This is a genomic window from Acidovorax temperans, from assembly GCF_006716905.1.
Lineage (GTDB): Bacteria > Pseudomonadota > Gammaproteobacteria > Burkholderiales > Burkholderiaceae_C > Acidovorax > Acidovorax temperans.
Window position 1 is genome coordinate 1,211,960 of record NZ_VFPV01000001.1, and the last position, 112,845, is coordinate 1,324,804.

Sequence of the window (112,845 nt, forward strand, 5' to 3'; positions counted from 1 at the left end):
AGCACCTCGCGGGTGCGCTTGCTCACCTCGGCTTCCAAGAAATCGCTCTTGTCTCGCAAAAAGTCTGCATGGGCCTTGAGTGCCAGATGGATCTTGACCCGCGCCAGCACCACCGGCGGGCTGATGGGCTTGGTGATGTAATCCACCGCCCCCAGTTCCAGCCCCCGTTTTTCATCTTCCACATCGGCCTTGGCGGTCAGAAACACCACCGGAATGTCGCGCGTGGCAGCGTCTGCCTTCAGCCTTCGGCAGACCTCGTAGCCATCCATGACCGGCATCATGATGTCCAGCAGGATCAGATCGGGCTGCGGCTGCATGGCCGCCAGTTTCAATGCCCGCTCGCCCCCATTGGCCAGCTGAACCTGGTAGTCCTTGCGGAGCAACTCCCGCATCAGCGACAGGTTGTCAGGTGTGTCGTCCACGACCAGGATCGTCGGCTTCACAACCCCTTCGATGGGATATGACATGCGGGGGGCGTCCTAGGTAGTGCTTGGGTTAAAACATTTTGCAACAAAGCGACTTTCCGCCAAAAGCTCTTTTTCACCATCGCCGCCCCGCCACACTCGGTTGTTGGCATGCGCCAGCCCTCCGGCTTCAAGCGCCAAGGCGCCGTGAAAGCCCCCTCATCCCCGTGGCCGCAGCAATGCCAGAGCCGCTTCGAAGTCGAAGTTGTTGACGTGATCAAAAATCTGGCCCCATTGCTCCGGATAAGCCGCGCGCCAAAGATCGGCATGCTGCTCACACAGATCCAGCGCCGCAGAGTCACCCCGGTCCAGCAACTCGGCCAGCTGCTCACGCAGGGCCGCCAGTTTCTCGGCATCCACCGCCACGGCAGGCGATGAGGCCACAGCCTCGTCACCCAGCGGGCCGTGCAACGCAGCCACCACCGGCTGCAGGGCGTCGAGCGCCTGGTGCAGCAAGGATTCAATCTGCTCAGGTGCAGCCCGCTGCTGGCAGGCGCGTTCCAGGGCTTCCGCAGCCTCCTTCACCTCTGTGGCGCCAATAGTGCCCGCCGTTCCTCGCAGCGTGTGGGCGCAACGCTCAGCTTCTGACGGGTCGGCCGAGGCCAGGGCCTTGGCAAAGAGCGTGGCAAAGTCCTTTTGACCGTCGTAGAACTTGCGCAGCAAGCGGCGGTACAGGGCCTCGTTGCCCATGGCAGTTGCCAAGCCAGCACGCACATCCACCCCCGGCACAGATATATCATCAAATTGGCCTCTAGCGCCCGCCCCTAAAGCGCCACCAGCTACTGAATTCATAGCAACCATTTCAGCCTGCAACGCCCGCTTCGGATGAATCCACCTGGCCATGGTGCCAAACATGGTCTCCAGGTTCAGGGGCTTGGCAATGTGGTCGTTCATGCCCGCATTCAGCACCTTTTCCTTGTCGCCCGCCATGGCGTTGGCCGTCAGGGCAATGATGGGCAGGCTGTGGAAGGCGGGGTTCTTGCGAATCTCCCGCGTGGCGGTGTAGCCGTCCATCACGGGCATCTGGCAGTCCATCAGCACCCCGTCAAAGTTCGGGTCTTGGGCCAGGATGCTCAAGGCTTCCTGGCCGTGGTTGGCCAGCACTACGGTCATGCCCGCCTCGCTGAGTAACTCCATGGCCAGCTCCTGGTTCATGTCGTTGTCTTCCACCAGCAAGATGCGGGCACCGCGCAGCGCTTGGGTCGCTTCGGCGTAACTGTCCGCGCGCACCCCCTTGCGAGTGCCCACCGCATGGCCTTTGCCCAGCGACTCACCAATCGCCTCCAGCAAGGTCGATGGCGTCACGGGCTTGGTCAGCACGGCCTGCAGCACCACCCCCCGCTCGCTGGCGCTCACCATCGCATCGTCACGCCCGTAAGCCGTTGCCATGATGACGGTGGGCACGGTGTTGAGCTGCTCGTTGCGCAGTTGGCGCACGGTTTCCACCCCGTCCATGCTGGGCATTTTCCAGTCCATCAGCACCAGCTCGTAAGGGCGGGGGGTTTTGTCTGCCGCCGCGATCAGCCGCAGGGCTTCGGCGCCGTTCCATGCCACGTCCACGTCCAGCCCGAAGCTCTTGGCCATGCTGGCCAGAATCTCGCGCGCCGAGGCGTTGTCGTCCACCAGCAACATGCGCACGCCCTGCAATTCGTCGGCCCTGAACATGCGCCGCACCTGGGGTTGGGCCTGAGTACCAAAGCGGGCCTGGAAATGGAAGGTAGAGCCCATGCCCGGCACGCTCTCGACCCAGATGCGCCCGCCCATGGCCTCCACCAGGCTCTTGGAGATGGCCAGGCCCAGACCCGTGCCGCCGTACTTTCGCGTGGTGGACGAGTCGGCCTGGGTGAAGCTCTGGAACAGCTTGCCGCACTGCTCCGGGGTCATGCCAATGCCTGTGTCGCGCACCCAGAAGTGCAGGTCTACTCCGCCCTCGTGCTCACCCATCTTGGCCACGCCAACGATGATCTCGCCGCGGTCCGTGAACTTGGCGGCATTGCTGCCCAAGTTGATCAACACCTGGCCCAGCCGCAGTGGGTCGCCGACCAGGGCGGTGGGCACATCAGGGGCCGAGTCAAACAGCAGCTCGAGGCCTTTGTCCTCAGCCTTCAGGCTGAGCACGCTGGCCAGGTTCTCCAGCACATCGTCCAGATGGAAATCGACTGTCTCCAGACTCATCTTGCCGGCTTCAATTTTGGAGAAGTCCAGAATGTCGTTGATGATGCCCAGCAGGATTTCACCCGAGCGACACACTTTTTCAATGTAGTTGCGCTGGCGCTTGTCCAGGTCGGTCTTCAGCACCAGGTGGCTCATGCCGATGATGGCGTTCATGGGCGTGCGGATCTCATGGCTCATGTTGGCCAGGAAATCGCTCTTGCTGCGGTTGGCAGACTCCGCCAGCGCATGCGCCTTCTTGATTTCTTCGATGGCCGCCCGCTCCAGAGAAATGTCTTCCACGATACAGACCAGATCTTGCGAAATCTCGCCCGTCTCCACAGCTCGCGCGGACAGGCGTGCCCAGAAATGGGTGCCATCCTTGCGCACCAGTTCGCGCTCCGCTACGTGAACCTGGCCCAGGTCAGCCCGGCCGTATACCTCTTCGCCAGCTTTCATGTAGGCCGCTTCTGTGGGGTACCACATGCGTACATTGCAGCCGATTTGCGCCCCCGCCGGATAGCCCATCATTTCGTCCAGCATCCGGTTGCACCGCAGAATGGTCCGGTCGCGCATCAAGACAATGCCCACGCTGGCGGCTTCAAACAAGGCGCTTTGCTCGCGCAGCGCCGCCCCCAGCTCCTGCGTGCGCAGGGCCACCAACTCTTCCAGGTGCTGGCGGTAGCGCTCCAGCTCATCGCTCATGCGCTTCTTCTCGGTGATGTCTTCCTTGATGGCGAGATAGTGGGTAACGCGGCCGCCCGGCTGGTGAATGGGCGCAATGGTGGCGAACTCCACGTACTCGCTGCCGTCCTTGCGTCGGTTGATCAACTCGCCACGCCAGATCTCGCCCCGGGTCAGCGCAGCCCACATGGCGTCGTGGGTCGCCTTGGGCGTATGGCCTGACTTGAGCACGCGGGGGTTCAGGCCGATGGCTTCGCTGCGGCTGTAGCCGGTGTTGCGCTCAAACGCTTCGTTGACGTATTCAATGCGGGCGTCAGTGTTGGTGATGACGATGCTTTCAGGGCTTTGCTCCACCGCCAGTACCAGCTTGCGCAACTGCTCTTCCTGCTGGCGCTTGGCGGTAATGTCTTCCTTGATCGCCACATAGTGCGAGACGCGCCCATCAGCCTGAATCAGGGGCACGATGATGGCCATTTCGATGTGCTCTACACCATCGCGCGCATGGTTGACGAATTCACCCACCCAGGTCTTGCCGCCCAACAAGGTCTGCCACATGTCCTCGTAGGTCTCCACGGGCGTCTTGCCGGACTTGAGCAGCCGCGGGTTTTGGCCGAGCACTTCCTCACGGGAAAAACCGGTGTTGCGCACAAAGGCGTCATTGACGTACTCGATGTTCGCATCCAGGTCGGTCACGATGATGGAGTTCGGACTCTGCTCCACCACCAGAGACAACTTTTGCAACTGAGCAAGGTTGGCCGTGAAGGCTTCACGCGTGCGCAGGGTGCGGATGCCAAAGGACAAATCGCTCGCCATCTCGCTCAGCAGATCCACCTCCGCGTCGCTGAAGGCATCGCTTTCTTGGGCATGCAAGCACAGCGCACCAATGCATTGCCCACCGTCCACCACCAGTGGCAGCGCAATGGCGGCTCCATACCCACGCTGCAATGCGGCTTCTCGCCACGGAGCCAATGCGGGGTTGGTGAGCACATCACGCGTGACCACCGTGCGGCGCTCACGAATGGCCGTCCCGGTGGTACCTCGGCCCTGCGGCACATCCGCCCAGGAGATGCGCGCGGTGGCCAGGTAGTCGTCGTCAAAACCGTGGCTGGCCACGGGTCGCACGGTGCGTTCCTCGTCGTTCTCCGCAGCCCCCACCCATGCCATCCGATAGCCGCCCACCTCCACCGCCAGGCGACAAATGCCCTGCATGAGTTGGTTTTCATGCTCCGCATGGATCAACAACTGCCCACACTGCCGCGCCGTGCGCAAGGCGCGATCGGTCTGCTCCAGCTCTCTCTCCGTGTGGCGGCGTTCAATGAAATTGGTAATGCGTTTGGCGATGGCCTCAAGCAAAGAGCGCTCTTCGGCAAGGAACGACTCACCCGCGTCCGGGGGTACACCGGCCAGATAGGTCACACCTACCCGCCCAGAGCGATCCCCTGCCCCGCTGAAGTCCACCCCAAAGTTCTCTCCTGGCGCACTGCGGCCGTAGCGGCGGCCCTGGTAATCAATCCAGCCCACAGCCAGTTCCGGGTATCGCATGGCTTGAGGCAGGCGCTGCGCTACCGCCTCCAGCATCTCATTCAGATCATGCTTGGGGTCTTCCGTGAGGTTCATCACGTCGTACAGGCACGTCATTTCCTTCATGCGCTCGCGCAGTTCGCTCTGCGACTTGCGGTAGGCCAGGCTGGTGTCTCGAAAGGCCAGCACCGCGTGTGCCAAGCTGCTCCACAGCTTGAACTTGTAGCTGGCCATGGCCTGGACGCTGGGCAACGAGGAAGGGTTGACCACGCCTTGGGCCAACGACTCCAATGTGGCGGTGAGCATGGACATGCGGGCGCTCAACCGCACCACCAGAAGCACCCAGGCGACCATCATGGACAGCAGCAACGCAGCCCCCACCAAGGCGTTGCGAACCGCATGCGTCTGGAACTTTTCTTCCCTGGCCTCGCTGCGCTGGTCTGCGCGCTCGCCCACCAAGATGGCGATGGCGCGCGATTTCTGTGAAAAATTCAGATGACTCAGCGTAGCCCGGTAGGCGTGGCGCATCGCGTTGGGCGGGTCAATGGTGGCCAGGTCCGTCGCCTGGACCAGCGCATTGCGGTACTCGGTGAAATCCCGCTGCAGGGCCCGCAGGTTCTCTTCCCCTACCGCCGGCTTGAGGCTGGGGAGCTGCTGCTCCAACGCCGCCAGCCGGTTGATGAGCTGGGAGTGAAATCGGTAAACCCCCGCCTCGTCCACCTGGCCCGAGGCAGCCTTCTCCAGCAGATCGACGACCTGGTCCTGGACGGTGGCGATCTCTATATTGAAATTGCGAGTGAGCTTGATTTCGTTGGAGTCCTGGATCTGCTGCGCGCGGGCGACCTGGTGGTCTTCCTGCAACTCCAAAAAAGACACCAGATTCAGTCCGCCCGTGAGCAGCGCCGCGATCACCACGGGCAGTATCAAGGTCAGGCTGTACGGGGACAACAGGTGGCGAAAACGCTTCATTTTTGGCCTTGACGCAACAGCTCGCCCCACTGGGCCGCAGGAATGCTGGCGATGTACTCAAACCCCGCTGCCTCGCCCAGAGGGCGGAACACCACCAGCGTGCCTTCTTTGGGGAAGTAGCCCATCAAGTCCATGAGGTTGGGCGCATGCGCCAGCACCAGCCGGTTGCTGCCGGAAGGCACGGGCATGGAGAGCAACTGGCGCGTGCGCGCAACGATGGGCGCCTTTTCCGCATCGGTGAAATTGCCCAGGTAGATGAGGCGGGGGTCCGTCAGCGCAGTGATGGCGGGGAAAGCAGCCTCCGCGCTTTCGCGGGCGCGGCACATGGGGCTGACATGCAGTTCACTGATGGGGATGTTTGCTTTGCGAATCGCATCGCCAACCCGTGCCATCAACTGACGCCCTTCAACCGTCAATGGGCGCTGCGTGCCGCAATCCTGCAGATCAACGCGGGGCGTACGGTCTGGAATCGCGTTGTTCGTCGGCCCGTGTCGCAAGTACAAGGCGTAACCCCCCGATGCCAACTGACGCAAGGTGTCCGGCGCTGCAACAGTCTCGACAAATGGAGCCGCTGTGAATGGCGAGCCCGGCTGCGGCAGCGCAGCCTTGGGTGGATCTGCAGCACTCACAGGGGCCGAAGCGATCCCTGACACAGCCAGCAGACAGAGCAGGATTCGCTGACTCCAAGCGACTCTTGCCAACGCACGCCACATGGGCGTAAGGCGCACCACCCTTGCTGATTGCGCCGGGGCGTTTGCCCCCTCGGCCCCTTGTCTCCCCCCGCACGCTTGTCCGGCAAAAACGCTTGTGGTTTTCATGTTCAGATCCGCTTCCTTGGTCGCGAAGCCCCACTCTACCCGCAGGCTGTTGCCTTTGAAAAGCACAGTCTGCGCGAGAGTGCGGCTTGCCCAATTTTGGTGCGGGCTGCGACCTTAAAAACGGTCACCACAACGGATGCAGCCCAGGTAGGCGGTAATGAGACACAAGCTTGATGCACAGCAAGCCGGTCGGCTTTCTGCGCGCTAATGCGCAGTACTCAAAGGCAACAGAGGCCATCCAACACAATGCGCCGAAGGCCTCTGGAAAACATCGCGCTTCTTAACGTGCAATGTGCAGCATGCCAGGCTGTGCAGCGCGCACCAGCCTGCCTTGCGCTGCGGAGTTGATCTGGAACACCGCAATCAACTCTGCGAGGCGTTGCGCCTGGTTGCGAAGGTTATCTGCGGCAGCAGTGCTTTCCCCGACGAGTGCGCCGTTTTGCTGGGTCATGTGGTCCAGCTGACTCACAGCCACATTCACCTGAGAGATACCGTCGCTCTGCTCAGCCGCCGCACTGCTGATTTCACCGATGATGTCGTTGACACGCTGAACACCCCGCACGATTTCGTTCATCGTCTCGCCAGCATTGCTCACCAGTTCTGCGCCAGAACCGACCTTCTCCACGCTGGTCTGGATGAGCGACTTGATCTCCTTGGCCGCTTCTGCGCTGCGCTGCGCGAGGCTGCGCACCTCGGTCGCCACCACTGCAAAGCCCCGCCCTTGTTCGCCAGCACGTGCGGCCTCCACCGCTGCATTCAACGCGAGGATGTTGGTCTGGAACGCGATGCCATCGATCACGCCGATGATGTCTGCGATCTTCTGGCTGCTTTGGTGAATGTCCTGCATGGTGCTCACCACCTGCTGCATGACCTCGCCGCCTTTGGTGGCTGTGCCCGCCGCCGTGGTGGCCAGCTGGTTGGCCTGGCGTGCGGAATCGGCACTCTGGCGCACCGTGGCCGTCAGCTCTTCCATGCTGGCAGCCGTTTGCTCCAGGCTGCTGGCAGCCTGCTCGGTGCGCTGGCCCAGGTTCTGGTTGCCGGTGCTGATGTCGTGGCTGGTGGTACGGAGCTGGTCCACGTTGTCACGCACGGCAGACACCAGCTCATGAAAGCGCTGCTGCATATCGCGCACCGCCACCATCACGCTGGTGGTGTCACCCGCCTTCACCTGCACCGGAACCGTCAGGTCACCCTGCTGGATGGCCTGCACCACTGCTCGTACCTCACTCGGTTCAGCACCCAGCTCACGGCTGATGCTGCGAGAAACCAGCACGATGACAGCAATGCTGATAAGCACCGCCAACAGAGTGATCGACAGCATCACGCCTGTGAATTGGCTGGCGTCCTTGTTGGCCAGTTGGCTGTTCGCGATGATTCGTGCTTCTTCGTAATCAATCAGCTTGTTGGCAGCGGCGAGCCACTGCTCATACTGCGGCTTGGCTTCTGCCCACAGCAAAGTCTCGGCGCCAGCCCGGTCACCCGCCTGCATCAACGCCACCACTTTGGCGGTGGTAGCCACAGTGCGCGCTTCAATGTCCTTGAGCGACTGCACCATGGGCCCCACTTCGGGTGGAACTTGCGAAGCCGACTTCAACACATCATCGAGCTGCGCTGCCGACTTGGCGTAGAAGTCAGCCAGGCGGGCAATAGCTTCCACCTCTTTCTTGCGTGCTTCCTCTGTGGGGGCCAGCACGACATCGCGCACTGCAATGGAGCGATCGTGCGCCGAGCCCCGAAAGTTGATGGCCGCTCGCTGGATGACCGCATTCTGGGTGGCATTGGCCGTTAAAGCAATGCTGAACAAGTAACGTCATATCCATCGCACAGCCATTTGAATGCCAAATGGCCCGCAAAGATACTGTGCTTTGCCCCACAGGGCCTGTTTCGGGAGCCTTTGAGCCCCTTTCGGACCCTTACGGGCGCACCTGTCCCTGCAGGCGCCCTCGGGCAAGGTAGATGTTGGCCAGCGCCAAGGCCGTGAACGCACGCGTGGCGTTCTTTTGCAGCCCGCGATAGCGCACCTTGGTGAATCCCCACAGGCGCTTTACCACCGCAAAGACATGCTCGACCCGAGCGCGCACCCGTGACTTGTTGCGGTTCTTGGCCCGCTGAACTTCGTCCACCTCGCCCGCACGGCGGGTGCGCTGGTTGGTGAAGTCCTTGGCCCTGGGGGCTTTGCTCGCTATCAGTGTTTTCTGGCTGGCATAGGCCGAGTCGCCGTACACGCGCCGCTCATTGCCATGCAGCAGATTGGGCAGAGGGTGTTTGTCATGCACGTTGGCCGCCGTCACCACGGCGCTGTGCGCCAGCCCGCTTTGGCTGTCCACGCCAATGTGCAGCTTCATGCCGAAATACCATTGCTGGCCTTTGCGTGTCTGGTGCATATCGGGGTCGCGCGCCTTGTCGGCGTTCTTGGTGGAGCTGGGCGCTGCGATGATCGTGGCATCCACGATGGTGCCGGTATTGACCTTGAAGCCGCGCTCCTGCAATTGCTGGCCTACCTTGGCAAACAGGGCTTCGCCCAGTTTGTGCTCATGGAGCAGTTTGCGAAACTTCAGCAGCGTGGTGGCGTCGGGCACGCGTTCACGACCCAGGTCAATCCCCACAAAGCGGCGCAGACTGGCACTGTCATACAGAGCCTCCTCGCACGCCAGATCGGCCAGGTTGAACCAGTGCTGAAGAAAATGGATGCGCAGCATGCGCTCTAGGCCAATGGGCGGACGGCCGTTGCCGGCCTTGGGGTAGTGCGGCTCTATCACCTGACACAGAGCGGCCCATGGCACTATTGTCTGCATGGTCCGCAAGAACTCTTCGCGTCGGGTGGGTTTGCGCGAATGCTCGAATCCGTTGTCTTGATCTGCGGCCATTGCCAGGGTCTGCTGCTTCATCTGCGGATAACGTTTGACCCCCCTCAACGGTGGACCTTAATCAGCGTTGCCTTAAAGCCCCGTCGATACCTCGCGCAGTCAGCACGCTAAACACCGACATTCCCAGCAATGCCAGCACTACCAGGCCGAAACCTGCCATCAGACGGTGGCTAATTTTCCATGTTTGCATCGATTGAGCCCCATTCAAGAATTTGAGAGATCGAAAGAAAAATGAGAGGATTTTTCAATCCAATTTTTTCAATTCGTTACTCATTGTACTTTGATGGGGCCTTGTTGCACAAATGCCGGTCGCAGCTGATGTAGGCTCGGGAGATGAGAGAGACGAGCTGGGGTCGGGTTAAGTACCGCACAACGAACTGGAAGGCTTACAACGCAGCGTTGAAGGCGCGAGGTGAGCTGACCATTTGGCTCGATAGGGATATGCAGTGGCTAGCTCAGCCCACGGGCAAGCGTGGTCGTTGCCAAAAATTCTCAGATGCGGCCATTCAGTTTTGCCTGACCATCAAGTGCTTGTTTGGCCAGCCCTTGCGCCAGACACTGGGCCTGGTTGAGTCGCTATTGGGTATGGCAGGCCTGGATTGGCCAGTGCCCGACTACAGCACGGTCTGTCGCAGGCAAAAGAGCTTGGATGTGCAGGTGCGCTACCGTGCAAGTGACAAAGGCTTGCACATGCTGGCCGACTCCACGGGCATCAAGTTCTTGGGCGAAGGTGAGTGGAAAACCAAAAAGCACGGCGCACAGCGGCGCCGCCAGTGGCGCAAGGTGCATCTGGGTATTGATGCCCAGACACTGCAGATTCGGGCCATCGCAGTAACAACCAATGAAGTGGGCGACTCGCCCATGGCAGCAGACCTGGTAACCATCCCCCGGCAAAGCCGGGGGCATTCGGGATGTGAGCCGCTCAAAGCGGCTGTAAGGGGTCGCTAACGCGGCCCCTCATTCTTGGGGCCACCTATCGGTGGCTACTCACCTCCATAGACCGAGTTGGTCCAACCTCTCGTCTTCCTTCTCCTGGTTTCGGATGTACTCCCGTATCACCGCTTCGTCGCGTCCCACCGTCGAGACGAAGTACCCTCGCGCCCAGAAGTGCTGACCCACGAAGTTGCGCTTTCGCTCTCCGTACACCCGCGCAAGGTGGATTGCGCTCTTGCCTTTGATAAAGCCCACCACCTGCGACACCGAGTACTTCGGTGGGATCGACAGCATCATGTGCACGTGATCGGGCATCAGATGCCCCTCTTCAACCCTGCATTCCTTTTGCGCGGCCAACTTTCTGAATACCTCACCCAGGTGTTCGCGTAGCTGCTTGTACAGCGTTCGCCTTCGACACTTGGGGATGAAGACCACGTGATATTTGCAATCCCAGGCCGTGTGACTCAAACTTTCATACTTGTCCATCGTGTTTCTTCCTTTCGTTTGCTTGGCGGCTCACGATTGAAAGTCTCTACGGTGGACAACCTCCTGAAAAGTCAAACTTCTACTGCCTCCCCGGCAGAGCCGGGGGGCCTCCTTTTGGTAGCTAGTGTGGTGTCTCAAAAATAGATAGAACTATTTTGACCGGTGTTGGTCGAATCAGCTTCCTTATAGGAGACTACGCTGATGGCCCACCCTGGACGCCCCGCCACGAAGCTGCAGATCACCGATGCCGAGCGCGCAGAGCTGCATGCGCGACTGCGCGTACGCAAAGCGCCCGAGGACGAGAAGCTGCGCATGCGAATCGTGCTGGGCTGCGCAGATGGGGAGTCAGGCACCATGATTGCCCAACGCTTGGGCACGACGGTGCAAACTGTCTCCAAGTGGCGGCGGCGCTACCGGGCGTATCGTCTGGCGGGTTTGACCGATGCCCCGCGCGCTGGCCGCCCGCGCAGTGTGGGCGACGAGCAGGTTCAGCTCATTGTGGACAAGGTTCGCCAGAGCAAGCCTGACAACGCCACGCACTGGAGCGTGCGCCAGATGAGTCGGCACGCTGGCGTATCGCCCGCGACGGTGCAGCGCATCTGGCATGCCTTTGGGCTGAAGCCGCACCTGCAAGAAACCTTCAAGCTATCGACGGATCCCCATTTCGTGGACAAGGTACGGGATGTGGTGGGGCTGTATATGGCACCACCCGATCGCGCCTTGGTGCTGTGCGTGGACGAGAAGAGCCAGATCCAGGCTCTGGATCGCACCCAACCAGGGTTACCACTGACGTTTGGCAAACCCAGCACGCGCACGCACGATTACAAGCGCCATGGCACAACGTCGCTGTTTGCAGCGCTGGATGTGGCCACTGGCAAAGTCATAGGACAGCTCAAGCGCCGTCACCGCAGTGTGGAATTCCTGCAGTTCCTCAAAGCCATCGATGCAGCGGTGCCTGGCGAACAAGACATCCACCTGATCATGGACAACTACGGCACGCACAAGACGCAGGCAGTGCGGGCCTGGCTAGCAGCCCATCCTCGCTACCACGTTCACTTCACGCCCACCTCAGCGTCCTGGCTCAATCTGGTCGAGCGTTTCTTTAGCCAGATCAGCGAGCAGTGGATCAAGCGCAGCGCCCACACCAGCGTTGCTCAGCTGGAGCAATCCATACGGGAATACATTGATCGTCACAACGAGGATCCCAAGCCGTTCGTGTGGCATAAAAGTGCGGACACCATCTTGGCATCTGTGGCGCGGGCAGCGAGTACCATTATTTGATGCTTACTTTTGAGACACCACACTAGCATTCGCTAGAAGAGCCCAATTTCACTTAAAGAAGTACAAATCACGCCCGTCACCACATCGCCCACAAAAAAGCCCCGCCATGGCGGGGCTGGATCGACGCCAAGGGGCAGAAACTCTGCCGCGCAGTGGCTTAGCAGGCCGTTGAAAAATCCCCCGCCGACGCTGGCGTCGGCCAGTACGATCTGAAGCCATCGGCGAACAACCCAGACGAGGACGATGAGAGGCAACCAAGACTTCCAGGGGGCGATGTTCAGCTACATCAGCCTTGAAGAGCGCGTGCCGCAGACACACCCGCTGCGCAAACTGCGCGCCGCAGTCGATGCGCTGCTGGCGACGATGAACCGCGAGTTCGACGCGGTGTACGCCCGCCGGGGCCGCCCCTCGGTGCCGCCGGAGATGCTGCTCAAGGCCTTGCTGCTGCAGATCCTGTTCTCCATCCGCAGCGAGCGCCAACTGGTCGAGGCGGTCAGCTACAACCTGCTGTACCGCTGGTTCGTGGGCCTGAACATCGAAGACAAGGTCTGGGACCACTCCACCTTCAGCGCCAACCGCGAACGCTTGTTCAACGAAGACCTCGCCCGTGCCTTCTTCGAGCGCGTCAAGCTCAGCGCCCAGTGGGGGCGGCTTGCCAGCGACGAGCACTTCAGCGTGGACGGCACGCTCATCGAAGCCTGGGCCTCGCACAAGAGCTTCAAGCGCAAAGACGATGACAGCGACACGCCGCCCGGACGCAATCCCGAGGTGGACTTCAAAGGACAGGAGCGCTGCAACGACACCCACCAAAGCACCACGGACGCTGATGCACGGTTGTTCAAGAAGAGCGCGGGCGACAAGTCCCGCCTGTGCCACATGGGGCACATCCTCATGGAAAACCGCAACGGGCTGATCGTGGATGTTGAGATCACCCACGCCAGTGGCACCGCCGAGCGCGAAGCGGCGCTGGCCATGCTGGGGCGCCGGGGCAACAGGAACAAGCGGGCCACGGTCGGGGCCGACAAGGGCTACGACAGCAAGGCCTTCATCAAGGGCTGCCGCCGGCTTTTGGTCACGCCACACGTGGCGGCCAAGGACAAGCACTCGGCGGTCGACGCCAGAGTCACGCGGCACGAGAGCTACAAGACCAGCCTGAAGGTGCGCAAGCGCATCGAGGAGGCCTTTGGCTGGATCAAGACCGTGGGTGGTCTGGCCAAGACCAAGCTGATCGGTCAGGCCAAGCTCGCGGGCCAGGCGCTGCTGTGCTTTGCCACCTACAACCTGGTGCGCATGGGCAGTCTGGGTGGCTGGTGGGACGCGCATCATGCGTGAGCCATGGGATACGTGCGCCCGAAACGGGCAAAACGGCCTGCAAACAGGCCGAAATGGCCCTCGAATTTGATTCGTGGGCGCGTCTGGGCGACTTGCTTCTTCGAAATCCACGACCTTGATGCGTTCGAAGAGCACTTTTTCAACGGCCTGTTAGACGTTGAACAGGAAGTTCAGTACGTCGCCATCCTTGACCACGTATTCCTTGCCTTCGGCGCGCATCTTGCCCGCGTCCTTCGCGCCTTGTTCACCCTTGTATTGGATGAAGTCTTCAAACGCGATGGTCTGGGCGCGGATGAAGCCGCGCTCGAAGTCGCCGTGGATCACGCCTGCGGCTTGGGGAGCGGTGTCGCCCACATGGATGGTCCAGGCGCGCACTTCCTTCACGCCCGCGGTGAAGTAGGTTTGCAGGCCCAGCAGCTTGAAGCCGGCGCGGATCAGGCGGTTCAGGCCGGGCTCGTCCTGGCCCATTTCGGCCAGGAACATGTCGCGGTCTTCATCGCTCATTTCGGACATTTCGGATTCGATCTTTGCGCAGATGGCCACCACGGGCGCGTTCTGCGCAGCGGCGTATTCCTTCAGGCGATCGAGCAGCGGGTTGTTTTCAAAGCCGTCTTCGCTCACGTTGCCCACAAACATGGCGGGCTTGGAGGTGATGAGGCAGAACTGCTTGAGCAACGGAGCATCTTCCTTGCTCACTTCCACCGTGCGGGCGGGCTTGCCTTCGTTCAGCGCGGCCTGGATGGGCGTGAGCAGCGAAACGATCTTGGCGGCTTCCTTGTCGTTGCCCGACTTGGCGGCCTTGCTGTAGCGGTTCAGCGCTTTTTCCACGGTGCCCAGGTCGGCCAGGCACAGCTCGGTCTGGATGACTTCGATGTCGGCAATCGGGTCCACGCGGCCTGCCACGTGGATCACGTTGGGGTCTTCAAAGCAGCGCACCACATTGACGATGGCGTCGGTTTCGCGGATGTGGGCCAGGAACTGGTTGCCCAGGCCTTCGCCCTTGCTGGCGCCAGCCACCAGGCCAGCGATGTCCACAAACTCGACGATGGCGGGGACGATGCGCTCGGGCTGGATGATCTCGGCCAGCTGCTGCAGGCGCGGATCGGGCACTTCCACCACGCCGGTGTTGGGCTCGATGGTGCAGAACGGGTAGTTCTCGGCGGCAATGCCAGCCTTGGTCAGCGCGTTGAAGAGGGTGGACTTGCCCACGTTGGGCAGGCCCACGATGCCGCATTTGAGGCTCATGGAAATTCCTTGTGAATCGCCCCTGCAGCGCGCCCTGGGCCTGAAGGCCAGGTGGCGCATGCGAGCCATCGCCGTGTGGGGCGACAGCCCTGGAGGGGCTGGATGAAGACACTGCGCTGCAAAAGCCGGTCAAATCCGGCGGTTTGCGCTTGCGGTGCCTTGGGTGCGGCGCGGATTTTAACCTTGGGCGGCCCAACGCACCGGCCCAGCACCGCAGCACGGCAATGGATCAGAACAACACACGGCTGCGCAGGGTGCCTGTGACCCCGGCCAGTTTGTCCAGCGCTAGCGGGGAAGAGGCTGCGTCGATATCGATCACCACGTAACCGATCTTCTCGTTGGTTTGCAGGTACTGGGCTGCCACGTTGATCTGGTTGTCGGAAAAAATGCGGTTGATTTCCGACAGCACCCCCGGCACGTTACGATGGATGTGCAGCAGGCGGTGCTTGCCAGCGTGCGCGGGCAGCGCCACTTCAGGGAAGTTGACGGACGAGGTGCTGGTGCCGTTGTCGCTGTACTTCACCAGCTTCTCGGCCACCTCGGTGCCGATGTTGGCCTGCGCTTCCATGGTGGAGCCGCCGATGTGGGGAGTGAGGATGACATTGTCCAGCCCGCGCAGGGGCGACAGGAACTCGTCCTTGTTGGTGCGCGGCTCGACCGGGAACACGTCAATCGCCGCGCCGAGCAGCTTCTTGGCTTTGAGTGCGTCGGCCAGGGCATCGATATCCACCACGGTGCCGCGTGCGGCGTTGATGAGGATGCCGCCGGGCTTCATCGCCGCAATTTCGGCCGCACCAATCATGCCCTCGGTCGATGGCAACTCGGGCACATGCAGGCTGACGATGTCACTTTGCGCCAGCAGGTCGTGCAGCTTGGCCACCTGGCGCGCATTGCCCAGGGGCAGCTTGCTCACCACGTCGTAAAACGCCACCTGCATTCCCAGCGCTTCCGCCAGCACTGACAGCTGCGTGCCGATGGAGCCATAGCCGACGATGCCCAGCGTCTTGCCCCGGATTTCGTAGGCGTTGTCGGCCGACTTGAGCCAGCCGCCACGGTGGGCCACGGCGTTCTTTTCGGGCACGCCGCGCAGCAGCAAGATAGCCTCTGCCAGCACCAGTTCGGCCACCGAGCGGGTGTTGGAATACGGGGCGTTGAAGACGGCAATGCCCCGCTCGCGCGCAGCGTTCAGGTCCACCTGATTGGTTCCGATGCAAAAGCATCCCACAGCGACCAGCTTGTGCGCGTGGGCAAACACCTCTTCGGTCAATTGGGTGCGCGAGCGAATGCCCACAAAGTGCACGTCCGCAATCTTGCGCTTGAGTTCCTCGTCGGGCAGCGCGCCGGAGATGGCTTCGATCTGCGTGTACCCAGCGGAACGCAGCACGTCCACCGCAGAGGGGTGAATGCCCTCCAGCAATAAAAATTTGATCTTGCTTTTGTCCAGCGATTGCGCGGTCATGAAGGTCCCTGTTCAGTGGATAGAGGTGGGCTGGGGCAGATTTACCTTGGCTAGCACAAGCATGGTGCAATGCACAAAACCTTGCAACTCCGGGCAAATCCACCCTGAAACTGTCATGGAAACGTCACAATTGGACACACCGCAGAGCCCTCAACGGGTTTTTACCGTTGTAATCGGCCGGACAACCGTGGGACAACGACACATGTTTGACACATTTCGTGCCTAGCATCGGCCGCTTTGTGCCCAGCGTCATCTTTGGAGAGATATTTATGCAACTGATGAAATTGGCATTGACTGCCGCCATCGCCTTCGGCGCCTGTGTTCCCGCACACGCCCAGACGGAAATTCAATGGTGGCATTCCATGAGCGCCGCTTTGGGCGACTGGGTGAATGACCTGGCCAAACAATACAACGCAAGCCAAACCAAGTACAAGATCGTGCCCACCTACAAGGGCACGTATGACGAATCGATGACAGCCGGTATTGCCGCCTTCCGCGCTGGCAATGCACCCCACATCATTCAGGTGTTTGAAGTGGGCACCGCCACCATGATGGCCAGCAAGGGCGCCATCGTGCCCGCAGGCAAGGTGATGAGCGATGCGGGCTTCAAGTTCGACCCCACCTCGTACGTGTCTGCCGTGGCCGGTTACTACACCGCACCCAACGGCCAGATGCTGAGCTACCCGCTCAACAGCTCCACCACCATCTTCTATTACAACAAGGACGCCTTCAAGAAGGCCGGTCTGGACGCCAACAAGCCTCCCAAGACCTGGCCTGAAGTGTTTGAAGCCGCCTCCAAGCTCAAGGCCAGCGGCCACAGCTGCCCGTTCACCACCAGCTGGATCAGCTGGACGCAGCTCGAAAGCTTCTCGCTGTGGCACAACACGCTGTTCGCCAGCAAGAACAATGGTTTTGACGGCACGGACGCCCAGCTGCAGATCAACACCCCGCTGCACGTGCGCCATTTTGAAAACCTGGCCAAGGCTTCGAAGGACGGCAGCTTTGTGTACAAGGGCCGCGGCAACGCAGCCGACGCATCCTTCCCATCGGGTGAGTGCGCGATGATCACCGGATCCTCGGGCCTCTACGCCCGTGTGGCCAAGGAAGCCAAGTTTGCCTACGGCATCTCGACCCTGCCTTACTACGCTGACGTGAAGGGCGCGCCCCAGAACACCGCCATTGGTGGTGCCAGCCTGTGGGTGATGGCCGGCAAGAAGGCCGAAGAGTACAAGGGCGTTGCCGACTTCCTGAACTTCCTGAACGACACCAAGGTGCAAGCCGCCAGCCACCAGCGCACCGGCTATCTGCCTGTGACCATGGGCGCTTACAAGCTCACCGAAGCCTCCGGTTTCTATGAAAAGAACCCAGGCACCGATGTGGCCGTGACGCAGATGATCCGCAAGGCCACCGACAAGTCGCGCGGCATTCGTCTGGGCAACTTCGTTCAGGTTCGCGCCATCATCGACGAGGAAACCGAACAAATCTGGTCGGGCAAGAAGACTCCCAAGGAAGCCCTGGACACAGCCGTGACCCGCGGCAACGAGCAACTGGCCCGTTTCGCACGCGCTAACCGCTAATTTTTATCGCCCCCGTTGATGGGGCCCGACTCTCCAGGCATTCCCCTGGGTTTCTGGGCTTCATCGTTGGCCCGCACCCCTCGCAAACACCGGTTTGCATGGGCTGCGGGCTGTTTTGTTCAGACTGATCCGATATGGAAAAACGCGTTTTATTCCGCTCTGCATGGCTGCCGTGGGTGCTTTTGCTACCCCAGCTGGTCGTGATCAGCGTCTTCTTCTTCTGGCCGGCGGGCCAGGCGCTGGTGCAATCTTTCCAAATGCAAGATGCCTTTGGCATGTCCACCGAATGGGTGGGGCTGGAAAACTTCCGCAACCTGTTTGAAGACCCGAGCTATCTCGCCTCGTTCAAGACGACGGCATTTTTCTCGATCGCCGTCGCGGTCTCGGGCATCGCCATCTCGCTGGTGCTGGCCATCTTTGCAGACCGCATCGTGCGCGGCGCCCTGGTGTACAAAACCGCACTGCTGCTGCCTTATGCGGTGGCCCCTGCCGTGGCGGGCGTGCTGTGGATGTTCATGTTCTCCCCCTCGCTGGGCGTGGTGGCGTATCTGCTGCGCCAGTCGGGGTTTGACTGGAACCACTTGCTCAACTCCGACCACGCCATGACGCTGATCGTGATTGCGGCCGTGTGGAAGCAGATCTCCTACAACTTCCTGTTCTTCCTGGCAGGGCTGCAGTCCATCCCCAAGTCGCTGATTGAAGCGGCCGCGATTGATGGCGCTGGCCCATGGCGCCGGTTCTGGAGTATCCAGTTCCCGCTGCTGTCGCCCACCACGTTCTTCCTGCTGGTGATCAACGTGGTCTATGCCTTCTTCGACACCTTCGCCATCGTGGACTCCACCACGCAGGGCGGCCCTGGGCAAGACACCTCGATCCTGGTCTACAAGGTCTATCACGATGGCTTCAAGGCCATGGACATGGGCGGATCGGCCGCGCAATCGGTGGTGCTGATGGCCATCGTGGTGGTGCTCACCGTGGTCCAGTTCCGCTACGTCGAGAAGAAAGTGCAATATTGATGCGCCCCCTGAGTCGCTTCGCGCCTTCCCCCGCCAGGGGGACGCCGCCCTCACTGCGGGGCGGCCCTTGCTTGGCGGCCCTCGCCTATGGCGCGCCCTTGATCGGCACCTGGGGCCAGGCATCACATCTGAAAGATTCCAATGGTTGAACGCAGTCCTTTTCTCAAGGCGTTCTCGCACCTGATCATGGTGCTGGGCGTCATCATCGTGGGCTTCCCGCTGTACCTGGCGTTTGTGGCGTCCACCCACACGGCGCAAGACATCGTGCAGGTGCCCATGCCCATGCTGCCCGGCAGCAACTTCTGGGAAACCTACAAAACCGCGCTGTTCGGCGGCGGCTCGGGCCCTGGCTCCAGCGCCCCGGTGGCGCACATGATGTGGGTGAGCTTCGTGACGGCCATGGTCATCACTGTGGGCAAGATCGCCATCTCGCTGCTGTCGGCGTTTGCCATCGTGTACTTCCGCTTCCCCTTCAAGGGCATCTGCTTCTGGCTGATCTTCATCACCCTGATGCTGCCCGTGGAAGTGCGCATTGGCCCCACGTACCAGGTGGTGTCCAACCTGGGCATGCTCAACACCTATGCGGGCCTGACGGTGCCGCTCATCGCGTCGGCCACGGCCACCTTCCTGTTCCGCCAGTTCTTCCTGACGGTGCCGGACGAGCTGGTCGAAGCCGCACGCATTGATGGTGCCGGCCCCATGCGCTTCTTCAAGGACATCCTGGTGCCGCTGTCGCGCACGTCCATCGCCGCGCTGTTCGTGATCCAGTTCATTTACGGCTGGAACCAGTACCTGTGGCCGCTCTTGGTGACCACCTCGGAAGACATGTACCCCGTGGTGATCGGCATCAAACGCATGATCGCTGGCGGCGACACCGGCAACGAATGGAACGTGGTGATGGCCACCGCCCTCTTGGCCATGCTGCCCCCCGCCCTGGTGGTGGTGTTCATGCAGCGCTGGTTCGTCAAGGGCCTGGTCGATACAGAAAAATAAACGAAATCTGCCGCTAGCGCTTATCTATCAAGCGCCAGCAGCTACAAATTTAAGAGCAAAATGGCATCCATCTCTCTTCGCAACATCATCAAGCGCTATGGCCACGGCCCCAAGGCCAACCAGGTCATCCATGGCGTGAACGCTGAAATCAAGGACGGCGAATTCGTCGTCATCGTCGGCCCCTCGGGCTGCGGCAAATCCACGCTGCTGCGCATGGTGGCTGGGCTGGAAGAAATCTCCGGCGGCGAGCTGCACATTGGCAACCGCATCGTGAACGACCTGGAACCCGCCCAGCGCGACATCGCCATGGTGTTCCAGAACTACGCGCTGTACCCGCACATGACGAACTTCGAAAACATGGCCTATGGCCTGAAGATCGCCAAGGTGCCCAAGGAGGAAATCAAGGCGCGTGTGGACAAGGCCGCCAAGATTCTGGAACTGGGCCACCTGCTGGAGCGCAAGCCCCGCGAACTCTCCGGCGGCCAGCGCCAGCGCGTGGCCATGGGCCGCGCCATCGTGCGCCAGCCGCAGGTGTTCCTGTTCGATGAGCCCCTGTCCAACCTCGACGCCAAGCTGCGCGCGCAAACGCGCCTGGAAATCCAGAAGCTGCACCGCGAGCTGGGCATCACCAGCCTGTTCGTCACGCACGATCAGGTCGAAGCCATGACCCTGGCCCAGCGCATGATCGTGATGAACGCGGGCAACATGGAACAGTTCGGCACGCCCGAAGAGGTCTATCACACACCTGCGTCCACGTTCGTCGCCAGCTTCATTGGCTCGCCGCCCATGAACCTGCTCAAGCACGCGCCCAACAGCAAGCCCGGCACCATTCTGGGCATCCGCCCCGAGCACATGGACATTGGCGACACCGGCTGGGAAGTGCGCGTGGACACCATCGAGCTGCTGGGCGCCGAGCGCCTGGTGTACGCCACCATGGGCCAGGACACGCTGATCGTGCGCATCGACGAAGGCCGCCCCTCGCCCAAGCCTGGCGACGCCATTCGCGTGGCGCCCCGCGAAGACCGCCTGCACTGGTTCAACGCGGAAACCGGCAAGCGCATCTGAGCGCGCGCACAACGCACTAGAGCCACCATGGCAGGCATTCACGCCACCGTGCCTGTGCTGGCATCGCTGGACCTGGCGGAGTCCCGGCAGTTCTACACCGAACTGCTGGGCTTTGATTGCCTGCACGCATCGGCCGACTACCTGATGCTGCGGCGCGACGGCTGCGAGTTGCACCTGTGGCACTGCACCGAGCGCCACATCGCCGAAAACACCTCGTGCTACGTGCGGGGCGACACCGCCGCACTGCATGCCGACTTTGCGCAACGCGGCTTGCTGGTAGAGCCCCCGCAGTTGCGCGACTGGGGCATGCGCGAGTTCTATGTCATCGACCCCCACGGCAACCTGCTCAAGTTTGGCGAGCCCGCTTGAACCGAACTGAGCCCGCCAACCACTGCCCTCCCCTTCGCACCATGAACGCGATCACCGCCTCCCACTGGCCCTACCCCCGCTGGATTGCCCACCGTGGCGCTGGCAAGCTGGCCCCTGAAAACACCTTGGCCGCCTTCCGCTTGGGCGCACAGCACGGCTACCGCATGTTCGAATGCGACGCCAAGCTGAGCGCCGACGGCGTGCCCTTTTTGCTGCACGACGCCACGCTGGAACGCACCACCAACGGCCGTGGCACCGGCGGCGATCTGCCGCTGGACGCGCTTGCGCAACTCGATGCGGGCAGTTGGCATTCACGCGCCTACGCTGGCGAGGCCGTGCCCACGCTGGAGGCGCTGGCCCGCTTTTGCATCGCCAACGGTTACTTTCTGAACATCGAGATCAAACCCACGCCAGGGCAGGAAGAAACCACCGGGCGCGTGGTGGGCGAAACCGCAGCGCGGCTCTGGCAGGGCCAGGCCGTGCCCCCGCTGTTCTCGTCTTTCAAGCCCGACGCGCTGGCAGGCGCACAGGCCACCGCAGCCCACATTCCGCGCGCCTTGCTGCTCGATACGCTGTGGGATGGATGTCTGGACACCGCTCGCCGCCTGGGCTGTGTGGCCCTCGTGTGCAACCACGCGCTGTGGGACGCCGCACTGGTCGCCCAGGTGAAAGGCATGGGCATGCGCACATTGAGCTACACCGTCAACGACGACTGGGCCGCCGAGCGCTTGATTGCTTTGGGCACGGACGGCATCATCACCGACCGCGTGGATCTGTTTTCGCCCGCCACGCCATAGGGGGCATCTTCCAACCAACGCGGCCCTGAGCGAGCGCCACCGTGGAACCGGCTTTGCCGGGCTACCGGTGGCCCCCCCCCCAGGGGAGAGGCGCGCAGCGCCTCAGGGAATCAATCCAGCTTCGCGCCCGATTTCTTCACCGCGTCGGCCCAACGTGGCATTTCAGCGGCCAGGAACTTGGCAAAGTCATCCGCGCCCAGGAAGGCAGGATCCGCGCCCTGGCTCACCATGCGGCTTTTCACTTCAGGCGACTGCATCACCTGGCCAAACGCATCGCTGAGCTTGGCCACCACATCCTTGGGCGTGCCCGCAGGCGCCAGGAATCCATAAAAGCCCACCACCTCAAAGCCTTTGAGGCCGCTCTCGATCACTGTGGGCACATCAGGCAAGGCGGGGTTGCGGGCGCGGCTGGTCACCGCCAGGGCGCGCACCTTCCCTTGCTTGTGGTACGCCGCGGCCTGCGGAATGCTCTCTGCCATGAACTGCACCTGCCCGCCCATCAGGTCGGTGAACGCGGGGGCACTGCCGCGGTAGGGGATATGCACCATGAACAGGCCCGTGGCCGTCTTGAACATTTCAGGCACCAGGTGGCTGATGCCGCCATTGCCTGCCGAGCCATAGTTGATCTGCCCTGGCTTGGACTTGGCATAGGCCATGAATTCCTGCAGATTCTTGGCTGGCACATTCGGGTTCACCAGCAGGGCCAAAGGCTGCATCGCGGTGCGTGCAATCGGCGTGAAATCCTTGAGCGTGGCGTACGGCAGGCGGCTGTACAACGCCGGATTGATCACCATCACACCCGTGTTGGCCAGCATCAGGGTGTGGCCGTCGGGCGGCGCCTTCATCACGTCTTGCGCGCCCACCGTGCCGCCGGCGCCGGCCTTGTAGTCCACCACCACGGGCTGGCCCAGCACGGCCTGCAGTTTGTCGGTCAGCAAGCGGGCATGCTGGTCCAGCGGCCCCCCTGCTGGAAAGCCGACCACGATGCGCACGGGCTTGGTAGGAAATCCGTGCACAGCAGCCGTCCAGGCCAAGGCTGCGCCCACCAACAGGGTGCGAAAGGTACTCATGGGGTGTCTCCGTTGTTGTAAATCTGTCAAGTTGCGATGGTAAAAGCAGAATGGCAGGCTTAGAGCGGCTAACAAAACTGTTCTGGCGTCGTTGCCGCGTCTTGTCGTGCTACGCGTACTGCCTGCGACGCGGCGCCCAGCCAGAACCGCTTCGCTGAGTTTTGTTAGCCGCTCTTAACAGCCGCCGCGCTGAGCAATGCAAACGCTTATTTGCGCCACAGGCGCTGGCCTACTGCGTGCGATGTGGCGCAGGCCAGCACCAAGGCGCCGTAAGTCAGCATCTTGCCGTCGCGGCCGGTGATCCACAGCCCCGCCAGCAGCACGGCCGAGCACACCGCAAAGTCCAGCAGCCACTGCGCGCTGCGCCCCAGCCCGCGCGAGCTGCGCAGCACCAGGGGGCCCAGCATGGCCATGAAGAGAGCCATCCAGAATGCCGGCGCCAAAAAGTTCAGAAGGTGGTTGAGGCTGTCGAGCGGACCCATGTGCGCAATTGACCCAGATCAAGGCATACCCATGCTGGGAGCCGCGAAGAAGGTAACGATTTTATAATCCGCCACTATGGCAGTCTGGGCCCTCGGCATCAACCACACCACCGCGCCGCTCGATCTGCGTGGCAGGTTTGCGTTCGCGCTCGACCAGATCGCGCCTACCTTGCAGGGTTTGCGCCAGTCGCTGGGGCAGTCGCTCAGCCACCCGGGGGTGGAAACCGCCATCATTTCCACCTGCAACCGCACCGAAATTTACTGCGCTGGCCAGCAGCCCGCGCTCGACCATACCTTGGGCTGGCTCGCCCACAGCGGCGGCGTGAGCCCCGCGCTGCTGCGTTCGCACTCCTACACTTTGGAAGACAGCCTCGTTGCCCGCCATGCGTTCCGCGTGGCCAGTGGGCTCGATTCCATGGTGCTGGGCGAGGCGCAGATCCTGGGCCAGATGAAGGACGCCGTGCGCGCTGCTGAAACGGCTGGCGCTTTGGGCACGACGCTCAACCAGCTCTTTCAGCGCAGCTTTGCCGTGGCCAAGGAGGTGCGCAGCAGCACCGAGATTGGCGCCCACAGCATCAGCATGGCGGCAGCTGCGGTGCGCCTGGCCAGCCAGCTGTTTGAAGACCTCACCGAAATCAAGGTACTGTTCGTGGGCGCCGGCGAGATGATCGAGCTGTGCGCCACGCACTTTGCCGCCAAGAACCCCAAGGCCATTGCCATTGCCAACCGCACGCTGGAGCGCGGTGAAAAGCTCGCCACCCGCTTTGGCGGCGAGGTGATGCGCCTGGCCGACCTGCCCGAGCGCCTGCACGAGTTTGACGCTGTCATCAGCTGCACGGCCAGCAGCCTGCCCATCATCGGTCTGGGTGCTGTGGAACGCGCCCTGAAGAAGCGCCGCCACCGCCCCATCTTCATGGTGGACCTGGCCGTGCCGCGCGACATCGAACCCGAAGTCAAGGCTCTGGGCGACGTGTACCTGTACACCGTGGACGACCTGGCCACCGTGGTGCAAACCGCGCAGGCCAACCGCCAGGCTGCTGTGGCCCAGGCGGAGGCCATCATCGACGCGGGCGTGCAGAGCTTCATGCACTGGATGGAGCTGCGCAGCCCCGCCACCGCTGCGGGTGGCGTGGTGCCGCTGATCCAGCAGCTCAACGCGCAAGCCGACGAATGGCGCGCCGCCGAGATCGCGCGCGCCAAGAAGCTGCTGGCCAAGGGCGAAGACGTGGATGCGGTGCTGGAAGCCCTGTCGCGTGGCCTCACGCAAAAAATGCTGCACGGCACCTTGGCCGAGCTGCGCGCGGGCGACGCGGAAATGCGCGCCCAGACGGCACAGACCGTCTCACGCCTGTTCCTGCGCTCGCAAAGCAAAAACAGCCAGTAGCGGCGCCTGCCCGCTCACTCGCAGCCCCGATTTCAAGCCAAATCGGCCTCCAGCGCTTGATACATAAGCGCTAGCAGCTACCAAATTCGTAGCACCTTCTTTTTCAGACCCCATGAAACCCTTTCTCCGAAACCAACTGGAGCGCTATGCACAGCGCCTGGGCGAGCTGGACTTCCTGCTCTCGCGCGAAGACATCATGAGCGACATGGCGCAGTACCGGCGCATCTCCGTCGAGCATGCCGAGGTCACGCAGATCGCAGGCCGCTACGCCCGCTACCAGCAGCGCGAGGCCGATCTGGCCGGTGCGCGAGAAATGCTTTCCGACCCCGACATGGCCGAAATGGCGCAGGAGGAAATCGCTAGCGCCGAAGCTGAACTGGTGCAGCTGGAGGACGAACTGCAGCGCCTGCTTTTACCGAAGGACCCCGACGACGCGCGCAACGCCTTCGTCGAAATCCGCGCAGGCACGGGCGGTGACGAGTCAGCCTTGTTCGCAGGCGATTTGACCCGCATGTACACCCGCTATGCCGCCACCCAGGGCTGGAAGGTGGAGGTGATGAGCGCCAACGAAAGCGAGCTGGGCGGCTACAAGGAGATCGTGCTGCGCATTGAAGGCCAGCCCGGTACGGGCCCCTCCGGTAGCGGTGTCTACGGCGCGCTCAAGTTCGAATCCGGTGGTCACCGCGTGCAGCGTGTGCCCGCCACCGAAACCCAAGGCCGCATCCACACCAGCGCCTGCACCGTGGCGGTGATGCCCGAGCCCGACGAGCACCAGGCCATCACACTGAACCCGGCGGACCTGCGCATCGACACCTTCCGCGCCAGCGGCGCGGGCGGGCAGCACATCAACAAGACGGACTCTGCCGTGCGCGTGGTGCACTTGCCCACCGGCATCGTGGCCGAATGCCAGGACGGCCGCAGCCAGCACAGCAACAAGGCCAAGGCGCTGCAGGTGCTGCAAGCGCGCATTCAGGAAAAGGAACGCAGCGAGCGCGCCGCCAAGGAGGCCGCGCTGCGCAAGGGCCTGATCGGCAGCGGCGACCGCAGCGACCGCATCCGCACCTACAACTTCCCGCAGGGGCGGCTGACGGACCACCGCATCAACCTCACGCTGTACAAGCTGCTGGCCGTGATGGAAGGCGACCTGGGCGATGTGCTGCAAGCCCTGCAACACGCCCGTGAAGCCGAGCAACTGGAAGAGCTGGAAAAGGGTGCGGGTGTGTAACGCCTGCAGCAGCATTCCGGTGCAGCGCACAAACCCTTCAAGCCTTTTAGGCCTCCAGCGCCTGTCCATCAAGCGCAGTCAGCTATCAATATCAGAGCAAACGTGAATACCCCCAACCTCGCCCAGGCTTTGGCCCAGGCCCACGCGCTGGGTCTGCCCCGCATTGACGCGCAACTGCTGCTGCTGCACGCACTGGGGCGCCCCGACGCGGGCCGTGCCTGGCTGCTGGCACACGACACGGACGCGATGGACGGGGCCACGCACACGCAGTTCATCGCCCTGTGCCAGCGCCGCGTGGCGGGTGAGCCCGTGGCCTACCTCACCGGGCGCAAGGAGTTTTACGGCCTGCCGCTACAGGTGGATGCCCGCGTGCTGGACCCTCGCCCCGACACCGAAACGCTGGTGGACTGGGCGCTGGAAGCCATCGCCCCCCTGCCCGCCCCGCGTGTGGCCGATCTGGGCACGGGCAGTGGCGCCATTGCGCTGGCACTGCAAAGCCAGCGGCCCACGGCACAGGTGCTGGCGGTGGATGCCAGCGCCGACGCCTTGGTGGTGGCCCAGGCCAACGCACAGCGGCTGGGCCTGCCCGTGCGCTTTGCGCACGGCAACTGGCTGCGCGGGGTAGAGAGCGTGTTCGACGCCATCGTGTCCAACCCGCCCTACATCGCCAGCGCAGACCCGCACCTGGCCGCGCTGCAGCACGAGCCGCTGCAGGCACTGGCCAGCGGCAGCGACGGGCTGGCCGACATTCGCACCATCGTGGCCCAGGCACCCACGCGGCTGGCACCGGGCGGCTGGCTGCTGCTGGAACATGGCTACGACCAAGCCGAACCCGTGCACGCGCTGCTAGTCGCCCAAGGGTTTGTGCAGGTGCAAAGCCGCAATGACCTTGCCGGCATCGCGCGCTGTACGGGCGGGCAGTGGCCGACAGTGAAATAATCCCCCCCAACGCGGGCTCACAGCATTTTTTGTCCGCCTCTTTTTCAAGGAGTACCCCATGAGCGACACCCAACAACGTATCGACGCCCTCGTCAAATCCAGCGACATCCTGCTGTTCATGAAGGGCAGCGCCAGCTTCCCCATGTGCGGCTTCTCCGGCCGTGCCATCCAGATCCTGAAGGCCTGCGGCGTGGACCCCAAGAGCGTAGTCACCGTGAACGTGCTGGAAGACGACGCCATTCGCCAAGGCATCAAGGAATACAGCAACTGGCCCACCATCCCCCAGCTGTACGTCAAGGGCGAGTTCATCGGCGGCTCCGACATCATGATGGAGATGTACGAGTCTGGCGAACTCAAGCAGGTGCTGGGTACCTGAGGCTGAGCCAAACCCCGCCACCAAGCCGCCTTCGGGCGGCTTTTTCTTTGGTACGTGGCAAGCCAGGCCGCTTGGCCACCACAGGGATTGGGATGGCTGCAACACCGGCACCATTTCAGGGCTTTTCCCACATTGAGGCTGGGCATGTTGTGTGCTTGAATGACAGCGTGACCCCAACACACAGGAGCATGCAATGACCAGCCATAGCCTTGTTCCCCAAAGCGCCGCACTGCGTATTCCGGTGGCGCAGATGCGCAATGTGTTTCACCCTGGGGATGTGGAACGCAAGCTGGCCCGCCTGCAGGACGCCGGCAGCCAGCGCGAATACGAAAACCTGCGTGCCGTGTACGAACGCATGCTGGAACGAGGGCCTGAACGCTTCCAGGTCAAACCCTCAGGGGTGCCCGACATGAGCAGCCTGTACGAGCTGCTGCCCAACTTCACCGACGTGCTGGACGATGTGAAACGCCACGTGGCCCTGGCGCAAGACAGCAGCGATGGGCTGGAAGTGACCCCCATGCTGCTGCTGGGCCCACCCGGTATCGGCAAGACCCACTTTGCCCGCCACCTGGCCGAGTTGCTCGGCACGGGCATGAACCTGCTGCCGATGAGCTCCATGACCGCTGGCTGGTTGCTGTCGGGGTCGTCTGCGCAATGGAAGGGTGCACGCCCTGGCAAGGTGTTTGAGGCCCTGGTGGAGGGCGAATACGCCAACCCCGTCATCGTGGTGGACGAGATCGACAAGGCCAGCGGCGACGCGCAGTACGACCCTCTGGGAGCCCTGTACAGCCTGCTGGAGCACGACACCGCACAGAGCTTTACCGACGAGTTTGCCGAGGTGGCGATTGATGCCAGCCAGGTCATCTGGATCACCACGGCCAACGATGCACGCGGCATCCCTGACCCCATCCTCAACCGCATGAATGTGTTTGAGGTGGAGGCGCCCACGCTGGAGCAGGCACGCACCATTGCGCTAAACCTGTACCAGGGCATTCGCAACAGCCACGACTGGGGCCGCCTACTGGACCCGGAGCCCCAAGACGATGTGCTGGACCACCTGGCCCACATGCCACCGCGCGAAATGCGCCGCGCGCTGATGACGGGCTTTGGCAATGCGCGGCTGGATCGCCGCTCGACGGTAGAGATTGCGGACCTGCCCAAAGCAGCCAACGCGCGCGGGCGCATTGGCTTTGTGCAGTGAGCCGTTACGGGCAGACCCTGCGGCACTGAACGGTACAGCCCTGCCTTGAGGCGGGGCTGTACGGACAGATACACTTCATGGACCGTTGTGCCATAGCGCCACGCTCTGTCACCCTCCATGACCCAAAGCCTTTTAGTGATTGCGCTGCTGATTGCAGCGAGTGCCTTTTTCTCCATAGCAGAAATCTCGCTGGCCGCAGCCAGGCGCTTGCGCCTGCGCCAGATGGCCGACGAAGGAGACCCACGCGCTGACCTGGTGTTGCGCATTCAGGAGCAGCCCGGTGACTACTTCACCGTGGTGCAAGTCGGGCAAAACGCCGTCGCCATCCTGGGCGGTATCGTGGGCGAAGGTGCACTGAGCCCCCACTTCAGCAGTTTCTTCAGCGTCTGGATGAGCGACGCGTCTGCAAACACCGCCGGGTTCATTGCGTCGTTCCTGATCATCACATCGCTGTTCATTCTTTTTGCTGACCTGTTCCCCAAACGCCTGGGCATGGCCGAACCTGAACGGCTGGCCGTGCGCCTGGCGCGGCCCATGGCCTGGTTCATGGCGCTGCTGCGCCCTCTGGTGTGGTTCTACAGCCGGGGGGCCGATGCTTTGTTTCGGCTGCTAGGCCTGTCGTCGCTGCGCGACGATCGCATTACGTCAGACGACATCCTCGCCATGATGGAAGCCGGCGCCCGCGCGGGCGTGCTGGCCGCGCGCGAGCAGCAGGTGATCACCAATGTGTTTGAGCTGGACACCCGCACTGTCTCCAGCGCCATGTCACCCCGCGACCGGGTAGCGTTCTTTCTGCGGGACGAACCCGACTCCGTCATCCGGCTGCGTATTGCCGCCGAGCCTTTTTCGACCTACCCCGTGTGCGAGGGCGACATCGACCACGTAGTGGGCTACGTGGACGCAAAAGACCTGTTCCAGCGCGTGCTGAACAACCAGCCCATCTCGCTGGCCGACGACAGCCTGGTGCGCAAGGTGCTCATCGTGCCGGACAAACTCACGCTGTCGGAAGTGCTGGAGCAGTTCCGGCAGGTGCATGAGGACTTCGCCGTCATCGTCAATGAGTACAGCCTGGTGGTGGGCGTGGTCACGCTGAACGACGTGATGAGCACGGTGATGGGGGACCTGGTGGGCGGCCCTTCGGATGAAGAGCAGATCGTACAGCGCGACGAGAACTCGTGGCTGATCGACGGCGTCACCCCCGTCAGCGACGTGGTGCGTGTGCTGGACCTGGACGAGCTGCCGCACGCGGGCGAATACGAGACGCTGGCGGGCTTCCTGATGGTGATGCTGCGCCGCGTGCCCCGCCGGACGGACAGCGTGAGTTGGAGCGGATTCAAGTTCGAGGTGCTGGACGTGGACAGCTACCGCATCGACCAGGTCATGGTGTCACGGCTGCCTTCCGCAGACAGCCCGGCCGCGTCATAAGGCGTGGGCTAGCAAGATGGATGGGCATTACTGAGGGAGCAGCGGGGTTTATGCCCCATGCCCCCCTCAGCCTCGGTGCACCTCAGCCCAGATTCGTTTTGGCTTCAAACGCCCAGTTGCGCTGGGCGGCAAACACCGCGTTGGGGTACGGCGGCTTGCCCCGGCTGCCGTTGTAGCGACCCAGGGCCATGAACAGGTCACCCTGTTCGCGGTCGATGTAGTGGCGCAGGATCACGCAGCCAAAGCGCAAATTGGTCTGCATGTGGAAGAGCTTTCCCGGGTCCCCATCGCCAATCACACGAGTCCAGAAGGGCATGACCTGCATGTAGCCCCGCGCACCCACGCTGGACACCGCAAACTTGCGGAACGCACTTTCGACCTGGATCAGCCCCATCACGAGGGACACATCCAGCCCTGCGCGCTTGGACTCGTACCAGACCGTCTGCAAAAAGTCGCGGCGCACTTCCCAATCGGGCTTGCGGTTGCGCAGCCGGTCGCTCATCGTGCCCAGCCAGCGCAGGTAGCTCAGGCGAGACTCGGTAGAGAAAAACACGGGCTCGGGTGGTGCCTGGTTGGCGATCGCAGAACTCAGGGCAGTACGCACCGAGTCCATCAGCGGTTCTTCCAGTTGGCCGCCCGCATGGGCTTGTCCAGGCGCCGCCAGCCAACCGGCAGGCGCTGCGGCCGCAATCAAGCACGCACGGCGCGAAATACCCCACACGCCGCGCTCCAAACCGCTATCCCCTCGCACGCTGTCCACCTCCTGCGTCATACCGCCATGCGGCCTTTCACATGGGCCGCAACATCGCTCACCGCCACCTTGGTCGCAGCAGCATCGCGGCGGTGCTGGTACTCGACCACACCTTCCTTGAGGCTCTTGTCGCCAATCGTGACACGGTGGGGTACACCGATCAACTCCCAGTCGGCAAACATGGCACCGGGGCGCTCGCCGCGGTCGTCCAGCAAAACATCCACGCCCTGCGCCAGCATTTCTGCGTAGAGCTTCTCGGCCGCCTGTTTCACTTCTTCGCTGCGGTCCATGCCGATGGGGCAGATCACCACAGTAAACGGAGCGATGGCGTCGGGCCAGATGATGCCGCGCTCGTCGTGATTTTGCTCAATGGCAGCGGCGGGCAGGCGGGTGATACCGATGCCATAGCAGCCCATCTCGAACGGTTGCGGTTTGCCGTTCTCGTCCAGGAAGGTCGCGTTCATCGCGCGGCTGTACTTGGTGCCCAGATAGAACACATGGCCCACTTCGATGCCGCGCTCAATCGCCAGAACGCCCTTGCCATCGGGCGATGGATCACCTGCCACCACATTGCGCAGGTCTGCCACTGCGTCCGGCTCAGGCAAATCACGGCCCCAGTTCACGCCGGTGATGTGGAAGTCCGCTTCGTTGGCACCGCACACCCAGTCGGCCATCACCGCGACCTCGCGGTCGACCACGATCTTCACGGGCTTCTGCAACCCGATCGGCCCCAGGTACCCTGGCTTGCAACCAAAGTGGTCTTCAATCTCCGCCACGGTCGCGAAACGGAAGTTTTCCAGCCCGGCGACTTTGTTGACCTTGATCTCATTCATGTCATGGTCGCCACGCAGCAACAGCAACCAGACCTGCGTCTTCACAATTTCGCCGTGCTCATTGGTGGTGTCGGTGGCCAGCACCAGGGATTTGACGGTGCGGCTCAGGGGCAGACCCAGCAGCTCCGCCACATCGGCGCAGGTGCTCTTGCCGGGGGTGGCTGTCTTGGCCATCGCCTGGCTGGGGGAGGGACGTGGGCCCTGGGGCGCCAGGGCTTCGGCTTTTTCCATGTTGGCGGCGTAGTCGCTGCCAGGGCAGTAGACGATGGCGTCTTCCCCCGTGGCGGCAATCACCTGAAACTCTTCGCTCAAGTCACCACCGATGGCACCGCTGTCTGCGGCCACTGCGCGATAGGTCAGGCCGAACCGGTCAAAAATCCGGCGGTAGGCCTGTGCCATGACCTGGTAGCTGGCTTTGGCTGCTGTCTGGTCGCGGTCAAACGAGTAAGCATCCTTCATGATGAACTCGCGACCACGCATCAAGCCAAAGCGTGGGCGGCGCTCGTCGCGGAACTTGGTCTGGATCTGGTAGAAGTTCTTGGGCAGCTGTTTGTAGCTGCGCAGTTCTTGCCGTGCAATGTCTGTCACCACTTCTTCGCTGGTGGGTTGCACCACGAAGTCGCGGCCGTGGCGGTCGCTGATGCGCAGCAACTCAGGCCCCATCTTTTCAAAGCGCCCGGTTTCCTGCCACAGCTCGGCAGGCTGAACCACCGGCATGGTGCACTCCACAGCCCCGGCCCGGTTCATTTCCTCGCGCACGATAGCTTCCACCTTGCGGATGACCCGCAACCCCATGGGCATGTAGTTATAGATGCCCGCGCCCAGCTTCTTGATCAGCCCCGCACGCATCATGAGTTTGTGACTGACCACTTCGGCGTCTGCCGGAGCTTCCTTGAGGGTGGAGATAAAGAATTGAGAGGCTTTCATCGGGGCGAATTCAGTCTATTCAGACTGGTCCTCTTGCCGGGCGCATGGCACCGTGCATAATGGACGCAGTTTAAAAATTTGGGGTTCGATTATGCTTGACCGGGACGGCTTTCGGCCGAACGTCGGCATCATCCTGCTCAACCAAAAGAACCAAGTGTTCTGGGGCAAGCGGATCCGCACCCACAGTTGGCAATTTCCGCAGGGCGGCATTGACCGGGGCGAGACCCCCGAACAGGCCATGTTCCGGGAATTGCACGAAGAGGTAGGATTATTGCCCAACCACGTCCGCTTGGTCGCCCGCACAAGGGATTGGTTGCGCTATGAGGTGCCTGACCGGTATATCCGCCGCGATGCACGCGGTCACTACAAAGGCCAGAAACAAATCTGGTATCTGCTGCAACTGGTCGGTCACGACTGGGACTTGAACCTGCGCGCCACCAACCACCCGGAGTTCGACGCCTGGCGTTGGAACGACTACTGGGTGCCTCTCGACGTGGTTGTTGAGTTCAAGCGTGGCGTCTATGAAATGGCGTTGACGGAGCTGGCCAGGTACTTGCCGCGGCAAGACCAGCGCAACCGGTATTTGCGCAGCGGAATGCGTGCTCGCGATGGGGAACACGCACATGGCAACGCACATGCAGCGCCCGCGCTGCGCACCGGATCCATGCTGCTCCACCCCGCGATGGAACTCCCCCCTGGGGCGAGCTTCGATCCAGACCCACAAAACAGCCTGGCGGTGGAGGCAGCTCACTCAGCCACCAAGCCAGAAGCAGGAAGCACTTAGCGAAGCGGCAACCCACCGGAACGCAATCATCAAAAAGCCGATGCCAGAGCAAACTCCGGCATCGGCTTTTTTCATGCGAATGATTTGGATCGGTTAATAACTCAGCGAGGCCGAACTCGACAGGCGCTCGGGAGCAACCAGAGCAGAAACCATCAGGCGAGACAACGGTTCCCCGGAGCTTCGTTGGCTGCTTTTAAGGAACCGACAACACCAAGTTGTCCCTGTGAACCATCTCGGTTTCAGCCGTGTAGCCGAGCAGCTTTTCAAACTCAGACGAAGGCTTGCGACATAACAAGCGCGCCTCTGCGGCAGCATAGTTGGCCAACCCACGGGCAATCTCCGCTCCGGCTTCGTCACGCACTGCAATGACGTCACCCCGCGAGAAATCTCCTTCGACCGCAGTCATTCCGATCGGCAGCAGGCTTTTGCCCTCTTCCCTCAGTTTGGCGGCAGCACCGGCATCAACAGTCACAGCACCACGCAACTGCAGGTGATCGGCCATCCATTGCTTGCGCGCCTGCTTTTTCTGCGTTTGCGCGATCAGCAAGGTGCCCAGTGCCTGGCCATCCACCAATCGCACCAGCACATCCGGCTCTCGCCCCCACGCAATCACAGTGGATGCACCGGAACCGGCTGCACGCTTGGCAGCCAGGATCTTGGTAATCATGCCGCCCTTGCCGATACTGGACCCAGCCCCACCTGCCATGGCTTCCAGCGCAGGATCGCCCGCATTGGCCTCGTGCACGAACTGCGCAGCCGGATCACGACGCGGGTCTGCGGTGTACAAGCCCTTCTGGTCGGTCAGGATCACTAGAGCATCCGCCTCGACCAGATTGGCAACCAAGGCACCCAGGGTGTCGTTGTCGCCAAACTTGATTTCGTCGGTCACGACCGTGTCGTTCTCATTGATCACAGGCACCACCCCCAAACGCAGCAGCGTCAACAGGGTGGAACGCGCATTCAAATAGCGCTCACGATCAGCCAAGTCGGCATGGGTGAGGAGCACCTGGGCGCTGCCCATACCTTGCTCCCGCAACTTGGTTTCATACATCTGGGCCAACCCCATTTGGCCCACCGCAGCAGCCGCTTGCAGTTCGTGAATCTCTTGCGGGCGGGTCGCCCACCCCAACCGCTTCATACCCTCAGCAATAGCCCCACTGGAGACCATGACCACTTCGCGCGGCACGCCTCCATCCCCTCGCACCAACGCCGCCAACTGGCGGCTCCATTCACCAATGGCGGCCTCGTCCAGGCCACGCCCTTCGTTTGTCACCAGACTGGAACCCACCTTGACCACGATGCGGCGGGCATCTCGCAATACGCTAGAAACCATGTTAAGGGTCTTTTTATGAGTAGACGCTTATGCAGCAAGCGCCAGCAGCTACTATTTTTATAGCAATTAAAGAGGCGTGTCACCGACAAAGCGTGGATCCACTTCCACAGGGGCGTTTTCCACCCTCTGCTCGCTTTGTACATGACGGTAGATGGCATGGATCAGTGCCTCGCAGCCCTCACGGGTCAGCGCTGAAATTTCAAACACCGGCCCCTTCCATTTGAAGCGCTTCACGAAATCCTTGACCCGCGCTTCGCGCTCCTCTACGGGCACCATGTCGAGCTTGTTCAACACCAGCCAGCGGGGCTTTTCATACAGTTGGGTGTCGTATTTTTTGAGCTCGCCCACAATGGCCTTGGCCTGCGCCACAGGATCAATGGCGTCGTCAAACGGGGCCATATCCACGATGTGCAGTAACAGGCGCGTTCTCTGCAAATGGCGCAGAAACTGGTGACCCAGACCCGCGCCTTCGGAGGCGCCTTCAATCAAGCCAGGGATATCCGCCACCACAAAGCTCTGCTCCGGCCCCACCCGCACGACGCCCAAATTGGGGTGCAGTGTGGTGAAGGGGTAGTCAGCAATCTTGGGGCGAGCATTGGACACCGCCGTGATGAACGTCGACTTGCCCGCATTGGGCATGCCCAGCAGGCCGACGTCAGCCAGCACCTTGAGTTCCAGCTTGAGGTTCTTGCGTTCACCCGGCCAGCCTGGCGTTTTTTGACGCGGGGCACGGTTGATAGCGCTCTTGAAGCGCAAGTTTCCGAAGCCACCATCGCCTCCTTTGGCGATGGTGATGACCTCTCCGGGGGTGAGCAGTTCATACAGCACCTCGCCCGTCTCGGCATCAGAAATGATGGTCCCCACCGGCATTTTCAGCGTGATGTCTTCACCAGCGGCACCAAACATGTCGGAGCCCATTCCATGCTCACCGCGCTTGGCTTCGTGACGACGGGAGTATCGAAAATCCACCAAAGTGTTCAGATTCGGGTCTGCCACGGCAAACACATGCCCCCCACGCCCGCCATCCCCACCATTGGGCCCACCGAATTCCTTGTATTTTTCGTGGCGAAAAGACACGCAGCCATTGCCGCCATCACCTGCGGCAATGTCAATATAGGCTTCGTCGACGAACTTCATGGGGTATCCAATTTACAAAAGAGGCGCGAAAGGCAGACGGTGATTTCTCATCGGCATCTGGAGTGACTAGAACTTCACTCCACCAACGAACCCCACCTGCGCTCACCCGGAGTCAGAAATGCTCAGCACTTCAGACCACTAACGGCCTGCTCTGGCCGAAAAATCCACATATTGCCAGAACCAGCAACCGCAGAACATAAACGACAAAGCCCCGGCAATGCGGGGCTTTGGATTCAACCAGAGGCAAACCTCAGGCTGGAGTCACATTGACAGTGTGCTTGGACAGTGCGCCCTTGGTGCCGAACGACACGTGGCCGTCAACCAAAGCAAACAGGGTGTGGTCCTTGCCCACGCCGACGTTGTTGCCGGGGTGGAAGCGTGTACCGCGCTGACGCACGATGATGGAACCAGCGCTGATCAATTCACCGCCGAAGGCCTTGACACCCAGCATCTTTGGCTTGGAATCACGACCGTTTCGCGTAGAGCCGCCGCCTTTTTTCTGTGCCATGACATCGACTCCTTATTAGGCAGCAATCGCACCGATTTGCAGCTCAGTGAACTGCTGGCGATGGCCTTGGCGTTTCTGATAGTGCTTGCGACGGCGCATCTTGAAGATGTGCACTTTGTCGTGCTTGCCGTGTGCCACGACGGTGGCTTTCACGGTTGCGCCGGACACCAGGGGCGTACCGATCTTGAGTTCAGCGCCGTTACCGACTGCCAACACTTGATCGATCACAATTTCCTGGCCTACGTCCGCAGCAATCTGTTCTACTTTAATTTTTTCGCCGGAAGCAACGCGATACTGCTTGCCGCCGGTTTTTATGACCGCGTACATGTGAACCTCTTGAATTGAGTTCCGCAAACCAATTTTTGCAGAGCCGCAGATTATGCCACAGCACCCCAAAAAAGGCTAGCTCAACGCCGAGGAGGCACTCCTGACCAACGCTTCATTCCTATAATCCGGGGAACTTTGGTAGCCGCTATCTTGACTGATCACCTCTCCTCCACAGCCTCCTCGCCCCTCTCGCTAATCGCAGAGGACATGCGTGAAGTTGATATCGTCATCGGGCAACGCCTGACATCCACAGTCCCGCTGGTAGGCCAGGTCGCCCAATACATCATTGCAGCAGGCGGCAAACGACTGCGCCCAGCCCTTTTGCTCATGGTGTGCGGAGCATTGAACTACCAAGGCTCACATCGCCACACCTTGGCAGCTGTGGTTGAGCTCATCCACACGGCAACCCTGCTGCATGATGACGTGGTCGACGCATCCACGCTGCGCAGAGGCAGAGCCACAGCCAACGAAACGTTTGGCAACCCAGCCAGTGTTCTGGTTGGAGATTTTCTCCACTCCCGTTCCTTCCAAATGATGGTTGAGACAGGCAGCATGAGGGTGATGGAAATCCTTTCAGAGGCCACCAACATCATCGCCGAGGGCGAAGTCCTGCAATTGATGAACATGCACGACGCCTCCTTGAGCGAAGCGGATTACCTCAAAGTGATTCGCTCCAAAACCGCAAAGCTTTTTGAAGCCAGCGCGCGACTGGGAGCCGTACTGGCAAGCTCACCACCCGCCATCGAGGAAGCATGCGCCACCTATGGACAAGCACTGGGCACCGCATTCCAGATCATTGACGATGTTCTCGATTACGCTGGGAATGCAGTCGAAATGGGCAAGAATTTGGGCGATGATCTGCGAGAGGGGAAAGCCACCTTGCCTCTGATCGCCGCCATGGAGCGCGGCACCCCTCAGCAAGCGGCCGTGATTCGCAGCGCGATTGAACAGGGCTCCACAGAGGAACTGGCAAAAATCATCGAAATCGTCCAGCAAACAGGCGCGCTTGAGATTGCAAGGTCTGCTGCAACCCAAGAAGCAAACCGCGCGATAGACGCCATTAGGCTACTTCCGGCGACCGAATTTGCTGCCGCAATGCGAGTGCTCGCCAATCAGCTGACAGACAGGCGAACTTAGCGCTACGCAAGTCTAGTCACACACGCATAAGCCAACACGTCAAAGAAACTTTAGACTGAGGCTGACTTCCACGGTTGTGCGAGTTTAAAGACTTGAAACGAATTGCCGCGAGGCCGTGCCTTGCGTAATCGATGAGAACTTGACGCATCACAGATGGAACCCGTCCGCGCAAATTGTACAAATGCAGCTGCAGATTGAGCGCAATAAACCAGCAATCGCTCAAAGCCAGATGCCACGGCAGGCAAGCATCCACACACCGAAGCAAGCATCTCCGTCAATTCGGAGCATTCAACAAACGGGCTGAGTTCAAGGCGGAACATGGTGCGCGAACAACCATCTTTGCAATCTGACAGAGATATTTCAGCAAGATTCCTTGGCAAAATTTGGGACACGGCACCAGATTGATGAAGAGTTGGGGAAGATCCCCGCCAGATCCTTAGACACAACCTCAACTGCGCATGGATTGCAGTACCAAGTCGAAATTGTCAACATCGAAACAACCCGTCAGACGTTTGAATTACTGGCGTAGCACTTGAATTTGCATGCGCAGAATATACCGAACTGTCACTCGCAGAACACGAGACATCGGGTCAATCGAAAAGTGATTAAACCAACGTTGCAACCGTGCCAGCCTCCTTACGGGCTGTACAGCGCGGAGGGGATGGGCGATGATAGGATGCCCTGCTGTCCCATAACGTACCAACGGCTAAATGGCTACCGCTGATATTGCCCCCAAAGACGCTTCTGCAATCGCTCTTCCCGGCCTGGGAAGGGCCTTAATGTCTGCGGGCAAGCTTACGCAGAAAGCAGCGGAGGAAATTTACCAAAAGTCACAAATTAGCCGAACAAGCTTTATTGCCGAACTGACGGGGTCGGGGGTGGTGTCGGCAGCCGACTTGGCACATACGGTATCTGCAGTTTTTGGAGCTCCACTACTGGATTTGGAAGCCATTGACCCTCTGCGATTACCGAAAGATTTATTGGATGCCAAGATTTGCCAAGCCTACAAAGTCGTAGTACTAAGCAAACGTAGCAACCGCTTGATTGTTGCGACGGCGGACCCAACAGACCAAGAGGCGGCAGAAAAAATCAAGTTCACCACCCAGATGGGCGTGGATTGGATTATCGCAGAATATGACAAACTGAATCGCCTAGTGGAGGCCACAACCAAGTCCGCCTCCGAGTCCATGGAAAGCCTGACCAGTGGCGATTTTGAATTTGATGAATCAGTTGCCGAAGAAACTCCCGAGGTTATAGATTCAGGAGCCAACGAGGTTGAAGATGCCCCCGTTGTTAAGTTTCTTCATAAGATGCTTTTGGATGCTTTTAATATGCGGGCATCTGATTTGCATTTTGAACCTTACGAGCATCAATACCGAGTGCGTTTTCGTATTGACGGTGAGCTGAAAGAAATTTCATCCCCTCCTATCGCAATTAAAGATAAGCTAGCTTCACGCATCAAGGTCATATCCAGAATGGATATTTCAGAAAAGCGAGTCCCTCAAGATGGACGAATGAAGCTCAAGGTAGGCCCAGATCGGGTTATTGACTTTCGGGTGAGTACGCTGCCTACTTTGTTTGGCGAAAAAATTGTAATTCGTATTCTTGACCCCAGCAGTGCAAAGCTTGGCATTGATGCTTTGGGGTATGAACCCGAAGAGAAAGAGCGACTATTACACGCGATTGGTCGACCATATGGCATGATTCTTGTCACGGGACCTACAGGCTCAGGTAAAACCGTATCTTTGTATACCTGCCTGAATCTATTAAACAAGCCAAGTGTAAATATTGCTACCGCGGAAGATCCTTCTGAAATCAATCTACCCGGTGTTAACCAAGTTAATGTCAACGAAAAGGCTGGACTTACGTTTGCCGTCGCACTGAAATCATTTTTACGCCAAGATCCCGACATCATCATGGTGGGGGAAATTCGAGATTTGGAGACAGCTGATATTTCCATCAAAGCGGCACAAACGGGTCACTTGGTGCTATCCACACTCCACACCAATGATGCCCCAACTACACTGACACGCATGCGGAATATGGGCATCGCCCCGTTCAATATTGCATCCAGTGTGATTCTTATCACTGCTCAGCGTTTGGCAAGACGCCTATGTCCAGCCTGTAAAGCCCCAGCAGATGTTCCTCACGAGACACTCGTGGAAGCGGGATACCGCGAAGAAGATTTAGACGGATCCTGGGTAACCTACAGAGCTGTCGGATGCCCCGCATGCAACAACGGCTACAAAGGGCGCGTGGGGATCTACCAAGTCATGCCAATTTCAGAGGAAATTCAGCGCATTATTCTGCGTGATGGCAGCGCACTCGAAATAGCAGAACAAGCGCGGAACGAAGGAGTACGCTCCTTGAGAGAGTCCGGTTTACACAAAGCTCGGCTTGGGCTCACTTCCCTCGAAGAAGTGCTTGCCGTGACTAACGAATAATAAAATTCAGACACACAGGGAAAAATCTATGGCCACGGCAGCATCGAGAGACATCAAGGAATTTGTCTTTGAATGGGAGGGAAAAGATCGTGCAGGTAAAGTGGTGCGCGGAGAAATCCGGGCTGTAGGCGAAAATCAAGTCCAAGCGACACTTCGCCGTCAAGGAGTTTTCCCTACAAAAATAAAGAAGCGACGCACCCGCTCGGGGAAAAAGATCAAGCCTAAAGACATAGCGCTTTTTACTCGACAACTGGCAACAATGATGAAAGCTGGAGTTCCATTGCTTCAGTCTTTTGACATCGTTGGCCGAGGCAATACAAACGCAAGCGTTACAAAGCTTCTTAATGACATTCGCTCGGATGTTGAAACGGGAACATCTTTGAACGCAGCGTTTCGCAAGCACCCCATGTATTTTGATAGTCTCTACTGCAATCTAGTAGAGGCAGGAGAGGCAGCAGGTATTTTAGAAGCATTACTTGATCGCCTAGCCACTTATATGGAGAAAACAGAGGCGATCAAGTCGAAAATCAAATCGGCTCTAATGTACCCAGCCTCCGTCATCATTGTTGCTTTTGTAGTCGTAACAGTGATCATGATATTTGTTATTCCAGCATTCAAAGAGGTATTTACCTCTTTTGGAGCCGACCTACCCGCACCAACACTTTTCGTGATGGGAATCAGCGAAGTTTTCGTGAAATGGTGGTGGCTCATTTTTTCAATAATTGGCGGCGGATTTTATTTTTTCTTTCAAGCATGGAAAAGAAATGAAAAGATGCAGAAATTCATGGATCGATTTTTATTAAAAATGCCCATTTTTGGGGCACTGATCGATAAATCTTGTGTTGCACGATGGACACGTACATTGGCAACCATGTTTGCAGCAGGCGTTCCACTGGTTGAAGCACTAGATTCGGTAGGAGGCGCATCAGGCAACTCTGTCTATGCAACAGCGACAGAAAAAATTCAGCAGGAAGTATCTACAGGCACCAGCCTCACCGTAGCTATGGACAACGCGAAGATATTTCCGTCGATGGTCATTCAAATGTGTGCTATCGGTGAAGAGTCCGGATCCATTGATCACATGCTGGGGAAGGCTGCTGATTTTTACGAAGCGGAAGTTGACGAGATGGTTGCAGGCCTCTCCAGTCTGATGGAACCCATCATTATTGTTTTTCTCGGCTCTTTGATTGGCGGAATCGTAGTCTCCATGTACCTCCCCATTTTCAAATTGGGTCAGGTGGTTTAATGGATATCGCTGTGTTGCCTGCCGCTGGGTTGGCGGGTTTTCTAGGATTGCTCATAGGTAGTTTTTTGAATGTCGTAATTTACCGATTGCCCAAGATGATGGAACGTCAATGGGCGGCGGAAATTACCGCTTATCAGGCAGAAAAAGAGAACAGCCCATCAAGAACAGAAGAGCCGCCCCCCGCGGAAGCGTCCTTCAATCTCATGGTTCCTCGGTCAGCGTGTCCGGCATGCGGGCACCAGGTTGCTTGGTACGAAAACATCCCTGTCGTCAGTTACCTGTTTCTGCGCGGTAAGTGTTCAGGTTGCGCGACGCGGATCAGTGCGCGGTATCCGCTGGTGGAACTTTTGACCGGGGCACTTTTCTTTTTTTGCGTGCATCGCTGGGGTCCCACCCCCACAGGATTGGCTTGGTGTGGTTTTTCAGCGGTTTTGATTGCGCTTGCTTTCATTGATTGGGACACCACGTTGCTGCCTGATGATTTGACCTTGCCACTCTTGTGGGCGGGTCTGCTGGCTGCCGCGTTGCAGTGGATTCAGGTGCCGTTGTTCTCTTCCGTGATGGGGGCTGCGGCTGGCTACCTGTCCTTGTGGCTTGTCTATTGGGGCTTCAAGTTGGCCACGGGCAAGGAGGGGATGGGGTACGGCGACTTCAAACTGTTTGCCGCTTTGGGCGCCTGGTTTGGCTGGGAGGCCTTGGTCCCGATCATCCTGATGTCCTCCGTGATTGGGGCGATTGTCGGTATTGGGCTCAAAGTTTTCAGCAGCTTGCGCGAGGGGGGCTACATTCCTTTCGGACCGTTCCTGGTAAGTGCTGGGCTGACCGCAATGATCGCGAGCCCCAAGGTGATGCTGGATACGGTGTTGCGGACGTTTGGGCTGTAAATGCGCGGGCGCGCCTCAAGAATTGGCCTTACTGGGGGCATCGGCAGCGGCAAGTCCACTTTTGGAGCGTTGCTCCAGAAGCGCGGCGCAGCCCTCGTGGATTCCGATCAAATCGCCAGACAAGTCACCGGGCCCGGGGGCGCAGCCATCGCCGCGATTGTTCAGCGCTTTGGACCTGAGTTCGTGGACGATACGGGGGCGCTTGACCGAGGGCGGATGCGAGAGTTGGCGTACTCGGCACCTGATGCACGCACAGCGTTGGAAGCCATCGTTCACCCGCTGGTGTCCTTGCACAGCAGCCAGCAAGCACAGGCGGCAGAAGATGCGGGAACGCGGGTCATTGTGTTTGACGTCCCGTTGCTGGTGGAGTCTGGCCGTTGGGTGCAGCGGCTGGATGCGGTGATCGTGATCGATTGCCCGCCCGCTTTGCAGATTCAGCGTGTGATGAGCCGAAGTGGTCTGAACCGGAGCACTGTCGAGGCGATTTTGGCTGCCCAATCTCCCCGCAACATTCGGCGCGCATCGGCCGATATCGTGGTTCACAATGGTGATAATTGCACGCTGGCCGATCTTCACAAGATGGCGGAACAAGTAGCCACCCGGTTGGGGCTATGATGTTCCTCAATGCATAAAAGCACCTGCCGGTTGGCGTTTTCAAGCCTTCGGCGCCAGGCCCAACCCACTGCGCCCAGGAACCTGCCAGCGTGATCCTTTACGAATACCCTTTCAACGAACGACTCAGGACATACCTCCGCCTGGAGCAATTGTTCCGGCGGCTTGGAGAGTTGATTCCCAGGGCCCATCCCCTGGACCACCATTACGCACTGGTCACCATGTTTGAAATCATGGATGTGGCGGCCAGAGCCGATCTGAAATCAGATGTTCTCAAGGACATCGAAAAGCACAAGCACCAGCTGGATGGCTACCGTGGCAATCCATCCATTTCCGAAGCGGCCCTGGATGCGGTGATTGCACAGCTGGACCGTTGCTTTGCTGCGCTGAACAGCCAATCAGGCAAGGCGGGCCATGCTCTCACCGAGAACGACTGGCTGATGAGCATTCGCAGCCGCGTAGGCATCCCCGGCGGTACTTGCGGGTTTGACCTGCCTGCGTACTACGCATGGCAACACAAAGATGCCGCTTACCGGCAAGAGGCTCTTCAAGGCTGGGCATCGACGTTGGCCCCACTGGCCGAGTCGATCTATGTGCTGCTCAAACTCCTGCGTGACTCTGGCGTGCCCCAAAAGGTGGCGGCCGAACGGGGTCAGTTCCAGCAAAACCTGCCCGCAGGCCGCACGTTTCAACTGCTGCGGCTGCGCATTGATCCCTATTGCGGACTGATTCCTGAAATCAGCGGCAACCGCCTGATTGTCTCCGTGCGCCTGATGAAGCAAGAGGCGGATGGGCGACTGCACGCCTGCACCGACGATGCGGCGTTTGAACTGACGTTGTGCGCTTGATTCCAGGCTTTCCGCCGCGCAAGCCTCTATTGAAGAAGTCCAACATGGCATCCAGCAAAACCCATAACGAACCGTCAGGCCAAGGAGCGGCCCGCACCGTGGTGTGCCCGACCTGCGGTGGAGATAGCGTTTACAGCCCTGCCAACCGCTACCGGCCGTTTTGCAGTGAGCGCTGCAAGCAAATCGATTTGGGCGCCTGGGCCAGTGAAGACTTCCGCATGCCCGCAGAAGCGCCTCCGGCAGACGCTCAGTACGGCGACCCGCGCCTGGAGCATTGATACATTAAATGTGGTGCTAGCGCTTATCTAGCAAGCGCCAGCAGCTACAAAATCAGGAGCAAATCAAGCAAGCTGCTCCTGCTCCAGCCAATCGAGAACAGGGTAGGCTCCTGGCAACACGGGCTCCACGGTGAGGGGAAACGTCTGCCAAGCCATGGATTGGCCTTCGCGCATTTCAAACTGACCGCTCCACTCCCGAACCTTGCACCAGTGCAAGCGCACCAGGGCATGAGGGTAGTCGTGCTCGGTCACCTTCCAGACGCTGGCGGAGGCAATGGTGATGCCCAGCTCCTCTTCCAGTTCACGGCGCAGCGCCTGCTCTACGGTCTCACCCGCTTCCAGCTTGCCCCCCGGAAATTCCCAGTACCCTGCGTACGGCTTGCCCGGTGGGCGGGTGGACAGCAGCATGGCGCCATCTTCACGCAACAGAATGCCGACGGCGACCTCGGTGTGCTTGCGGGGTTCAGCCATGGCAGAGCCCTCCACGTTGGATGAGCCTCCTAACGCAGCCAAGCCTCATAGCCGCCCCGCGTAGTCGCGTGCGAACTGGTAGGCCACCCGCCCGCTGCGCGAGCCGCGCTCCAGCGCCCACACCAGCGCCTCAGGTCGTGCCGCTTCAATCGCCGATGCGGGCACACCAAGGGATGCAAGCCACTGGGCCACGATGGTCAGGTACTCATCCTGGCTGAAGGGGTAGAAGCTCACCCACAGGCCAAAGCGTTCCGACAGCGAAATCTTCTCTTCCACCACCTCACCCGGGTGCACTTCACCATCGTCCGTGTGGGTGTAGGTGCGGTTTTCCGACATGTATTCGGGCAAGAGGTGGCGCCGGTTACTGGTGGCATAGATCAGCACGTTGGGGGTGGCGGCAGCCACCGAACCGTCCAGAATGGACTTGAGTGTCTTGTAGCCCGGCTCGCCATCTTCAAAGCTCAGGTCATCGCAGAAGATGATGAACTTCTCAGGGCGGTCAGAGACGACATCGACGATATCCGGCAGGTCCGTCAAGTCGGCCTTGTCCACTTCAATCAGGCGCAGGCCCTGACCTGCGTAGGCATTCAGGCAGGCCTTGATGAGGGAGGACTTGCCTGTGCCACGGGCACCCGTCAGCAGCACATTGTTGGCGGTTTTGCCTTGCACAAACTGCAGCGTATTGCGCTCGATCTTTTCCTTCTGGCCATCGATCTCTTTCAGATCAGCCAACTGCATGGACGCCACATGGCGCACAGGTTCCAGCGTGCCGTGGCCGCTGCTGCGCTTGCGGTAGCGCCAGGCGATGGACTGCGACCAATCGGGCGCACCCAAGGGCTGGGGCAGCACCGATTCGATGCGGGCGATGAGCTGCTCGGCCCGCTCCATCAAGCGTTCAAATTTTTCATTCATTTTGGCACCCAGCGCTTTACCATCAAGCGCAAGCAGCTATAAATTCAATAGCAAATCAAGACCGGTAGTCGGCGTTGATCGTCACGTAGTCGTGGCTGAAGTCGCAGGTCCACACGGTGTCCGAGGCATCACCACGGCCCAGTGCCACGCGCACGGTGATCTCGCTTTGCTTCATCACACGCTGGCCATCCTCTTCTCGGTAGGCGGGGTTGCGCCCACCGCTCACGGCCACGTGCACATCGTCCAGGTACAGGTCGATCCGTGTCTGGTCCAGGTCGGCAATGCCGGCATAGCCCACCGCCGCCAGAATGCGGCCCAGGTTTGGGTCGCTGGCGTAGAAGGCTGTCTTCACCAGGGGCGAGTGGGCAATCGCATAGGCCACCTGGCGGCACTCTTCACCAGTCTTGCCGCCCTCCACGCGCACAGTGATGAACTTGGTTGCACCCTCGCCGTCGCGCACGATGGCCTGGGCCAGCTTTTGCGCCACATCCAGCATGGCTGCCAGCAGGGCCTGCCCTTCGGTGCTGTCCAGCGAAGTGATGGGGGCGTGGGCTGCCTTATTGGTCGCCACCACCACGAAAGAATCGTTGGTCGAGGTGTCGCCATCGATCGTCACGCGGTTGAACGACCGGTCTGCCAGATGGCGTGCCAGTTGCTGCACTACCGATGCGTCCACACAGGCATCGGTGGCCAAAAAGCCCAGCATGGTCGCCATGTTGGGGCGGATCATGCCCGCGCCCTTGCTGATGCCCGTGATGGACACGGTGGCACCACCGACCTGGGCCTGGGCGCTGAACGCCTTGGGCAGGGTGTCCGTGGTCATGATGCCTTCGGCGGCGCGCGCCCAGTGGTCCGCCTGCGCATCGGCCAACGCGGCGGGCAAACCGGCCTCGATGCGGTCGGTGGGCAAGGACTCCATGATCACGCCAGTGGAAAAAGGCAGCACCTGCTCGGGCGCCACGTTCAGCAAGCCCGCCAGGGCCTGGCATGTAGAGCGCGCACGCGCCAAGCCATCGGCCCCCGTGCCGGCGTTGGCGTTGCCAGTGTTGATGACCATGGCGCGCACACCTTTGCCTGCGGCCAGATGCTCGCGGCTCACTTGCACCGGCGCTGCGCAAAAGCGGTTTTGCGTGAAGACGCCAGCCACGCTGGCCCCTTCGTCCAGCAAAAACACCGTGAGGTCCTTGCGATTGGCCTTGCGGACGCCCGCTTCGGTCACGCCAATACGAACACCTGCGATGGGATGCAGGTCAGCCGCCACAGGGGCCAGAAGATTTACAGGCATAGAGTGCTCTTTCAAGAAAACTGCGGACGATTATGCGCAAAGACGAGGGTACAAATGAAAACACGGGCCGCAGCCCGTGTTGGAATCTAACCAGCCATCAGGCCAGCTTGCCGTGGCACTGCTTGTATTTTTTGCCACTGCCGCAGGGGCAGGGATCATTGCGCCCCACGCGCATGCCTTCAAAGGCTGTGGTGTCGATACCGCCACCGGCGTCACCAGAAGTGGTTTCGGCCTCGCCAGTTTCGGTGGGTGCGGTGTAGGTCACGTTGGTGATGTGCTCAGCGCGGGCCTCCAGCTGCTGTGCCGCCTCATCCAGCTGGGCAGAGGACTGCACTTGCACCGTCATCAAGATCTTGGTGACTTCGTTCTTGACGTGATCGATCAACTGACGGAACAGCTCAAACGCTTCGCGCTTGTATTCCTGCTTGGGCTGCTTCTGGGCGTAGCCACGCAGATGGATGCCCTGGCGCAGATAGTCCAGTGCGCTCAGGTGGTCACGCCAGTTAGAGTCAAAGCTTTGCAGCAGCACTGCACGCTCGAACTGCGTGAAGTTCTCACGCCCCACTTGTGCCACCTTGGCTTCAAAAGCGGCATGCGCCAGCTTGACAACATGCTCCAGAATTTCCTCGTCGGTGATGGACTCGGACTGGCTCACCCATGCCTGCAACTGCACGGGAACCTGCCATTCGTCGTTGAGGATTTTCTCCAGCGAAGCCAGGTCCCACTGCTCTTCCACTGACTCGGCAGGCACATACTGGCGCACCAGGTCTGTCATGCAGTCCTCGCGCATCGCGGCAATCACATCCGTCAAATCCGACGAATCGAGGATGTCGTTGCGCTGCTGGTAGATCACCTTGCGCTGGTCATTGGCTACGTCGTCGTATTCCAGCAGTTGCTTGCGGATGTCGAAATTGCGGGCCTCGACCTTGCGCTGGGCGGATTCAATGCTGCGCGTCACGATGCCGGCTTCGATGGCTTCGCCATCGGGCATCTTCAGGCGGTCCATGATGGCCTTGACGCGATCGCCCGCGAAAATGCGCATCAGCGAGTCATCCAGGCTCAGGTAGAAACGTGAAGAGCCTGGGTCGCCCTGGCGGCCGGAACGGCCACGCAACTGGTTGTCGATACGGCGAGACTCATGGCGCTCCGTCGCAATGATGCGCAGACCGCCCAGTGCCTTGACCTTTTCGTGGTCAGCCTTCCACTGTTCGCGCAGCGCTGCCACCTTGGCGGCACGCTCGGATTCGGACAGGGACTCGTCGGCTTCGATGGCTGCCACATCCTTCTCGATGTTGCCACCCAGCACGATGTCGGTACCACGCCCAGCCATGTTGGTGGCAATGGTGATCATGCCCTCGCGACCCGCCTGGGCCACGATATCGGCCTCGCGCGCGTGCTGCTTGGCATTGAGCACCTGGTGCGGCAGGCCCTCCTTGTTCAGCAGCTGGTCGATGATTTCGGAGTTCTCGATCGACGTGGTGCCCACCAGCACGGGCTGGCCGCGCTCGTGGCACTCGCGAATATCCTTGATCGCGGCTTCATACTTCTCGCGCGTGGTCTTGTAGACGCGGTCGAGCTGGTCGTCTCGCTTGCTGGGCCGGTTGGGTGGGATGACCACGGTTTCGAGGCCGTAGATTTCCTGGAACTCATACGCTTCGGTATCGGCCGTGCCCGTCATGCCAGCCAGCTTGTTGTACAAGCGGAAGTAGTTCTGGAATGTGATCGAAGCCAGGGTCTGGTTTTCAGCCTGGATGTTCACACCTTCCTTGGCCTCTACTGCCTGGTGCAAGCCATCGCTCCAGCGACGGCCCGACATGAGGCGGCCGGTGAATTCGTCCACGATCACGATTTCGCCGTTCTGCACAACGTAGTGCTGATCGCGGTGATAAAGGTGGTGGGCACGCAGGGCTGCGTACAGGTGGTGCATCAAAGTGATGTTGGCCGGGTCGTAAACCGAAGCACCCTCGGCGATCAGGCCATGGCTGGCCAGAATACGCTCTGCAGACTCGTGCCCTTGCTCGGTCAGGAAGACTTGGTGCGCCTTCTCATCAACGGTGAAGTCTCCGGGCTTGATGACCCCTTCGCCCGTGCGCGGATCGGCTTCCCCTTCCTGGCGCACCAGCAGCGGAACCACCTTGTTCATGGCAATGTAAATTGCCGTGTGGTCTTCTGCCTGACCACTGATGATCAGTGGAGTGCGTGCCTCGTCGATCAGGATGGAGTCCACCTCGTCCACGATGGCGTAATTCAGCCCTTGCTGCACACGGTCACGGGCTTCGTAGACCATGTTGTCACGCAGGTAATCGAAGCCGTATTCGTTGTTGGTGCCGTAGGTGATGTCAGCGCGATACGCGGCTTGCTTTTCCTCGCGCGGCATGTTGGGCAGGTTGATACCCACCGTCAAACCCAGGAAGTTATAGAGGCGGCCCATCCACTGGGCATCGCGATTGGCAAGATAGTCATTCACGGTGACTACGTGCACGCCCTTGCCAGACAGCGCATTGAGGTACACCGGCAGCGTTGCGGTCAGGGTTTTGCCCTCACCCGTGCGCATTTCCGAAATCTTTCCATGGTGCAGTGCCATGCCCCCGAGCATCTGCACATCGAAGTGGCGCATTTTCATGATGCGCTTGGAACCCTCACGCACCACAGCAAAGGCTTCGGGGAGGATCGAATCAAGAGACTCGCCCTTGGCTACGCGATCCTTGAACTCCTGGGTTTTGGCGCGCAACGCGTCGTCCGAAAGCTTCTCATATTCGGGCTCCATGCTGTTGATGCGAGCAACCACTTTGCGGTATTGCTTGAGAAGCCGGTCATTTCGGCTGCCGAAAATTTTGGTGAGGAAATTGGTTGCCATGCGAACAGGTCCGCTCGACACGCTTCAACAACGCTGTCGAACGACCGAAATCCCTAATAAGAATTGAATGCAGGTGGGCTCTTTGCGTGCAAATGCAAGCATTCCGCGGAGAACCCAGGACGGTGGATTTTACCTGCCTACAGGAGGCGCGTTTTGCTGGGCTACCAGGGGGGTTCTGGAGATCGCCGCGACGGTATCTGCAGCCTTGCCAGAACCTGCATTGAAGAATTTTTGAGGATCCTGAAATACCCCTTGAACGAGCACTTCAAAATGCAGGTGGGGTCCCGTAGAACGCCCGGTGCTACCCACCTCTGCGATCTTCTGCCCACGCTTGACCAGATCACCCTGCTTTACCAGAGTGCGGGACGCATGGGCATAGCGTGTCACCAACTGGTTGCCATGATCCAATTCGATCATGTTCCCATAAGCCGGGTGAAACTCTTGAGCAATCACCACCCCACCAGCAGCTGCCAGGATGGGGGTACCAGTATCCGCCTGAAAATCAAGCCCTGTATGCAGCGCCGACTGGCCGGTGAATGGATCCAGCCGCCACCCAAACGCAGACCCGGCCGTGCGCCCTGTCACCGGGGCATGCGTGGGTACCATTTTCTTGCGGATGTGCTGATCAAATAAACGGGACTCAGCTACCGTCATCCAGTCAGATCGCTGGCCAGCCACCCTCTCCAGATCATCCAGGGTGGCTTGCAGCTCTTCCAACGACAAATTCCGCGCCCCGACCAGCGCACCGCCGCGGCCATCGGCCTTGGGAACCTCTGATGCGGGCAAGCCTGCCAAGCCCATGACGCGCTCGCCCAGGGATTCCAGCTGAACCATACGGGCCTGCATCTCGCCCACGCGCTTGGCCATGGCATCAAGGTTGGCGCGCATGAACTTGTCGCGCTCATCGAACTCGTCTTTGGCAACCAGTTTGACCAGCGCGCCAAACACGGGCCAACCCTCCCGCGCTCCCTTCACAAAAACCCAGTGATAGAGCGAAGCAGCAACCAGCAAGAATCCGAGCGCGAGCATGCAACCCACCAGAGCCAGCCGAGCACCCGACAGGTGCAAGGAGCGGGTGCGGGCTCCGCGAGCGTCCGTGATAATCAAATGCACAAAAACATCTCCCTGCCATAGAGGCACCACCCATGAACCGCCGCCACTATGCCATCACACTGCAGCAAGCCAGCGCAGAATCACCCACGCTGGCCATGCTGACCGCACTGACCAAAGACTCTAGCGAAAGGCTGAAGGCCATTGAGCCGCTGCTCCCAGCGGGCCTGCGCGACACCGTACGTGCAGGGCCTATCGAGGGTGCAACCTGGTGCCTTCTGGTCAAAAGCAACTCAGCAGCAGCCAAGCTGCGGCAAATACTGCCTGCACTGCAGGCTCATTTGCGAATCAAGGGGTGGGAGGTTAACTCTATTCGCCTGAAAGTTCAAACGGACTTGCGCTGAACTGACGAAATGAAGAGAAAAAGGAAAAGAAATTTGGTGCCGGTTGTCGGAATCGAACTGACGACCTACCGCTTACAAGGCGGGTGCTCTACCAACTGAGCTAAACCGGCGAAGCACGCATTCTATACCGAAAAAAACGAGCTCCAAAACAAAACTGGCTTATTTCACCCGTTTGAGTGAAGGACGGCCGCCCGCAGGCCCAGGGGTGGGCTTAGGCGGTTCATCATCACCCACATCAACGGCCGGAACCAACTGAACAACGCGATCCTCAACAGACGCACCCGACTCGACAACATCGGCCACAGGGGCCACAGGGGCCAACACAGCCGATGATGAAGGGGCTGCCACCAAACTGTCCACCGGTGGAGGGAAAGCCATGCCCTGTCCATTTTCACGCGCATAGATGGCAATCACACGCCCGACAGGAACCAGGATATCGCGGGGCTTGCCGCCAAACCGGGCTTTGAATTCGATGAAATCATTACCCAGCTGCAGCGAGCTGGTTGCGTCGAAACTGATGTTCAACACGATCTCACCATCGTGAACAAACTCGCGCGGCACCTGCACTGAATCATCCACACGCACCGCGACATAAGGCGTAAAACCATTGTCAGTGCACCACTCGTACAGAGCGCGAATCAAATACGGTCGTGTGGAGGTCGATTCCTGGGCGTTCATGGGGTGTCCAGCAGTTCAGTGGGTTAGCAAAGGCTTCGCACTTACTTGCGCATGACCTTTTCGGAGGGGGTCAATGCTTCGATATAGGCAGGACGCGAGAAGATGCGCTCTGCGTACTTCAGCAAAGGTGCAGCGTTCTTGCTCAATTCAATACCGTAGTAGTCGAGGCGCCACAGCAGCGGAGCAATGGCCACATCCAGCATGGAGAAGTTGTCGCCCAGCATGTACTTGTTCTTGAGGAACACGGGCGCGAGCTGGGTCAGACGATCACGGATATGAGCCCGGGCCTTCTCCAGCGCTTTTTCGTTGCCCTTTGTGGCGCGAGACTCCAGCGTGTTCACGTGAACGAACAGCTCTTTCTCGAAATTCAGCAAGAACAGACGCACACGTGCACGATCAACCGGGTCGCCAGGCATCAGCTGAGGATGAGGAAAGCGCTCATCAATGTATTCGTTGATGATGTTCGACTCATACAGAATCAGATCACGCTCCACCAGAATAGGCACTTGCCCATAAGGGTTCATGACGCTGATATCTTCCGGCTTGTTGTACAGATCCACATCGCGGATTTCAAAATCCATGCCCTTTTCAAACAGGACAAAACGGCAGCGGTGGGAAAAGGGACAAGTCGTTCCCGAATAAAGCACCATCATGGTGGGAGGCTCCTAAAAATCAAAAGAGTGGGAAGCACCAAAGCGCCCACTCTATAAAAAATCTGACGACCTCTCACCCAAGAGAAGTCGTCAGAAAGTCAGCAAGTTATTTGACGTCTTTCCAGAAAGCCGCATTCAGTCGCCATGCAATGACGGTGAAGAAGCCCAGGAAAATCAGAACCCACACACCAACGCGGATGCGCGTGTTCTGAGCGGGCTCGGCCATCCACTGCATGTAGTTGACCAAGTCGCCGATAGCCGCATCGTACTGAGCGGGGGTCATCTTCCCTGGAGACACTTGCTCCCAGCCCTTGAGCACGTGGGTCTTCTGACCGTGGCTTTCGTGCTCTTCAAAGACGGGGCGGCGTTCGCCCTGCAGCTCCCACAGTACGTGAGGCATGCCCACGTTGGGGAACACGAGGTTGTTCCAGCCCGTCAGCTTGGTGTCGTCGCGGTAGTAGGTACGCAGGTAGGTGTAGAGGTAATCTGCACCCGAACCTGCAGAGCTTGCACGCGAACGGGCAATCACAGTGAGGTCAGGAGGATTGGCACCGAACCAAGCCTTGGCTTGCTTAGGATCAATCGCCGCCTTCATGGTTTCACCGACCTTGTCGGTGGTGAAGAGCAGATTGTCTTTCACCTGCTGGTCTGTCAAACCGATGTCTTTCAACCGGTTGAAACGCATGAACGCAGCAGAATGGCAGTTCAGGCAGTAATTGACGAACAGCTTGGCACCATTTTGCAAAGAGGCCAAGTCATTGGTCTTGACGGGCGCCTTGTCCAGGGGATGGCCGCCGCCAGCAGCCATTGCAGAGCCAGCCACCATGCCCAGCGCTGCCACGATCGTGAGAATGAGTTTTTTCATTGTTGTTTTCTCCGGCTCTCAGTGCGCAACGTAGGTAACGCGATCAGGCACAGGCTTGGTCTTACCAATGCGACTCCACCAAGGCATCAGCAGGAAGAAGCCGAAGTAGAACAAAGTACCCACCTGAGAAACCCGCTCACCAATCGGCGAGGGAGGCTGGACGCCCAGGTAACCCAAGATCAGGAAGTTGATCACAAAGACAGCGTAGAAGTACTTGTGCCAGTCGGGACGGTAACGAATGGACTTCACAGGGCTGTAGTCCAGCCAAGGCAGGAAGAACAAGATAATCACGGCACCACCCATCACGACCACGCCCCAGAACTTGGCGTCAATGGCCAGCATCAAAGCTGTGACCACCACAGCGCCACCAGCGATCACCACCTTGAAGATGGCTGGCAACTGGGCCTTGAGCACTCCAAACAATGCACCCAGGAGCACACAGGCGATCAGGGCGTACATCATTTCGCTGGTGATAGCGCGCAGCATCGAATAGAACGGGGTGAAGTACCACACGGGAGCAATGTGCAACGGCGTCACCAGCGGATCTGCGGGGATGAAGTTGTTGTACTCGAGGAAGTAGCCACCAAATTCGGGCGCGAAGAACACCACCGCAGAGAAAGCCAACAGAAACACAGACACGCCAAAGATATCGTGCACGGTGTAGTAAGGGTGGAATGGCACGCCATCGAGAGGCTTGCCCTTGGCATCACGGGGCGCATTGGGACCCTTGATTTCAACGCCGTCTGGGTTGTTGGAGCCCACGTCGTGCAACGCCAGCAAGTGGGCCACAACCAAGCCCAGCAGAACCAGAGGAACGGCAATGACGTGGAAGCTGAAGAAGCGGTTCAGGGTAGCGTCGCCCACCACAAAGTCGCCACGGATCAGCAGAGCCAGATCAGGACCGATGAAGGGAATGGCAGCAAACAGGTTCACGATCACCTGAGCGCCCCAGTACGACATCTGGCCCCAAGGCAGCAGATAGCCCATGAAGGCTTCAGCCATCAGACACAGGAAAATGGCGCAGCCAAAGATCCAGACCAGCTCACGCGGCTTGCGGTAAGAACCGTAGATCAGGCCACGGAACATGTGCAGGTACACCACCACAAAGAAAGCCGAAGCCCCCGTGGAGTGCATGTAGCGAATCAACCAGCCCCAGGGCACATCGCGCATGATGTACTCCACCGATGCGAAAGCCAGATTCGCATCAGGCTTGTAGTGCATGACCAGGAAGATACCGGTGACGATCTGGATCACCAGCACCAGCAGTGCCAGCGAACCAAAGATGTACCAGAAGTTGAAATTCTTCGGAGCGTAGTACTCCGACATATGCACACGGTAGGCATCGAAAGCTGTGGGGAACCGGTTCTCAAACCAGTTCGTCAGCTTGGCAGACGCCGAAGCGTTGGGGGAGATTTCCTTGAATTCAGCCATGTCGTGCTACCTCAAGCCTTCTTGTCTTCACCGATCAGCAGACGCGAATCGGACAGATACATGTGGGGCGGGATTTCCAGGTTGTCAGGCGCAGGCTTGTTCTTGAACACACGGCCAGCCAAGTCGAAAGTGGAGCCGTGGCAAGCACACAGAAAGCCGCCATTCCAGTCGTCAGGCAAAGAAGGCTGAGGGCCCGTTTGGAACTTATCGCCGGGCGAGCAACCCAAGTGGGTGCAAATGCCCACGCCCACGAAAATTTCAGGCTTGATGGAGCGGTGTTGGTTTTTTGCGTACTCAGGGGTGGGGTACGTCTTGCGATCTGACTTGGGATCGGCCAGTTGAGGCTCGGTCTTGGCCAACGAAGCAATCTGCTCAGGGGTGCGCTTGAGAATCCACACGGGCTTGCCGCGCCATTCCACAGTGAGCTTCTCGCCGGGTTGCAGGGCTGAAATATCAACCTCTACCGCAGCACCGGCTGCTTTGGCTTTTTCCGAAGGCTGAAAACTGCTGACGAAGGGCACGGCTACGGCCACTCCTCCCGCAGCACCAGCGCATCCGGACGCAATCAGCCACGTCCGCTTGCTGGTGTCGACTGGTGTGTCACTCATGGGGATCCTCGGTATACATCGCTATGTTGGGGTCAGCCGGGGATTGTAGCGGAGTGAAAACTCGTAACACCAGCCGCCCTCTTGCAATCTGGCGTCACAGCCCCATAGCGAAGCAGCACCGCTGCGCCATCTCTCCTAGATAATGCGGTTTCACACCACCTGGGGCGACGGGCCCTTGAAACCAAAAAGGGAAGCAAAGATGACAATCATCAAAGAATTCAAAGAATTTGCCATCAAGGGCAATGTGATCGACCTGGCTGTGGGGGTGATCATTGGCGGAGCCTTCGGGAAAATCGTGGACTCCGTGGTGGCCGATCTGATCATGCCGGTGGTGGGCCTGGTGTTTGGCAAACTGGATTTTTCCAATTTGTTCCTGGTGTTGGGCAATGTGCCAGCGGGCACCGCCATGACCCTGGACGCACTGCGCAAGGCTGGCGTGCCGGTTTTCGCCTACGGTAACTTTTTGACCGTGGCCGTCAATTTCATCATTCTGGCGTTCATCATTTTCATGATGATCAAGCAAATCAACCGACTCAAGCGCGAAGCACCTGCTCCAGCGCCTGCCGCTCCAGCACCTGAACCCGAAGACATCGTCTTGTTGCGCGAGATCCGCGATAGCCTCAAGCGCTGATCTGCGCCACAAACTCAGCTTTTTGATGGACTCAGCGCCCTCTTGTCGAGGGCGTTGTCGCATCTGCGGCCGACACCGCTCGAAAATTCAGGCGAGTTGCCGCGCCATGCGTACCGCTTCGATCAGGCTGGACGCATCGGCTACGCCCCGCCCTGCGATATCGAACGCGGTGCCGTGGTCGGGGCTGGTGCGCACCAATGGCAGGCCCAGGGTGACGTTCACCCCTTTATCCACACCCAGATATTTGACAGGAATCAGCCCTTGGTCGTGGTACATCGCGATCACGACATCAAACTCACCAGGATGTGCCTCGGTGTGCCGAGCCCGCATGAAGACGGTATCCGGCGGCAACGGTCCGTGCACATCCACCCCTTGCGCGCGCAATTGAGCCAGAGCGGGAGCAATGATTTCCAGCTCCTCCCGGCCAAACAAACCACCTTCGCCCGCATGGGGGTTGAGCCCCGCCACAGCGATGCGCGGCGCACGCCCCAAGGTGCGCAGCAGTGCCGCATGCGCGATCTGCACGGTCTGCAGCACGTTGGCCTCGGTCACAGCAGCAATTGCATCGCGCAGGGACACATGGATGCTGACCAGCACCGTGCGCAACTCATCGCTTGCCAACATCATGCGCACCGGCATCGCATCCAGCGCCACGCCTTGGTGGGCGGCAGCCTCGGCCTGCAGCAGTTCGGTGTGACCAGGGTAATCCACGCCTGCAGCAGAGAGCGCCTCTTTGTGCAACGGTGCCGTAACCAGTGCAGCCACCTCACCGCGCAGCGCGGCGCGTGCTGCCCACTGCACACAATCAGCAGCGGCGCGCCCTGCCTCAGCACTGACCTGCCCCACCGCCACGGTGTCGGGCAGACCCGCAAGCGGCAGCACCGGTACGCAGCGCGGGGGCGCAGCCAGGGCATCGGCCACCCCCTCGATCACCGCCACGGGCAGCGAAGGTATGCCCGGGCTTGCAATGCAGCCCGCGGCGCGTCGCAGCGTGGCCACGTTCCCGACAACGAAGCAGCCGCGCAGCACATCGGGCGCATCCCGGAACGCCTTGGCCACGATTTCAGGGCCTATGCCTGCAGGGTCGCCTTGGGTAATGGCGATGGGCTTGAGATTGATTTTCATAAATTCTGGCGCTAACGCCCGTGAATCAAGCGCAAGCAGCTACGCTTTCAATAGCAAACCATTCACGCGGGGTTGTCGATTTCGATGAACTCGTGCCCGATGCCCAGCAGCCGCGCCACCTCGCCCGCGATCGCGGGGGCGCCATAGCGCTCGGTGGCGTGGTGCCCTGCGGCAATGAAGGCCACACCCGTTTCGCGCGCCAGATGGGCTTGTGGCTCCGAGATTTCGCCCGTGATGAACACGTCAGCACCTACAGCGATGGCCGCCTCAAAGTAGCTTTGCGCCCCACCCGTGCACCACGCCACTTTGGTCACGGGGCGCGTGCTATCGGCCGAGGTCACCAGCGTGGTCGGCCTGCCCAGCACGGCGGCCACGTGGTTCGCCACGGCCTGCGCATGGGGATAGTCGGCATCGGCCACGCAGCCCAGCAGCTGTTCACCAAACTGCGCCACGCTAGTCCACCCCAGCATCTGGCCCAACTGAGCGTTGTTGCCCCACTGGGGGTGCGCATCCAGCGGCAAGTGGTACGCAAAAAGATTGATGTCGTGCGCCAGCAGCAGTTGCAGGCGCTGCTTCATCCAGCCTGTAACCCGGCCATCTTGTCCGCGCCAGAACAGTCCGTGGTGGACGAAGATGGCATCAGCGCGCGCTGCAATGGCCGCCTCGATCAGCGCCTTGCTGGCCGTGACGCCGCTCACCACGCGGGCGATCTGTTCCTTGCCCTCCACCTGCAGGCCATTGGGCCCGTAGTCTTTGAAACGCTCGGGTTGCAGCAGGCCGTCGAATGCCTGCAGAAGGTCTACGCGGGATATGCTCATGCCCGCTATTGTCGCGCGGGCTCGCGCAGGCAGCGCCAAGACCCCACCCAACGCCGCGCCATGCGCCGCCAAGGCTTGGAGGACAATAGCAACTATTCCGGGCCCCGAAGATCACACTGCAGAACTCCGCGCACCCCACGCACCTTTGCCCCATCTACTCATCATGAAACGCATCTGGCTGCTGTTCTCTCAGGCCGTGACGGTTTTCGCCGCGGCCTATTTTGTTGTCGCCACCCTCCAGCCCGACTGGATCCGCCAAGGCGCCACCCGCTCGGGCGCCGGCGTGGCCCTGATGGAAGCGCCCCCAGCCCCGGCGGGGCAGCCTGCGGCAGGCAGTTTCAGCGGCGCAGCGCGCAAAGCATCGCCCGCCGTGGTCAGCATCAATACCAGCAAGGCCGTACGCCACCCACGCAGCAACGATCCCTGGTTCCAATTCTTCTTTGGTGACCAGGCCCCGCAGGCCCAGACCGGACTGGGCAGCGGTGTCATCATCAGCCCCGACGGTTACATCCTCACCAACAACCATGTGGTCGAAGGTGCGGACGAAATCGAAGTCACGCTGACCGACAGCCGCCGCACCCGCGCCAGCGTGATCGGCACCGACCCCGAAACCGACCTGGCCATTCTCAAGATCACGCTCGACAAGCTGCCCGTGATCACGCTCGGCGATTCAGACTCCCTGGCCGTGGGCGATCAGGTGCTAGCCATTGGCAACCCCTTTGGCGTGGGCCAGACAGTGACCAGCGGCATTGTCAGTGCGCTGGGGCGCAGCCAGCTGGGCATCAACACGTTTGAGAACTTCATCCAGACTGATGCCGCCATCAACCCCGGCAACTCGGGTGGCGCGTTGGTGGATGTGAACGGCAACCTCATGGGGATCAACACGGCCATCTACTCGCGCTCGGGTGGCAGCATGGGGATCGGGTTCGCCATCCCCGTGTCTACTGCGCGCCAGGTGCTCGATGGCATCGTGAAAGACGGACAGGTGACCCGCGGCTGGATTGGCGTGGAACCCAATGAACTGTCAGCCGAGCTGGCCGAAACCTTCGGCGTGAAAGCCACCGAGGGCGTGATCATCACCGGCGTGCTGCAAGACGGCCCCGCTGCGCAGGCGGGCATGCGACCTGGCGACGTGATTCTGAAGGTGGATGACAAGGCTGTGGGCAACGTGTCGCAGCTGCTGACTGCTGTGGCTGCGCTCAAACCCGGCACGCCCTCTGCATTCGAGGTGCAACGCGCCGACAAGAAGCTGGAGTTGAACATCAACCCTGGCGTACGCCCCCGCCCGCAGCGCGCTGTACGTCGTTGAAACACGGTGGAGAACTTCAGCGATCCGCAGAAACTTATCCGCTATCAATAAAATAGCTGCTAGCGCTTTATTCTCGGGCGCTAGCAGCTATTTTTATTAGTAACCAGAAGCCTCTACCCTGTTTTGGCGGCAACCGGACTTCCTGCGCTGAAAGTCGTCACACCAGCCGTGCAGAGCTTCACTGGATGGGTAAACGACACCGCGCGGTGATAGTGGCACAAAGTTGCCGCTGTCAGGAGGAAGCGGTTTCTTCCTCTGCCGTGCCAGGTGCTTTAGTGTGCTTGATGAACAGTTGCGCGGCCCAGATGCCAATCTCGTAAAGAATGCACATGGGCACGGCCAGGGCCAGTTGCGACACCACGTCGGGTGGGGTGACGATGGCGGCGATCACGAACGCGATGACGATGAAGTAACCACGGAAGTTCTTCAGCTTCTCAATGCTCACCACCCCCATGCGGGCCAGCACCACCACCGCAATCGGCACTTCAAAGGCCAGGCCGAAGGCGAGGAACATGGACAGCACAAAGCTCAGATAAGCCTCAATGTCTGGCGCGGCCGTGATGCTCTTGGGCGCAAAGCTCTGGATGAACGCGAACACCTGCCCAAACACGAAGTAATAGCAAAAGGCCACGCCGATGAAAAACAGCACAGTGCTGGAGACCACCAACGGCAAGACCAGCTTCTTCTCATGCGAATACAGGCCCGGCGCCACAAACGCCCACACCTGCCAGAGCACGAATGGCAAAGCCAGCAAAAAGGCCGACATCAGCAAGATCTTGAGCGGCACCATGAAGGGCGAGATCACCGAAGTGGCAATCAGCGTGGCACCCTTGGGCAAATGCGCTACGAGTGGCGCTGCCAGAAAGTCGTACAGCGGCCCGGGGCCGGGAAAGAAAAACAGGAAGGCAGCAGCCACGGCAATGGCAATGATGGCCTTGACCAAGCGGTCGCGCAGCTCCATCAAATGCTGGACAAACGGTTGCTCCGTTCCAGCAAGCTCGTCTTCTTGGGTGGGGGTGTCTGCCATGTTGGATCTTCGAGGGCGTCAGGGCCGCCCATGCAGCGCGCGCGGGCGCAGCATCAGTGGAACTTTTTAGGGCGGTAGCGCGCTACCCGCGCCGCACCGGACAACGCTTTGGTGCGCACACCATTGCGGGCTTTGTACCACTGGGGGGTAGCGCCTTTCTTGAGGCGCCAGTTTTTGCCAGGGTGCTTGTAAGCGGGCAGCACAGCCGAAGCCGTGTCGTGACTCTCGGTCTCGAAACTGGTGGCTTGCGCCCAGTCTTTTTCAAACTCGCTGGCGCTGGTCTGGATGGACTGCTCCACGTCGCGCGCGGCGTTTTCCACCGAGTCCTTCATCTTGCGCAGCTCATCGAGCTCCATGGAGCGGTTGACTTCAGACTTCACATCGGCCACGTAGCGCTGCGCCTTGCCCAGCAGGGTGCCCACGGTACGGGCGACGCGGGGCAGCTTTTCAGGGCCGATGACGATCAACGCCACCGCCCCAATGAGCGCCATTTTGGACAGGCCAATATCAATCATGGAATCAACGCTCGCTCAAGCCATCAGCTTTTTTGCTTGGCTTCCACGTCAATGGTGGTCTTGTCAGCGGCCTGGCTGTTGGCCACTTGGCTGGGAGCTGGGGCTGCGGTGGGCGCGGGGGCATCGCTTGAGCCGTCTTTCATGCCGTCCTTGAAGCCCTTGACCGCGCTGCCCAGGTCAGAGCCCATGTTCTTGAGCTTTTTGGTGCCGAAGACCATGACAACGATCAGCAGCACGATCAGCCAGTGCCAGATGGAAAAGGAACCCATGGAATTTCTCCTAACGAATTGCAATCATTTTAGACGCGCGATGTAACCCCGGCGTGAAGGGGAAAAGACCGTCAGCTCCTGACCTCAGCCTTTGAGCCAGGGGCGTGGGCCACCCATCACATGGATATGCAGATGGTGGATCTCCTGCCCGCCTTCAACCCCTGTGTTGGTGACGATGCGAAAGCCACCGTCTGGGTACGGATTACACCCCTGCTCCAGGGCCAGCCGGGGCGCCAGCGCCATCATGCGCCCCAGCAGCCCGGCGTGCTCCGGGGTAACCTGGGCCATCGAAGGGATATGCGCCTTGGGCACCATGAGAAAGTGCACCGGCGCCCAGGGATGGATGTCGTGGAATGCGAAGATTTCCTCGTCTTCATAGACCTTGCGGGAAGGAATCTCGCCGGCAATGATCTTACAAAAAAGGCAGTTCGGATCGTGCATGGTGAAGGGATGAATGAAACCGGCCGCAGCCGCCAGATAACTGATTACAGAGCCCTGAATGACTCCGGGCAAGTTTTCGCATTGTCAGGGATATACACGGCGTCCTGCGTGTCCGCCGGCTGACGAAGGGCTGTCAGCCAAGGGCTGAGCAAGGCACCCGCTCGCCAGCAGCGCCAATCTCACATCTCCAGAGCCTGCCCCTTGTTCATGGCGACCATGCCGCGCACGATGCGGTACAGGAACCACAGGGAGATCAGCCCCCAGGCGATCCAGCCGGGCAGGATCAAAATCCACAGCGGTGCCGTCAGTACATAGAGCACACCTGCCCAGATCACCGTACGCAGGCGCCAAGAAAAATGGCTGGCCTGCCAGGTGCCTTCTGCGTCGCTCTTTTTGACGAGGTCGATCACCAGCGCAATCAACAGCAAGGCAGCGCCGGGTTGCGCACCGGGAATGACCGCCCCCACCGCCACGATCAGATGCAACAGGTAGCTGACCCAGCCGATGGCCTTCAAGTCCTCGGCCCGCTGGTCCTTGGTCTGCACATCGGTGAAGTCATCTGCCATGGCTGTCAGCCTTTCTCGTCTGCCGCGCGCGCGTCTGCCTTGCGCAGGGCTTTTTCTTCGATACCGCTGGTGCCTTCACGGCGGGCCAGCTCCTTGACCACATCCGCCGGGCTCAAGCCGTAGTGGGCCAGAGCGATCATGGAGTGGAACCACAGGTCTGCGACCTCGTAAACGATCTTTGCCTTGTCGGCGCCATGGTCCACATCCTTGGCCGCCATCACCACTTCGGTGGCCTCTTCGCCAATCTTCTTCAAGAAGGCATCCGGCCCCTTGTGCAGCAGGCGCGAGACATAGCTGGTCTGCGGATCGCCACCGTTGGCGGGTTTGCGGCTTTCAATCACGGCCGCCAGGCGGGCCAGGGCGTCCTGCTGAGACAGCACGTGGGAATCGTTGGAACTCATGGGCTTATTTGTAGATGGATTCGGGATCTTTCAAGACCGGATCAACGGCCTTCCAGGCGCCATCCTTGAGCACGCTGAAGAAGCAGCTGTGGCGCCCGGTGTGGCAGGCAATGCCAGGCTCGTGCCCTTCCTGCGTTACCTTGAGCAGCACCACGTCGTTGTCGCAGTCGAGGCGGATTTCATGCACCGTCTGCACATGGCCCGACTCCTCGCCCTTGAACCACAGCTTCTTGCGCGAGCGGCTGAAGTACACCGCGCGGCCCAGCTCTGCGGTCTTGGCCAGCGCTTCGCGGTTCATCCAGGCAAACATCAGCACATCGCCTGTGCCCTGCTCTTGCGCAATCACGGGCACCAGGCCCTGCGCGTCCCATTTCACTTCATTGAGCCAGTTCATGGGCGGATTGTCGGTGATTTGTGCCAGAGGGCCGGACGGGGATCAAAAATTTAAACGTTTTTGGCCGCTAGCGCTTTTACAGAAAGCGCTAGAAGCTATTAAATCAATAGCAAAACAAACTACCGATTACAGACGCACGGGAATGCCACGCTCTGCCATGCGCTGCTTGGCCTGGCCCACGGTGTACTCACCGTAGTGGAAGATGCTGGCAGCCAGCACGGCATCGGCACCGCCCTGCTGCACGCCGTCGGCCAGGTGATCGAGATTGCCCACGCCGCCCGAGGCGATGACGGGCACGCTCACGGCGTCGCTCACCGCACGGGTCAGGGCCAGGTCAAAGCCGGACTTGGTGCCGTCACGGTCCATGCTGGTGAGCAGAATTTCGCCAGCGCCGCGCTGCGCCATCTCCTGCGCCCACGCCAGCGCATCCAGCCCCGTGTTTTTGCGCCCGCCGTGGCTGTAGACATCCCAGCCAGGGCCCACCGGCTGCCCGTTGGCACCGATGCGCAGCGCGTCTTCTTCAGAGCGGCGCTTGGCATCAATGGCCACCACGATGCACTGGGCGCCGTATTTGGCCGAGGCCGCATTGATGACGTCAGGGTTGGCAATGGCGGCCGAATTGAAGCTGGTCTTGTCCGCGCCCGCGTTGAGCAGCCGGCGCACATCTTCCACCGTGCGCACGCCGCCACCCACGGTGAGCGGAATGAACACCTGACTGGCCACGGCTTCGATGATGTGCAGGATGAGGTCGCGGCCATCGCTGGTGGCGGTGATGTCCAGAAAGGTCAGCTCATCGGCCCCCTGGGCGTTGTAGCGCGCGGCAATCTCTACCGGGTCGCCTGCATCGCGCAGTTCAACAAAATTGACACCCTTGACCACGCGGCCTCCGGTAACGTCAAGACAGGGAATGATGCGTTTGGCAAGCATGGCGCAAAGGGATGAGAAAAAAGAAGAATATCAATGAAAGGAAGCCGCAACCCGGGGGGGCGGCCAGAGCGGCCCGTGCAAGATACCACGGCCATCCGCAGGGCCCGGCCCACTCAGGCTTGCAGGCTGGCGCCCACACCGCTTTGCCAGCGCCACGCGTCTTCGCACATCTGGTCCAGGCCCAGTTTGGCCGTCCAGCCCAGCAGTTGCTGCGCCAGAGCGGGGTCCGCCCAGCACTGGGCCACATCACCGGGCCGGCGCGCCACGATGCGGTAGGGCACGGCCCGGCCGCTGGCGCGCTCAAAAGCGCGCACCATCTCGAGTACCGACACGGGACGCCCCGTGCCCAGGTTCACCGTCAGCAGGCCAGGGTGGCTGCGCAGATAGCGCAGCGCGGCCACGTGTCCCTCGGCCAGATCGCACACATGGATGTAGTCGCGCACCCCGGTGCCATCGGGCGTGGGGTAGTCGTTGCCGTACACGCTGAGTTGTTCGCGCAGGCCGACGGCCACCTGGGCCACGTAGGGCAGCAGGTTGTTGGGAATGTCTTGCGGGTCTTCACCGATCAAGCCGCTGGCGTGGGCACCCACGGGGTTGAAATAGCGCAGGCGGGCAATGCGCCACTGGCCGGGCTCAGAAGCGTCCACATCGGCCAGCACCTGCTCCATCATGAGCTTGCTCCAGCCATAGGCGTTGGTGGCCGACAGCGGGAAGTCCTCACGGATAGGCACCGAGGCCGGGTCACCATACACCGTGGCAGACGAGGAGAACACCAGCGTGCGCACATTCGCCGCCCGCATGGCTCCCAGCAGGGCCACCGTGCCCGCAACGTTGTTGTCGTAGTACCGCAGCGGCTCACGCACCGACTCGCCCACCGACTTCAGGGCTGCGAAGTGGATGACGCCTTCGACGGCGTGCTCGGCAAACACCCGCTGCAGCATGGCCGTGTCGCGGATATCACCCTCGATGAAAGGCACGGGTGCGCCAGTGATGCGCTCCACCCGCTCCAGCACCGAACGGCGGCTGTTGCAAAAGTTGTCCAGCACCACGAAAGGAATGCCGGCCTGGGCCAACGCCACACAGGTATGCGAGCCAATGAAGCCGGCTCCGCCCGTTACAAGAATCACGCTATCGCACTCCTAAAAAATGGGGATCTGGGTTTTGAGGAAGAGATCCATCGCACGGGATCGACCCGATAGGGTGAATTGTCGGATCAAAAAGCCTCCCGCAATGCAGCGCCAAAAGGCTTGCGCGACTTCTTTTCCCATTCGCCGGGCTGGCCAGCAAGAGCACACAAGGGACGAAGGCCATGGTCGCGGCCCCAGCACCATTGCAAACAATCGCTTTCCACTGTGGGTATATTCCAAACACCCTGAAGTGGCTTTGTGAGCCTCCGCAGCCCAAAAACCATTGAGTATCAATACCAAAAAGAAAAGTACACACTCACATTTTTGCATTTCACGCTCTATCGAGGGTAAACGCCGTCCCGAACCACAAGCCATAAAATCCACACTTCATTGATCCACTGCCTGCCTCCCTGCGGACAGCACTGCGCCACAGTGCCTACCGGATCGAATCACCTTGCGCCCACAAAGCGCCACCCCGGAACCCGCCGCCGTCCATGACACACCCGCTTCGCCTCCTCGTTTTGTTGATGCTGGCATTGGCTGCCATGGGCGCAACAAACTACGCTCAGGCCAAGAAGGCCCCGGCGGTAGCGCTTTACTACCAGCACAACGCACCGCTAGAAGATCTGAAAGTCTTCGATATCGTGGTGGTGGAGCCCGACCATGGCTACGACCCGCTAACCTTGCGCACCAAAGGGACCGAGCTTTACGCCTACACGTCGGTGGCAGAAGTGCAGCCCACGCGGGCCTATTTCAAGAACATACCGGAGCAGTGGCAGATGGCCCGCAACGGGCACTGGAACTCCGTGGTGGTCGACCAGACGCCCGCGCAATGGCCCGCTTTTTTTGCAGACCAGGTGGTAGCGCCCCTGTGGCAACGGGGCTACCGGGGGTTCTTTCTGGACACCATGGACTCGCACCGCCTGGCCAGCCGCTTTGATGAGGCTGCACAGCAAGACGGCCTTGTTCGCGTGATTGAAACGCTGCACGAACGCTTCCCGGGCATCCAGCTGATCATGAACCGGGGGTTCGAGATTGCGCCACGCCTGAAAGGCAAGATCCACATGGTCGCCGCAGAATCGCTGTACCGCGGCTGGAATGCGGGGGCCAGTCGCTACGAAGAAGTGCCTCTGGCTGACCGCCAGTGGCTGATCGCTCAACTCAAGACCATCCAGGACCGTGATGGCATCCCTGCACTGGCCATTGATTACGTCGCGCCCCATGACCGTGCTCTGGCACGCGAGACCGCCAAGCGCATCGAAGCCGATGGCTTCATCCCCTGGGTGACGGACAGCCGTTTGAGCACCGTGGGCATTGGCACGCTGGAGCTGGTGCCCCGCCGCATCCTGGTGGTCTACAACAGTTCAGAGTCCCCAGCGCTTAACTACAGCAACCCCCACCGCTACGCGCAGATGCCCCTGAACCACATGGGCTATGTGGTGGACTACGCCGACATCCTGAGCCCGTTGCCCGCGGGGATTCATCGCGACCGTTATGCCGGGGTGTTGACCTATTTTTCTGGCTTCATCCCCAAAAACCGGATGCGCGAACTGAACCAATGGTTGCAGGCCCGCAAAACCGAGGGCATGCCGATTGCCATCATGGGTGACTTTGGCCTGCAACTCGACAAATCCTGGGCTACCACGTTCGGACTGCAAGCCAACGATCTGAACATCACCGCACCATTGCGCCTGAAGGGCCAACACGCCGCGATGGAATTTGAGATTGCCCTGCCCCCCATCAAGCGGGACGACACCCCCGTCTTGCTGGTGGGGCCGCAAGCTGCGCAGGCAGAGCCCCTGGTCGAATTTGTGGACAAGAATGGCCGCAGCTACGTGGGCGGAGCCCTGATGCCCTGGGGAGGATTCATTCTCGACCCGTATGTTCTGACGGAGCTGCCCGGCACTGAACAAACACGGTGGGTGGTCAACCCGTTCACCTTCCTGCAAAAAGCCCTGCAACTGCCCCCGCTGCCGGTACCCGACACCACAACCGAGAACGGCCTGAGGTTGCTGCTGGCCCATATTGACGGAGACGGCTTCCCCTCCAAGGCTGAAATGGCGGGCAGCCCACTGGCTTCGCAAGTGCTGTTGCAAGAGATTTTCGAGAAGTACCGTATCCCCCAGACGATGTCGATCATTGAGGCGGAGACGGCGCCCCACGGCCGGTACCCGGACCAGAGTCAGCAGCTGGAAGACATCGCACGCAAGATGTTCAAACTGCCCCATATCGAAGCGGCCAGCCACACCTTCTCGCACCCTTTTCTGTGGGACTCATCGGTCAAGCATGGGCTCTTTGCAGAGAACTCCCAAGCCCTGCAGTACCTTGACATCCCTGGCTACAAGATGGATTTCAAGCGCGAAACGGCAGGGTCGGTGGACTACATCCGCCGGCAGCTCGTGCCTGCGGGCAAGCCGGTGGAAGTGTTCCAGTGGTCGGGCGACACGGCCCCCAACGAAGCTGCCCTCAAAGCCTCTTATGACGCAGGCTTGTTGAACATCAACGGATGGGACACGGCAATCTCCAAGGCACAACCCACGCTGACGGCGATTGGCGCCCTGGGCATTACCAAAGGCAATTACCTGCAGGTCTACGCCCCCATCACCAACGAGAACATCTACACCAACCTGTGGCAGGGGCCCTATTACGGTTTCGAGCGCGTGCTCGAAACCTTTGAGATGACCGACAAGCCCCGGCGTATCAAGCCTGTAGGCATCTACTACCACACGTACTCGGCCTCCAAGGCGGCGGGCCTGAAGGCACTGAAGAAGGTGTACGACTGGGCGCTTTCGCAGCCACTGCACCCGGTTCGCACCTCCGAATTCATTCGCAAGGTGCAAGACTTCCACACCTACGCCATCGCCCGCGAAGGTGACGGCTGGCGCGTTCGTGGCGCGGGCCAGTTGCGCACGCTGCGCATGCCCTACTCGGTGAATGACATCACCCCCACACTCGCCCAAGGTGTTGGCGTGGCAGGCGTGAGCGAAGGGGCGGAAGGCAGCTACCTCCACCTGACCAGTGACCTTGCATGGATTGCGCGGCCGGGCGGATCTGCCGCCGCCGATACTGCAAACGCCCCCACCGTCTGGCTGCACACCGCGAATGCCCGCGTGACGCAGTGGCAACGCACACAGCAAGGGCAACGCACGGACTTCACCCTGCAAGGCCATGTGCCCCTGCAATTCAGCGTGGCCGGCATGGCCCCCGCCTGCAAGCTGAGCGCCAACGGGCAACCTGTGGTGGCCGCCAAGCCCTCCAACAACCTGCGCACCGACGTGCGCACCTACAAGCTAGCCGATGCGTCCGCGCAAATCCAAGTTGTCTGCGCCGGACGCTGAACGGCCCGTACTCGCCAGCTATTGGCTCACTGCACTGCTGGCCGGCTTGGTCGGTGGTGCGCTGTGGCTCATGTATCCGCGCCAGGATCTGGAGCGGCGCCTGCTCTCGTCCAGCAGCGACTCCAGCCTGTCGCTTGCATACTTGAAGAACCTGCTGCGCAGTGATCCGAACAACCCTCGGCTGCAGCAATTGCAGGCGCAGCGGGTTGCCGAAGACGAAGCCCGCAAGCAAAGGGAAGCCGACCTGGCCAACCGGCAGCCTTCGCCATGGACACGCTGGCGTGACGCCATGGACGGCTACCACGCCCTTCCTCTCGACGCCACAGAACAACGCCGCGCCCTGCGCGCTGACCTGGTGGTGCAGCTGCATGAGCTGATGACCCAAGAGGTGCCCACCGAAGTGCTGCCGGCATTGGCGGAAGACGCTTTTCATTTGGGCGAGCCCCTGCTGGGCATTCAGATGTACCGGCGGATGGGCGACGAGGCCAGCGCCGAGGGCAGTGCCGTGGCACTCTATGAACGTGCAGCGCGCGAAGCACTGGGCGTCTCTGCCCACCAAGAGGCAGCCGACCTGTTCCTGAAGGCACGCCACGCCAGCACCAGACCGGATCAAGCCAAAGCCTTCTACCTGCGCGCCATCGCTGCCATGCAGGCATCCGGCAAGCCTGCCCTGGCGCTGGCGCTGGCCCAGCGCGAGGTGGGTGGGCTTGAAGCAGATCCAGAAGTGTTGCGCATGCTGGTGGAACTGGCACGCGCCGCTGGCAAACCCGCGATTGCCGAGCAATACATGAAGCGGCTGCTTCGCCTGGCCTTGCTGCAACAGTGGCGCGAGACAGCCGTTGCCACCGCAGCGCCGGTGATGCTCCCCATGTCGGGCGATGCAACGCCGCCGGCACCAGCCACCTTGCGCTATGAAGACCGCGCTTACTTGCTGGACACCCGCATGCTGCACCACCCCAGCGCCGCAGGGATGCAGCAGGTAGCCACAGCGCAAGCTGGCAACCGCACTGGCACTGAAAAGGCAGGCCCAGGCTTGCCGTTTGACGACAAGATCTACACCCTGGGCTACCAGGTATTTTTGGAAAACCGCAACCTCGAAGACGCCTGGCTGGTGGCCAAATCAGCCGTGCAACAGGCACCGAATGACCTGGCGTGGCGCGAGCGGCTGGCGCAGGTGGCCGAATGGACGCAGCGCAGCGACGTTGCACTGCAGAACTGGCTGGTGATCGCTCGGGCAACCCAGCAAGACCGGGCCTGGCAATCGGTCCTGAGGCTTGCTCCCGGATTGTTTGACGATGCGGCACTCATCGAAGGCCTGCGCTACGAATTGCGGCGCAACCCGGACAACGCCCCCCTGGCCAAAGAACTCATCCTGGCGTACGAACGGGTGGGCACCCCGCTGCCCGCCATCGAGTTCCTGCAGCAACAGCCGCGCCTGCCCGCCAACCTGGAGCTGCTGGCGGACATTGCGACCCGTGCCGGGCAAATGGATGTGGCGCTACAGGCATGGGAGCAGCTTTTGGCCGACCCCGCTCAGGCCACACCCGAGCGCGCGATGCGCGCAGCCACCCTGGCGGTGGTGCGTGGCAAGCCGGAACTGGCCATGGCCTGGCTGGAGGCCGCGCGCCATGCCGTTGTGCCCGGTGCAGAGATCACCACCGACTTCTTGCGCATGACCGGGCAGCTGGCTGAGCGCCAGCAGCGTGACGCAGTGGCGCTGGATGCGTATCGCCAGCTGCTGACCACACCCGATGCCAAGCTGCCAGACTTTGATTCCGCCATCCGGCTGCTGCAAGTGGACTACCCATTACAGGCGGCAGATGTGGCGGTGCAGGCCTGGGACCGCTCCTTCCAGCCGCGCCACTTGATCCTGGCTCTGACGACCTATGTCAGCCGCAGCCAGTGGACGCAGGTCAAACATCTGCTGGACAAGGTGAGCCCCACCACCGGCACCGCACACGAAGCGATTGCCCCCCTGTGGAAAGACACGCAGTTTTTGCGCATTGTGGGTCTGTACCACCAGAACACGGGCAACCTCACCCGCGCAGCCCAGCTGTTTGATGCGGCCTTGCGCCTGGCGCCCGACTCGGCCGAGATGCGTCAGGCCATCGTGTGGCTGTTCATCGACAGCAACGACAACATCTCTCTGCGCAAACTGCTGGCCACCCATGAAGCCGAGTGGAGCCGCGACAAGGAGATGCACGATGCCCTGGGCTCTGCGTACCAGGCCCTGTCCCTGCCCTCCGTCGCACTGGCTCGGTATTTCACCCCCCAGCTGGCAGAACGGCAGAGCGATTTCCTGTGGATGATGAACTACGCCGACGCGCTGGACCAGAACCAGGAGCCCGACAAGTCATGGCGCCTGCGCCGGCATCTGCTGTCCTCGGAATGGGCTCAGGCACAACAGGGCCGCCCCATGACGCGCACACAAGCGCGCGCGCACTGGCTCACCGAAGAGGGGCTGGACACCACCCGCCGCCTGGCCCGCGCACGCCTGCTACTGACACACAAGCCCGGCGACCCGGCGTTCGAGACACTGCGTGAACTCATGCGCCTGGATCGGGACGCGGCTGGCAACCTGTCCAACGCTGCGGCAGAGACTGCCATTGGCTGGCTGCAGGATGCAGGCCAGTATTCCGCAGAGCGCGGCCTGCTGTGGCAGCAGTACGCACGCAGCCAAAGCCTGCGCGCCAACCGGCCGCTCTGGGCCGACATCACTGTGGCCCTGGCGGAGCAAGACACTGCATCCACCGGAGCCCTGCTGGAAACTTTTGGTGAGCGCCTGCCCCGTTACGACCGCATCAACGCCGCTGCTGCCGTGCAGGATGTGCGCTTGGCGCAGACCACCGCGTTTGAATCGCAGACCGACCAGCCCGACGACGCACCGCTGCATCTGCAGCTCACCGAAAACCTTCTGGCGTTCAGTGACCACGCAGGCCCTCAAGTAGAGGCGAGAAAGCTCGGCGACCTTGAAGAAACCGAAGCCACCGCGCAATGGCACATGGCGTTGAGCCCGCGCCTGTCGATGGACCTGAGCCTGACCCGCATTCACCGCACTGCCGGGCTTTCCACGCAGCTGAGCAACCCCTCGCAGGAACGAGGTGTCAAGGTGGATCTGCGCTGGCAGGAACGGGACACCACCACCACCCTGCACTTGGCCCGGCGCGAGAGCCTGACCAGCTACACCCCCATTCAGCTCGAACACGAATGGCGCCTGGACAACCGCCTGACGCTGCGCATGGACATCGGCATGCAACTGCCGACCCAGGAGAGCACCGTGCTGCGCATGGCGGGCATGAAAGACCGTGCCGGCATCAGCTTGCGTTATCAGATCTCGCGGCTTGACCAGATCACCATGGAGCACTGGCGCGACAACTACAAGCTGCAGACCGGTGGTGCACTGGGCACAGGTCGCCATTCCTCGTTGACCTACACGCACACTTACCGCGTGGAGGCCCCAAGCCTGGAGTTCGGCGCCTTCTGGTCGCAGCACGCGTACGACCGGCGTGACCCCGGAGAGCTTTCGGGCAGCGACCTGGCTTTCACCCAGTACCTGCCCCCCAGCGTGGACCGTGTCGGCAACACCTACTTCCTGCCCGAGAACTTCAGTTTCTACGGTCTGCAGATCTCGACCAATACCCGCTTTGAGCGCGACTACACGCGCACGCTGCAACCCTTTGGCAGCATTTCCCGCACCTGGCACAGCCGCCAGGGCCCGGGCTACAGTCTGCGACTGGGCCTGGCTGGCAGCGTACTGGGCGGTGACCACCTGAACCTGGGCTGGAGCCTGGGCAAGGGCGGCACCCTCACCCAGGGGCTCACCCGCGAGATACAGCTGCGCTACCGCAAGCACTTTTGAACCCACCCGATGTTGATGGAAAGACAAGCCCGATGATGAGCAATACCAAAATCCTGCACACCTTGAAAGTTGCTGCCAGCGCCTTGGTGCTTTGCGCACTGGCAGCCTGCTCTACGGTAGACCGTGGCCGAGCCCCCGCCCTGCAGGCCAATGCCGAATGGACCGTGCTGCCTTTTGCCAACCACACCGAGACCCCCATGGCTGGCAACCGCGCCGAAAGCGTCGCAGAGGCCCTGCTGCATGCACGGGGCGTAGGCAAGGTCAAGCGCTACACGAGCACAGCGCAGCAAGAGGCGCTGTTCGACGCAGGCGACACCAAACGCCAGGAACAGGCGCTGGCCTGGGCCCGTGAACAAGGCGTGCGCTATGCACTGGCAGGTACCGTGGATGAGTGGCGCTACAAGGTGGGCGTGGACGGGGAACCGGCCGCTGGCATCACGCTGCAAATCATTGACGTGCAAAGCGGCGACATTCTCTGGAGTGGCGCAGGCGGCAAGTCCGGCTGGAGCCGTGAAGCGCTGTCGGCCGTGGCACAGAAGTTGATCCGCGAACTGCTCCAAGCCGGTCTGTCCGGTGCACGTTAAGCCTTCGCATTCGCATGCAAGCTGACGACCAAGCAACGACCGCCCGATCCGACGACGCCACAGCACCTGCTGCGCAGCGCAAACCCGGCTTTTCCGGTGCACCGCTGGGCAAGCTGGGCGCAGCCGGTGACCGCCCATGGTTGGTGACGCTGGAATCACTGCTCGTGCCCGGCATTGCCGTGGCAGTGGGCTTGGCATTCAATCCCGAAGATCCACTCGGGGTGCACGCGGAATTCCACTGGGCCTGGCTGGCGCCGGTCATCGTGGCCTTGCGCTATGGCCCGCTGGCCGGGCTGGGCGCTGGCGCCGTGCTGCTGTTGGCATGGGTTGCCTTGCATGTGGGCCACATGGACCAATTCCCCCAGATCTTCTTTCTGGGCGGGCTGATTACCGTGATGCTGGTGGGCGAGTTCTCCAGCTTGTGGAGAGCGCGCACCCGCCGCGCCGAAGCCGTGCAGTACTACCTGGACCAGCGCCTGGAGCACCTGATACGCCAGTACTACCTGCTGCGCCTGTCGCATGACCGGCTGGAACAGGAACTGATAGGCCGCCCCATGTCGATGCGCGACGCGCTCAAAACGCTGCGCGGACTCAGCGGCAGCGATGATGAGGCACAGATTCTGCTGCGACTGCTGGCGCAGTATTGCCAGATCAGCTCTGCGGCCCTGCACCCTGTGCACGATCACAAGCTGGAGAAAACCGCGATAGCCACCATTGGCTCACCCGTGGCGGTAGACCCCAAAGACCCGTTGCTCACCCAAGCCCTGGAAACACGCACCCTGTGCCATGTGGTTCAAGCCACGGTGCGCCAGGAAGCCACCCGCTACCTAGTGGCAGCCCCTCTGCTGGATATTGGGGGAGATGTGTACGCCATGCTGCTCATCGACGAGCTGCCATTTTTTGCGCTGCAGAACGAGAACCTGCAAACCATCAATTTGCTGCTGGGTTACTACACCGATGGGCTGTCAACCCAAGCGCTGTCAGCGCCGCTGGTGGAGCAGGTTCCTGACTGCCCGCCTGAGTTTGCCTTTGAGCTGCAGCGCCTGTGGCGCATGTATGAAAGCACGCAGGTCCCCAGCATCGTGGTGGCGCTGGAATTCAACCAGGACGCCGTGGATCAGGATCTGCCGCAACAATTCTTGCGGCTCAAACGGATGATGGATGAGAGCTGGGCCATTGCTGGACCGAAGCGGCATGTCCTTGCCATCCTGATGCCGCTGGGCGAAGCATCTACTGCCGAAGGCTTCATTGCCCGGCTGGAGGAGTGGATCCGGCGCAAGCAAAACACAGGCCTTGCACAGGCGGGTATCTACCCACACCCGCTGCCGCTCGCAGATTCGGGCGGGCCACTGCCCATGCTGCAAAAACTTCTGCAACTCGCCCATGCTTAGTACCAAGTGGGGGCTGTGGGCCATTGTGATGGAGCTCACGGCGTGGGCGGGCCCGGTGCTGCTGGACGGCTATTCGGACGCCGCACTGCTGAGCTATCTGCTGGCCCATGCGGCGGCCTGCGTACTGCTGGCGGTGTTTACCTTGCCACTGCTGTCAGCCGAGCAATTGCGCCCCAGAATACCCATGCTGGCCCTGATGGCGGTGTGCAGCTATGCCGTGCCGCTGGCAGGCTTCATCGGCGTCTTTCTGGGCACGCTGGTGCTGCGGGTGTACCGTGCCGCCCGTCCCATCGAAGACTTCCAGTCTGTGCACCTGCCAGAGTTCGACCTGCACCAGCGCATCCAGAGCGGCTTCCGGCAAACCGGCCTGCGCGCTGTGCTGGGCAACAGCGAAGTCCCTGCCCGTTCCCGCATGCGGGCCATGGTGGCACTGCAGCACATGTCTGGGCGTATCTCGTCCCCGCTGCTGCGCAATGTGCTCAACGACTCCAGCGAAGATCTGCGTCTGCTCGCCTACGGCATGCTGGATGCGCTGGAGCGCAACATCAGCCGTTCCATCGACAAAGAGCTGGACACTTTGCGCGAGGCCGAAGAAAAAGAGGGGGCAGACCCCCTGGGTCCCACCGGCTTGCAGGCAGCAGAAAAACTGTCGGCGCTGTACTGGGAACTGGTGTACCAGAACCTGGCGCAGGGCGACATGCGCAACTACGCCATCAGTGAATCCCTGCGCTACTGCGAGCGGGTGCTGGCGCAGCAACCGCAGCACCCCCAGCACAACCTGCGCCGCGGTTTGCTGCTGCACGCGCTGGGCCGCATGGACGAAGCCGAGCAGGCCTACGCCCGCGCCCAGCAGCTTGGCTTGCCCGCGACACGGGTGTTGCCTTACCTTGCCGAGCTGAGCTTTGAGCAACGCGACTTCGCCAAAACGCGGCAGCTGATGCAGCAACTCGACGAATGGAGCGCCTTGCCCCGCCTGCGCCCCGTCATCGACTACTGGAGCGCGCGATGATGCACCCCAAAGCCGCCGAGGCTGACATTGCCCTGCTGCTGGAAGGCACCTTTCCCTATGTGAGCGGGGGCGTTTCCAGCTGGATCAACCAGATCATCCAGGCCTTCCCCGAATACCGCTTTGCGCTGGTGTTTCTGGGCAGCCAGCGCTCGGACTACAGCCAGTTCAAATACAAGCTGCCAGCCAACGTGGTGCACTTTGAAGAGCACTTTTTGTACGACGGTTTGGCAGCACAAAACCTGCCGCACGCCCGCCCGGGTAATGAAGCCACGTTCGAGGTGCTGCGCGGCATCGTGAACACCCTGCGCGAAGGTAGCGCAGGCACCGAGCAAACCTTGCAGATGCTGCGCGCTGTGACCCGCGAGATGGCGCCCGGCGGCAACTTTCCGCTGGAAGATTTTCTGTACAGCGAGCGCTCCTGGGAACTGATCCGCGACACCTACCGCGAGTACTGCACCGACCCCTCGTTCGTGGATTATTTCTGGACGGTGCGCATCATGTTCAAGCCCCTGTGGACGCTGGCCAGCGTGGCGCAAAACCTGATCCCGGTGCGGATGCTGCACAGCGCGTCCACAGGCTATGCAGGTTTTTTGGGGGCCGTTCTGCACGACACACGCAACATACCGTTTGCCCTGTCGGAGCACGGCATCTACACCAAGGAACGGCAGATCGATCTGCTCAAGAGCGAGTGGATTCGCGACAACCGCAACGTCTTCCAGCGCGACCCGACCGAGCTGTCGTACTTCCGGCAAATGTGGATCCGGCTGTTTGAATGGATGGGGCGCTACTGCTATGCAGCTGCCGACCCGATCATCGCGCTGTATGAAACCAACCGCCTGCGCCAGGTGCAAGACGGCGCTGACCCGGCGCGCACGTTCAACATCCCCAACGGCATCCAGCTCGCCCGCTTTGCGCCCATGCGCGATAAGCGCCCGGCGCAGGTGCCGCCGGTGCTCTGCCTCATTGGCCGCGTGGTGCCCATCAAGGACGTGAAGACCTTCATCCGCGCGATGCGCCGTGTGGTGAACCAGATGCCGCAGGCCGAAGGCTGGATTGCTGGCCCCACAGACGAAGACCCCTCCTATGCCCAGGAGTGCGAGAACCTGGTGCGCAGCCTGGGGCTGGAAAATCACGTGAAGTTCCTGGGCTTTCAGAAGGTGGAAGACCTCATGCCCAAGATCGGGCTGATCGTGCTGTCCTCCATCAGCGAAGCCCTGCCGCTGGTGATTCTGGAAGGCTATGCAGCGGGCGTGCCCACCGTATCCACCGATGTGGGCTCGTGCCGCCAATTGATCGAGGGCCTGGGCGAAGAAGACCGCGCCTTGGGCAGCAGCGGCAGCGTGGTGGGCATTGCCGACCCGCAGGCGCTGGCAGACGCCGCCATCGCTTTGCTGAACGACCCGGCCGAGTGGAATCGCGCCAGCCAGGCCGCCATTGCCCGCGTGGAACGCTACTACACCGACAGCATGATGTTTGGCAGCTACCGTAAGGTGTACCAAAAGGCCCTGGGCGGGCCTGCAACCGACGAGGCACGCTGACATGGCAGGCATTGGATTTGAACTGCGCCGCATGCTGCGCAAGAACACCCTGACGGGCCTGCTGCAGGCCTACGCCTATGCGGGTGTCATTGGCTCCGGTCCCTGGGTGTTCTCGATCATCGGCATCTTGCTGGTGGGGATCTTCAGCGCCAGCGTGGTGGTACCCAATTTTTTGGTTACCCAGTTCCAGACATCCGTCACGTACCTGGTGGCCTGCAGCCTGATCCTGACAGGGTTTGTGCAGCTGGCCTTCACCCGCTTTGTGTCGGACCGGCTGTTTGAAAAGAAGCGGGATCTGATCTTGCCCAACCTGCACGGGCTGCTGCTGGGCGTGATTGCGGTGGCGGCCGTGCTGGGCACCCTGGCGCTGTTCGTCGTCTTCCCGGGCGAGCGGCTGCTGTACCGGCTGCTGATGCTGGCCGGCTTTTGCGTCATGTGCGGCGTGTGGGTGCTGGCCATCTTGCTGTCGGGCATGAAGCGCTACCAGGCCATCACGGTCTTGTTCGGCGGTGCCTATGCGCTGATCGTGGTGGCATCCCTGTTGATGCGCCCCTGGGGGCTGGAGGGGCTGCTGGGCGGCTTCGTGCTGGGCAATTTCGTGCTGCTGGCAGGCATGTGGGTGATGGTGGTGCGCGACTTCAGCCCCAAGGGCCGGCTGATCGCATTTGACTTTGCCGAACGCAAGCTGCTGTACCCGTCGCTCGTGCTGGTGGGCCTGCTCTACAACGTGGCCATCTGGGCAGACAAGTTCATGTTCTGGTACTTCCCGCCCACATCGGAGCCCATCATCGGCGGCCTGCGCGCCTCGCTGATCTATGACTTGCCGGTGTTCCTCTCGTACCTTTCGATCATCCCCGGCATGGCGGTGTTCCTGGTGCGCATCGAGACCGACTTCGTGGAGTATTACGACAAGTTCTACGACGCGGTGCGCAGCGGCGGCTCGCTTGAATACATCGAGTCGATGCGTGATGAAATGGTCTATGCCATCCAGCAAGGGCTGGGCGAAATCGCCAAAATCCAGACCCTGGCCGTGCTGGTGACCTTCGTGGCGGGCCCGGCGTTGCTGGATGCCTTGGGCATCTCCAGCCTGTACCTGCCTTTGCTGCATGTGCAGGTAGTGGGAGCGGGCCTGCAGGTGGGGTTGATGGCGATTCTCAACGTGTTCTTCTACCTGGACCAGCGCCGCATCGTGCTGGTGCTATGTGTGGAGATGGTGGTGCTCAACATCGTTTTCACTGCACTGACGCTGCATCTGGGGGCCGCCTTTTACGGGTATGGCTTTGCAGGCTCGATGTTGGTCACACTGTGCACAGGCATGGTGCTGCTGACACGCCAGCTCAACCGGCTGGAGTTCGAAACCTTCATGCTGCAGTAAGGCAGCGCTGCGGGGGTGCGTTCCCCAGCAGCGTCTTTACAAAAGTCTGTGGAACGCGGCGACCAGGGTGGTGTAACATTTTTTTACACCGGCCTTTTGAACATGCCATGTCCCGTCTTTTGAATTCATTGCGGCGCCCAGCCAGACTGCCTCCCATCGCCGCGCTCGTCGCCTCCTGTGGCGGCGGTAGCGGTGGCTCCGATACGCCTACGCCCCCCAGCACCGTGCAAGTCACGATCACAGCGCCAGCCTCAGCCAGTGTGCTGACCGCTCAGACGCCGGTCGCCGTGCAGGCACAGGTTTCTGTGAGCGGCAGCGCTGCCGCCGATGGAACGGCAGTGTCGTTCTCGATGCCTGGCGGCAGCTTCTCACCCGTGGCACCCCAAACCCGCTCGGGGCTGGCGTCCACATCACTCACCGGCACCACCGCGGGGGCCCAAACCCTCACGGCACGCAGCACGGTGAACGGGGCCACCGGCACCGGCACGCAAACCATCTACCTGCGGCCACAGCCAGCGGCATTGGAGATTTTGGTGCCCGCCTATTTCCACCCCACCACCAACACCGGCTGGTCCCAGATGGCGGCATCGGCCAGCGCCAACCCCGCCGTCGGCATCACCGCCATCCTGAACCCCTCCAACGGCATCTTCACCACCGCTGACGCCGCAACGCTGCAGGCAGCCCGCAACCTCGTCGCAGCAGGGGGCAAGGTCATCGGCTACGTGTACACCCGCTACGGTACGGGCTCGCGCAGCCTGGCGGACATCAAGACCAACATCGACCGCTACCTGGACTTGTATCGCAGCTCGGTAATCAGCGGCATCTTCCTGGACGAGATGTCTGCCAACGAAACGCACATTCCGTTCTACCGCGAGATTTACGACCACATCAAGGCCCGGGGCGCCACGCTGCGCGTGGTGGGCAACCCAGGGCTGGTGCCTGCAGCGGCGTATGCCGGAGTGACAGACGCCATCGTCAGCTTTGAAGGCGCAGCCACCACGTTCCAGAACTTTGACCCACGCACCAGCACGCCGTGGCTTTACACGCTGACCAACAGCCGACATGCCATGTTGGTACACAACGCCGACAACTGCACCGCCATGCAAACCGCCGTTCAGGCTGCTGCATCAGCGCGCTACAACCACGGCCTGGTGTATGCCACCAACCTGCAATACAACCCCTCCACGCAGGTCGGCAACCCCTGGGCCAGCCTGCCCAGCTACTGGAGTTCGCTGGTGGGCACGGTGCGCGCCATCAACACCGCTACCGCCCTTCCCGCCTGCTGACCACCCAACAAAAAGCCCCGCCCGGATTTGCTCTCCGGGCGGGGCTTTTTTGTGGGTTTCAACGGCTGCGCTCACCGCAGCCCGCACAATCTCAGGCTTCGCCGAGTTCGTCGGCGCGGGCTTGCGCAGCAGCAAAGTCCAGATCGCCACTGTAAATGGCGCGGCCGCAGATGACGCCTTCCACGCCTTCAGACTCCACAGCGCACAGTTGCTCGATGTCGGCCATGTTCGACAGGCCACCCGAGGCAATCACGGGGATGCTCAAAGCCTGGGCCAGTTTCACGGTCGCGTCGATGTTGATGCCCGAGAGCATGCCGTCGCGGCCGATGTCGGTGTAGATGATGGACTCGACGCCCCAGTCTTCAAACTTCTTGGCCAGGTCCACCACCTCGTGGCCGGTGAGCTTGCTCCAGCCATCGGTGGCCACCTTGCCGTCTTTGGCGTCCAGGCCCACGATGATGTGGCCGCCGAAGGCGCTGCAGGCGTCTTTGAGGAACCCGGGGTTCTTCACCGCAGCGGTGCCGATGATGACGTAGCGCAGGCCGCCGTCGATGTACTTCTCGATGGTGTCCAGGTCGCGGATGCCGCCGCCCAGCTGCACGGGAATGTCGTCACCCACCTCTTTGAGGATGGACTTGATGGCGCTGTAATTCTTGGGCGTACCCGCAAAAGCACCGTTCAAATCGACCAGGTGCAGGCGACGTGCACCGGCATCCACCCACTTGCGGGCCATGGCCGCGGGGTCTTCACCAAAGGTGGTGGATTGGTCCATATCGCCTTGCTTGAGGCGAACGCAGTGGCCGTCTTTGAGATCGATGGCGGGGATGAGCAGCATGATGGGTTCGGGAGGAAAAGGGCGAGGTGAAACTCGGCCCGAACGGGTTGAAAGATTCAGGGGTTCCAGTGCAGAAAGTTGCGGTACAGGGCCAGGCCGTGTTCCGCGCTCTTCTCGGGGTGAAATTGCGCGGCAAAAATATTATCGCGCGCAATGGCTGCGGCGAATACTCCGCCGTAGTCTGCCTCTCCGGCACAGTGCGCGGCGCTTTGCGGGCGGGCGTAAAAGCTGTGCACGAAGTAAAAGTAACTGTTGTCAGGAATACCTTCCCACACCGGGTGCACCGCACCACCGTGGGGCACCTGGCGCACCTGGTTCCAGCCCATCTGCGGCACCTTGAAGCGACTGCCATCGGCCTGGGTGCGGCCTGCCAGGTCAAACTTGATGACTTCGCCAGGGATCAAGCCCAGACCGGGTGTGTCGCCCTCGGCACTGTGGTCCAGCAGCATCTGCATGCCCACACACACACCAAACAGCGGCTTGGACGCTGCGGCTTCCAGCACGGACTCTTGCAGGCCCGACTCGCGCAGTTCGCGCATGCAGTCAGGCATAGCGCCCTGCCCTGGCAGCACTACGCGCTGGGCAGCGCGCACTTCGTCGGGGCGGGAAGTGACGATCACCGTCCAGCCCGTGCCTTGCGCTGCCGCCTGCACGGCCTGCGAGACCGACCGCAGATTGCCCATGCCGTAGTCCACCACGGCGACTGTTTTTGCTTCTGTATTCATAGCTGTTAGCGCTTATTGGATGGGCGCTAGAGGCCTTTTTGGCTTAAAAATCAGAGACTGCCCTTGGTGGACGGAATGGTACCTGCCGCGCGCGGATCGCGTGTGAGCGCAGAGCGCAGTGCGCGGGCAAAAGCCTTGAACACCGTCTCGCACTGGTGGTGGGCATTGATGCCCTTGAGGTTATCAATGTGCAGCGTCACGCCCGCGTGGTTCACGAAGCCCTGGAAGAATTCGTAGGTGAGCTGGGTGTCAAAACCGCCGATGCTGCCCGCCGTGAAAGGGATGTGCAGGTGCAGGCCAGGGCGGCCCGAGAAGTCGACCACCACGCGGCTCAAGGCTTCATCGAGCGGCACATAGGCGTGGCCGTAGCGGTTGATGCCCTTCTTGTCGCCCACCGCGCGCGCAAACGCCTGGCCCAGGGTGATGCCCACGTCTTCCACCGTGTGGTGGCCGTCAATGTGCAGGTCGCCCGCGCAGTCGATGTCCAGGTCGATCAGGCCGTGGCGGGCAATCTGTTCGAGCATGTGGTCAAAAAAGCCAATGCCCGTGTGCAGCTTGGCCTGCCCGGTGCCATCCAGGTTGATGCGCACGGTGATGCGCGTCTCTGCGGTGCTGCGGCTGACTTCGGCGATGCGGTCAGCGGCGGGATCGGTGGCAGTGGAAGTGACGAGTGCGGAGGAGGTCATAAGGAGGCTTGGAGTGCTGCCAGCATGGTGGCGTTGTCCTGGGCGTTGCCCACGGTCAGGCGCAAACAGTTGTGCAGCAATGGGTGCATTGTAGAAACGTTCTTGATGAGGACCTTGCGGGTTTTCATCCCCTCGTAGGCCTGGGCGGCATCGGCCACGCGCACCAGCACCATGTTGGCCTCGCTGTCCCACACCTTCTCGATGCCGGGCATGGCCCGCAGAGCGTCAATGAGCACGGTACGCTGCGCGCGCAATTCGGCCGCCTGGGCGGCGAACACGTCTGCATGCTCCAGCGCAAACAGGGCGGCTTCGCAGTTGAGCACGCTCACGTTGTAGGGCGGGCGCACCTTGTCGATCTCGGCCACCAGGGCGGGCTGGCCCAGCATGTAGCCCAGGCGCACACCGGCCAGGCCAAACTTGCTGAGCGTGCGCATGAGCAGCACATGCGCGTTGCGCGCAGGCTCGACCTGCATGCGGGTGAGCCAGGTGCGGCTGGCGAACGGCTGGTAGGCCTCGTCCACCGCCACGATGCCGCCTTGCGCGCCCACGGCGTCGATGATGCGTTGCACTGCGCCCTCATCCCACAGCGTGGCGGTGGGGTTGTTGGGGTAGGCGATGTAGGTGATGGCGGGCTTGTGCTGCGCAATGGCGGCCAGCATCGCGGGCTCATCCAGCTCAAAGTCAGGCGTCAGCGGCACGCCCACAAAATCGAGCCCCTGCAGTTGCGCGCTCATGGGGTACATCACAAACCCCGGCATGGGGGCCAGCATGGTGGCGCGATGGCCGGTGCCAGGCTGTGCGCAGGCCAGCGCCAGCAGGGTGATGAGTTCGTCAGAGCCGTTGCCCAGCACTACGTCGTAATCCGTGGGTGCGCCCGCATAGGCTTTCAGAGCAGCCCGCAGATCGTCCTGCCGTGCCCCTGGGTAGCGGTTCAACGGCAGCGCCCCCAGACGCTGGCCCAGCGCAGCTTGCAGTGCTTCAGGCAAGGTGAAGGGGTTCTCCATCGCGTCCATCTTCAGCATGCCGGTGGACGGCTGCACCACGTACGAGTGCATGGCACGCACATCGGGGCGGATGCGGTTCAAAGCGTTGGCGAGCGTGTCGGTAGGCGTGGCGGCAGAGGTCATTCGGCAGTGTCCAGTTCGTTGGGGGCCAAAACAAAGGGATTGATGGCGCGCACGGCGTCCAGCACCTGGTCGTGCGGCAAGGCTTCTGTCAGCAGGTATCGACAGCCCTGCTGGTGGGCGGACGAAACAATGAGCGCATCCCAATAGCCCAGGCCATAACGGTCTTGCAGGTCCCACGCACCATCGACGGTGTAGGCGTCCAGGTGCGGCGGCAGCCACACGCGCAGGCGGCGCACCTGGGCACGCACTTGCTGCAGCACGTGGGGGCCGGAAAAGCGCTGGATGGCTTGGTTGTACAACTCGTTGAGCACCTGCGAACTGATGCGCCCGCTGCGCGTTTGCCAGCAAAAAGTGAGCCACTCGCGCGCACGCGCCTGGCGCGCCGGGTCGCGCTCGTCCACGCTGGCGAGCAGCACTTCGGTGTCGACAAAGATGGGGGTGGTGCTCATCGCTGGAACAAGGTCTCGCGGGGCACATAGGGGCCTGATGAAGCGCCCCAGGTCTCAAACGCCAGCGCCTCGCGCATGGCCTGCGCGTAGGCGTCTTCCTGGCGCATTTTTTCGGCCAGCCATTCACCCATGAGCCGCGACACACTGCTGCCGCGCTTGGCCGCCTCTACCCGCACCCATTCGGCCACGGTGTCGTCCATCGTGATGGTGACGTTTTTCATACGGCCCAGTTTACACGAACTTCGTGGCCCACGAAGTTCGTGCAACCAAACACCTCAGCGCACCCACCGCAAGACAAGGGCACCATCAACCCTTGAAATACAGAGAGAAATTGGCCTATAGCGCTCTATCCATAAGCGCAAGCAGCTACTAAAAATATAGCAATCTCACCCCAAGGAACGCAGCGCCACCCGGGTCAGCCCTTCAGCCTGCGCCACAGCCGCCAGCCCAGCAGCGCCGAGATGATGGCGGCGTAAGGTGCCACTTCGGCAAAGTCGTTTTTGCCAGCGCGCATCCAGAAGAAATGCAGCACCGCCAGCAAAGCGGCTGCGTACACCGTGCGGTGCAGCGCCTGCCAGCGCTTGCCCCCCAGCGCCCGGATAGCCCGCTGGAACGAGGTGGCCGCCAACGCCAACAGCACCAAAAAGGCCAGCGTGCCCACCAGGATAAAGGGCCGCTTAGCGATGTCGGCCAGGATGTCTGGCACGTCCAGCCCCATGTCGAGCCAGCTGTAGCTCAGCACATGCAAGAAGGCGTAGAAAAACGCAAACAGCCCCAACATGCGCCGCCACCGCGCCAGAGCGGGCACGGCAAACGCGACGCGCAGCGGGGTCAGGGCCAGCACCACGCACAGCGCGCGCAGGGCCCAGTCACCGGTAGAGCGGATCAGCGCCTCGGCCGGGTTGGCACCGAGTTGGTTGGTGGCCGCAGCCACCACCAGCCACACCGCAGGCAGCAGTGCTGCGCAAAACAAGATGGGCTTGGCGGCGGGATGCAGCAGCGCCTTGCGCCAGTCGCCCTGCGTGCCGGAGGGGCGCTGCGGGCTTGTATCAGCCCGCATGTCAGTAGAACTTCTTGAGGTCCATGCCCGCATACAGCTGGCCCACCTGGGCCTCATAGCCGTTGAACATCAGCGTCTTGCGTTTCTTGGCAAACAGGCCGTCTTCGCCAATGCGGCGCTCGGTGGCCTGGCTCCAGCGGGGGTGATCCACATGCGGGTTCACGTTGGAATAAAAGCCGTATTCCTGCTGCGCGGCCTTGTTCCAGGCGGTGCCAGGCTCTTTCTCGACAAAGCGGATTTTCACGATGCTCTTGGCGCTCTTGAAACCGTACTTCCATGGCACCACCAGGCGCACGGGCGCGCCGTTCTGGTTGGGCAACACCTCGCCATACATGCCAAACGCCAGCAGGGTCAGCGGGTGCATGGCTTCATCCATGCGCAGGCCTTCCACATAGGGCCAGTCGAGCACGCGCGAGCCCACATAGGGCATGGTGGCCTTGTCGGCCAGCGTCACAAACTCCACGTACTTCGCGCTGCCCATGGGCTCCACGCGCTTGATCAACTCGGCCAGCGAATAGCCCACCCAGGGGATGACCATGGACCAGCCTTCCACGCAGCGCAGGCGGTAGATGCGCTCTTCCTGCGCGCTGAGTTTGAGCAAGTCCTCGATGCCATATTTGCCCGGCTTCTTGATGAGCCCCTCCACCTCCACCGTCCAGGGCGTGGTCTTGAGGGTGTGCGCGTTGCGCGCGGGGTCGGCCTTGTCGGTGCCGAACTCATAGAAATTGTTGTAGGTGCTCGCGTCCTTGTAGTCGGTGAGCTTCTCCATCGTCACCGCACCTGCCACGGCCGACTTGGTGCTGGCCAGGGCTGCGAGCTTGCCAGGGCGCGTGACCTGCTGGGCCATGGCTTGGCGCCCCGCCCATGCGGCGATGGCAACACCCGCAGCGCCACCCGCCATCCGCTTGAGCATCTGACGGCGGTCTTCGTAAACGGCCTTGGGGGTGATTTCGCTGGAATACGGGTGTTGAAAGCCCGTGTTGCGAGGAGGTATGCGCATGGGGTTCTCCGGTGGAATGGTGACTGCCGCGCTGTATGAGCACAAAAGCGACGCTTAGTTCGCTTTGCAGACCAATCAGGTTACACCGAAGACGAAACAGTTGCCCACCGGAGGGCAAGCGCCCCCTGTAGTGGGGGGCGCTGCGCGTAAAAGTTACAGGGTGCCGTAGCTGTGCAGCCCGCTCAGGAACATGTTCACCCCCAGGAAGGCGAAGGTGGTGACCACCAACCCCACCAACGCCCACCAGGCAGAGATGGCGCCGCGCAGGCCCTTCATCAGGCGCATGTGCAGCCAGGATGCATAGTTCAGCCACACGATCAGCGCCCAGGTTTCCTTGGGGTCCCAGCTCCAGTAGCCGCCCCAGGCTTCGGCAGCCCACAGCGCGCCCAGCACGGTGGCGATGGTGAAGAAGGCAAAGCCCACGGCGATGGATTTGTACATCACGTCGTCCAGCACCTCAAAGCTGGGCAGACGCTCGGCAATGCGCTTGCGCCCCCACAGGATGGCGGCCACGATCAGCGCGGAAATGCCGAAGTACACCATCCAGTAACTGCTGCCACCCTCGGTGGCGTTCTGGCGAAACACGATGGGTTCAAAGCACAGCACTACGCCCAGCAGCCACAGGGGCGCCAGCTTGTACCAGCGTGTTTCGCTGGCCTGCATCTTGATGAGGTAGGCAAAGGCCACCATGGCGGCCAGCGCAAACGTGCCGTAGCCAATGAAGTTGGCGGGCACATGCAGCTTCATCCACCAGCTCTTGAGGGCAGGCACCAGGGGCTGGATCTCATGCGCCTCGCGCACCACGGTGTACCAGAGCAAGAAACCCACAGCAGCACTCACCACCAGCATGACGAAGGCACCGAGCGAGCGGGTTTCGTACTGCTCTTCGTAGTACAGGTAGAACGCCGCGGTCATCCAGCAGAACATCACGAACACCTCGTAGAGGTTGCTGACCGGGATGTGCCCCACATCAGGGCCGATGAGATAGCTTTCGTACCAGCGCACCAGCGTGCCGATGAGGGCCATGGCCACGGCCACCCACGCGATGCGCGAGCCGATCATGCTCATGGTGTTCCCCTCGCCGCGCGAGAACATGCCGATCCAGTAGAACGCAGTGCTCATGAAGAACAGCATGCTCATCCACAGGATGGCCGACTGGCTGGACAGGAAATACTTGAGGCCAAACACCGTCTCTGCTCGCGCCAGGGTGCCCGCACCATCTTGCTGGTACAGGCCGATGGCCATCAGCGCCAGGGCCGCCACCACCAGCATCAGCACCCGCAAGGGGCGCCAGAACCAGCCCAGCCAGATCACGCTGGGCACGGCTCCGATCAGGATGCCTTTTTCATACACATCCATGTAGGCGCTGTAGCGCTGAAAGGCGTAGAGACCGCCCACGGTGACCAGGACGGCAAACAGCCAGTCCAGCCAGTTGCGGCGCGAGAAGAAGCCTTCGTTCAGGGTGATGGTGGTGGTTGCGGTGTTCATGCGTGGCCTGTGTGGGGCTGCGCCCCGATCAATTTTTGAGCGAGCTGGACAAATTCCTTGTCGCCGTCCATCGTTTTGCGGTTGGTGGAAAGCGCCATCAGAGCATGAGAGCCCTGTTCCTGGGGCGATAACCACACCCAGACACGGCGTTCACGGATGTAAAGCATGGCAAAAACGCCCAGGATGAGCAAGGCGCAACCCAGATAGACAATGTTCTTGCCGGGGGCACGGGCCACCTGGAACACGCTGGCCTGCACTTGGGTGAAGTCCTTCAGTTCAAAAGCAATCGGGGCGGGGTACATCACGGCGTCGCTGAGCGACAGCACCGCCTGCGTCATGAAGGCGCGGGTGCGATCGTCCTGCTCCAGGGGCTTGAGGCCCGCATTTTCGCGCGTCAGTTGCACCAGCTCAAACAAAGTGCCGTTCAGGATGCGGATCAGCACCTCACCCGCGCGAGAGCGCTCGGCCTCTGGCACGTTGGCTTCCATGAAATCAGAAATGGCTTGCAGCCCACCGGCTGGCTTGCCTGGAGCAGCTGGCATCGCACCCGCGAACACCGCCAGGGCCCGGGAGGCGGATTGGGACAACTGCTCGGCCAGTTCACGCCGCGAAGGCTCGATGGCCTGCGCCACATAGCGGCGCACAGCCTTGTCGCGAGCGGCGGGGTCTGCCAGCGCTGCACGCATGCGCACAAAGCCATCCATGCTGCCCTGGTCATCGGCAGGCACACGCAGGTAGCGGAAGGGTTCGGAAGGCGCTTCGCGCACGCCCAGCAGGAACACTGGCGTGCCATCGCCCGTGTCCACGGGCAGCATGTAGTTGTGGTACTCGCGGGCCTGGCCTGCGGCATCGCGCAACTTGTAGCTCACACTGGGGCCCACGTTGCGCAACTCTTTCTTGGTCACGGTCTTGTTGGCAGCGCCCAGGCGGGACTCGACGGACTCGCGCAAATCCACCTTGCGCACATCGGCGCCCGACATGTTGGGCGCCCCCGCGAAGTTTTCCACGTTGATGGTGCGCAGCGCCGTGAACTCCAGGGTCATGGTGTCGCCGCCCGCGGCTCCGCCCTTGTTGGTGAGCTGGGTGGAGCCACCCACCACGCCTTCCACATCAAACGGCTGGGCTCCAGGCGCCATGGGCACCGCACGCAGCTTGAGCTGGGAGCCCCCATCGTCAAAGCTGGATTGGTAAATCTCGATACCCTTGTAGCTGGCGGGGTGGTTCACCTCCACACGGGCCGGTGTTTTCTCGCCCGTGGCTTTGTCGTGGATGATGATTTCGCTGGCAAACAGCTTGGGCATGCCGGTGGAGTAGTGCTCCACGATGAACTTCTTGAGTTCCACCGCAAACGGCAGCTCCTGCAGCAGCACGCCGTCCGACTGGTTCAGGATCGCCGTGCCCGACTGCGTGCCTTCGGCCACCACCAGGTTGCCACGGAAGGTCGGGTTGCGCTCGGACAAGCGGTGCTCTGGCTTCACATCGGCAATCAGCCCGCTGCCCGCGTAAGGGGTCTTGCCGCCCAGCAACATCTGGGCGCGCACGATCAAATCGCCGTCGAGCAAACCGCCCACACACACCAGCACGATGGCGCTGTGCGCTGCGATGTAGCCGATCTTGTTCGCAGCCCCTGCCTTGGCGGCCACCATCCAGCCGGTACCGGGGCCAGCGGCGGTATCACGCTGCTGCAGGCGCACCTTCCAGCCCCCGCTGGCCAGCATGCCGCCAATGCGCCGGGCCTCGGCTTCCGTGCCTTCTGCCAGGGCCGCCTCGGCCTTGTGGTGGAACGCGCGCAGGCTCTGCTCGCGCACATTTTCTTTATAAGATTTGATATCGCTCAAAAATTTGGGGGTGTTGCGAGCGATGCAAAGGGACGTGCTGACCACCAAAAAGGCCAGGATCAGCAAAAACCACCACGCGCTATACACCGCATTGAGCTGCAAAGCCCCAAAAAGCTCTGCCCAAAAAGGCCCAAACTGGTTCACGTAATTGACGGCCGGCTCGTGCTGCTTGAGCACGGTGCCAATGACCGAGGCAATGCAGATCACCGTCAGCAGCGAAATGGCGAACCGCATGGACGACAGCAGTTCGACCCCTGCGCGCAGAGCCCGTGAGCCCGACTGGACGCGAACGCCTTGGGTGGTTTCAGACATGGAGATAAAAGGGCAGGAGGCGAAGAAAAAGGGCGGGGCCATCGTCTGGATGGACCCGCCCTTTTTGGGTTTGTTTATTGGCGGTTGGTTCCGTGTGGCCCCCAACAGAAGCCACCCAATGCATCAGCGCAACTCAGCGCAGGCCGGCAATGTAGTCGGCAACCGCCTTGATTTCCTTGTCGTTCAGCTTGGCTGCGACCTGGGTCATTTGCTGGCTGTTGGCGCGCGAGCCGTCGCGGAAGGTATTCAGCTGCGCCACGGTGTAGTCAGCATGCTGGCCGGACAGGCGTGGGTATTGGGCTGGGATGCCAGCACCGTTGGGGCTGTGGCAGCCAGCGCAGGCGGCAATGTTGCGGTCTGCAATGCCGCCGCGGTAGATGCGCTCGCCCAGGGTCACCAGGTCTTTGTCCTTGGCGAAACCTGCCTTGGCTGGTTTGGAAGCCACCCAGTAGGCGATGTTCTTCATGTCTTCGTCGGTCAGCATGGTGGCAAACCCCTTCATGACCGCGTTGTTGCGCTTGCCGGACTTGAACTCCTGCAGTTGCTTGACGAGGTATTCGGGGTGCTGCTGTGACAGCTTGGGGTTGGCAGCGATGGCAGAGTTGCCGTCAGCGCCGTGGCATGCCGCGCACACAGCGGTGTAGCTGGCCTCGCCTTTGACGAGGTCCGGCTTGGCCACTTTGGGTGCATCACCCGCTGCAAAGGCCGAGAAAACAGGTGCTGCTAGTACGGCAGCCGTCAACAAGGAGGCGAGCAACTTCATATCGAGGGTGTGTGTTTATGTGCGCAAAAGCCGCTCGATTCTACAATGAGGCTCCTGAGCATCCCAACTTTCCATGACAACCCATCTTTCTGCGCCAGTTGCTGGCAGCCTTCCGCCCGCACCCGACGCCAAGATCGCCATGGGCTGGATGCACACGGCACGCTTTCTGACCACCGCTGCCCAGCTGCACCACCTGCCCCCCATCGATGTGCCCGAAATCGCCTTCGTGGGCCGCTCCAACGCCGGCAAATCCACCTGCATCAACACCCTCACCCAGCAAAAGCAGCTGGCTTTTGCCTCGAAAAAGCCTGGGCGCACCCAGCACATCAACCTGTTCGCCCTGGGCAAGCAGGGCGTGACCGACGCCGTGCTGGCCGACTTGCCCGGCTACGGCTACGCGGCGGTGTCGCGCTCCGACAAGCTGCGCTGGCAGCAGGTGATGGTGAACTACCTGGTCAGCCGCCCCGGCCTCACGGGCATCGTGCTGCTGTGCGACCCGCGCCTGGGCCTGACGGAGCTGGATGAAGCCCTGCTCGAAGCAGTGCGCCCCCGCGTGGAAGAGGGCCTGAAGTTCCTCATCGTGCTGACCAAAGCCGACAAGCTCACCCGCTCGGAGCAAGCCAAGGTGCTGTCCATTACGCGACTGCAAGCCGGCGGTGGCGAGGTGAAGATGTTCTCGGCCCTGAAGAAGCAAGGGGTGGACGAAGTAGCGCAATTGCTGTGGCAATGGGCGCACCCCGTGCGCCCGCAAGGGACCGAGCCTGCGGCAGAGGGAAGTGCCGAGCCCCTCCCAGCCAGCCCGCAGGCAGCCGACGAGAACCCATCAACCGAATAGCCGCTAGCGCCTATACGTAAAGCGCGAGCAGCTATATAACTTATAGCAAATCGCGCCATGATCCAGACCCGCACTGTCACCCTGCCCCACGGGATTTCATTGCAATGCCGCGAAAGTGGCTCGCGCGGCCGGCCGGTGCTGATGTTTCTGCACGGTTTCCCGGAAGGCGCGTTCATCTGGGATGAGTTGCTACTGCACTTTGCCCGCCCCGAAAACGGTGGCTACCACTGCGTGGCGCCCTACCTGCGCGGCTTTGGCGAATCCAGCCAGCCCCAGGCCACCGAGGCCTACCGTGCCAAACACCTGGTGCAAGATCTGATCGCGCTGATCTCGGCGGTGTGCACCACGGGGACGGTGGAATGCCTGGTCGCGCACGACTGGGGTGGCGCCGTGGCCTGGAACCTGGCCAACCAGCAGCCGCAATGGCTCAAGCGCCTGGCGATCATCAACTCGCCCCATCCCGGCGCGTTTTTGCGCGAACTGCAAACCAACGCCGCACAGCAGGCCGGCAGCCAGTACATGCATTTTTTGTGCAGACCAGACGCTGAATCGCTGCTGGCCGAGAACGACTTTCAGCGGCTGTTCGCTTTCTTCAACACCCCGGAAGGCCACGCGCCCGCGTGGTTGACCGAGGCTGTGCGCGCCCAATACCGGGCGCTGTGGAGCCAGGGGCTGACCGGAGCCTGTAACTACTACCGCGCCAGCCCGTTGCGCCCGCCGCGCGAAGGCGACCGCGCCGCGCTGGACCTGGAATTGCCTGCATCGATGCTGAGCGTGGATGTGCCTACGCTGGTGCTGTGGGCCATGAACGACCCCGCCCTGCTGCCCGGGCTGCTGCAAGGCTTGCCCGACTGGGTGCACCGCCTGCGGCTGCGCCAGATCGAGCACGCATCGCACTGGGTGGTGCATGAACACCCCGAGCGCGTCGCGAAGGAATTGGGGCATTTTTTGCTACTGAAATAGTAGCTTTTAGCGCTTTACCGGCAAGCCTTACAAGGCCTTTTCCTTATCAAGCGCCACGCGCGGCTACGCGCCCGCTCCACGGGTTATTTGTACAAGGACGGCTGCCCCTCCGGCCGCGTCTTGAAGCGCTTGTGCACCCAGTAGTACTGGCCGGGCATGGTGTTGATGTAGCTCTCCAGCTCGCGGTTCATGCGGGCGGTGTCAGCCTCGACATCGTCAGTGGGATAGTGGTCCCACGCGGGCGTCAGCTCGGCCACATAGCCCTCGGGAGTCAGGCGCGTGTACATGCCAATCACCTTGGCGCGGCCCAGGCGCGCAAAGCGCGACAGCGACGGCACCGTGGCCGCTGGAACGCCGTAAAAGGGCACGAAGATCGACTCACCGGCTCCGAAATCCATGTCGGACAGTAGGTAGAGCAACCCCCCCTTGCGCAGGTTGGAAATGATGGGCTTGACCCCGTCTGCGCGGTTGAGCATTCGCACGTCGCCAAAACGCTGGCGACCCGCCATGAACCAGGCGTCAATGACCGGGTCGGGATGGGTAGAAAAAATGGATGTGAACGCCCGGGACGTGCGCAGCGGCAATACCAGCCCGCCAGCGTCCAGCCCGTAGAAATGGGGAGCGAAGATGATGGTGGGCACATCGCCGTCCAGTTCATGCACAGCGCCCTGGAGCTTCACGCGCTGCTCCACCACCGACTGAGGGGCGGACCACAGCCAGCTGCGATCCAGCCAGGTCTGGCAAAAGACGATAAAGCTCTCGCGCGCCCACTGCGTGCGCTGCTCAACCGATGCCTGCGGAAAGCACAGCTCAAGATTGCGCAAAGCGACCTTGCGCCGTGGCACCACGAGCACAAACAACACCCGACCCAACGCCGCCCCCATGGCACGCAGCACCGGCAAAGGCAAACGGGCCAGCACGCCCATGAACCACACACCCAGCCGACTCATCATGACGAGGCCTCCACCGCTGGAGCATCGGCTCGGGGCTGCTTGTAGCGGCCATAGCCCCACAGGTACTGGCCAGGACACTGGCGAATCACATGCTCCATGGCCTCGTTGACCTGGCGCACGGCGGTCTCCAGGTCAGCGTCGAGCGGCTGCGGCAAAGGCTCGGCATACATCACAAAGCCGCGCCCCATCGGCTCGCGCTCGCAGCGCACCAGCAGCACGGTAGCGCCGGTCTGCAGCGCCAGGCGGGCGGCCAGCGTCATGGTGTAGGCCGGTTTGCCAAACACGGGCGACCAGACTCCCAGCCCTTCGGGCGGCACCTGGTCGGGCAGCAGGCCCACGGCTTCGCCACGGCGCAGGGCCTTGATCATCTGGCGCACCCCCGCCAGCGTGGTGGGCACGGCCTGCATGCCTGGGCGGTTGCGTGCGGTCTCCATCACCTTGGCCAACCAGGCTTGGCGCGCGGGGCGGTACAGCACGGTGATTGGGCCTTGCTGGGCACTCCAGCGCGTGGCAATCGCCTGGGCCGACATCTCAAAGCACCCGAGGTGCGGGGTGAGAAAAATCACACCGCGCCCGGCAGCCCAGGCCTGCTCCACGCAGGGTTCGCCCTCAATGCGAACCGGCACGGGCGCGCCCAACCACAGCCGGGGCAACTCCGCCACCATGCGCCCGGCGTGGCCTACGGCGGCACGCACCTGCGCAAACGAATAGCCCGCCAGCGCCGCATTGGCCAGAAAGCGTTGGCGATACACGCCCGAGGCAGCAAAAGCCACCCAGCCCAGAACACATCCGATGATGTGGAGCAACCACAACGGAAATACGGAAAAGAATCGAAAGACAGCAGGCATTAAAATGTGAGGGTCGCTGAGTTAAATGAGCAACTTGCAGGGCGACGTAAAAAAAATCTGCTAAAGCGTTCGCCAAAGCTACCTAGGCTGCGGGCGACGCCCAAAATGCCGGAACACAGGAGTATATTCAAATGGCGAACGACTTTCTTTTTACCTCGGAATCCGTCTCTGAAGGCCACCCCGACAAGGTGGCAGACCAGATCTCTGACGCGATCCTCGACGCAATCTTCGAACAGGACCCCAAGAGCCGTGTGGCCGCCGAAACGCTGACCAACACCGGCCTCGTGGTGCTGGCCGGTGAGATCACCACCAACGCCCATGTGGACTACATCCAGGTCGCACGCGACACCATCAAGCGCATTGGTTACGACAACACCGAATACGGCATCGACTATCGTGGCTGCGCAGTGCTGGTGGCCTACGACAAGCAATCCAACGACATCGCCCAGGGTGTGGACCATGCGTCCGACGACCACCTGAACATCGGCGCGGGAGACCAAGGTCTGATGTTTGGCTACGCCTGCGACGAAACGCCTGAGCTGATGCCCGCGCCCATCTACTACGCGCACCGCGTGGTCGAGCGCCAAGCCCAGCTGCGCAAGGACGGCCGCCTGCCCTTCCTGCGCCCTGATGCCAAAAGCCAGATCACGATGCGCTATGTGGACGGCAAGCCCCACAGCATCGACACCGTGGTGCTCTCCACCCAGCACAGCCCCGACCAGAGCGAAACCGCCACCAAGATGAAGGCCAGCTTCTACGAGGCTTGCATCGAAGAAATCATCAAACCGGTGCTACCCAAGGAATGGCTGCAGGACACCAAGTACCTGATCAACCCCACAGGCCGCTTCGTCATCGGCGGTCCGCAGGGTGACTGTGGCCTCACGGGCCGCAAGATCATTGTGGACACCTACGGCGGTGCATGCCCCCACGGCGGCGGCGCATTCAGCGGCAAGGACCCCAGCAAGGTAGACCGCTCTGCCGCCTACGCAGCCCGCTACGTGGCCAAGAACATCGTGGCCGCAGGTCTGGCACGCCAGTGCCAGATCCAGGTGGCGTATGCGATTGGCGTGGCACGCCCGATGAACATCACCGTGTACACCGAAGGCACTGGCGTGATCCCCGACCATGAAATCGCCAAGCTGGTGGAAGCCCACTTCGACCTGCGCCCCAAGGGCATCATCCAGATGCTGGACCTGCTGCGCCCCATCTACAGCAAGACCGCCGCCTACGGGCACTTTGGCCGCGAAGAACCCGAGTTCACTTGGGAGAAGACCGATAAAGCTGCTGCGCTGCGCGCAGCAGCCGGGCTGTAAGCCCGCCGCGCTGACAGCGCGGTATCGGTCTTCGGGCGAAGTTCATATCGCGCCAGCGATGTGAACGTAGACCAAAGTACGGACAAGGCAGCTGCGCTGCGCGCTGCTGCGGGGCTGTAAGCCCGCCGCAGCTAGGCGCATGGGCCTGGCTGCAAGCAACAAAACCAGGGGCCTCCAGGCAATGCCAGTAAGTTAAGCAAAGGCCCTTCGGGGTCTTTGTTGTTTGTACAGTGCAGGCTTGATCAATTGAGCTTTGGCCATAGAGGTCAAGCGATAGCCAATGCTGCTGCAAGAGTACCTGAACGATACCCATGAGTTTGCGAGCCCCGAACAATGGGGTGTCGTTCAAAGCAACATACCCCAGCAGTGGATTGAACAGGCCTTGCAGATGACGGGTGTAGCCACGCTGCGCAAGCGGCGACTGCCCATGGAGCAGGCACTTTGGCTGGTATTGGGTGTGGCCTTGCTTAGAGACCGCTCCATCGTGAACGTGGCCGAGGTACTGGAGCTGGCACTGCCTGGGCAGCACAATGAACCCATCAGCTCCAGCGCGCTGAGCCAGGCGCGCCAACGGCTGGGCAGTGAGCCCCTGCAATGGCTGTTTCGCCACACTGCTGCCCATTGGGCGCACCAGCAGGCCGCTCGCCACCGCTGGCAAGGCTTGGCGCTGTACGCATTGGATGGCGTGGTCTGGCGTACCCCCGACACACAAGACAACCGCCAGCACTTTGGTTGCCAGCGCAACCACGCAGACCACCAAAGTCCCTTCCCCCTGGTGCGCATGGCCTGCTTGCTCGATGCCAGAGCTCGTTTATTGGTAGATGCCAGCCTGGATGCCTACGACACCAGTGAGTACGCATTGGCTGAACGCTTGTGGCCGAAGTTGCCGCCTGACTCGCTGGTGATTGTGGACAAAGGGTTTTACTCGGCAAGTCTGCTGTGGCCGCTGCAACACCGCCAGGGACGTCACTGGCTGATCCCTGCGCGTGCCGGACTCAGGGGCGAGGTGGTGCAAACGCATGGCCCTGGCGATGTGAGCTTGCGCATGAAGGTCTCGCCCCAAGCTCGCAAGAAAGACCCCGGCTTGCCGCTCACGTGGGAGGTGCGCGCCATCACCCGTGAACTCGATGGCAAACCCAGAACCTTGTTCACGTCCCTGATGGATCCGGCACGCTACAAGGCCGAGGAGGTGTTCGCGCTGTACCACGAACGCTGGGAGATTGAGCTGGCCTATGGAGAGATGAAGACGGACATGCTGGGCCAGGCGATGACGTTGCGCAGCCAGCAACCCGATGGGGTCAAGCAAGAGCTGTGGGCAACCTTGTTGATGTACAACCTGATCCGCTTGGAGATCACGCGCATCGCAGACGAGGCCAAAGTGCAGCCCTGTCGCATCAGCTTCATCACGGCGCTGCGCTACATCGTGGATGAGTGGCTGTGGAGTTCAGGATCACACACCCCTGGGGCCATCCCGGCCAAGCTTGCGGCCATGAGAAAGAACATCCGCCGCTTCGTGCTGCCGCCTCGCAGATCCCACAGGCGGTATCCGCGTGAGGTTCGTATGACCAAGACCCAGTATCCCGTCAAAAAAATGCCGCTCAGACTTAACTGAGCGGCATTGGGGGCCTCCAGGCCCCTTTTTCTTTGGATTTTTGGCCCTGTCCGCATGGGCATATCGCCCTCGCCTCCTACATCTGCTCACCGGCTGCGCCTACAGCACCCCAATGCCCATTCCCCTATCGTGCTACCCAACGGGCCGCGCGTCGCAGCCCCAGAACGAGGAGAACGCCATGCTGAAGTACGCCATCGTCTTTGCACTGATTTCACTGGTCGCCGGCGCCCTGGGCTTCACCGGGGTGGCAGCAGGAGCGGCAGGCATTGCCAAGGTGCTGTTTGTCGTGTTTCTGATACTGACCTTGATTTTTGTGGTCCTGGCCTTCAAGGCCGCTGGTGCCGTCAGCCGGGCGATCAAGTGATGCAGCGCATGAACATCTTTGAGGCCTTGCGCCAAAGCCATACCGTTCAGCGGCATCTGTCTGCCCTGCTGCTCAAGACCCATGGTGACACGGCTGAGCGGCACACCCTGTTCCAGGCCCTCAAGGGCGAACTGGCAGTGCATGCGCTGGCGGAAGACAGGCACTTCTACATCCCGCTCATGCAGCATGATGCGGGCATCGACCTGTCACGCCACGCGATCGCAGAGCACCACCAGATCAATGAACTGGTGGAAGCGCTGGAGACCACCGAAGCGTCCAGCCCCGCCTGGTTGCCCCTGGCGCGCAAGTTGACAGAAAAAGTGGAGCACCACCTGCGCGAAGAGGAGCAGCGCTTTTTTCAGATGGCAGGCAAGCTGCTGACCGACGCTCAAAAAAGCGTATTGGCACGCGACTACCTGAACGAATACGACACTGCCAAAGCCGAATTGGCCGTGCAGCCCGAAGACTGCACGACGGCGGAGTGAACGCGCATTGCAGGCCTGCGGCGTTGGTGCAACGTACGCATCGCACCGATGCGTGTGCGCCTGGCGCCACGCCCCGCCTGCACTCGCGAAGAGGCGGCCCATGGTCACCCGGTAAAATCACTATAAAAAACATAGCTGCTTGCGCTCATAAATCAAGCGCGCGAGGCTCTTTTTTATAAAAATGCTGGAGACCCATGCACGATACCGCCCTTCTGATCGGCCGCTTTGAACCCGTGCACAGTGGCCACCTTGCTCTGCTACAAGAGGCCCTGCGCCAGGCCCCTCAGGTCATCGTGGTGGTGGGCTCTGCCTGGCAGCCCCGCTCCCCCAAAAACCCGTTCACCTGGCAAGAGCGCGAGGCCATGCTGCGCGAAGCACTGCCAGCCTCAGACCGCGCCCGTGTACAGGTGCTGCCGGTGCGGGACTATTACAACGAAGCCGTTTGGGTGCAGGCGGTGCGGGCCGGTGTGGCGCAACACACTCCGCCGGGGGGGCGCATCGCGCTGGTGGGCCACTTCAAAGACGCCACCAGCAGCTACCTGCGCGCCTTCCCGGGCTGGACCCTCATCGACCTGCCCCGCCAGGGCCAGATGGACGCCACCACCATCCGCGACGCGTACTTTAGCGCCACCCCCGACACCGTGGGCCAAGCCCTGGCCCCCTTGTCAGCGGAGATTCCCGCCAGCACCATCGCCACGCTGCAGCAGTTCGCCCACACCGAGCACTATCCCGCTCTGCAGGAAGAATGGCGCATGCTGCACAGCTACCGCGACGCCTGGGCCGCAGCGCCCTACCCGCCGGTGTTTGTGACGGTGGACGCGGTGCTGCGCTGCCAGGACCATGTGCTGCTGATTCGACGCGCCCACGCACCCGGCAAGGGGCAGCTGGCAGTGCCCGGCGGCTTCATTGAGCAGCGCGAAACCGTGTGGCAATCGTGCCTGCGGGAGCTGGCAGAAGAAACCCATTGCGGCCTGCCAGAGTCCACCCTGCGCGCCGCCCTGCAATCGGTGGCCGTGTTTGACCACCCCGACCGCAGCCAGCGCGGCCGCACCATCACCCACGCGCATTACTTCGATCTGGGCAACGCCCCCCTGCCCGCCGTGCAGGCTGACGACGATGCCCTACAGGCCGAGTGGGTCCCTGTGGGCCAAATTGCCGCACTGGAAGCCGAGTTCTTCGAAGACCACTTCCACATGCTTGACCATTTCCTGCAGATCACGGGACTGGTGGGTTCGGCAGGTTGAGCCCGATGAGCGGGCCGCCCCAGCCTTGCGCTCAAGCGACGCGGAACTTGCCCACCACCTGAGACAACGCCAGGGCCTGCTGGCTCAGCGACTGGGCTGCGGCCAAGGCTTCTTCCACCAGGGCCGCGTTTTGCTGGGTGCCCTGGTCCATCTGCGTGACGGCCTGGTTGACCTGGGCAATGCCAGCGCTTTGCTCGCTGCTGGCTGCGCTGATCTCGGCCACCATGGCGGTCACGCTCTTCACGCCCTGGACCACATCGCCCATGGTGGTTCCGGCGCGCTCTACCAGCTGGGTGCCGATTCCGACTTTGGCCACCGAATCGTCGATCAGGGTCTTGATCTCCTTGGCGGCTGCTGCACTGCGTTGGGCCAGGCCGCGCACTTCGCTGGCCACCACGGCAAACCCACGGCCTTGTTCCCCGGCACGGGCGGCTTCCACTGCGGCATTCAGCGCCAGGATGTTGGTCTGAAAGGCAATGCCATCGATCACGCTGATGATGTCCACGATCTTGCGCGAAGACTGTTCGATGGAGCCCATGGTGCCCACCACCTCATGCACCACCTCGCCCCCCCCCCGCACCGCCATGTCCGACGCCGCGCGCGCCAGTTCGTCCGCGCGCCGGGCATTGGCGGCGTTTTGCTGCACGGTCGAGGTGAGCTGCTCCATCGACGCTGCGGTTTCCTGCAACGCACTGGCCTGGGATTCGGTGCGGGCGGACAAGTCTCCGTTGCCGGCCGCAATTTCGGACGAGGCCGTGGTGATCGAATCGGTACTGTCGCGCACCTGGCGCACCAGGTGGGCCAGGTTGTCACGCATGGCGCTGATGGCATGCAGGATGCTGGTGGTGTCTATTGGCAGAGTGTGAACCTCCACCGCCAGGTTGTCCTTGTCCACAAAGCTGCCAATGGTGCGGGTTGCTTCCTTGATCGCATCCTCACGCGAGAGGGCTCCGCTTTTTTCCTTGTCATGGGCCTTTTGAGCAGCCGCGTGGGCCAGCACCACCAAGTTGGAGAGCTGCGCTGTGCGCTCCTTCATCATGGACTGGTAAAGCGTGGTCAATGCCACGGCAGACAGGGCCACCAAGCCCAGCAACGTGGCAGCGCGCAGCCACAAAATTCAGGTTTTCAGCTTCATGTGCGCGATCTCAGGGAATGTAAAAAAGTAACCTGACGATGTACCGAAGAGCCGCAGCCTCTGCACTCAGCAGGCCCTGTTACATCGAACCGCCTCACTGACGCAACACTTTGCGGCCGAGCCAGTGACCGGCGTGCCCGACAGAGCAGATCACTGGACGAGACAACCGCGCAGAGACCGAGGCCCGGGGGGCACCCCACCGCGTTGCTCCACAATTCAACCATGACAGCCGCCCCACCAGCCAAGTCCGTCCGCAAGCCCGCATCCCGCAAAGTGCCGACGAGCACCATCACACGCGAGCGCCCACCCACAGCGTCCCGGGTGCGCAAGGAACGCGACATCGTTCAGCACGCAGAAATCCAGTTTGCCCAATTCGGCTTCCAAGGCGCATCGCTCGAAAATATCGCTGTAGCCGCTGGCATCAGCCGGCACAACCTGCTGTATTACTTCCCCAGCAAGGAAGCCCTCTACCAACGGGTACTGGACGATGTGCTGAACGCATGGCTAGCCGGCATGCAAGACCTTTCAGAAAGCACTGACCCGGAAACCGCCCTGCGCCAGTACATTCGCGCCAAGCTGCGCTATTCACGCGAGAACCCGCACGGCGCCAAAGTGTTCACCAAAGAAGTGATTGCCGGCCTGCCGCGCTATCGCACCGCCATCGCCCAGCGCGTTGGCCCCGTACTGGCGGCAGAAGTGCGCACCTTCGAGCGCTGGTCACGCGAAGGCAAAATCGCCCCCCTCCATTTCACCCATCTGCTGTTCGCAATCTGGTCCGTCACCCAGGCCTATGCCGACCAGGAAGCCCAGTTCGCGCTACTGCTCGGCAAACCGGCGCTGACGGCGAAGGACTATGAAAAGGCGGAAGAAGTAATAGTGCACATGATTTGGAGTGCACTGGCACCGTAGCACCACCGCTCTCACAGACACCCGCTGGCCTGAGCGGGAATATGGCCAGGAAGGCCTGAACCCGCATTCCGCAGCAGAAACTTTTTGCACTATATATTTAGGAGCAAAAAATCCAAGCCGTTAATGGGTTTTATCGGCATTTCTTCCTCTGAATGGAACCAGCATTTCTGCTTCGGAGCAATGGGGCCTTCTTGAAATTGTCACAGACGCCCCTATCATTAGCACTCACCGCAGACGAGTGCTAACACTCTCTGCAGGCAGTCATCGGGCTCCCGCAATCGCGGGAGCCGAGTTATCAGCTTTTTTTACTGAAACAGGAGCAATGCAATGAACCTTCGCCCTCTGCACGATCGCGTGATCGTCAAGCGTATTGAAAGCGAAACCACGACCGCTTCCGGCATCGTGATTCCTGACAACGCCGCCGAAAAGCCCGATCAAGGTGAAGTGTTGGCTGTGGGCCCCGGCAAGAAGAACGACAAGGGTGAAGTGATCGCCCTGAACGTGAAGGTCGGCGACCGCGTTCTGTTCGGCAAGTACTCGGGCCAGACCGTCAAGGTCAACGGCGACGAGCTGCTGGTGATGAAGGAAGACGACCTGTTCGCCGTTGTGGAGAAATAAAGCTACTGCGCAGGCGCCAGGCGTCGTTGCGCGGTGCTCGCAATCCTCACGTACTAGGCAAGTACGTTCCGGTTGCTGCGCTCCGTGCGCCTAGCCTGACACCTGTTCGCTACGCTTTCTTTCACCACAAACCGTTATCCGTTTAACGATTTTCAGAATTTAGGAGCCAAAAATGGCAGCAAAAGACGTAGTTTTCGGCGGCGAAGCCCGCGCTCGCATGGTTGAAGGCGTGAACATCCTGGCCAACGCGGTCAAGGTCACGCTGGGCCCCAAGGGCCGCAACGTGGTGCTGGAGCGCTCGTTCGGCGCCCCCACCGTGACCAAGGACGGTGTGTCCGTGGCCAAGGAAATCGAACTGAAGGACAAGCTGCAGAACATGGGCGCCCAGCTCGTGAAGGAAGTGGCTTCCAAGACCAGCGACAACGCTGGTGACGGCACCACCACTGCTACTGTGCTGGCCCAAGCCATCGTGCGCGAAGGCTCCAAGTACGTGGCCGCTGGCCTGAACCCCATGGACCTGAAGCGCGGCATCGACAAGGCTGTCACAGCCCTGGTGGAAGAGCTGAAGAAGGCTTCCAAGCCCACCACCACTTCCAAGGAAATCGCCCAGGTGGGTTCGATCTCCGCCAACTCTGACGCTTCCATCGGCCAGATCATCGCTGACGCCATGGACAAGGTGGGCAAGGAAGGCGTGATCACCGTGGAAGACGGCAAATCCCTGAACAACGAGCTCGACGTTGTGGAAGGCATGCAGTTTGACCGCGGCTACCTGTCGCCCTACTTCATCAACAACCCAGAAAAGCAAGCTGCCCTGCTGGACAACCCCTTCGTGCTGCTGTACGACAAGAAGATCAGCAACATCCGCGACCTGCTGCCCACGCTCGAGCAAGTTGCCAAGGCTGGCCGTCCCCTGCTGATCATTGCCGAAGACGTCGAAGGCGAAGCCCTGGCTACGCTGGTGGTGAACACCATCCGCGGCATCCTGAAGGTTGTGGCTGTGAAGGCTCCTGGCTTCGGCGACCGCCGCAAGGCCATGCTGGAAGACATCGCCATCCTGACGGGCGGCAAGGTCATCGCTGAAGAAGTGGGCCTGAGCCTGGAGAAGGTGACTTTGGCCGACCTGGGTCAAGCCAAGCGCATCGAAGTGGGCAAGGAAAACACCATCATCATCGACGGTGCTGGTGCCGCTGCCGACATCGAAGCCCGCGTGAAGCAAATCCGCATCCAGATCGAAGAAGCGACCAGCGACTACGACCGTGAAAAGCTGCAAGAGCGCGTGGCCAAGTTGGCAGGTGGCGTGGCAGTGATCAAGGTCGGCGCTGCGACCGAAGTCGAAATGAAGGAAAAGAAGGCCCGCGTGGAAGACGCCCTGCACGCTACCCGCGCTGCGGTGGAAGAAGGCATCGTGGCCGGTGGTGGCGTGGCTCTGCTGCGCGCACGCCAAGCGGCTGGCGAGATCAAGGGCGACAACGCTGACCAAGACGCCGGCGTGAAGCTGATCCTGAAGGCCATCGAAGCCCCTCTGCGCGAGATCGTTTACAACGCTGGTGGCGAGCCATCGGTGGTGGTGAACGCTGTGCTGAACGGCAAGGGCAACTACGGCTTCAACGCTGCCAACGACACCTACGGCGACATGATCGAAATGGGTATTCTGGACCCCACCAAGGTGACCCGTACAGCTCTGCAGAACGCCGCTTCCGTGGCATCGCTGCTGCTGACGACCGAAGCCATGGTGGCTGAGGCTCCAAAGGACGACGCTCCTGCCGGCGGCATGCCTGACATGGGCGGCATGGGTGGTATGGGCGGCATGGGCATGTAATTGCCTGGCGGGCATTCCACGGTGCCCTAGCCCAAAGCCTGCAGGTCTCACGGCCTGCAGGCTTTTTATATGGCTGTGCTGGATGTGCTGCCGCAAACAGCGGACCGCTCTGCCTTGCGGCGATGAGCTATCGCCAAATCACATCAAATTTCATAGCATGCAGCGCTTACCACACGGGCGCTAGAGCCACTTTCGGCATCAACCACGCCAAACAGCCGTGGGGCCAAGCTGAACGCCGCATGAACGGGTTGTTAAGCCATTCTTCATGCCCGCGCCGCACCATAGCGGCATGACAACAGCACACCGCCCCCTCTGCGCACGCATCGCAGCCCCTCTGTTGCTGGCTGCGTTGGCACCCCTGGCACACGCTGGCGACACCACGGCCGCCTCGCAAATGCAGCGCTTCAGCGATGCCTCTGGCACCGCTGTCAGTGCCGAGCGGGGACGCGTTTTCTTCAACAGCCGCCACAGCGGCGAATGGTCGTGTGCTTCGTGCCACGGTAACCCGCCCACCACGCCTGCGCGCCACGCCAGTACCGGCAAGACCATTGCGCCGCTGGCACCTGCGTTCAACCCCGAGCGCTTCACCGAAACGGCCAAGGTCGACAAATGGTTCCGTCGCAACTGCAACGACGTGCTCAAGCGCGAATGCACGGCGGCTGAGAAGGCTGACGTGCTGGCCTGGCTGCTGAAGCTCGACGCCAAAACTGCAGCCGCCCAACCCACCAAGAGCACGCCATGACCCACGCCACCCTCACAACCACCCTCACAACCACCCTCACACCCACCCGCACAAGCTGGATATATGCCGCCCGCCTGCCCGCAGCCTCGCTGGCACTGGCCTGCGCCCTGCCTGCAGCGTGGGCCGACAGCCGCCAGATGCCGGAGTCCGGCATGCTGCCCGCCTACAAGCAGGAATGTGCGGGCTGCCACATGGCCTACCCGCCCGGCATGCTGCCCGCCAGCTCCTGGAGCCGAATGATGAAAGGTCTGGACCAGCACTACGGCACCGACGCATCGCTGGACCCCGCCATGGTGCGGCAGATCAGCGTGTGGCTGGAAGCCCATGCCGGCACCTACAAGCGCGTGCGCGAGGCACCTCCGCAAGATCGCATCACCCAGTCTGCATGGTTTGAACGCAAGCACCGCGACATCGAACCCGCCGTGTGGAAGCGCGCTTCCATCGGCAGCCGCGCCAACTGTATGGCGTGCCACACCCGGGCCGACCAGGGTGACTTTGACGACGACCGCGTCCGCATTCCCAAGTGAGCATCCGCATGACCAGCAACAGCCTTCCCCACAACGCGCCGCCCGCACCGTCCGGGTCGGCCCCATCTGTGCCCTCATCGGCCGCCACGCTCCGCCCCGCCACCCGCCGCGTGGTGGATGCCGCCACACGCATGCTGCACTGGCTGATGGCGCTGAGCTTCACCGGTGCCTACATCACCGCCGATGGTGAACGCTGGCGGCTGGTGCACGTCACGCTGGGCTACACCCTGGCGGGGCTGCTGGTGGCACGGGTGCTGTGGGGTCTGTTCGGCCCCCGGCAGGTGCGCCTGTCCGTGCTGTGGCGCAAGCTACAGGGGTTGCCCGCCTGGTTGCAGTCGCTGGTCGCCGTGCGCTCGCCATCGGCACTGCAGGCCGCTTGGCGGCCCGGGCAAAACCTGCTGATGGCACTGGCCGTGGGGCTGATTTTGGTGTCCATCGTCCCGCTCACCCTCAGCGGCTACGCCGTGTGGGATGAATGGGGCGGCGAATGGCTGGAAGAGGTGCACGAGTTCTTCGGCAACGCCATGTTGATGGTCGTGCTGGTGCATGTGGGGCTGATCGCCCTTTTGAGCGTGCTGCGCCGCAAGAACCAGGCGCTGCCCATGCTGACAGGCCGTGTGCCCGGCCCTGGCCCCGACTTGGCCAAACACAACCACCGCGCCTTGGCCGCCCTGGTGCTGGCCTGCGTGCTGGGGTTCTGGGCCTGGCAGTGGAACAACGCACCGGTGCAACCCGCGGCCACCAGCTGGGGCTGGGGCGAGAATCACGACGATGACGACGACGATTAACTGAAGGCACTCCATGCGCATCCTGCTGGCAGAAGACGATGAACTCCTGGGCTCTGGCATCCGTGCGGGCTTGGCGCAGCACGGCTTTCAGGTGGACTGGGTGCGCGATGGCGTGGCCGCAGAACGGGAACTGGCCACCGGCGCCTACCAGGCCGCAGTGCTCGACCTGGGCTTGCCCCGCCAGGACGGCATGGAGGTGCTGCGCCAAACGCGGGCACGCCGCAACACCACGCCCGTGCTGGTGCTTACCGCCCGCGACGCCGTGCCCGCCCGCATCGAAGGGCTGGACGCGGGGGCCGACGATTACCTCATCAAACCCATCGACCTGCACGAACTGGCCGCCCGCCTGCGCGCTCTGGTGCGCCGCGCCCATGGGCAAAGCGACACCTGCCTGGCCGCTGGCGATGTGGTGCTGGACCCGGCCGCACACCAGGTGCTGGCCCACGGCCAGCCTGTGGAACTGTCCAACCGCGAATACGACCTGCTGCACGCCCTGATGCTGAATGCGGGCCGCGTGCTCAGCCGCGAACAGCTGGAGCAACGACTGTACGAGTGGGGCAGCGAGATCAACAGCAATGCGGTGGAAGTGCACATCTACCACCTGCGCCGCAAGCTGGGCGCCGGATTGATCGAAACCGTGCGTGGCGTGGGCTACCGCATTCCGCGGGTGCAGGCATGAGCGGCACCACATCAACGCGCACGCCGCGTTCGTTGCAGGCGCGGCTGCTGATGACTGTGCTGGCGCTGGTGGTCGTGGCCTGGGCTACTGCGGCCGCGCTGGCCTGGCATGAGACCGATGACGAAGTCAGCGACCTGCTGGACGCGCACCTGGCCCAGACCGCCGCCCTGCTGCGCCTGCAGCCGCTGGACGAACTGGACGAAGACCGCCTTAACGAGGCGCCCGAACTGGACAAGCACCAGCCCCGCGTGGTGTTCCAGTTGTGGCATGAGGGGCAGCTGCTAGCCCGATCAGCCAGCGCGCCGCACGAGCCCCTGACACGGCGGCACAAACGGGGCTTTGCCGACAGCACTGTGGACGGCAAAGCGTGGCGCGTGTTTGTGACCCAAGGGCGCGAAAGCGATGTGCGTATTCTGGTGGGCGAGCTGCAATCGGTGCGCGAAGAAATCATCCTGGCCAGCCTCACCAGCATCCTCAAGCCCATGGCATGGGCCTTGCCTCTGCTGGCACTGGGCATCTGGTGGGCCGTGCGTGGCTCGGTGCGCCCGCTGGGGCAGTTGGGCCGCGCCGTGGCGGCGCGCCAGCCCCAATCGCTGGAGCCGCTACCCACCCAGGGTGTGCCACCCGAGGTGTTGCCGCTGGTGACTGCGTTGAATGATTTGTTTGAACGCACGGCCCGCCTGCTGGCCACCGAACAGCAGTTCACTGCCGATGCCGCCCACGAACTGCGCACCCCCATCGCCGGGATTCGCATGCAAGCCCAGGTGGCACAGGGCGCGGCAGATTCGCAGGAACGCGCACGCGCGCTGGAGGCTACCGTGCAAGGCTGCGACCGCGCCACACGCCTGGTGGAACAGCTGCTGCAACTGGCGCGGCTGGATGCAGAGCCAGCCACGGGTAACGCCCAGAGCACGCCGCTGGCAGACGTGATCCGCTCATTGGTGGCGGAATGCAGCCCGACCGCACAGCGCCGGCAGCAGGAAGTGGCAATCACCGAGCCTTTGCCCGCAGCCCTCCATATTCCGCTGCCCGAGCCCTTGGCCCGTGTGCTGTTGCGCAATTTGCTGGACAACGCCGTGCGCTACAGCCCCGATGGCGCGCAGGTGCGGCTGCAGGTGGCCCAGGCCCAGGGCTTTACGGAGTTGACCGTGGAAGACAGTGGCCCCGGCCTGGCACCGGAACAACAGGCAAGGCTGGGCGAAAGGTTCTTTCGCGTGCTGGGCACAGGCCAGACGGGCAGCGGCCTGGGATGGTCCATCGTGCAGCGCATCGCGCGCATTCACCGGCTGCAGATCAGCACCGACACCAGCCCAGAGCTGGGGGGCATGCGCGTGAAGGTGCGCTGGTAAGGGGGCAAGCCCCTCCCCCACCGAGCCCTCAGACTGGCGCGCGCAAAGCGTGTGTGTCGCGTGCCAACTGGGTGATACGCGCCCAGTCTCCCTGGCGCATGGCGTCTGCAGGCGTCAACCACGAGCCACCCACGCAGCGCACATTGGGCAAAGCCAGGTAGTTGGGGGCGGTGGCTTGGCTGATGCCCCCCGTGGGGCAGAAGCTCACCTGCCCAAACGGACTGGCCCACGCCTTGAGCAAGGGGATGCCACCAGCAGCCTCGGCCGGAAACAGCTTGAGGAACGAGAACCCATCGGCCAGCGCGGCCATGATTTCGCCGGACGTTGCCACGCCCGGCAGCAGCGGCAGGCCAAGCCCCTTGCAGGCATTGCCCACGTCTGAGGTGTAGCCCGGGCTGACGGCAAAACGTGCACCGGCCTCGCTGGCGCGGCGGGCATCATCGGCATTGAGCACGGTGCCCACGCCGACCAAAGCTTCGGGCAAATGGCGCGCGATGGCTTCAATGGCCGGCAGCGCAGCAGCAGTGCGCAGCGTCACCTCCAGCACCTTCACACCACCGGCCAACAGCGCTTCAGCCAAAGGCAGCGCGTCTTCCACGCGGTCGATCACGATGACGGGGATGACGGGGATGACGGGGCCATGGCTGGCGATGTCGAGGGGATTCATAAGTTGGTGCTCCTTGATTTATTGGGTGTCGGATGCCGCAAGCGGCCTACAAAACTGGCGAGACGCCATACCAGTGCACCCGTGGAGCTGGCTTTGCCAGGCCACTGGGTGCGTTCCCCTCCCGCGCAGCGAGAGAGGGGGAAGGCGCGCAGCGACTCAGGGGGTGCATCCTGCTACAACCATGTGCAGGCTCCTTGTTCAGCACCGCCAGCGTGGCGGCGAAAGTTGGTGAAGAGTTCGCGACCAAACCCGGTTTGCGAGGGTGCGTTGTAAGGCGCGGGGGTGCGAGCGGCCCAAGTGGCTTCATCGACCAGCACATCCAGCGTGCCTGCCACGGCATCGACCCGCACCATGTCGCCATCGCGCACCTTGGCCAACGGGCCACCGGCCAGTGCCTCGGGCGTAACGTGGATGGCAGCAGGCACCTTGCCCGATGCGCCGCTCATGCGGCCATCGGTGACCAACGCAACTTTGAAGCCCTGGTTTTGCAGCACGGCCAGCGGGGGCGTGAGCTTGTGCAGCTCGGGCATGCCATTGGCCTGCGGGCCCTGAAAGCGCACCACAGCGACCATGTCCTGGTTGACCTCGCCCGCACTGAAGGCGGCGAGCAAGGCCTCTTGCGAATCAAAGACGCGGGCCGGGGCCTCGATGATGTGGCGGTCTTCAGGCACGGCAGACACCTTGATCACCGCACGGCCCAGGCGGCCTTGCAGCAGGCGCAGGCCGCCCGTGGGGGAGAAGGGGTTGGACACGGGGCGCAGCACGCTTTCGTCGCCCGACTGGGCCGGTGCATCTTGCCCGCCTGCGGCAATGCCGCCCGCATTCACGCTCATCACATCGGCGTGCATGAAGCCACCGGCCAGCAGCTCGCGCAAGATCCACGCGGGGCCGCCTGCGGCCTGGAACTGGTTCACATCGGCATCGCCATTGGGGTACACGCGAGCCAGCAACGGCACGGCGGACGAGAGTTCATCAAAGTCCGACCAGTCGATCAGAATGCCCGCGCTGCGCGCAATCGCCACCCAGTGGATTAGGTGGTTGGTGGAGCCGCCCGTGGCCAGCAGGGCCACCATGGCGTTGACGATGCAGCGCTCGTCCACCAGCTTGCCGATGGGGGTGAAGCGGTTGCCGCGCTTGCCGATGTCGAGCACGGTGCGCAGCGCCTGGCGGGTGAAGGCCTCGCGCGCCTCGGTGCCAGGCGCTTCAAACGCCGCGCCGGGCACATGCAGGCCCATGGCTTCCAGCAGCATCTGGTTGCTGTTGGCCGTGCCGTAAAACGTGCAGGTGCCAGGGCTGTGGTACGCAGCGGACTCGGCCTTGAGCAGCTCGTCGCGCCCCACCAGGCCTTGTGCGTACTGCTCGCGCACCTTGGCCTTGTCTTTGTTCGACAAGCCCGTGCCCATGGGGCCTGCGGGCACAAATACACAGGGCAAGTGGCCATAGTGCAGCGCACCGATCAGCAAGCCCGGCACGATCTTGTCGCACACACCCAGCAGCAGCACACCGTCAAACACATCGTGGGACAGCGCTACCGCCGTGGCCATGGCAATGGCATCGCGGGAGAACAGCGACAGCTCCATGCCGGGCGTGCCCTGCGTCACGCCGTCGCACATCGCAGGCACACCGCCCGCCACTTGCACCGTGGCGCCCAGCTTGGCGGCTTCGTCGCGCAAGACGGCGGGATAGCTTTGGTACGGCTGGTGGGCCGAGAGCATGTCGTTGTAGGCCGTGACGATGCCAATGTTGGGGGCCTTCTCGACGGTGACCTTGAACTTGTCGGAACCCGGCAGCGCCGCATAGGCATGGGCCAGGTTGGCGCAGCCCATGCGGTCTTGAGCGGGCTTGCGAGCGATCATGGCATCGATGCCTGCAAGGTAGGCGCCGCGCGTGTCTGCGCTGCGCTGGACAATGCGCTGGGTCACGCGCGCTACAACTGGGTGCATGGAAGTCTCCATCGGTGGGTGGCAAGGCCCCGTGCATGGCGCCGGGGCTCAGTATCTGAGGCCCTAGAATGTAACTCGATAACCACCCCGATTCAACCCATGCCCCTGCAAACCTTGCCCTTGCCGCCGTCCGAACTGGGCGAATCGCCCTTCTGGCACCCCACGGAAAAATCCCTTTACTGGTGTGACATTCAGGGACAAGCGGTGCATGCGTGGCATCCTCAGAGCGGCAAACACCGGCAGTGGCGCATGCCCAGCGAGCCCGGTTGCTGCGCGCCAGTGGCGGCGGGTCGATTGGTAATCGGGTTACGAAACGGTTTCTATCTTCTGGACACGGCCAAGGACAGCGCCGACCCCACCGCCCTCACCTGCCTGGCCCTGCTGCCGCCCGAGCAGCACGACACCGCGGTTCTGCGCTTGAACGACGGCCGGTGCGATACCGCGGGCCGCTTTTGGGCGGGCTCAGTCATCACGCCCCGCACGGCACCCAATGCCGCTCTGTGGTGCCTGCAGGCCGATGCCAGCAGCGCCACCGGCTACAGCGTGCGCCACATGGCGGGCGACAACTTCACCGCCAACGGCTTGGCCTTCAGCCCCGACAACTGCACCCTGTATTGGTCGAACACGCCGGAACACCGCATTGACCAGTTTGACTTTGATGTGACCACGGGCGCAATCACCAACCGCCGCCCCTGGGTGCAGTTTGACCGCAAGGTGGACGGCCAGCCTTATGGCGGCCGACCCGATGGCGCGGCAGTGGATGTGGAGGGGAACTACTGGGTCGCGATGTATGAGGGGGCGTGTGTGCTACAGCTCTCACCAGCGGGCAAGGTCCTGCAGCGCATTGCAGTGCCAGTACAGTGCCCGACGATGGTGTGCTTCGGCGGTGACGATTTGCGCACGCTCTACATCACCTCTGCACGCGCCGGACGACCCCAGCAGGAGTGCGAAGCCCTCGTGCCCGCAGGCAGCTTGTTCAGCATCGAAGTGGGCGTGCCAGGGTTACCGGTGAACTTCTTTCGCTGCTGACTGGGCAGCGCGTTGCCTCACACCGCAGGGGTGCGCAACATTTGCAGCAGCCCGGCGGTTGAACCGTCGAGGCCTGCCAGGTCGCCGCTCTCCCAGCGCGTCTCCAGGTCCTTGGCCAGTACCTTGCCCAGTTCCACCCCCCACTGGTCAAAGCTGTTGATCCCCCACAGGCTGCCGCTGACAAACACACGGTGCTCTTGCAGTGCAATCAAGGCACCCAACGTGGTGGGTGTCAGGGCGTCCAGCAGGATCAGCGTGCTGGGGCGATTGCCGGGGAAGTGGCGGTGTCCATCATCGCTGGCCTTGCCCACCATCAGCGCCTGCGTCTGCGCCAAAGCATTGGCCAGTACCTTCTGCTGGTGCCCAGGCAGCGGATGTGATGCCTTGCGCACGGCCACGATCTCCAGCGGAAGCACATCTGCGCCCTGGTGCAGCATCTGAAAGAACGCATGCTGGCCATTGGTGCCGGGCTCGCCCCAGATGGCAGGCGACGTGGCGCAAGTCAGTGTGCTGCCATCCAGCGCCACGCGCTTGCCGTTGCTCTCCATCTCCAACTGCTGCAGGTAGGCCGCGTAGCGGCACATGGATGCGTGGTACGGCGCCACGCAGCGGCTGGTAAAGCCGTAAAAGTTGCGGTACCACACATCCAGCAGTCCCAGGCGCACAGGCAGGTTCTGCGCCAGCGGTGCGGTGCGAAAGTGCTCGTCCATGGCATGGCCACCGGCCAGGAACTCACGGAAGCCTTGCTCGCCAATGGCGATGGCCATCGGCAGACCAATGGCCGACCACAGCGAATAGCGCCCACCCACCCAGTCCCAAAAACCAAAGGTGGTGGTGATGCCCAGTGCGCGCGTGGCTTCGAGGTTCGTGGACAAGGCCACGAAGTGCCCCGCCACATCCTGACCACCCTGGGCAGTAAACCAGGCCAGCGCCGAGCGCGCGTTCATCATGGTCTCGGCCGTGGTGAACGTCTTGGACGCAATGATGAACAAGGTGTTCTCGGCCTTGAGCCCTTGAAGCACATGGTGCAGTTCATGGCCATCGACGTTCGAGACGAAATGGAAGCGCTTGGAAGGAATGCGGAACTCTTCCAACGCCCGCACCGCCATGTGGGGGCCCAGGTCGGATCCGCCGATACCGATGTTCACCACATCGGTGATAGCGGTATCGCTGCGCACCTCTTCGGCAAAGGCCAGCATCGCGTTCAGCGTGCTGTGCACATCGGCCAGGCGCTGAGCTGTTTCGGGCACATCGCCGGGCAGAGCCACATTCGCAGGCCTGCGCAGCAAGGTGTGCAGCACGGCACGGTTCTCTGTGGTGTTGATGGCCTCGCCCGCAAACATGGCGTTGCGGTGCGCTTCCAGGCCCGTGGCGCGGGCCAGATCCAGCAGCAGCGCTTCCGAGTCGCGATCCCACAGATTCTTGGACAGATCAGCGAACACATGGGGGGCCGACTGGCTGAAATGCGCAAAGCGGTCCGCATCCTGCTCAAACGCCCGCCGCATGTCCAGGTGACGGCCCCGGTCTGCATAGTGCGCCTGCAGCAAGGGCCAGGGGGTAGTTTGGTCGCAACGGAGGGGCATGAACATTTGGATGGACAGGGTTCTCAATCGGCTGAAATCGTAACTTGATTACACAAACAACAACGAATACCTGGATTCTTTCTGGTTACAAAACACTGCAAATCTCAATTCAAAGAGGAATTTTCATGTAACGAGATTACAATTTTCACCACAAAACGATCCACACTTCACGGAGACACCATGAGTTTTGACCTCGTCCTGTTCGGCGGCACTGGCGACCTTGCGTGGCGCAAGCTCATGCCCGCATTGTTTCAGGCCTTTCGGCATGGAACGCTGCCCACAGGAGGGCGCATTATTGCCGTGGCGCGGGATGACCTGAGCGACGAGCAGTACCGCAGCCTGATCCAGTCACGCTTTGACAGTGTGGACCTGGCCAAACGCCCCAGTGCAGAAGAATTTGCGCAGTTTGCGGCCCTGCTGCAGTACCTGCGCATGGATCTTTCCAAGACCGAAGATTACCAGCGCTTGGCCGAGTTGCTGAACGCGCGTGGAGCGGACTCGGTAGTGATGTATGTGGCCACGGCCCCCAGCCTGTTCACCAACGTGTGCGAACAGATCGCCGCCGTGGGCCTCAACGGCCCCACCACCCGCGTGGTGCTGGAAAAGCCCCTGGGACATGACCTGCAGTCGAACCAGGCCATCAACGACACGCTGCGCCGCGTGCTCAAGGAAGAACAGGTTTTCCGCATCGATCACTACCTGGGCAAGCCATCCGTCCAGAACCTGTTTGCGCTGCGCTTTGGCAACGCCCTGTTCGAGCCCCTGTGGCGCCGCGAGACAATTGCCAACATCCAGATCACCATCGCCGAAGAACTCGGCGTCGAGTCGCGCGGTG

105 protein-coding genes, 1 tRNA gene and 2 pseudogenes (2 of these 108 only partly in view) are annotated in these 112,845 nt (G+C 61.5%); 52 read left to right on the forward strand and 56 right to left on the reverse strand.

Annotated features, from left to right (window positions below):
• The 3 genes from BDD18_RS05865 to BDD18_RS05875 all read right to left on the reverse strand — a co-directional run.
• On the reverse strand, positions 1–467 hold the 5' end (the start) of the coding sequence (locus tag BDD18_RS05865) for a response regulator (protein WP_142081876.1). Its footprint begins 688 nt before the window's first position; only the first 467 of its 1,155 coding nucleotides appear in the window; it begins with the start codon at positions 465–467; the stop codon falls past the left edge of the window.
• Between the two features lie 156 nt (positions 468–623).
• Positions 624–5,789 carry a PAS domain S-box protein gene (locus tag BDD18_RS05870; RefSeq protein WP_142081879.1) on the reverse strand — a complete coding sequence of 1,722 codons (5,166 nt, stop codon included), beginning with the start codon at positions 5,787–5,789 and terminating at the stop codon, positions 624–626.
• Positions 5,786–6,607, reverse strand: coding sequence for a histidine phosphatase family protein (locus BDD18_RS05875; RefSeq protein WP_338071787.1), 822 nt, complete (start codon positions 6,605–6,607; stop codon positions 5,786–5,788). Before BDD18_RS05875 ends, BDD18_RS05870 begins: the two co-directional genes overlap by 4 nt.
• Between BDD18_RS05875 and BDD18_RS05880 the strand changes: the two genes are divergently transcribed.
• Positions 6,578–6,781, forward strand: a complete 204-nt coding sequence (locus BDD18_RS05880) for a hypothetical protein (protein ID WP_170207377.1) — start codon at positions 6,578–6,580, stop codon at positions 6,779–6,781. The two genes, BDD18_RS05875 and BDD18_RS05880, sit on opposite strands and share 30 nt — an antisense overlap.
• A 106-nt stretch (positions 6,782–6,887) precedes the next feature.
• Here BDD18_RS05880 and BDD18_RS22730 read toward each other — a convergent pair whose 3' ends face one another.
• Positions 6,888–8,411: a methyl-accepting chemotaxis protein gene (locus tag BDD18_RS22730; RefSeq protein ID WP_142081882.1), complete on the reverse strand. Its 1,524-nt coding sequence runs from the start codon at positions 8,409–8,411 to the stop codon at positions 6,888–6,890.
• 109 nt (positions 8,412–8,520) lie between these two features.
• Positions 8,521–9,495: an IS5 family transposase gene (locus BDD18_RS05890; RefSeq protein WP_142081884.1), complete on the reverse strand. Its 975-nt coding sequence runs from the start codon at positions 9,493–9,495 to the stop codon at positions 8,521–8,523.
• Positions 9,496–9,807: 312 nt separating this feature from the next.
• On the opposite strand from BDD18_RS05890, the pseudogene BDD18_RS05895 reads away from it, so the two are divergent.
• A pseudogene (locus tag BDD18_RS05895) lies at positions 9,808–10,353 on the forward strand (IS5 family transposase); the annotation flags it as partial.
• 108 nt (positions 10,354–10,461) lie between these two features.
• On the opposite strand, the gene tnpA reads toward BDD18_RS05895, so the two are convergent.
• Positions 10,462–10,893, reverse strand: a complete 432-nt coding sequence (gene tnpA, locus BDD18_RS05900) for an IS200/IS605 family transposase (protein WP_026437438.1) — start codon at positions 10,891–10,893, stop codon at positions 10,462–10,464.
• A 201-nt stretch (positions 10,894–11,094) separates the two neighbouring features.
• Here tnpA and BDD18_RS05905 point away from each other — a divergent pair, with 201 nt between their 5' ends.
• Positions 11,095–12,174 (forward strand): IS630 family transposase, encoded by a 1,080-nt coding sequence (locus tag BDD18_RS05905; protein WP_005801445.1) that lies wholly within the window; start codon positions 11,095–11,097, stop codon positions 12,172–12,174.
• A gap of 32 nt (positions 12,175–12,206) precedes the next feature.
• On the opposite strand, the gene BDD18_RS05910 is transcribed toward BDD18_RS05905, so the two are convergent.
• A complete protein-coding gene (locus BDD18_RS05910) occupies positions 12,207–12,428 on the reverse strand; it encodes a hypothetical protein (RefSeq protein ID WP_142081886.1) in 222 nt (73 codons plus the stop codon).
• Here BDD18_RS05910 and BDD18_RS05915 point away from each other — a divergent pair.
• A complete protein-coding gene (locus BDD18_RS05915; protein WP_142081888.1) occupies positions 12,418–13,506 on the forward strand; it encodes an IS5 family transposase in 1,089 nt (362 codons plus the stop codon). The two genes, BDD18_RS05910 and BDD18_RS05915, sit on opposite strands and share 11 nt — an antisense overlap.
• A gap of 150 nt (positions 13,507–13,656) precedes the next feature.
• Here BDD18_RS05915 and ychF read toward each other — a convergent pair whose 3' ends face one another.
• Together ychF and serA are read right to left on the reverse strand one after the other, a co-directional pair.
• Positions 13,657–14,751 (reverse strand): redox-regulated ATPase YchF, encoded by a 1,095-nt coding sequence (gene ychF / locus BDD18_RS05920; protein ID WP_044398844.1) that lies wholly within the window; start codon positions 14,749–14,751, stop codon positions 13,657–13,659.
• A gap of 229 nt (positions 14,752–14,980) precedes the next feature.
• Positions 14,981–16,210, reverse strand: a complete 1,230-nt coding sequence (gene serA, locus BDD18_RS05925) for a phosphoglycerate dehydrogenase (protein ID WP_142081889.1) — start codon at positions 16,208–16,210, stop codon at positions 14,981–14,983.
• 269 nt (positions 16,211–16,479) lie between these two features.
• Between serA and ugpB the strand changes: the two genes are divergently transcribed.
• From ugpB to ugpQ, 6 genes are all read left to right on the forward strand, one after another.
• The gene (gene ugpB / locus BDD18_RS05930; RefSeq protein ID WP_066699111.1) at positions 16,480–17,787 is read left to right on the forward strand and encodes a sn-glycerol-3-phosphate ABC transporter substrate-binding protein UgpB; all 1,308 of its coding nucleotides are present in this window, start codon (positions 16,480–16,482) and stop codon (positions 17,785–17,787) included.
• A gap of 134 nt (positions 17,788–17,921) precedes the next feature.
• A complete protein-coding gene (gene ugpA, locus BDD18_RS05935) occupies positions 17,922–18,803 on the forward strand; it encodes a sn-glycerol-3-phosphate ABC transporter permease UgpA (protein WP_044400106.1) in 882 nt (293 codons plus the stop codon).
• 141 nt (positions 18,804–18,944) lie between these two features.
• Entirely contained in the window at positions 18,945–19,796 is an 852-nt protein-coding gene (gene ugpE, locus BDD18_RS05940; RefSeq protein WP_044400109.1) for a sn-glycerol-3-phosphate ABC transporter permease UgpE, read from the forward strand.
• Positions 19,797–19,856: 60 nt separating this feature from the next.
• Positions 19,857–20,861: a sn-glycerol-3-phosphate import ATP-binding protein UgpC gene (locus tag BDD18_RS05945; protein WP_044400112.1), complete on the forward strand. Its 1,005-nt coding sequence runs from the start codon at positions 19,857–19,859 to the stop codon at positions 20,859–20,861.
• Positions 20,862–20,888: 27 nt separating this feature from the next.
• The gene (locus tag BDD18_RS05950) at positions 20,889–21,230 is read left to right on the forward strand and encodes a bleomycin resistance protein (protein WP_142081891.1); all 342 of its coding nucleotides are present in this window, start codon (positions 20,889–20,891) and stop codon (positions 21,228–21,230) included.
• A gap of 41 nt (positions 21,231–21,271) precedes the next feature.
• Positions 21,272–22,027, forward strand: coding sequence for a glycerophosphodiester phosphodiesterase (gene ugpQ, locus BDD18_RS05955; protein WP_142081893.1), 756 nt, complete (start codon positions 21,272–21,274; stop codon positions 22,025–22,027).
• Positions 22,028–22,137: 110 nt separating this feature from the next.
• On the opposite strand, the gene BDD18_RS05960 is transcribed toward ugpQ, so the two are convergent.
• Positions 22,138–23,097: a Bug family tripartite tricarboxylate transporter substrate binding protein gene (locus BDD18_RS05960; RefSeq protein ID WP_142081895.1), complete on the reverse strand. Its 960-nt coding sequence runs from the start codon at positions 23,095–23,097 to the stop codon at positions 22,138–22,140.
• Between the two features lie 206 nt (positions 23,098–23,303).
• Positions 23,304–23,522 carry a hypothetical protein gene (locus BDD18_RS05965; RefSeq protein ID WP_338071789.1) on the reverse strand — a complete coding sequence of 73 codons (219 nt, stop codon included), beginning with the start codon at positions 23,520–23,522 and terminating at the stop codon, positions 23,304–23,306.
• Positions 23,523–23,655: 133 nt separating this feature from the next.
• Between BDD18_RS05965 and hemA the strand changes: the two genes are divergently transcribed.
• From hemA to paeA, 6 genes are all read left to right on the forward strand, one after another.
• On the forward strand, positions 23,656–24,963 hold the full coding sequence (gene hemA, locus BDD18_RS05970; protein WP_142081899.1) for a glutamyl-tRNA reductase: 1,308 nt from the start codon (positions 23,656–23,658) through the stop codon (positions 24,961–24,963).
• Between the two features lie 112 nt (positions 24,964–25,075).
• Positions 25,076–26,188, forward strand: coding sequence for a peptide chain release factor 1 (gene prfA / locus BDD18_RS05975; RefSeq protein ID WP_142081901.1), 1,113 nt, complete (start codon positions 25,076–25,078; stop codon positions 26,186–26,188).
• A 102-nt stretch (positions 26,189–26,290) separates the two neighbouring features.
• Positions 26,291–27,127, forward strand: coding sequence for a peptide chain release factor N(5)-glutamine methyltransferase (gene prmC / locus BDD18_RS05980; protein ID WP_142081903.1), 837 nt, complete (start codon positions 26,291–26,293; stop codon positions 27,125–27,127).
• Positions 27,128–27,185: 58 nt separating this feature from the next.
• On the forward strand, positions 27,186–27,503 hold the full coding sequence (grxD, locus tag BDD18_RS05985; RefSeq protein ID WP_044400131.1) for a Grx4 family monothiol glutaredoxin: 318 nt from the start codon (positions 27,186–27,188) through the stop codon (positions 27,501–27,503).
• A gap of 193 nt (positions 27,504–27,696) precedes the next feature.
• Entirely contained in the window at positions 27,697–28,704 is a 1,008-nt protein-coding gene (locus BDD18_RS05990) for an AAA family ATPase (protein WP_142081905.1), read from the forward strand.
• A 117-nt stretch (positions 28,705–28,821) separates the two neighbouring features.
• Positions 28,822–30,129, forward strand: coding sequence for a polyamine export protein PaeA (paeA, locus tag BDD18_RS05995; RefSeq protein ID WP_142081907.1), 1,308 nt, complete (start codon positions 28,822–28,824; stop codon positions 30,127–30,129).
• 82 nt (positions 30,130–30,211) lie between these two features.
• Here the strand turns inward: paeA and BDD18_RS06000 are convergent, their stop codons facing one another.
• Together BDD18_RS06000 and BDD18_RS06005 are read right to left on the reverse strand one after the other, a co-directional pair.
• On the reverse strand, positions 30,212–30,880 hold the full coding sequence (locus tag BDD18_RS06000) for a lytic transglycosylase domain-containing protein (protein ID WP_244938995.1): 669 nt from the start codon (positions 30,878–30,880) through the stop codon (positions 30,212–30,214).
• Between the two features lie 17 nt (positions 30,881–30,897).
• Positions 30,898–32,640 carry a proline--tRNA ligase gene (locus tag BDD18_RS06005; protein WP_142081911.1) on the reverse strand — a complete coding sequence of 581 codons (1,743 nt, stop codon included), beginning with the start codon at positions 32,638–32,640 and terminating at the stop codon, positions 30,898–30,900.
• A 91-nt stretch (positions 32,641–32,731) separates the two neighbouring features.
• Between BDD18_RS06005 and BDD18_RS06010 the strand changes: the two genes are divergently transcribed.
• Positions 32,732–33,424 carry an RNA pyrophosphohydrolase gene (locus BDD18_RS06010; protein WP_044400148.1) on the forward strand — a complete coding sequence of 231 codons (693 nt, stop codon included), beginning with the start codon at positions 32,732–32,734 and terminating at the stop codon, positions 33,422–33,424.
• Positions 33,425–33,617: 193 nt separating this feature from the next.
• Here the strand turns inward: BDD18_RS06010 and proB are convergent, their stop codons facing one another.
• From proB to rplU, 4 genes are all read right to left on the reverse strand, one after another.
• On the reverse strand, positions 33,618–34,757 hold the full coding sequence (gene proB, locus BDD18_RS06015; RefSeq protein ID WP_142081913.1) for a glutamate 5-kinase: 1,140 nt from the start codon (positions 34,755–34,757) through the stop codon (positions 33,618–33,620).
• Positions 34,758–34,823: 66 nt separating this feature from the next.
• Positions 34,824–35,894, reverse strand: coding sequence for an Obg family GTPase CgtA (gene cgtA / locus BDD18_RS06020; RefSeq protein ID WP_142081915.1), 1,071 nt, complete (start codon positions 35,892–35,894; stop codon positions 34,824–34,826).
• Positions 35,895–36,144: 250 nt separating this feature from the next.
• Positions 36,145–36,402 carry a 50S ribosomal protein L27 gene (gene rpmA / locus BDD18_RS06025; RefSeq protein ID WP_044400157.1) on the reverse strand — a complete coding sequence of 86 codons (258 nt, stop codon included), beginning with the start codon at positions 36,400–36,402 and terminating at the stop codon, positions 36,145–36,147.
• 15 nt (positions 36,403–36,417) lie between these two features.
• Complete coding sequence (gene rplU / locus BDD18_RS06030) at positions 36,418–36,729, reverse strand: 50S ribosomal protein L21 (RefSeq protein WP_010462012.1); 312 nt, start codon at positions 36,727–36,729, stop codon at positions 36,418–36,420.
• A gap of 207 nt (positions 36,730–36,936) precedes the next feature.
• Between rplU and BDD18_RS06035 the strand changes: the two genes are divergently transcribed.
• The 7 genes from BDD18_RS06035 (at position 36,937) to BDD18_RS06065 (ending at position 44,178) form a co-directional block, all read left to right on the forward strand.
• A complete protein-coding gene (locus tag BDD18_RS06035) occupies positions 36,937–37,866 on the forward strand; it encodes a polyprenyl synthetase family protein (RefSeq protein WP_066783642.1) in 930 nt (309 codons plus the stop codon).
• A 710-nt stretch (positions 37,867–38,576) separates the two neighbouring features.
• A complete protein-coding gene (pilB, locus tag BDD18_RS06040) occupies positions 38,577–40,310 on the forward strand; it encodes a type IV-A pilus assembly ATPase PilB (RefSeq protein ID WP_082758983.1) in 1,734 nt (577 codons plus the stop codon).
• 28 nt (positions 40,311–40,338) lie between these two features.
• Positions 40,339–41,556 carry a type II secretion system F family protein gene (locus tag BDD18_RS06045; protein ID WP_066783615.1) on the forward strand — a complete coding sequence of 406 codons (1,218 nt, stop codon included), beginning with the start codon at positions 40,339–40,341 and terminating at the stop codon, positions 41,554–41,556.
• Complete coding sequence (locus tag BDD18_RS06050; RefSeq protein WP_142081917.1) at positions 41,556–42,440, forward strand: prepilin peptidase; 885 nt, start codon at positions 41,556–41,558, stop codon at positions 42,438–42,440. The genes BDD18_RS06045 and BDD18_RS06050 overlap by 1 nt, the downstream gene beginning before the upstream one ends.
• Positions 42,441–43,055 (forward strand): dephospho-CoA kinase, encoded by a 615-nt coding sequence (coaE, locus tag BDD18_RS06055; protein WP_142081919.1) that lies wholly within the window; start codon positions 42,441–42,443, stop codon positions 43,053–43,055.
• An 89-nt stretch (positions 43,056–43,144) separates the two neighbouring features.
• Entirely contained in the window at positions 43,145–43,900 is a 756-nt protein-coding gene (gene zapD / locus BDD18_RS06060) for a cell division protein ZapD (protein WP_066783621.1), read from the forward strand.
• 44 nt (positions 43,901–43,944) lie between these two features.
• Positions 43,945–44,178, forward strand: a complete 234-nt coding sequence (locus tag BDD18_RS06065) for a DNA gyrase inhibitor YacG (protein ID WP_066697910.1) — start codon at positions 43,945–43,947, stop codon at positions 44,176–44,178.
• A 63-nt stretch (positions 44,179–44,241) separates the two neighbouring features.
• Here the strand turns inward: BDD18_RS06065 and mutT are convergent, their stop codons facing one another.
• From mutT to BDD18_RS06090, 5 genes are all read right to left on the reverse strand, one after another.
• Positions 44,242–44,649, reverse strand: a complete 408-nt coding sequence (gene mutT / locus BDD18_RS06070; protein ID WP_142081921.1) for an 8-oxo-dGTP diphosphatase MutT — start codon at positions 44,647–44,649, stop codon at positions 44,242–44,244.
• Positions 44,650–44,694: 45 nt separating this feature from the next.
• Positions 44,695–45,561 carry an ATP-binding protein gene (locus BDD18_RS06075; protein WP_066783624.1) on the reverse strand — a complete coding sequence of 289 codons (867 nt, stop codon included), beginning with the start codon at positions 45,559–45,561 and terminating at the stop codon, positions 44,695–44,697.
• A 55-nt stretch (positions 45,562–45,616) separates the two neighbouring features.
• On the reverse strand, positions 45,617–46,846 hold the full coding sequence (gene argJ, locus BDD18_RS06080; RefSeq protein WP_066783630.1) for a bifunctional glutamate N-acetyltransferase/amino-acid acetyltransferase ArgJ: 1,230 nt from the start codon (positions 46,844–46,846) through the stop codon (positions 45,617–45,619).
• 97 nt (positions 46,847–46,943) lie between these two features.
• Complete coding sequence (gene secA, locus BDD18_RS06085) at positions 46,944–49,703, reverse strand: preprotein translocase subunit SecA (protein WP_066697856.1); 2,760 nt, start codon at positions 49,701–49,703, stop codon at positions 46,944–46,946.
• Positions 49,704–49,832: 129 nt separating this feature from the next.
• Positions 49,833–50,816, reverse strand: a complete 984-nt coding sequence (locus BDD18_RS06090) for a M23 family metallopeptidase (protein WP_066783631.1) — start codon at positions 50,814–50,816, stop codon at positions 49,833–49,835.
• A gap of 32 nt (positions 50,817–50,848) precedes the next feature.
• Here BDD18_RS06090 and BDD18_RS06095 point away from each other — a divergent pair, with 32 nt between their 5' ends.
• The gene (locus tag BDD18_RS06095; protein WP_044400193.1) at positions 50,849–51,157 is read left to right on the forward strand and encodes a hypothetical protein; all 309 of its coding nucleotides are present in this window, start codon (positions 50,849–50,851) and stop codon (positions 51,155–51,157) included.
• Between the two features lie 34 nt (positions 51,158–51,191).
• On the opposite strand, the gene BDD18_RS06100 is transcribed toward BDD18_RS06095, so the two are convergent.
• The 6 genes from BDD18_RS06100 to petA all read right to left on the reverse strand — a co-directional run bounded on the left by BDD18_RS06100 (position 51,192) and on the right by petA (position 55,392).
• Positions 51,192–51,267, reverse strand: a tRNA-Thr gene (locus tag BDD18_RS06100).
• 49 nt (positions 51,268–51,316) lie between these two features.
• Entirely contained in the window at positions 51,317–51,835 is a 519-nt protein-coding gene (locus tag BDD18_RS06105) for a ClpXP protease specificity-enhancing factor (RefSeq protein WP_066783632.1), read from the reverse strand.
• 41 nt (positions 51,836–51,876) lie between these two features.
• A complete protein-coding gene (locus BDD18_RS06110; protein ID WP_044400199.1) occupies positions 51,877–52,488 on the reverse strand; it encodes a glutathione S-transferase N-terminal domain-containing protein in 612 nt (203 codons plus the stop codon).
• A gap of 106 nt (positions 52,489–52,594) precedes the next feature.
• Entirely contained in the window at positions 52,595–53,353 is a 759-nt protein-coding gene (locus BDD18_RS06115) for a cytochrome c1 (protein WP_044400202.1), read from the reverse strand.
• Between the two features lie 18 nt (positions 53,354–53,371).
• On the reverse strand, positions 53,372–54,784 hold the full coding sequence (locus tag BDD18_RS06120; protein WP_044400205.1) for a cytochrome b: 1,413 nt from the start codon (positions 54,782–54,784) through the stop codon (positions 53,372–53,374).
• Between the two features lie 11 nt (positions 54,785–54,795).
• Complete coding sequence (gene petA / locus BDD18_RS06125; RefSeq protein ID WP_066697829.1) at positions 54,796–55,392, reverse strand: ubiquinol-cytochrome c reductase iron-sulfur subunit; 597 nt, start codon at positions 55,390–55,392, stop codon at positions 54,796–54,798.
• A gap of 199 nt (positions 55,393–55,591) precedes the next feature.
• Here petA and mscL point away from each other — a divergent pair, with 199 nt between their 5' ends.
• Complete coding sequence (gene mscL / locus BDD18_RS06130) at positions 55,592–56,023, forward strand: large conductance mechanosensitive channel protein MscL (protein ID WP_066697826.1); 432 nt, start codon at positions 55,592–55,594, stop codon at positions 56,021–56,023.
• A gap of 87 nt (positions 56,024–56,110) precedes the next feature.
• On the opposite strand, the gene pdxA is transcribed toward mscL, so the two are convergent.
• Positions 56,111–57,148: a 4-hydroxythreonine-4-phosphate dehydrogenase PdxA gene (gene pdxA / locus BDD18_RS06135; RefSeq protein ID WP_142081922.1), complete on the reverse strand. Its 1,038-nt coding sequence runs from the start codon at positions 57,146–57,148 to the stop codon at positions 56,111–56,113.
• A 62-nt stretch (positions 57,149–57,210) separates the two neighbouring features.
• On the reverse strand, positions 57,211–57,966 hold the full coding sequence (locus BDD18_RS06140; RefSeq protein WP_142081924.1) for a Nif3-like dinuclear metal center hexameric protein: 756 nt from the start codon (positions 57,964–57,966) through the stop codon (positions 57,211–57,213).
• Positions 57,967–58,129: 163 nt separating this feature from the next.
• Between BDD18_RS06140 and BDD18_RS06145 the strand changes: the two genes are divergently transcribed.
• Positions 58,130–59,275, forward strand: a complete 1,146-nt coding sequence (locus BDD18_RS06145) for a Do family serine endopeptidase (RefSeq protein WP_142081926.1) — start codon at positions 58,130–58,132, stop codon at positions 59,273–59,275.
• A 232-nt stretch (positions 59,276–59,507) separates the two neighbouring features.
• Here the strand turns inward: BDD18_RS06145 and tatC are convergent, their stop codons facing one another.
• The 9 genes from tatC to galE all read right to left on the reverse strand — a co-directional run bounded on the left by tatC (position 59,508) and on the right by galE (position 64,942).
• Positions 59,508–60,302 (reverse strand): twin-arginine translocase subunit TatC, encoded by a 795-nt coding sequence (gene tatC / locus BDD18_RS06150; protein WP_142081927.1) that lies wholly within the window; start codon positions 60,300–60,302, stop codon positions 59,508–59,510.
• Positions 60,303–60,355: 53 nt separating this feature from the next.
• Positions 60,356–60,817, reverse strand: a complete 462-nt coding sequence (tatB, locus tag BDD18_RS06155) for a Sec-independent protein translocase protein TatB (protein ID WP_044400226.1) — start codon at positions 60,815–60,817, stop codon at positions 60,356–60,358.
• A gap of 23 nt (positions 60,818–60,840) precedes the next feature.
• Complete coding sequence (gene tatA, locus BDD18_RS06160) at positions 60,841–61,086, reverse strand: Sec-independent protein translocase subunit TatA (protein WP_066697818.1); 246 nt, start codon at positions 61,084–61,086, stop codon at positions 60,841–60,843.
• Between the two features lie 84 nt (positions 61,087–61,170).
• Positions 61,171–61,527, reverse strand: a complete 357-nt coding sequence (locus BDD18_RS06165; protein WP_044400409.1) for a histidine triad nucleotide-binding protein — start codon at positions 61,525–61,527, stop codon at positions 61,171–61,173.
• Between the two features lie 179 nt (positions 61,528–61,706).
• A complete protein-coding gene (locus BDD18_RS06170; RefSeq protein ID WP_066697814.1) occupies positions 61,707–62,093 on the reverse strand; it encodes a DUF4870 family protein in 387 nt (128 codons plus the stop codon).
• Positions 62,094–62,098: 5 nt separating this feature from the next.
• Positions 62,099–62,494 (reverse strand): phosphoribosyl-ATP diphosphatase, encoded by a 396-nt coding sequence (locus BDD18_RS06175; protein WP_044400234.1) that lies wholly within the window; start codon positions 62,492–62,494, stop codon positions 62,099–62,101.
• Positions 62,495–62,498: 4 nt separating this feature from the next.
• Complete coding sequence (gene hisI / locus BDD18_RS06180; RefSeq protein ID WP_044400239.1) at positions 62,499–62,888, reverse strand: phosphoribosyl-AMP cyclohydrolase; 390 nt, start codon at positions 62,886–62,888, stop codon at positions 62,499–62,501.
• A 126-nt stretch (positions 62,889–63,014) separates the two neighbouring features.
• Positions 63,015–63,815, reverse strand: coding sequence for an imidazole glycerol phosphate synthase subunit HisF (gene hisF, locus BDD18_RS06185; protein WP_044400245.1), 801 nt, complete (start codon positions 63,813–63,815; stop codon positions 63,015–63,017).
• Between the two features lie 113 nt (positions 63,816–63,928).
• Positions 63,929–64,942: a UDP-glucose 4-epimerase GalE gene (gene galE / locus BDD18_RS06190; RefSeq protein WP_142081929.1), complete on the reverse strand. Its 1,014-nt coding sequence runs from the start codon at positions 64,940–64,942 to the stop codon at positions 63,929–63,931.
• 494 nt (positions 64,943–65,436) lie between these two features.
• On the opposite strand from galE, the gene BDD18_RS06195 reads away from it, so the two are divergent.
• The 8 genes from BDD18_RS06195 to BDD18_RS06230 all read left to right on the forward strand — a co-directional run bounded on the left by BDD18_RS06195 (position 65,437) and on the right by BDD18_RS06230 (position 79,322).
• Positions 65,437–68,280, forward strand: a complete 2,844-nt coding sequence (locus tag BDD18_RS06195) for a bifunctional glycoside hydrolase/polysaccharide deacetylase family protein (protein ID WP_142081931.1) — start codon at positions 65,437–65,439, stop codon at positions 68,278–68,280.
• Positions 68,240–72,139 carry a tetratricopeptide repeat protein gene (locus BDD18_RS06200; protein ID WP_211360683.1) on the forward strand — a complete coding sequence of 1,300 codons (3,900 nt, stop codon included), beginning with the start codon at positions 68,240–68,242 and terminating at the stop codon, positions 72,137–72,139. The genes BDD18_RS06195 and BDD18_RS06200 overlap by 41 nt, the downstream gene beginning before the upstream one ends.
• A 35-nt stretch (positions 72,140–72,174) precedes the next feature.
• Positions 72,175–72,723 (forward strand): penicillin-binding protein activator LpoB, encoded by a 549-nt coding sequence (locus BDD18_RS06205; protein WP_240485355.1) that lies wholly within the window; start codon positions 72,175–72,177, stop codon positions 72,721–72,723.
• A 14-nt stretch (positions 72,724–72,737) separates the two neighbouring features.
• Positions 72,738–74,114, forward strand: a complete 1,377-nt coding sequence (locus BDD18_RS06210) for a PelD GGDEF domain-containing protein (RefSeq protein ID WP_142081932.1) — start codon at positions 72,738–72,740, stop codon at positions 74,112–74,114.
• Positions 74,107–75,123 (forward strand): tetratricopeptide repeat protein, encoded by a 1,017-nt coding sequence (locus tag BDD18_RS06215; protein WP_142081934.1) that lies wholly within the window; start codon positions 74,107–74,109, stop codon positions 75,121–75,123. The genes BDD18_RS06210 and BDD18_RS06215 overlap by 8 nt, the downstream gene beginning before the upstream one ends.
• Positions 75,120–76,661 (forward strand): GT4 family glycosyltransferase PelF, encoded by a 1,542-nt coding sequence (pelF, locus tag BDD18_RS06220; protein WP_142081936.1) that lies wholly within the window; start codon positions 75,120–75,122, stop codon positions 76,659–76,661. Before BDD18_RS06215 ends, pelF begins: the two co-directional genes overlap by 4 nt.
• A gap of 1 nt (position 76,662) precedes the next feature.
• Positions 76,663–78,036, forward strand: coding sequence for an exopolysaccharide Pel transporter PelG (gene pelG, locus BDD18_RS06225; protein WP_142081938.1), 1,374 nt, complete (start codon positions 76,663–76,665; stop codon positions 78,034–78,036).
• 224 nt (positions 78,037–78,260) lie between these two features.
• Positions 78,261–79,322, forward strand: a complete 1,062-nt coding sequence (locus BDD18_RS06230) for a spherulation-specific family 4 protein (protein ID WP_338071790.1) — start codon at positions 78,261–78,263, stop codon at positions 79,320–79,322.
• A gap of 91 nt (positions 79,323–79,413) precedes the next feature.
• On the opposite strand, the gene hisA is transcribed toward BDD18_RS06230, so the two are convergent.
• The 11 genes from hisA to BDD18_RS06285 all read right to left on the reverse strand — a co-directional run bounded on the left by hisA (position 79,414) and on the right by BDD18_RS06285 (position 89,605).
• Complete coding sequence (hisA, locus tag BDD18_RS06235; protein WP_044400271.1) at positions 79,414–80,157, reverse strand: 1-(5-phosphoribosyl)-5-[(5-phosphoribosylamino)methylideneamino]imidazole-4-carboxamide isomerase; 744 nt, start codon at positions 80,155–80,157, stop codon at positions 79,414–79,416.
• 56 nt (positions 80,158–80,213) lie between these two features.
• Entirely contained in the window at positions 80,214–80,882 is a 669-nt protein-coding gene (gene hisH / locus BDD18_RS06240) for an imidazole glycerol phosphate synthase subunit HisH (RefSeq protein ID WP_066782841.1), read from the reverse strand.
• A gap of 50 nt (positions 80,883–80,932) precedes the next feature.
• Positions 80,933–81,568, reverse strand: a complete 636-nt coding sequence (hisB, locus tag BDD18_RS06245) for an imidazoleglycerol-phosphate dehydratase HisB (protein ID WP_142081940.1) — start codon at positions 81,566–81,568, stop codon at positions 80,933–80,935.
• Complete coding sequence (gene hisC, locus BDD18_RS06250) at positions 81,565–82,695, reverse strand: histidinol-phosphate transaminase (protein WP_142081942.1); 1,131 nt, start codon at positions 82,693–82,695, stop codon at positions 81,565–81,567. Before hisC ends, hisB begins: the two co-directional genes overlap by 4 nt.
• Positions 82,692–83,144, reverse strand: a complete 453-nt coding sequence (locus tag BDD18_RS06255; RefSeq protein WP_066697385.1) for a PIN domain-containing protein — start codon at positions 83,142–83,144, stop codon at positions 82,692–82,694. Before BDD18_RS06255 ends, hisC begins: the two co-directional genes overlap by 4 nt.
• Entirely contained in the window at positions 83,141–83,365 is a 225-nt protein-coding gene (locus BDD18_RS06260; RefSeq protein WP_066697387.1) for a CopG family transcriptional regulator, read from the reverse strand. The genes BDD18_RS06255 and BDD18_RS06260 overlap by 4 nt, the downstream gene beginning before the upstream one ends.
• 194 nt (positions 83,366–83,559) lie before the next feature.
• On the reverse strand, positions 83,560–84,204 hold the full coding sequence (locus tag BDD18_RS06265) for a protein-methionine-sulfoxide reductase heme-binding subunit MsrQ (RefSeq protein WP_142081944.1): 645 nt from the start codon (positions 84,202–84,204) through the stop codon (positions 83,560–83,562).
• Position 84,205: 1 nt separating this feature from the next.
• A complete protein-coding gene (gene msrP / locus BDD18_RS06270; protein ID WP_142081946.1) occupies positions 84,206–85,204 on the reverse strand; it encodes a protein-methionine-sulfoxide reductase catalytic subunit MsrP in 999 nt (332 codons plus the stop codon).
• A gap of 153 nt (positions 85,205–85,357) precedes the next feature.
• Entirely contained in the window at positions 85,358–86,692 is a 1,335-nt protein-coding gene (gene ccsB, locus BDD18_RS06275) for a c-type cytochrome biogenesis protein CcsB (protein WP_142081948.1), read from the reverse strand.
• On the reverse strand, positions 86,689–88,842 hold the full coding sequence (locus tag BDD18_RS06280) for a cytochrome c biogenesis protein ResB (RefSeq protein WP_142081951.1): 2,154 nt from the start codon (positions 88,840–88,842) through the stop codon (positions 86,689–86,691). The genes ccsB and BDD18_RS06280 overlap by 4 nt, the downstream gene beginning before the upstream one ends.
• A gap of 133 nt (positions 88,843–88,975) precedes the next feature.
• On the reverse strand, positions 88,976–89,605 hold the full coding sequence (locus BDD18_RS06285; protein WP_142081953.1) for a c-type cytochrome: 630 nt from the start codon (positions 89,603–89,605) through the stop codon (positions 88,976–88,978).
• Between the two features lie 73 nt (positions 89,606–89,678).
• On the opposite strand from BDD18_RS06285, the gene yihA reads away from it, so the two are divergent.
• Complete coding sequence (gene yihA / locus BDD18_RS06290) at positions 89,679–90,440, forward strand: ribosome biogenesis GTP-binding protein YihA/YsxC (RefSeq protein ID WP_142081955.1); 762 nt, start codon at positions 89,679–89,681, stop codon at positions 90,438–90,440.
• 57 nt (positions 90,441–90,497) lie between these two features.
• Positions 90,498–91,403: an alpha/beta fold hydrolase gene (locus BDD18_RS06295; RefSeq protein WP_142081957.1), complete on the forward strand. Its 906-nt coding sequence runs from the start codon at positions 90,498–90,500 to the stop codon at positions 91,401–91,403.
• 83 nt (positions 91,404–91,486) lie between these two features.
• On the opposite strand, the gene BDD18_RS06300 is transcribed toward BDD18_RS06295, so the two are convergent.
• Positions 91,487–92,356, reverse strand: a complete 870-nt coding sequence (locus tag BDD18_RS06300) for a lysophospholipid acyltransferase family protein (protein WP_142081959.1) — start codon at positions 92,354–92,356, stop codon at positions 91,487–91,489.
• Positions 92,353–93,204, reverse strand: a complete 852-nt coding sequence (locus tag BDD18_RS06305; protein WP_142081961.1) for a lysophospholipid acyltransferase family protein — start codon at positions 93,202–93,204, stop codon at positions 92,353–92,355. Before BDD18_RS06305 ends, BDD18_RS06300 begins: the two co-directional genes overlap by 4 nt.
• Positions 93,205–93,335: 131 nt before the next feature.
• Here BDD18_RS06305 and metK point away from each other — a divergent pair, with 131 nt between their 5' ends.
• The 5 genes from metK to BDD18_RS06330 all read left to right on the forward strand — a co-directional run bounded on the left by metK (position 93,336) and on the right by BDD18_RS06330 (position 98,222).
• Complete coding sequence (gene metK, locus BDD18_RS06310) at positions 93,336–94,517, forward strand: methionine adenosyltransferase (RefSeq protein WP_066698278.1); 1,182 nt, start codon at positions 93,336–93,338, stop codon at positions 94,515–94,517.
• 280 nt (positions 94,518–94,797) lie between these two features.
• Positions 94,798–96,129, forward strand: a complete 1,332-nt coding sequence (locus tag BDD18_RS06315) for an IS4 family transposase (RefSeq protein ID WP_125958944.1) — start codon at positions 94,798–94,800, stop codon at positions 96,127–96,129.
• A 178-nt stretch (positions 96,130–96,307) separates the two neighbouring features.
• Complete coding sequence (locus BDD18_RS06320; RefSeq protein ID WP_060987675.1) at positions 96,308–96,493, forward strand: DUF1328 domain-containing protein; 186 nt, start codon at positions 96,308–96,310, stop codon at positions 96,491–96,493.
• Positions 96,494–96,501: 8 nt separating this feature from the next.
• Positions 96,502–96,978: a hemerythrin domain-containing protein gene (locus tag BDD18_RS06325; RefSeq protein WP_142081963.1), complete on the forward strand. Its 477-nt coding sequence runs from the start codon at positions 96,502–96,504 to the stop codon at positions 96,976–96,978.
• Positions 96,979–97,172: 194 nt separating this feature from the next.
• A complete protein-coding gene (locus BDD18_RS06330) occupies positions 97,173–98,222 on the forward strand; it encodes a bifunctional nicotinamide-nucleotide adenylyltransferase/Nudix hydroxylase (protein ID WP_142081965.1) in 1,050 nt (349 codons plus the stop codon).
• A gap of 31 nt (positions 98,223–98,253) precedes the next feature.
• On the opposite strand, the pseudogene BDD18_RS06335 reads toward BDD18_RS06330, so the two are convergent.
• Positions 98,254–99,054, reverse strand: a pseudogene (locus BDD18_RS06335) (methyl-accepting chemotaxis protein); the annotation flags it as partial.
• A gap of 525 nt (positions 99,055–99,579) precedes the next feature.
• Between BDD18_RS06335 and BDD18_RS06340 the strand changes: the two are divergent.
• From BDD18_RS06340 to BDD18_RS06375, 8 genes are all read left to right on the forward strand, one after another.
• Entirely contained in the window at positions 99,580–100,266 is a 687-nt protein-coding gene (locus tag BDD18_RS06340; protein ID WP_142081969.1) for a TetR/AcrR family transcriptional regulator, read from the forward strand.
• 327 nt (positions 100,267–100,593) lie between these two features.
• Positions 100,594–100,884 (forward strand): co-chaperone GroES, encoded by a 291-nt coding sequence (locus tag BDD18_RS06345; protein WP_015012625.1) that lies wholly within the window; start codon positions 100,594–100,596, stop codon positions 100,882–100,884.
• Positions 100,885–101,056: 172 nt separating this feature from the next.
• The gene (gene groL / locus BDD18_RS06350) at positions 101,057–102,703 is read left to right on the forward strand and encodes a chaperonin GroEL (protein ID WP_142081971.1); all 1,647 of its coding nucleotides are present in this window, start codon (positions 101,057–101,059) and stop codon (positions 102,701–102,703) included.
• Positions 102,704–102,992: 289 nt separating this feature from the next.
• The gene (locus tag BDD18_RS06355) at positions 102,993–103,445 is read left to right on the forward strand and encodes a DUF1924 domain-containing protein (RefSeq protein WP_420837302.1); all 453 of its coding nucleotides are present in this window, start codon (positions 102,993–102,995) and stop codon (positions 103,443–103,445) included.
• Entirely contained in the window at positions 103,442–103,972 is a 531-nt protein-coding gene (locus BDD18_RS06360; protein WP_142081975.1) for a diheme cytochrome c, read from the forward strand. The genes BDD18_RS06355 and BDD18_RS06360 overlap by 4 nt, the downstream gene beginning before the upstream one ends.
• A gap of 8 nt (positions 103,973–103,980) precedes the next feature.
• Positions 103,981–104,760: a cytochrome b/b6 domain-containing protein gene (locus tag BDD18_RS06365; RefSeq protein WP_142081977.1), complete on the forward strand. Its 780-nt coding sequence runs from the start codon at positions 103,981–103,983 to the stop codon at positions 104,758–104,760.
• 13 nt (positions 104,761–104,773) lie between these two features.
• Entirely contained in the window at positions 104,774–105,439 is a 666-nt protein-coding gene (locus tag BDD18_RS06370) for a winged helix-turn-helix domain-containing protein (RefSeq protein WP_142081979.1), read from the forward strand.
• Positions 105,436–106,788 carry an ATP-binding protein gene (locus BDD18_RS06375; RefSeq protein WP_142081981.1) on the forward strand — a complete coding sequence of 451 codons (1,353 nt, stop codon included), beginning with the start codon at positions 105,436–105,438 and terminating at the stop codon, positions 106,786–106,788. The genes BDD18_RS06370 and BDD18_RS06375 overlap by 4 nt, the downstream gene beginning before the upstream one ends.
• A gap of 28 nt (positions 106,789–106,816) precedes the next feature.
• Here the strand turns inward: BDD18_RS06375 and eda are convergent, their stop codons facing one another.
• Together eda and edd are read right to left on the reverse strand one after the other, a co-directional pair.
• Entirely contained in the window at positions 106,817–107,455 is a 639-nt protein-coding gene (eda, locus tag BDD18_RS06380; protein WP_142081983.1) for a bifunctional 4-hydroxy-2-oxoglutarate aldolase/2-dehydro-3-deoxy-phosphogluconate aldolase, read from the reverse strand.
• A 173-nt stretch (positions 107,456–107,628) separates the two neighbouring features.
• Positions 107,629–109,398 carry a phosphogluconate dehydratase gene (edd, locus tag BDD18_RS06385; protein WP_142081985.1) on the reverse strand — a complete coding sequence of 590 codons (1,770 nt, stop codon included), beginning with the start codon at positions 109,396–109,398 and terminating at the stop codon, positions 107,629–107,631.
• 99 nt (positions 109,399–109,497) lie between these two features.
• Here edd and BDD18_RS06390 point away from each other — a divergent pair, with 99 nt between their 5' ends.
• Positions 109,498–110,427, forward strand: coding sequence for an SMP-30/gluconolactonase/LRE family protein (locus BDD18_RS06390; RefSeq protein ID WP_142081987.1), 930 nt, complete (start codon positions 109,498–109,500; stop codon positions 110,425–110,427).
• Positions 110,428–110,444: 17 nt separating this feature from the next.
• On the opposite strand, the gene pgi is transcribed toward BDD18_RS06390, so the two are convergent.
• Positions 110,445–112,016 carry a glucose-6-phosphate isomerase gene (gene pgi, locus BDD18_RS06395; RefSeq protein WP_142081989.1) on the reverse strand — a complete coding sequence of 524 codons (1,572 nt, stop codon included), beginning with the start codon at positions 112,014–112,016 and terminating at the stop codon, positions 110,445–110,447.
• 174 nt (positions 112,017–112,190) lie between these two features.
• Here pgi and zwf point away from each other — a divergent pair, with 174 nt between their 5' ends.
• Positions 112,191–112,845, forward strand: the 5' end (the start) of a protein-coding gene (gene zwf / locus BDD18_RS06400; RefSeq protein ID WP_066788521.1) for a glucose-6-phosphate dehydrogenase. The gene runs 800 nt beyond the window's last position; only the first 655 of its 1,455 coding nucleotides appear in the window; the start codon lies at positions 112,191–112,193; its stop codon lies off the right edge, out of view.

Excerpts from the sequence above, each read along its gene's own strand:
- BDD18_RS05870 (WP_142081879.1), bottom strand. The coding sequence starts at position 5,789 with ATGAAGCGTTTTCGCCACCTGTTGTCCCCGTACAGCCTGACCTTGATA.
- BDD18_RS05875 (WP_338071787.1), bottom strand. The coding sequence starts at position 6,607 with ATGAAAACCACAAGCGTTTTTGCCGGACAAGCGTGCGGGGGGAGACAA.
- BDD18_RS05890 (WP_142081884.1), bottom strand. The coding sequence starts at position 9,495 with ATGAAGCAGCAGACCCTGGCAATGGCCGCAGATCAAGACAACGGATTC.
- tnpA (WP_026437438.1), bottom strand. The coding sequence starts at position 10,893 with ATGGACAAGTATGAAAGTTTGAGTCACACGGCCTGGGATTGCAAATAT.
- BDD18_RS05905 (WP_005801445.1), top strand. The coding sequence starts at position 11,095 with ATGGCCCACCCTGGACGCCCCGCCACGAAGCTGCAGATCACCGATGCC.
- BDD18_RS05915 (WP_142081888.1), top strand. The coding sequence starts at position 12,418 with ATGAGAGGCAACCAAGACTTCCAGGGGGCGATGTTCAGCTACATCAGC.
- ychF (WP_044398844.1), bottom strand. The coding sequence starts at position 14,751 with ATGAGCCTCAAATGCGGCATCGTGGGCCTGCCCAACGTGGGCAAGTCC.
- serA (WP_142081889.1), bottom strand. The coding sequence starts at position 16,210 with ATGACCGCGCAATCGCTGGACAAAAGCAAGATCAAATTTTTATTGCTG.
- ugpB (WP_066699111.1), top strand. The coding sequence starts at position 16,480 with ATGCAACTGATGAAATTGGCATTGACTGCCGCCATCGCCTTCGGCGCC.
- ugpA (WP_044400106.1), top strand. The coding sequence starts at position 17,922 with ATGGAAAAACGCGTTTTATTCCGCTCTGCATGGCTGCCGTGGGTGCTT.
- ugpE (WP_044400109.1), top strand. The coding sequence starts at position 18,945 with ATGGTTGAACGCAGTCCTTTTCTCAAGGCGTTCTCGCACCTGATCATG.
- BDD18_RS05945 (WP_044400112.1), top strand. The coding sequence starts at position 19,857 with ATGGCATCCATCTCTCTTCGCAACATCATCAAGCGCTATGGCCACGGC.
- BDD18_RS05950 (WP_142081891.1), top strand. The coding sequence starts at position 20,889 with ATGGCAGGCATTCACGCCACCGTGCCTGTGCTGGCATCGCTGGACCTG.
- ugpQ (WP_142081893.1), top strand. The coding sequence starts at position 21,272 with ATGAACGCGATCACCGCCTCCCACTGGCCCTACCCCCGCTGGATTGCC.
- BDD18_RS05960 (WP_142081895.1), bottom strand. The coding sequence starts at position 23,097 with ATGAGTACCTTTCGCACCCTGTTGGTGGGCGCAGCCTTGGCCTGGACG.
- BDD18_RS05965 (WP_338071789.1), bottom strand. The coding sequence starts at position 23,522 with ATGGCTCTCTTCATGGCCATGCTGGGCCCCCTGGTGCTGCGCAGCTCG.
- hemA (WP_142081899.1), top strand. The coding sequence starts at position 23,656 with ATGGCAGTCTGGGCCCTCGGCATCAACCACACCACCGCGCCGCTCGAT.
- prfA (WP_142081901.1), top strand. The coding sequence starts at position 25,076 with ATGAAACCCTTTCTCCGAAACCAACTGGAGCGCTATGCACAGCGCCTG.
- grxD (WP_044400131.1), top strand. The coding sequence starts at position 27,186 with ATGAGCGACACCCAACAACGTATCGACGCCCTCGTCAAATCCAGCGAC.
- BDD18_RS05990 (WP_142081905.1), top strand. The coding sequence starts at position 27,697 with ATGACCAGCCATAGCCTTGTTCCCCAAAGCGCCGCACTGCGTATTCCG.
- paeA (WP_142081907.1), top strand. The coding sequence starts at position 28,822 with ATGACCCAAAGCCTTTTAGTGATTGCGCTGCTGATTGCAGCGAGTGCC.
- BDD18_RS06005 (WP_142081911.1), bottom strand. The coding sequence starts at position 32,640 with ATGAAAGCCTCTCAATTCTTTATCTCCACCCTCAAGGAAGCTCCGGCA.
- BDD18_RS06010 (WP_044400148.1), top strand. The coding sequence starts at position 32,732 with ATGCTTGACCGGGACGGCTTTCGGCCGAACGTCGGCATCATCCTGCTC.
- proB (WP_142081913.1), bottom strand. The coding sequence starts at position 34,757 with ATGGTTTCTAGCGTATTGCGAGATGCCCGCCGCATCGTGGTCAAGGTG.
- cgtA (WP_142081915.1), bottom strand. The coding sequence starts at position 35,894 with ATGAAGTTCGTCGACGAAGCCTATATTGACATTGCCGCAGGTGATGGC.
- rpmA (WP_044400157.1), bottom strand. The coding sequence starts at position 36,402 with ATGGCACAGAAAAAAGGCGGCGGCTCTACGCGAAACGGTCGTGATTCC.
- rplU (WP_010462012.1), bottom strand. The coding sequence starts at position 36,729 with ATGTACGCGGTCATAAAAACCGGCGGCAAGCAGTATCGCGTTGCTTCC.
- BDD18_RS06035 (WP_066783642.1), top strand. The coding sequence starts at position 36,937 with ATGCGTGAAGTTGATATCGTCATCGGGCAACGCCTGACATCCACAGTC.
- pilB (WP_082758983.1), top strand. The coding sequence starts at position 38,577 with ATGGCTACCGCTGATATTGCCCCCAAAGACGCTTCTGCAATCGCTCTT.
- BDD18_RS06045 (WP_066783615.1), top strand. The coding sequence starts at position 40,339 with ATGGCCACGGCAGCATCGAGAGACATCAAGGAATTTGTCTTTGAATGG.
- BDD18_RS06050 (WP_142081917.1), top strand. The coding sequence starts at position 41,556 with ATGGATATCGCTGTGTTGCCTGCCGCTGGGTTGGCGGGTTTTCTAGGA.
- coaE (WP_142081919.1), top strand. The coding sequence starts at position 42,441 with ATGCGCGGGCGCGCCTCAAGAATTGGCCTTACTGGGGGCATCGGCAGC.
- BDD18_RS06065 (WP_066697910.1), top strand. The coding sequence starts at position 43,945 with ATGGCATCCAGCAAAACCCATAACGAACCGTCAGGCCAAGGAGCGGCC.
- mutT (WP_142081921.1), bottom strand. The coding sequence starts at position 44,649 with ATGGCTGAACCCCGCAAGCACACCGAGGTCGCCGTCGGCATTCTGTTG.
- BDD18_RS06075 (WP_066783624.1), bottom strand. The coding sequence starts at position 45,561 with ATGAATGAAAAATTTGAACGCTTGATGGAGCGGGCCGAGCAGCTCATC.
- argJ (WP_066783630.1), bottom strand. The coding sequence starts at position 46,846 with ATGCCTGTAAATCTTCTGGCCCCTGTGGCGGCTGACCTGCATCCCATC.
- secA (WP_066697856.1), bottom strand. The coding sequence starts at position 49,703 with ATGGCAACCAATTTCCTCACCAAAATTTTCGGCAGCCGAAATGACCGG.
- BDD18_RS06095 (WP_044400193.1), top strand. The coding sequence starts at position 50,849 with ATGAACCGCCGCCACTATGCCATCACACTGCAGCAAGCCAGCGCAGAA.
- BDD18_RS06105 (WP_066783632.1), bottom strand. The coding sequence starts at position 51,835 with ATGAACGCCCAGGAATCGACCTCCACACGACCGTATTTGATTCGCGCT.
- BDD18_RS06110 (WP_044400199.1), bottom strand. The coding sequence starts at position 52,488 with ATGATGGTGCTTTATTCGGGAACGACTTGTCCCTTTTCCCACCGCTGC.
- BDD18_RS06115 (WP_044400202.1), bottom strand. The coding sequence starts at position 53,353 with ATGAAAAAACTCATTCTCACGATCGTGGCAGCGCTGGGCATGGTGGCT.
- BDD18_RS06120 (WP_044400205.1), bottom strand. The coding sequence starts at position 54,784 with ATGGCTGAATTCAAGGAAATCTCCCCCAACGCTTCGGCGTCTGCCAAG.
- petA (WP_066697829.1), bottom strand. The coding sequence starts at position 55,392 with ATGAGTGACACACCAGTCGACACCAGCAAGCGGACGTGGCTGATTGCG.
- mscL (WP_066697826.1), top strand. The coding sequence starts at position 55,592 with ATGACAATCATCAAAGAATTCAAAGAATTTGCCATCAAGGGCAATGTG.
- pdxA (WP_142081922.1), bottom strand. The coding sequence starts at position 57,148 with ATGAAAATCAATCTCAAGCCCATCGCCATTACCCAAGGCGACCCTGCA.
- BDD18_RS06140 (WP_142081924.1), bottom strand. The coding sequence starts at position 57,966 with ATGAGCATATCCCGCGTAGACCTTCTGCAGGCATTCGACGGCCTGCTG.
- BDD18_RS06145 (WP_142081926.1), top strand. The coding sequence starts at position 58,130 with ATGAAACGCATCTGGCTGCTGTTCTCTCAGGCCGTGACGGTTTTCGCC.
- tatC (WP_142081927.1), bottom strand. The coding sequence starts at position 60,302 with ATGGCAGACACCCCCACCCAAGAAGACGAGCTTGCTGGAACGGAGCAA.
- tatB (WP_044400226.1), bottom strand. The coding sequence starts at position 60,817 with ATGATTGATATTGGCCTGTCCAAAATGGCGCTCATTGGGGCGGTGGCG.
- tatA (WP_066697818.1), bottom strand. The coding sequence starts at position 61,086 with ATGGGTTCCTTTTCCATCTGGCACTGGCTGATCGTGCTGCTGATCGTT.
- BDD18_RS06165 (WP_044400409.1), bottom strand. The coding sequence starts at position 61,527 with ATGCACGATCCGAACTGCCTTTTTTGTAAGATCATTGCCGGCGAGATT.
- BDD18_RS06170 (WP_066697814.1), bottom strand. The coding sequence starts at position 62,093 with ATGGCAGATGACTTCACCGATGTGCAGACCAAGGACCAGCGGGCCGAG.
- BDD18_RS06175 (WP_044400234.1), bottom strand. The coding sequence starts at position 62,494 with ATGAGTTCCAACGATTCCCACGTGCTGTCTCAGCAGGACGCCCTGGCC.
- hisI (WP_044400239.1), bottom strand. The coding sequence starts at position 62,888 with ATGAACTGGCTCAATGAAGTGAAATGGGACGCGCAGGGCCTGGTGCCC.
- hisF (WP_044400245.1), bottom strand. The coding sequence starts at position 63,815 with ATGCTTGCCAAACGCATCATTCCCTGTCTTGACGTTACCGGAGGCCGC.
- BDD18_RS06195 (WP_142081931.1), top strand. The coding sequence starts at position 65,437 with ATGACACACCCGCTTCGCCTCCTCGTTTTGTTGATGCTGGCATTGGCT.
- BDD18_RS06200 (WP_211360683.1), top strand. The coding sequence starts at position 68,240 with ATGCGTCCGCGCAAATCCAAGTTGTCTGCGCCGGACGCTGAACGGCCC.
- BDD18_RS06205 (WP_240485355.1), top strand. The coding sequence starts at position 72,175 with ATGAGCAATACCAAAATCCTGCACACCTTGAAAGTTGCTGCCAGCGCC.
- BDD18_RS06210 (WP_142081932.1), top strand. The coding sequence starts at position 72,738 with ATGCAAGCTGACGACCAAGCAACGACCGCCCGATCCGACGACGCCACA.
- BDD18_RS06215 (WP_142081934.1), top strand. The coding sequence starts at position 74,107 with ATGCTTAGTACCAAGTGGGGGCTGTGGGCCATTGTGATGGAGCTCACG.
- pelF (WP_142081936.1), top strand. The coding sequence starts at position 75,120 with ATGATGCACCCCAAAGCCGCCGAGGCTGACATTGCCCTGCTGCTGGAA.
- pelG (WP_142081938.1), top strand. The coding sequence starts at position 76,663 with ATGGCAGGCATTGGATTTGAACTGCGCCGCATGCTGCGCAAGAACACC.
- hisA (WP_044400271.1), bottom strand. The coding sequence starts at position 80,157 with ATGCTGCTCATCCCCGCCATCGATCTCAAAGACGGCCACTGCGTTCGC.
- hisH (WP_066782841.1), bottom strand. The coding sequence starts at position 80,882 with ATGAATACAGAAGCAAAAACAGTCGCCGTGGTGGACTACGGCATGGGC.
- hisB (WP_142081940.1), bottom strand. The coding sequence starts at position 81,568 with ATGACCTCCTCCGCACTCGTCACTTCCACTGCCACCGATCCCGCCGCT.
- hisC (WP_142081942.1), bottom strand. The coding sequence starts at position 82,695 with ATGACCTCTGCCGCCACGCCTACCGACACGCTCGCCAACGCTTTGAAC.
- BDD18_RS06255 (WP_066697385.1), bottom strand. The coding sequence starts at position 83,144 with ATGAGCACCACCCCCATCTTTGTCGACACCGAAGTGCTGCTCGCCAGC.
- BDD18_RS06260 (WP_066697387.1), bottom strand. The coding sequence starts at position 83,365 with ATGAAAAACGTCACCATCACGATGGACGACACCGTGGCCGAATGGGTG.
- BDD18_RS06265 (WP_142081944.1), bottom strand. The coding sequence starts at position 84,204 with ATGCGGGCTGATACAAGCCCGCAGCGCCCCTCCGGCACGCAGGGCGAC.
- msrP (WP_142081946.1), bottom strand. The coding sequence starts at position 85,204 with ATGCGCATACCTCCTCGCAACACGGGCTTTCAACACCCGTATTCCAGC.
- ccsB (WP_142081948.1), bottom strand. The coding sequence starts at position 86,692 with ATGAACACCGCAACCACCACCATCACCCTGAACGAAGGCTTCTTCTCG.
- BDD18_RS06280 (WP_142081951.1), bottom strand. The coding sequence starts at position 88,842 with ATGTCTGAAACCACCCAAGGCGTTCGCGTCCAGTCGGGCTCACGGGCT.
- BDD18_RS06285 (WP_142081953.1), bottom strand. The coding sequence starts at position 89,605 with ATGAAGTTGCTCGCCTCCTTGTTGACGGCTGCCGTACTAGCAGCACCT.
- yihA (WP_142081955.1), top strand. The coding sequence starts at position 89,679 with ATGACAACCCATCTTTCTGCGCCAGTTGCTGGCAGCCTTCCGCCCGCA.
- BDD18_RS06295 (WP_142081957.1), top strand. The coding sequence starts at position 90,498 with ATGATCCAGACCCGCACTGTCACCCTGCCCCACGGGATTTCATTGCAA.
- BDD18_RS06300 (WP_142081959.1), bottom strand. The coding sequence starts at position 92,356 with ATGATGAGTCGGCTGGGTGTGTGGTTCATGGGCGTGCTGGCCCGTTTG.
- BDD18_RS06305 (WP_142081961.1), bottom strand. The coding sequence starts at position 93,204 with ATGCCTGCTGTCTTTCGATTCTTTTCCGTATTTCCGTTGTGGTTGCTC.
- metK (WP_066698278.1), top strand. The coding sequence starts at position 93,336 with ATGGCGAACGACTTTCTTTTTACCTCGGAATCCGTCTCTGAAGGCCAC.
- BDD18_RS06315 (WP_125958944.1), top strand. The coding sequence starts at position 94,798 with ATGCTGCTGCAAGAGTACCTGAACGATACCCATGAGTTTGCGAGCCCC.
- BDD18_RS06320 (WP_060987675.1), top strand. The coding sequence starts at position 96,308 with ATGCTGAAGTACGCCATCGTCTTTGCACTGATTTCACTGGTCGCCGGC.
- BDD18_RS06325 (WP_142081963.1), top strand. The coding sequence starts at position 96,502 with ATGAACATCTTTGAGGCCTTGCGCCAAAGCCATACCGTTCAGCGGCAT.
- BDD18_RS06330 (WP_142081965.1), top strand. The coding sequence starts at position 97,173 with ATGCACGATACCGCCCTTCTGATCGGCCGCTTTGAACCCGTGCACAGT.
- BDD18_RS06340 (WP_142081969.1), top strand. The coding sequence starts at position 99,580 with ATGACAGCCGCCCCACCAGCCAAGTCCGTCCGCAAGCCCGCATCCCGC.
- BDD18_RS06345 (WP_015012625.1), top strand. The coding sequence starts at position 100,594 with ATGAACCTTCGCCCTCTGCACGATCGCGTGATCGTCAAGCGTATTGAA.
- groL (WP_142081971.1), top strand. The coding sequence starts at position 101,057 with ATGGCAGCAAAAGACGTAGTTTTCGGCGGCGAAGCCCGCGCTCGCATG.
- BDD18_RS06355 (WP_420837302.1), top strand. The coding sequence starts at position 102,993 with ATGACAACAGCACACCGCCCCCTCTGCGCACGCATCGCAGCCCCTCTG.
- BDD18_RS06360 (WP_142081975.1), top strand. The coding sequence starts at position 103,442 with ATGACCCACGCCACCCTCACAACCACCCTCACAACCACCCTCACACCC.
- BDD18_RS06365 (WP_142081977.1), top strand. The coding sequence starts at position 103,981 with ATGACCAGCAACAGCCTTCCCCACAACGCGCCGCCCGCACCGTCCGGG.
- BDD18_RS06370 (WP_142081979.1), top strand. The coding sequence starts at position 104,774 with ATGCGCATCCTGCTGGCAGAAGACGATGAACTCCTGGGCTCTGGCATC.
- BDD18_RS06375 (WP_142081981.1), top strand. The coding sequence starts at position 105,436 with ATGAGCGGCACCACATCAACGCGCACGCCGCGTTCGTTGCAGGCGCGG.
- eda (WP_142081983.1), bottom strand. The coding sequence starts at position 107,455 with ATGAATCCCCTCGACATCGCCAGCCATGGCCCCGTCATCCCCGTCATC.
- edd (WP_142081985.1), bottom strand. The coding sequence starts at position 109,398 with ATGCACCCAGTTGTAGCGCGCGTGACCCAGCGCATTGTCCAGCGCAGC.
- BDD18_RS06390 (WP_142081987.1), top strand. The coding sequence starts at position 109,498 with ATGCCCCTGCAAACCTTGCCCTTGCCGCCGTCCGAACTGGGCGAATCG.
- pgi (WP_142081989.1), bottom strand. The coding sequence starts at position 112,016 with ATGTTCATGCCCCTCCGTTGCGACCAAACTACCCCCTGGCCCTTGCTG.